The organism is Acidobacterium sp. S8 (assembly GCF_009765985.1).
GTDB lineage: Bacteria > Acidobacteriota > Terriglobia > Terriglobales > Acidobacteriaceae > Alloacidobacterium.
In genome coordinates, this window is record NZ_LMUM01000032.1 from 1 (window position 1) to 97,092 (window position 97,092).

At 55.0% G+C, this 97,092-nt stretch carries 75 protein-coding genes and 1 other RNA gene; 40 read left to right on the forward strand and 36 right to left on the reverse strand.

Annotated elements, in window-relative coordinates:
• Positions 1-90: 90 nt before the first annotated feature.
• The gene (locus tag GSQ86_RS14410) at positions 91-1,062 is read right to left on the reverse strand and encodes a hypothetical protein (RefSeq protein ID WP_216841173.1); all 972 of its coding nucleotides are present in this window, start codon (positions 1,060-1,062) and stop codon (positions 91-93) included.
• 365 nt (positions 1,063-1,427) lie between these two features.
• On the opposite strand from GSQ86_RS14410, the gene GSQ86_RS14415 reads away from it, so the two are divergent.
• The 7 genes from GSQ86_RS14415 (at position 1,428) to GSQ86_RS14445 (ending at position 8,034) form a co-directional block, all read left to right on the forward strand.
• The gene (locus GSQ86_RS14415) at positions 1,428-2,081 is read left to right on the forward strand and encodes a dihydrofolate reductase family protein (protein WP_158750653.1); all 654 of its coding nucleotides are present in this window, start codon (positions 1,428-1,430) and stop codon (positions 2,079-2,081) included.
• A 216-nt stretch (positions 2,082-2,297) separates the two neighbouring features.
• Entirely contained in the window at positions 2,298-2,672 is a 375-nt protein-coding gene (locus GSQ86_RS14420) for a helix-turn-helix transcriptional regulator (RefSeq protein WP_158750654.1), read from the forward strand.
• Positions 2,669-3,124, forward strand: a complete 456-nt coding sequence (locus tag GSQ86_RS14425; protein WP_254062393.1) for an SRPBCC domain-containing protein — start codon at positions 2,669-2,671, stop codon at positions 3,122-3,124. The genes GSQ86_RS14420 and GSQ86_RS14425 overlap by 4 nt, the downstream gene beginning before the upstream one ends.
• Entirely contained in the window at positions 3,105-3,341 is a 237-nt protein-coding gene (locus tag GSQ86_RS14430; protein WP_158750655.1) for a hypothetical protein, read from the forward strand. The genes GSQ86_RS14425 and GSQ86_RS14430 overlap by 20 nt, the downstream gene beginning before the upstream one ends.
• 24 nt (positions 3,342-3,365) lie before the next feature.
• On the forward strand, positions 3,366-4,115 hold the full coding sequence (locus GSQ86_RS14435) for a DUF899 domain-containing protein (RefSeq protein ID WP_158750656.1): 750 nt from the start codon (positions 3,366-3,368) through the stop codon (positions 4,113-4,115).
• A gap of 176 nt (positions 4,116-4,291) precedes the next feature.
• Positions 4,292-6,760, forward strand: coding sequence for a GH92 family glycosyl hydrolase (locus tag GSQ86_RS14440; protein WP_158750657.1), 2,469 nt, complete (start codon positions 4,292-4,294; stop codon positions 6,758-6,760).
• A gap of 164 nt (positions 6,761-6,924) precedes the next feature.
• Positions 6,925-8,034, forward strand: a complete 1,110-nt coding sequence (locus GSQ86_RS14445) for a VWA domain-containing protein (protein ID WP_158750658.1) — start codon at positions 6,925-6,927, stop codon at positions 8,032-8,034.
• Between the two features lie 57 nt (positions 8,035-8,091).
• Here the strand turns inward: GSQ86_RS14445 and GSQ86_RS14450 are convergent, their stop codons facing one another.
• The 5 genes from GSQ86_RS14450 to GSQ86_RS14470 form a co-directional block, all read right to left on the reverse strand.
• Positions 8,092-9,807, reverse strand: a complete 1,716-nt coding sequence (locus GSQ86_RS14450) for an acyl-CoA carboxylase subunit beta (RefSeq protein WP_158750659.1) — start codon at positions 9,805-9,807, stop codon at positions 8,092-8,094.
• Between the two features lie 49 nt (positions 9,808-9,856).
• Positions 9,857-10,318 (reverse strand): DUF1440 domain-containing protein, encoded by a 462-nt coding sequence (locus tag GSQ86_RS14455; RefSeq protein ID WP_158750660.1) that lies wholly within the window; start codon positions 10,316-10,318, stop codon positions 9,857-9,859.
• A gap of 84 nt (positions 10,319-10,402) precedes the next feature.
• The gene (locus GSQ86_RS14460) at positions 10,403-11,473 is read right to left on the reverse strand and encodes a lysylphosphatidylglycerol synthase transmembrane domain-containing protein (protein ID WP_158750661.1); all 1,071 of its coding nucleotides are present in this window, start codon (positions 11,471-11,473) and stop codon (positions 10,403-10,405) included.
• Positions 11,474-11,662: 189 nt separating this feature from the next.
• Entirely contained in the window at positions 11,663-12,379 is a 717-nt protein-coding gene (locus GSQ86_RS14465; RefSeq protein WP_158750662.1) for a lytic transglycosylase domain-containing protein, read from the reverse strand.
• A 74-nt stretch (positions 12,380-12,453) separates the two neighbouring features.
• Positions 12,454-13,365 carry a Cof-type HAD-IIB family hydrolase gene (locus GSQ86_RS14470; protein ID WP_158750663.1) on the reverse strand — a complete coding sequence of 304 codons (912 nt, stop codon included), beginning with the start codon at positions 13,363-13,365 and terminating at the stop codon, positions 12,454-12,456.
• Between the two features lie 72 nt (positions 13,366-13,437).
• Between GSQ86_RS14470 and GSQ86_RS14475 the strand changes: the two genes are divergently transcribed.
• Positions 13,438-14,652 (forward strand): threonine synthase, encoded by a 1,215-nt coding sequence (locus tag GSQ86_RS14475; protein WP_158750664.1) that lies wholly within the window; start codon positions 13,438-13,440, stop codon positions 14,650-14,652.
• A 96-nt stretch (positions 14,653-14,748) separates the two neighbouring features.
• On the opposite strand, the gene GSQ86_RS14480 is transcribed toward GSQ86_RS14475, so the two are convergent.
• Together GSQ86_RS14480 and GSQ86_RS14485 are read right to left on the reverse strand one after the other, a co-directional pair.
• Positions 14,749-15,432, reverse strand: coding sequence for a VTT domain-containing protein (locus GSQ86_RS14480; RefSeq protein WP_158750665.1), 684 nt, complete (start codon positions 15,430-15,432; stop codon positions 14,749-14,751).
• Positions 15,433-15,470: 38 nt separating this feature from the next.
• Positions 15,471-16,328 carry a menaquinone biosynthetic enzyme MqnA/MqnD family protein gene (locus GSQ86_RS14485; protein ID WP_158750666.1) on the reverse strand — a complete coding sequence of 286 codons (858 nt, stop codon included), beginning with the start codon at positions 16,326-16,328 and terminating at the stop codon, positions 15,471-15,473.
• Between the two features lie 116 nt (positions 16,329-16,444).
• On the opposite strand from GSQ86_RS14485, the gene dprA reads away from it, so the two are divergent.
• The 4 genes from dprA to GSQ86_RS14505 all read left to right on the forward strand — a co-directional run bounded on the left by dprA (position 16,445) and on the right by GSQ86_RS14505 (position 21,754).
• The gene (dprA, locus tag GSQ86_RS14490) at positions 16,445-17,626 is read left to right on the forward strand and encodes a DNA-processing protein DprA (RefSeq protein WP_158750716.1); all 1,182 of its coding nucleotides are present in this window, start codon (positions 16,445-16,447) and stop codon (positions 17,624-17,626) included.
• 154 nt (positions 17,627-17,780) lie between these two features.
• Complete coding sequence (gene topA, locus GSQ86_RS14495; protein WP_158750667.1) at positions 17,781-20,384, forward strand: type I DNA topoisomerase; 2,604 nt, start codon at positions 17,781-17,783, stop codon at positions 20,382-20,384.
• A 709-nt stretch (positions 20,385-21,093) separates the two neighbouring features.
• A complete protein-coding gene (locus GSQ86_RS14500) occupies positions 21,094-21,378 on the forward strand; it encodes a DUF427 domain-containing protein (protein WP_158750668.1) in 285 nt (94 codons plus the stop codon).
• 37 nt (positions 21,379-21,415) lie between these two features.
• The gene (locus tag GSQ86_RS14505) at positions 21,416-21,754 is read left to right on the forward strand and encodes a hypothetical protein (protein WP_158750669.1); all 339 of its coding nucleotides are present in this window, start codon (positions 21,416-21,418) and stop codon (positions 21,752-21,754) included.
• A 244-nt stretch (positions 21,755-21,998) separates the two neighbouring features.
• Here GSQ86_RS14505 and GSQ86_RS14510 read toward each other — a convergent pair whose 3' ends face one another.
• From GSQ86_RS14510 to ffs, 4 genes are all read right to left on the reverse strand, one after another.
• On the reverse strand, positions 21,999-23,084 hold the full coding sequence (locus tag GSQ86_RS14510; RefSeq protein ID WP_158750670.1) for an isoaspartyl peptidase/L-asparaginase family protein: 1,086 nt from the start codon (positions 23,082-23,084) through the stop codon (positions 21,999-22,001).
• 570 nt (positions 23,085-23,654) lie between these two features.
• A complete protein-coding gene (locus GSQ86_RS14515) occupies positions 23,655-24,155 on the reverse strand; it encodes a CBS domain-containing protein (protein ID WP_254062395.1) in 501 nt (166 codons plus the stop codon).
• An 88-nt stretch (positions 24,156-24,243) separates the two neighbouring features.
• Entirely contained in the window at positions 24,244-25,260 is a 1,017-nt protein-coding gene (locus tag GSQ86_RS14520) for a beta-ketoacyl-ACP synthase III (protein ID WP_158750671.1), read from the reverse strand.
• A gap of 141 nt (positions 25,261-25,401) precedes the next feature.
• Positions 25,402-25,498: signal recognition particle sRNA small type (gene ffs, locus GSQ86_RS14525), an RNA gene on the reverse strand.
• An 89-nt stretch (positions 25,499-25,587) separates the two neighbouring features.
• Here ffs and rimO point away from each other — a divergent pair.
• The 10 genes from rimO to GSQ86_RS14575 are packed head-to-tail and all read left to right on the forward strand — an operon-like array spanning position 25,588 to position 34,569.
• Positions 25,588-27,081 carry a 30S ribosomal protein S12 methylthiotransferase RimO gene (gene rimO, locus GSQ86_RS14530; protein ID WP_158750718.1) on the forward strand — a complete coding sequence of 498 codons (1,494 nt, stop codon included), beginning with the start codon at positions 25,588-25,590 and terminating at the stop codon, positions 27,079-27,081.
• Positions 27,078-27,308: a DNA gyrase inhibitor YacG gene (locus GSQ86_RS14535; protein ID WP_158750672.1), complete on the forward strand. Its 231-nt coding sequence runs from the start codon at positions 27,078-27,080 to the stop codon at positions 27,306-27,308. The genes rimO and GSQ86_RS14535 overlap by 4 nt, the downstream gene beginning before the upstream one ends.
• The gene (locus GSQ86_RS14540) at positions 27,292-27,774 is read left to right on the forward strand and encodes a phosphatidylglycerophosphatase A (protein ID WP_158750673.1); all 483 of its coding nucleotides are present in this window, start codon (positions 27,292-27,294) and stop codon (positions 27,772-27,774) included. Before GSQ86_RS14535 ends, GSQ86_RS14540 begins: the two co-directional genes overlap by 17 nt.
• A 26-nt stretch (positions 27,775-27,800) precedes the next feature.
• Complete coding sequence (locus GSQ86_RS14545) at positions 27,801-28,862, forward strand: gluconolaconase (protein ID WP_254062396.1); 1,062 nt, start codon at positions 27,801-27,803, stop codon at positions 28,860-28,862.
• Positions 28,863-28,886: 24 nt separating this feature from the next.
• Positions 28,887-30,137: a competence/damage-inducible protein A gene (locus tag GSQ86_RS14550; protein WP_158750674.1), complete on the forward strand. Its 1,251-nt coding sequence runs from the start codon at positions 28,887-28,889 to the stop codon at positions 30,135-30,137.
• A 25-nt stretch (positions 30,138-30,162) separates the two neighbouring features.
• Complete coding sequence (gene plsY / locus GSQ86_RS14555) at positions 30,163-30,804, forward strand: glycerol-3-phosphate 1-O-acyltransferase PlsY (protein ID WP_158750675.1); 642 nt, start codon at positions 30,163-30,165, stop codon at positions 30,802-30,804.
• Positions 30,801-31,808, forward strand: a complete 1,008-nt coding sequence (locus GSQ86_RS14560) for an NAD(P)H-dependent glycerol-3-phosphate dehydrogenase (protein WP_158750676.1) — start codon at positions 30,801-30,803, stop codon at positions 31,806-31,808. The genes plsY and GSQ86_RS14560 overlap by 4 nt, the downstream gene beginning before the upstream one ends.
• A 20-nt stretch (positions 31,809-31,828) precedes the next feature.
• A complete protein-coding gene (gene ftsY, locus GSQ86_RS14565) occupies positions 31,829-32,782 on the forward strand; it encodes a signal recognition particle-docking protein FtsY (protein WP_158750677.1) in 954 nt (317 codons plus the stop codon).
• On the forward strand, positions 32,782-33,903 hold the full coding sequence (gene ribD, locus GSQ86_RS14570) for a bifunctional diaminohydroxyphosphoribosylaminopyrimidine deaminase/5-amino-6-(5-phosphoribosylamino)uracil reductase RibD (RefSeq protein WP_158750678.1): 1,122 nt from the start codon (positions 32,782-32,784) through the stop codon (positions 33,901-33,903). Before ftsY ends, ribD begins: the two co-directional genes overlap by 1 nt.
• 3 nt (positions 33,904-33,906) lie before the next feature.
• Positions 33,907-34,569, forward strand: a complete 663-nt coding sequence (locus GSQ86_RS14575; protein WP_158750679.1) for a riboflavin synthase — start codon at positions 33,907-33,909, stop codon at positions 34,567-34,569.
• 3 nt (positions 34,570-34,572) lie between these two features.
• Here the strand turns inward: GSQ86_RS14575 and GSQ86_RS14580 are convergent, their stop codons facing one another.
• The 4 genes from GSQ86_RS14580 to GSQ86_RS14595 all read right to left on the reverse strand — a co-directional run bounded on the left by GSQ86_RS14580 (position 34,573) and on the right by GSQ86_RS14595 (position 39,453).
• Entirely contained in the window at positions 34,573-36,144 is a 1,572-nt protein-coding gene (locus tag GSQ86_RS14580) for a GMC oxidoreductase (RefSeq protein WP_158750680.1), read from the reverse strand.
• Positions 36,145-36,206: 62 nt separating this feature from the next.
• Positions 36,207-36,911, reverse strand: coding sequence for a gluconate 2-dehydrogenase subunit 3 family protein (locus tag GSQ86_RS14585; protein WP_158750681.1), 705 nt, complete (start codon positions 36,909-36,911; stop codon positions 36,207-36,209).
• Positions 36,912-37,082: 171 nt separating this feature from the next.
• Positions 37,083-38,435: a Gfo/Idh/MocA family protein gene (locus GSQ86_RS14590; protein WP_158750682.1), complete on the reverse strand. Its 1,353-nt coding sequence runs from the start codon at positions 38,433-38,435 to the stop codon at positions 37,083-37,085.
• A gap of 88 nt (positions 38,436-38,523) precedes the next feature.
• Positions 38,524-39,453, reverse strand: a complete 930-nt coding sequence (locus GSQ86_RS14595) for an alpha/beta hydrolase (RefSeq protein ID WP_254062397.1) — start codon at positions 39,451-39,453, stop codon at positions 38,524-38,526.
• Between the two features lie 169 nt (positions 39,454-39,622).
• Between GSQ86_RS14595 and GSQ86_RS14600 the strand changes: the two genes are divergently transcribed.
• Positions 39,623-41,797 carry an alpha-galactosidase gene (locus GSQ86_RS14600; RefSeq protein ID WP_158750683.1) on the forward strand — a complete coding sequence of 725 codons (2,175 nt, stop codon included), beginning with the start codon at positions 39,623-39,625 and terminating at the stop codon, positions 41,795-41,797.
• Positions 41,798-41,918: 121 nt separating this feature from the next.
• Here GSQ86_RS14600 and GSQ86_RS14605 read toward each other — a convergent pair whose 3' ends face one another.
• From GSQ86_RS14605 to GSQ86_RS14680, 16 genes are all read right to left on the reverse strand, one after another.
• Entirely contained in the window at positions 41,919-43,082 is a 1,164-nt protein-coding gene (locus GSQ86_RS14605) for a beta-propeller fold lactonase family protein (protein WP_158750684.1), read from the reverse strand.
• Positions 43,083-43,109: 27 nt separating this feature from the next.
• Positions 43,110-44,636, reverse strand: coding sequence for an FAD-binding protein (locus tag GSQ86_RS14610; RefSeq protein WP_158750685.1), 1,527 nt, complete (start codon positions 44,634-44,636; stop codon positions 43,110-43,112).
• A gap of 34 nt (positions 44,637-44,670) precedes the next feature.
• Positions 44,671-46,227 (reverse strand): PLP-dependent transferase, encoded by a 1,557-nt coding sequence (locus tag GSQ86_RS14615; RefSeq protein WP_371720659.1) that lies wholly within the window; start codon positions 46,225-46,227, stop codon positions 44,671-44,673.
• A gap of 104 nt (positions 46,228-46,331) precedes the next feature.
• Entirely contained in the window at positions 46,332-46,799 is a 468-nt protein-coding gene (locus GSQ86_RS14620) for a RidA family protein (protein WP_158750687.1), read from the reverse strand.
• A gap of 36 nt (positions 46,800-46,835) precedes the next feature.
• On the reverse strand, positions 46,836-48,122 hold the full coding sequence (locus GSQ86_RS14625; protein ID WP_158750688.1) for a twin-arginine translocation signal domain-containing protein: 1,287 nt from the start codon (positions 48,120-48,122) through the stop codon (positions 46,836-46,838).
• Between the two features lie 165 nt (positions 48,123-48,287).
• On the reverse strand, positions 48,288-49,022 hold the full coding sequence (locus tag GSQ86_RS14630; protein ID WP_174239976.1) for an RraA family protein: 735 nt from the start codon (positions 49,020-49,022) through the stop codon (positions 48,288-48,290).
• Between the two features lie 73 nt (positions 49,023-49,095).
• Positions 49,096-49,719, reverse strand: coding sequence for a response regulator transcription factor (locus GSQ86_RS14635; protein ID WP_158750689.1), 624 nt, complete (start codon positions 49,717-49,719; stop codon positions 49,096-49,098).
• Positions 49,716-52,790: a sensor histidine kinase gene (locus GSQ86_RS14640; RefSeq protein WP_158750690.1), complete on the reverse strand. Its 3,075-nt coding sequence runs from the start codon at positions 52,788-52,790 to the stop codon at positions 49,716-49,718. The genes GSQ86_RS14635 and GSQ86_RS14640 overlap by 4 nt, the downstream gene beginning before the upstream one ends.
• Before the next feature lie 105 nt (positions 52,791-52,895).
• On the reverse strand, positions 52,896-54,206 hold the full coding sequence (locus GSQ86_RS14645; RefSeq protein ID WP_158750691.1) for an MFS transporter: 1,311 nt from the start codon (positions 54,204-54,206) through the stop codon (positions 52,896-52,898).
• 132 nt (positions 54,207-54,338) lie between these two features.
• Positions 54,339-55,553, reverse strand: coding sequence for an ABC transporter permease (locus GSQ86_RS14650; protein WP_254062398.1), 1,215 nt, complete (start codon positions 55,551-55,553; stop codon positions 54,339-54,341).
• 41 nt (positions 55,554-55,594) lie between these two features.
• Complete coding sequence (locus GSQ86_RS14655; protein WP_158750693.1) at positions 55,595-56,278, reverse strand: ABC transporter ATP-binding protein; 684 nt, start codon at positions 56,276-56,278, stop codon at positions 55,595-55,597.
• The gene (locus tag GSQ86_RS14660) at positions 56,279-56,740 is read right to left on the reverse strand and encodes a DUF3299 domain-containing protein (RefSeq protein WP_158750694.1); all 462 of its coding nucleotides are present in this window, start codon (positions 56,738-56,740) and stop codon (positions 56,279-56,281) included.
• A gap of 27 nt (positions 56,741-56,767) precedes the next feature.
• A complete protein-coding gene (locus GSQ86_RS14665) occupies positions 56,768-58,120 on the reverse strand; it encodes an amidohydrolase/deacetylase family metallohydrolase (protein ID WP_174239977.1) in 1,353 nt (450 codons plus the stop codon).
• A gap of 210 nt (positions 58,121-58,330) precedes the next feature.
• Positions 58,331-61,657 carry a TonB-dependent receptor gene (locus GSQ86_RS14670; protein ID WP_158750695.1) on the reverse strand — a complete coding sequence of 1,109 codons (3,327 nt, stop codon included), beginning with the start codon at positions 61,655-61,657 and terminating at the stop codon, positions 58,331-58,333.
• Positions 61,658-61,955: 298 nt separating this feature from the next.
• Positions 61,956-62,810 carry an RraA family protein gene (locus GSQ86_RS14675; protein ID WP_254062399.1) on the reverse strand — a complete coding sequence of 285 codons (855 nt, stop codon included), beginning with the start codon at positions 62,808-62,810 and terminating at the stop codon, positions 61,956-61,958.
• 166 nt (positions 62,811-62,976) lie between these two features.
• Complete coding sequence (locus tag GSQ86_RS14680; protein ID WP_254062400.1) at positions 62,977-63,432, reverse strand: RidA family protein; 456 nt, start codon at positions 63,430-63,432, stop codon at positions 62,977-62,979.
• Between the two features lie 353 nt (positions 63,433-63,785).
• Between GSQ86_RS14680 and GSQ86_RS14685 the strand changes: the two genes are divergently transcribed.
• Positions 63,786-65,174 (forward strand): aminotransferase class V-fold PLP-dependent enzyme, encoded by a 1,389-nt coding sequence (locus GSQ86_RS14685; protein ID WP_158750697.1) that lies wholly within the window; start codon positions 63,786-63,788, stop codon positions 65,172-65,174.
• 130 nt (positions 65,175-65,304) lie between these two features.
• Here GSQ86_RS14685 and GSQ86_RS14690 read toward each other — a convergent pair whose 3' ends face one another.
• Positions 65,305-65,511: a hypothetical protein gene (locus GSQ86_RS14690; protein ID WP_158750698.1), complete on the reverse strand. Its 207-nt coding sequence runs from the start codon at positions 65,509-65,511 to the stop codon at positions 65,305-65,307.
• Here GSQ86_RS14690 and GSQ86_RS14695 point away from each other — a divergent pair.
• The 14 genes from GSQ86_RS14695 (at position 65,493) to GSQ86_RS14755 (ending at position 93,876) form a co-directional block, all read left to right on the forward strand.
• Positions 65,493-66,482 carry a GRP family sugar transporter gene (locus tag GSQ86_RS14695; RefSeq protein ID WP_158750699.1) on the forward strand — a complete coding sequence of 330 codons (990 nt, stop codon included), beginning with the start codon at positions 65,493-65,495 and terminating at the stop codon, positions 66,480-66,482. The genes GSQ86_RS14690 and GSQ86_RS14695 overlap by 19 nt on opposite strands.
• 29 nt (positions 66,483-66,511) lie before the next feature.
• Positions 66,512-67,450: a ribokinase gene (gene rbsK / locus GSQ86_RS14700; protein ID WP_158750700.1), complete on the forward strand. Its 939-nt coding sequence runs from the start codon at positions 66,512-66,514 to the stop codon at positions 67,448-67,450.
• A 46-nt stretch (positions 67,451-67,496) separates the two neighbouring features.
• Positions 67,497-68,600: a hypothetical protein gene (locus GSQ86_RS23555; RefSeq protein WP_254062401.1), complete on the forward strand. Its 1,104-nt coding sequence runs from the start codon at positions 67,497-67,499 to the stop codon at positions 68,598-68,600.
• Positions 68,516-69,661: an SUMF1/EgtB/PvdO family nonheme iron enzyme gene (locus tag GSQ86_RS23560; protein WP_254062402.1), complete on the forward strand. Its 1,146-nt coding sequence runs from the start codon at positions 68,516-68,518 to the stop codon at positions 69,659-69,661. Before GSQ86_RS23555 ends, GSQ86_RS23560 begins: the two co-directional genes overlap by 85 nt.
• Before the next feature lie 73 nt (positions 69,662-69,734).
• Positions 69,735-72,059 (forward strand): ATP-dependent helicase HrpB, encoded by a 2,325-nt coding sequence (hrpB, locus tag GSQ86_RS14710; RefSeq protein WP_158750701.1) that lies wholly within the window; start codon positions 69,735-69,737, stop codon positions 72,057-72,059.
• A gap of 71 nt (positions 72,060-72,130) precedes the next feature.
• Positions 72,131-73,396, forward strand: coding sequence for a hypothetical protein (locus GSQ86_RS14715; RefSeq protein WP_158750702.1), 1,266 nt, complete (start codon positions 72,131-72,133; stop codon positions 73,394-73,396).
• Between the two features lie 555 nt (positions 73,397-73,951).
• Positions 73,952-76,852, forward strand: coding sequence for a glycosyl hydrolase (locus tag GSQ86_RS14720; protein WP_158750703.1), 2,901 nt, complete (start codon positions 73,952-73,954; stop codon positions 76,850-76,852).
• Positions 76,853-77,039: 187 nt separating this feature from the next.
• Positions 77,040-77,984 (forward strand): DUF5996 family protein, encoded by a 945-nt coding sequence (locus tag GSQ86_RS14725; RefSeq protein WP_158750704.1) that lies wholly within the window; start codon positions 77,040-77,042, stop codon positions 77,982-77,984.
• A 540-nt stretch (positions 77,985-78,524) separates the two neighbouring features.
• The gene (locus GSQ86_RS14730) at positions 78,525-81,827 is read left to right on the forward strand and encodes an FG-GAP-like repeat-containing protein (RefSeq protein ID WP_158750705.1); all 3,303 of its coding nucleotides are present in this window, start codon (positions 78,525-78,527) and stop codon (positions 81,825-81,827) included.
• Between the two features lie 142 nt (positions 81,828-81,969).
• Positions 81,970-85,551: an Ig-like domain repeat protein gene (locus GSQ86_RS14735; protein WP_254062403.1), complete on the forward strand. Its 3,582-nt coding sequence runs from the start codon at positions 81,970-81,972 to the stop codon at positions 85,549-85,551.
• 201 nt (positions 85,552-85,752) lie between these two features.
• Positions 85,753-87,210, forward strand: coding sequence for a hypothetical protein (locus GSQ86_RS14740; RefSeq protein ID WP_158750707.1), 1,458 nt, complete (start codon positions 85,753-85,755; stop codon positions 87,208-87,210).
• Between the two features lie 203 nt (positions 87,211-87,413).
• A complete protein-coding gene (locus GSQ86_RS14745; RefSeq protein WP_158750708.1) occupies positions 87,414-90,749 on the forward strand; it encodes a carboxypeptidase regulatory-like domain-containing protein in 3,336 nt (1,111 codons plus the stop codon).
• Between the two features lie 77 nt (positions 90,750-90,826).
• Positions 90,827-92,392 (forward strand): hypothetical protein, encoded by a 1,566-nt coding sequence (locus GSQ86_RS14750; RefSeq protein ID WP_158750709.1) that lies wholly within the window; start codon positions 90,827-90,829, stop codon positions 92,390-92,392.
• 29 nt (positions 92,393-92,421) lie between these two features.
• Positions 92,422-93,876, forward strand: a complete 1,455-nt coding sequence (locus tag GSQ86_RS14755) for a hypothetical protein (protein WP_158750710.1) — start codon at positions 92,422-92,424, stop codon at positions 93,874-93,876.
• A gap of 96 nt (positions 93,877-93,972) precedes the next feature.
• Here the strand turns inward: GSQ86_RS14755 and GSQ86_RS14760 are convergent, their stop codons facing one another.
• Complete coding sequence (locus GSQ86_RS14760) at positions 93,973-94,224, reverse strand: hypothetical protein (protein ID WP_158750711.1); 252 nt, start codon at positions 94,222-94,224, stop codon at positions 93,973-93,975.
• Between the two features lie 326 nt (positions 94,225-94,550).
• On the opposite strand from GSQ86_RS14760, the gene GSQ86_RS14765 reads away from it, so the two are divergent.
• Complete coding sequence (locus tag GSQ86_RS14765; RefSeq protein WP_158750712.1) at positions 94,551-95,264, forward strand: DUF72 domain-containing protein; 714 nt, start codon at positions 94,551-94,553, stop codon at positions 95,262-95,264.
• 267 nt (positions 95,265-95,531) lie between these two features.
• Here GSQ86_RS14765 and GSQ86_RS14770 read toward each other — a convergent pair whose 3' ends face one another.
• The gene (locus tag GSQ86_RS14770; RefSeq protein ID WP_158750713.1) at positions 95,532-96,236 is read right to left on the reverse strand and encodes a lipid-binding SYLF domain-containing protein; all 705 of its coding nucleotides are present in this window, start codon (positions 96,234-96,236) and stop codon (positions 95,532-95,534) included.
• A gap of 220 nt (positions 96,237-96,456) precedes the next feature.
• Here GSQ86_RS14770 and GSQ86_RS14775 point away from each other — a divergent pair, with 220 nt between their 5' ends.
• Entirely contained in the window at positions 96,457-96,765 is a 309-nt protein-coding gene (locus tag GSQ86_RS14775) for a response regulator transcription factor (protein ID WP_158750714.1), read from the forward strand.
• 146 nt (positions 96,766-96,911) lie between these two features.
• On the opposite strand, the gene GSQ86_RS23140 is transcribed toward GSQ86_RS14775, so the two are convergent.
• Positions 96,912-97,092 (reverse strand): hypothetical protein (locus tag GSQ86_RS23140; RefSeq protein WP_216841174.1); only part of this gene is annotated, 181 nt, incomplete at its 5' end.

The window sequence follows — 97,092 nt, forward strand, 5'->3', positions numbered from 1 at the left end:
GTTTCTTCATGGGAATAGTCTCTCTCCGTTCCGGAAGACCTGCTCATCCACATTTATCGGTACCGACTTGCGGCAGTCAATCGTGCATGTTTAGCCAACAGAAGTACCGCGCTTCTTCCGATCGTCTAGTATCCGTAGGATCGCCTCCAAGTACTGTGCGTCAGAGAGCCTGGGTATGTCACCGGCGCATAGTCGTAGAATGTCCCACCGCTGGTTGTAGATCCAACGAAGGCGCTCAAGTGGAAGTGTGGAGATCTTCTTACTGAACTGATCGAGTTCCGACCTAGTAGCTTCTGTCATCTCAACGACAACGGAATCTTGGGGAAGCTTGCTAAAAAACTGCTTATGCTTCTTCCATTCTGCCAAGCTTGGCGTGGCTGGATTGGTCAACTCTGACCCCTTTGCTGAGAACGCAAATCCTTTGCTTCGAACCCAGAGCCCAATCTCTTCTACTGCATCCGCTTCGGCCCAAGGTGAGATGACCACGTCTGTAACGAGTGATCGAAGATCTATGCGGCGGCGTTTCGAATCAGGAACCCATGGATTGCGTGGGTTCATCGTTAGGGGGCGGGGATGCGGATGATTGTCTAAGTCGAAATGACGATTACCACTTTCTAGTGGGTCATAAGATGTAATCAGAGCGCGAACTTCACACTCTGAAGCATATTTGAGCTGTTTCGTGAAGATGAACTCCATCCCGTTGAAGCGGTCGGTCAGGTGGTCGCTGCCATACTGAACACGACCAAGATGAGCATCGTCCTGGAACCCGTTCAATGCATCATGAAGTAGCTCGTACCGAGTGCAAATTGCCACTCCGTCCTGACCATAGGCTTCCCACATGTCGAGCGTCTCTAGACCCTCTTTGTAGAGGTACCAACAACTCACGTAGAACGCCTCGCGGGCTTGGGCGGTAAAGCCAAGATGATTATGAAGCGTAAACCGATCATTTAGATCGTACGGATTCAGCCCCAGAACACGTAGGGCATACGTCTCAGGAGGCAGGCCCTCGCTTTCGTCGGAAAACAAATCAGCTCGGCGAAAGTACAACTCCTCACTTGCCATGAGGTCGCGAAATTTCCGCAAGTCCATGAATCGCCATAGTTCCGAATCTGTAGCAGGCTGGACTTGGCTCCAATAGGGTTTTATCGGCATATCATCCCAATCCTAATGGGTCGCACATGAGTAACGCTAAGTCGGCTTACGGGAAGTGATGAGGCCGTTCTCAGACGTGTAAGCGTGGTTGGCGGGCTAATCTTTTTGCGCTCTCCTTCGAGTGCATTTCTCCTGTCTCGTGCTTCTAATTTTTCTAATCCATATGAAGGTTTATGGTGTTTGATCTCCCACATCTTTTCCAGATGTGGGGCACCCCGGCTGACTAACTTGTCATGAATTGCCGCGGGCAATTAGTTTGGCGGGGGAGGATTTTTGTGTCCAAAGTTCGCGTTCAGTGTTTCGGAGTGTCCATAGACGGCTACGGTGCCGGTCCCGATCAAAATCTTGAGAACCCGCTTGGTGTTGGCGGACCAGCATTATTTCAATGGTTCTTTCCGACGCGTACTTTCCTTGCGATGCATGGAAAAGAAGACGGTGGGACAACCGATGTCAATAACGACTTTGCGGCCCGTGGCTTTGAAAACATTGGCGCGTGGATTCTTGGACGAAATATGTTCGGGCCGATGCGGGGACCCTGGCCTGACGACAGCTGGAAGGGATGGTGGGGCGAAGAGCCGCCGTATCACACGCCGGTTTTCGTGCTTACAAATTACGCACGCGAACCTCTGGTGATGAAGGGCGGCACGACCTTTTACTTCGTTACCGAGGGCATTCACAACGCGCTGGCGCGGGCCCGTGAAGCGGCTGGAGAGAAGGATGTTCGGCTGGGCGGCGGGGTTTCTACGATTCGGCAATATCTTCGTGAGGGGCTCGTCGACGAGATGCACCTGGTTTATTCTCCCGCGCTCTTGGGGAAGGGCGAAGCGCTGCTGGCGGGTATCGATCTGCCGGAGCTGGGGTTTCAGGTAACCGGGCACGCCATGGCGGATAAGGTAATGCACGTGACGATGGCGAAGAAAAGCTTGTAAGAATCGCCGGATGATCTGGTCCCGCATCTTTTTTGAGATGTGGGACCGTCCGTCGGAATGGACCGCATTCAGCTCCGTGAACGATGGACCCCTCCTATCAACTGGACAACTGCCCGCCGTGATTTTGCCATGTCCCAGCGTCTCGACGCGACTTCTCACTGTTTAATTCTGAGTTCGTCTTGACATATGCCTATATCGGCATGTAATGTTCCGATCATGGCAAGAGCGAGCACCACTTCGGATACTTTTAACGCGGTTGCCGAGCCACGCCGGCGAGAGATTTTAAGTTATCTTGCCGGGGCTGAGCGCCCCGTTGGAGAGATTGTGGAGGCCCTCGGCCTGGAGCAGACTTCCGTATCCAAGCACCTGCGTGTGTTGCGCAACGTAGGTCTGGTGCGGATGCGCTGCCAGGGCCGGCAAAAGCTGTACCGGACCAACGCCGAGGCGATACGCCCTCTTCATGAGTGGGCAGGAACCTTCGAGCGTTACTGGCAGCACCAGTTGCATCGCGTGAAGGCACGCGCGGAAGCGATGGCCCTTCAGGGCCTATCGGATTTGAAGCCCTCAGACACGAAGCTCAAGGAGAAATGATGATTTCCACCGATCAAACCCTCGAAAACCTGACCCTGACAATTAACCAGGAAATCCACGTCCATGCGCCGCTGGACACAACATTTGCCGCGCTGCTTGAGCAACTTGGACCCGGCAACGAGACGCCGGACGGCAAATCTCTCGACATGAAGATCGAACCGTGGCCCGGTGGCAGGTGGTATCGCGACCTGGGTGGCAACAATGGGCATTTCTGGGCCAATGTCCAGGCCATCAAGCGGCCCACGCTGCTTGAGTTTGCCGGTCCATTGTTCGCGTCCTTCCCACTCGTTTCGAACGTGCAATACCGGCTGAGTGAAGTTGAGGGCGGAACCTTGATCGCTTTCAAGCACACCGCGCTCGGCTTCGTTTCCGACGAACACAGGGCGGGGATGAACAAAGGCTGGGCCCTGATGCACGAAGGCGTTCGCAGGTATGCCGAGGGCGGCAAATAACAGCCATGTCGATCCGGGAGCCGCAGGTGAGGAGAAGCCAATGTGTCCCGTATGCGTAGCAACCGCAATGCTGATTGCCGGAAGCGTCACCTCTACGGGCGGGCTCGCGGTAACCGCAATCAGGAAATTTGGCGTAAAGAACGCCGTCGACAATCGATCCGCTGCAAGTTCTTCTGAACTGTTCGAAAAGACGACGGAGCAGCAGAAACAGTCCTGAACTCAAGCCAAAGGAGAAATCAAGATGTCAGCAAGCATGAAAATGAAACCGCAAATCGTGTCGCGAGATGAATGGCTTGCGGCTCGCGAGAAATTACTGGCCAGGGAGAAACAGGTCACGCGTGAGCGCGACGCACTGGCTGCGGAGCGTCGACGGATGCCGTGGCTGGCCGTGGAGAAACAGTATGAGTTCGATGGACCCGGAGGCAAAGCGAGCCTGCTTGACCTGTTTGAGGGCCGCCGTCAATTGATTGTGTACCGAGCCTTCTTCGACCCCGGCGTCTTCGGTTGGCCCGACCATGCCTGCCGCGGCTGCTCGCTGGGAGCCGACCAGGTCTCTCACCTCTCCCATCTGAATGCGCGCGATACGACTCTTGTCTATGCCTCGCGCGCTCCGCAGCCGGAGATCGACCGGCTGAAGGCGCGGATGGACTGGAAGATGCCGTGGTACACCATCACGGACGACTTCGACCGCGACTTCGGCGTGGATGAGTGGCACGGTCACAACGCGTTCATCCGCGACGGCGACAAAGTGTTTCGCACCTACTTCATCAACAGCCGTGGCGATGAAGCGATGGGCACCGTCTGGAGCTACCTCGACATGACCGCGCTCGGACGCCAGGAGGAGTGGGAGGATTCGCCTGAAGGCTATCCGCAGACTACGCCCTACAAGTGGTGGAACTGGCACGATGAATACGCCTCTGGCGGCTCAACCGACCCCAGATGGGCAAAAGTTGTTGACGCTGCTCTTGTGACGCTGAATCCGAACGACTAGTACGGGGTCCCTTATGGCGCATCATCTTCGATGGTGCGCCATAGTTCTGAGATTCATTGTGTGAAGCTGGCTGTTCATCCGGGTGGAATCGTTTCCATTTTTCTCCTGAACCGATACAATCTCACTCGTGCCCGAAGGGCGTTTGTGTCGATTGATTTCTGTTTGAGGTGAAAACGATGGGGCTTCTTCTTTCCCAAAAATCGGCTGCGATATTTTGCGCAGCCATGTTGCTGACAGCCCCGCTTTCGCACGCGCAGACTGGCAAGACGAGCGACCCAGCCTCGCTGGTGAATCCGATCATTGGCACAACGAACGGAGGCAACGATTATCCCGGTGCGGTTCTGCCTTTTGGCATGGCGGCATGGAGTCCTGAGCAGCCTTCGAACAAGCCGCGTCGCCGCGTAGAAGGCGTGCCCGGCTCGATGAAAGATGACCGCGCACGGCCTGCTGCTCCCGGCGGCTACGAGTACACGGCGACCAAGATGCGCGGCTTCTCGCTCACACACCTCATGGGCACTGGCTGCGCCGGAGCAAGCGGCGACATTCCGTTTATGCCTTTCGTCGGCAAGGTAGAAAGCTCGCCATCCGATGACGGCACCAGCAAGGTCTACGCCAGCGATTTCTCTCACGCCGATGAGCAGGCCGCTGCGGGATACTATCGCGTGAAGCTGGCGAACGGCGTCACCGTCGAACTGACAGCGACGCCGCGGACGGGCGCAGGACGCTTCACCTATCCGGTGGGAGAGCCTGCAGTCATGCTGGTGCGCACCTCCGACTCGGAGACGGGCAGCAGCGATGCCTCGATCAAGATCGATACCGCGACGCGTACGATTTCGGGTTCGGTGACAAGCGGCAATTTCTGCGGCTATCTTGGAACGACTGACCGCCGCAGCTATTACACACTCTACTTCGTTGCGCATTTCGATCAGCCATTTCTCGAAACTGGGACGTGGCAGGACTCCGCCGTACGCGCCAACACGACGGAGGTCAGCGGTGGCACGACGTATGGCACGCGCGGCTTTCCGCCTCCGGGCAAGGGCTCGGGCGGGTGGGTCCGCCTGGATACGTCGAAGTCGCAGGCTGTGAATATTCGCGTGGGCATTTCCTATGTCAGCAAAGAAAATGCCGAGGCGAATCTGCGCGCAGAAAATCCCGAGGGCACCAGCTTTGACACGCTGCGGCAGCGCGCGCATGCGGCATGGAATGAAGCTCTCGACCGCATTGACATCGGCGGTGGAACTGCCGACGAGCGCACCGTCTTCTACACGGCGCTTTACCACACGCTGCTCGGCGAAAATCTCTACAGCGATGTGGATGGCCGCTACTTCGGCATGGACCAGAAGGTGCACAAGGTCGCCGCTCCCCAGAAGGCGCAGTACAGTACTTTCTCGGGATGGGATGTGTATCGGTCACAGTTACAATTAGTCGCGCTGCTTGCTCCCGATATCGCCAGCGACATCGCGCAATCGCTGCTGAACCAGGCAAATCAGAACGATGGCGAATGGGACCGGTGGACACATAATGCCGGAATCACACACGTGATGAATGGCGATCCTGCCGCGCCTGCGATTGCGGATATTCTCGCTTTCGGCGGCGACCGCTTCGATGTGAAGGCGGCGTATCGTTCGTTGCTGCAGGCGGCGACCGTGCCTACTGCGCATGATCTGAGCAGTGAAGGCTGCCCGGTCGAGTGTGTGGGGCAGCGGCCATCGCTCGATCTATGGCTCAAGCTGCACTACATTCCCACCGGCGCTAATGCGTGGGGACCTGCGGCAGATACTCTCGAAGATGTCGCGGCGGACTTCGCCATTTCAGAGCTGGCCAGACGCCTGCACGACAAGCCGAACTACGATGCGTTTCTTGAACGGGCGCAGAACTGGAAGAACATCTACAATCCGCAGGCGACTGCTGATGGCGGCTACATTCAGAACCGCAACCCTGATGGAAGCTGGCCGAAGTTCGATCCCGCGTCCGATGATGGCTTCGTAGAAGGCAGCGCGGCGCAGTATCTGTGGATGGTTCCCTTTAATGAACGCGGCCTCTTCGAAATGCTCGGCGGCATGGATAAGGCCAATGCGCGGCTCGACGCCTTCTTTCACAAGCCGGACGGCTCATGGGCTGTCACGGAATCCGGCGGCCTGCATGCGGAGCTGAACAACGAGCCATCGATTGAAACGCCGTGGCTCTTCGATTTCTCCGGCCAGCCGTGGAAGACGCAGGAGACCGTCCGCCGCGTGCTGAACACGATCTGGACTAACACTCCGAATGGAATGCCGGGGAATGACGATCTCGGAGAAATGTCGTCGTGGTATGTGTGGTCGGCGATGGGGATGTACCCGGAGATTCCTGGCCGGGCTGAACTGGTGCTCGGCAGCCCGTTGTTTCCCGAAATTCACGTGCGCCATTCCGGACGCGACATTGTCATCAAGAGCCAGGGAGCAGCCACCGATGCGCCATATGTTCACGCGCTCAAGGTAAACGGAAAGGCTACATCGAAAACGTGGCTGCCGGAAACTTTCGTCGAGCATGGCGGAACGCTCGAATATGAGCTGTCCTCGACTCCGAGCAAACAATGGGGCACTGCGATGGAAGATGCGCCACCATCCTTCGCTCCATCTGCTCCATCTGCTCCATCGAAGCCGTAGCCAAAGCCGGTTTGCGGAGGGGTACGGCAGTAATCGCGACGGGAACCAAATCTCGACATAATTCGCATACTGGTGCGTCTTCGCGGAGCACAAAACGTCCACATGAGTTGCTGCATAGATTTCGATAGACGCTGGCAGTTTCCAGAAAAGGTGGGATGGGCTAAATGAGCAGGTTCTCTTCGATCAGGGTTGTGCTTTGCTTTTCGTTTCTTATCGCACCATTATCCTTCGGGCACCAGGCCGCGGCGCAATCGATATCCGGCTCACTCGGGAAGCAGCTCCCACAGAGCACGCCGGAGAGCCCTGAGAACGCGCGCGACGCAGAGCGTCACATTAGTCTTGACGTGGTTGTGACCGATGCCGCGGACAAACCCGTATCCGGGCTGCAGCAGCAGGATTTCACCATCCTCGACAACGGCCAGCCGCAGAAGATGCTCAATTTTGAAGCGGTACAGGGTGCGACTGCAAACCCTCCCACGGAAGTGATCCTGCTCATCGATCTGGTAAACACATCGTTCCAGCGCGTTTCTTATGAACGACAGCAGATTGAGGCATTTCTTCGCCAGAACAACGGCAAGCTAGCCTATCCGACTTCGCTGATCGTCTTCTCCGACACCGATACAGAGGTTCAGCCCGCGCCTTCCCGCGACGGAAACGCCATTGCCGATCTCCTGGGGTCCAATAAATCATCTCTTCGCATCATCGGGAGATCCGCAGGCGTTTACGGTGCGGAGGAGCGGTTGCAGATGTCGCTGACAACCCTGGATCGCCTGACGGCCTATGAAAAAAATAAGCCAGGCCGAAAGCTATTGGTCTGGATAAGTCCAGGCTGGCCGTTGCTCTCCGGCCCCGGCATCGAATTAGGTAAGAAGCAGCAGCAATCGCTGTTCAATTCGATTGCAGGTTTCAGCAACGGGTTGCGGACTTCACGGATCACGCTATACTCGGCAGATCCTTTGGGGGCCGGGGCAAACCTCGGTTACAGTTTCTATTACGAGAGCTTTCTCAAAGACGTGCGCAACGCGAAACAGGTAAATGCTGGAAACCTCGCACTGCAGGTGCTGGCAGTACATAGTGGCGGTCGCGTCATTGGTCCGGGCAACGACCTTACCAATAAACTGAGCGAGTGCATGGAAGATGCCGGCGCTTATTATGTAATGTCATTCGAAGCCGCGCCGTCAGACCAGGTGAATGAGTATCACGCTCTGACCGTAAAGGTCGACAAGCCCGGAGTGAAGGTGCGTACCAACACGGCTTACTACGGACAGCCTTGATGTCTGCCTCACTCGGGGCTGTCGCTGACCGGTCGAGACAGAAGATGCGTGAAGTCTCTACGTCTGCAGAATCCCAACATTGAACTTCGCAACTTCCGGATTCAGCGACGCCGCTTCGAGCGCCATCATCAGCGCTTCGCGCGTCTTGGCCGGATCGATGATGGCATCTACCCACAGACGTGCGCCAGCATAGCGGCAATCAGTCTGCTCTTCATAAGTAGCTTTGATCGAAGCCAGCAGCTCCTGCTTCTCTTCATCGCTCAGCTTTTTGCCGCCACGTTCCAGCTGCCGGATTTTAATCTCAACCAACGTATTCGCTGCCGACGCTCCACTCATGACGGCGTAGCGCGCCGTCGGCCAAGCAAAAATGAAGCGTGGATCGTAAGCCTTGCCGCACATCGCATAGTTGCCCGCGCCAAAGGAACCACCAACGATGACGCTGATCTTCGGCACGGTTGAATTCGACACAGCCGTCACCATCTTTGCGCCCGCGCGAATGATGCCGCTCCACTCGGCATCGCGTCCCACCATGAAGCCGTTGACGTCATGGAGAAAAATCAGTGGAATCAGATTCTGGTTGCAGTCCATGATGAAGCGCGCAGCCTTCTCGGCGCTCTCGGCATAAATCACGCCGCCAAATTCCACGCGCTTTTCGCCTGTGTGGCTTGTCTGCGGCTGCGATGTTTTCTGGTTCGCAACAATCCCAATTGCTGTTCCGCCGATGCGCGCATAGCCGCAAATCAAAGTGCGCCCATAGTCAGGCCGATATTCATCGAACTCGCTGCGGTCCACGATGCGCGCAATCAGCTCGTGCATGTCGTAGCTGTTCACGGCCGATTTCGCGGGATCAGAATCGAGCAACGAATACAGATCGCTGGCAGCATATTTCGGCGCATCTTTTTCCCGGTCAAATGCCGCACGGTCAAAAGGGGCACGCTGTCCGTGGCCTATCTTCGAAACCAGCGACCGCAAGCGCGCAATGCAAAGATGATCGTTCGGCTCCTTGAAATCCACCGTGCCGGAAATCTCTGCATGCATCGTCGCGCCACCCAGTTCTTCCGCCGAATACTTCTGCCCAATGGCAGCCTGCACCAGCGCAGGCCCGGCAAGAAAGAGACCGCTGCCCTCTGTCATCAGCACGTGGTCGGTCATCACCGGCAGATACGCGCCACCTGCCACGCACGTGCCCATGATGGCGGTCATCTGCGGAATCCCCATCGCCGACATGACAGCGTTGTTACGAAAGATGCGTCCGAAATCGTCCTGATCAGGAAAAACATCCTCCTGCAGCGGCAGAAAAACACCGGCAGAATCGACCAGATACAACGTGGGGATGCGGTTCTCCATCGCCATGGTCTGCGCGCGGATCACCTTCTTCGCTGTCATGGGAAAGAAGGCGCCCGCCTTCACCGTCGCATCGTTGGCGATGACCATGCAGAGGCGTCCGGCGACACGACCGAGCCCTGTAACCACGCCCGCTGAAGGAGCGCCGCCCCATTCCTCATACATGCCGAAGGCAGCAAAGAGAGCCAGCTCGAATAATTCCGTATCCGGATCGAGCAGCAGAGCAATGCGCTCGCGCGCGGTCAGGCGTTTCTTCGCATGCTGCGCTTCGATGGCTTTTTCTCCGCCGCCTTCGCGGATCTGCATTTCCTGCCCACGAATACTGGAGAGGAGCGCCGTCATGCCCATCGCATTGTTGCGTGCGCGCTGGCTGTTGGAATCAAGCTTTGCGGAAAGAATATTGTTCAGCTTCTGGTCCTGGGTGCTCATAGCAAACTGGCCAGCATAGCAGGTTCCAAAGGGAATTGCTGTTCGTGAGCTACAGCGCCCGCCGCACCAGCCGCCGCACAGAATCCGTAGCCACGCCATAGGCGGCATGCGAAACCCACTCGCTCATGCGCTCCCGTGCAGGCTGTGTCTCTTTAGGTGCCGATAAGCCCATCTTCGGAAGCAGCGATTCATGAGTCATCTTATTCAGCGTGATGCCGAAGGCCGCACCCCTCCAGGCTCCAAAGGAAGGCTCGTATTCGACGACAGCTCCATAGATTGCTCCGGCCAGCGCGCCAAAGGCCCAATGGATGCTTTCCATCGCAACCGTTTTTTCTGCTGGAGCCAGCGGATGTCCGGCTACTTGTTCCGCCAACACCACCGGAGGCGGCGTCTGCCCTTCCACTCGCGGAGGAAAAATCTGTTCTGCCACGAGCTTCGCGCCTGCTCCCGCCAGTCCACCGATCAATCCGGCCAGCGCGCCCTTTGCTATGGATCGTTTTCTATTTGTCATCAGTTCGCAACCCCCATCATCAAAAGTTGGATGCGAAAACTATAAAAAGATAGTTGGCTCAAGTGAAGATGAAATCTTGATCTGCTAACTTGCTGGCTCGCTGGCCTGCTGCGCGGCAATCTCTTCACCGGCATGCTCGCTCTCTTCTGTGACCTTTTTCAGCGAAACATGCTCTAACCGGGCCCAAATCAATCCCAGCGGAATGACGCTCAGGAAAGTCACCAGCAAGAGAACAGCACCGCAACCGAGAGCGGGCTCCCATGGCACATGGAAGAATGCCTGCATTGCTGCCGTCGTGAACCCGATCTGCGTAAACCAGCCCACGATGGGCAAAGTGATCACCGAGCTGCCCATGCTTGCAGCCATCAGCAGCATGCACTGGGACAGATGCATGTTGGCGAGAATCGGTTCGGCGACAAATGCGCGCGCCGTCTCGAGATAAGCTGAGGCGATCATTGCCCAGTGCACGAGTGAAATGATCACCACCAGCAGCAAGTCGCCCATCGATCCGATGGCATTCAAGCCGTCGCGAAAGCCCAGAACTTTCTCTTCCACCTGTTCGCCTAGCCGGGGCGAAAGCGCTCCGAAAACGCGGCCCAGCATTCGGGCTACGGCTTTGCCTGAAACGCGCACAAACACGGTGAACAATGCGAGAAAGACCGCTACCAGCAGTCCGCCCAGAGCGGCTTTATTGATCAGGTCAGGCCGCGGCAGTGAATGCCGGTCGGGTGAGAACAACAGCACAGTCGAAAAAATAAGCGCCATTGCGCCCATGTCGAACATGCGTTCGACTGTATAGACGGCAACCTGTGCGCTCAGGGGAATTTGCGTACGCCGTGAGACCAGATAGGGTCGCACCAAGTCAGCCAGCCGCCCAAACAGCGCCACCCCGGTAAAACCGATCACCATGGAGCCAATCAGCTTAAAAGGGGAAACGCGCTTGGTAGGCCGCAGAAAGATCGACCACCGCACGGCGCGCAGGACATAGGCCATCCAGATAAAAGCAATGCCAACGCCAATCCGCGCCCAGTTCGCCAGCTTCAGCTGCTGAAGGAATACAGCCCATTGAAAATGAATGCGGCCGCGCATCACCACCACAACCGCAACCAGCGCAGCCAGCACTACCACCCAAAGAATCCAGTTTTTCTTTTTCAAACTTTCCCTCTTATTTCTAAAAAGCTGTCATCCTGCACACTGAGCGAAATGAAGTGGAAGGATCCGTCTATCGATTCACTTTCATAAACAAGGGGAGAATACAGTTGGCAATCTTTGTACCGCAAGGGCCTTGGTGCCGCGGTTTCGCGAAACCAACCTGGGATTGTTCCAGAGTCTCAGGAACCCAAATCAGCGTCCACCTGCCACGCTCGCAACCTGCCGCTGCGCCGCCACCCGCGCCGCATACCGTCGGTTGAATTCACGAATTACCCGCGCCACATAAGCCCGCGTCTCGCGATAGGGCGGAACTCCGTGCCAGCGATCGACCGCCGCCGGGCCCGCGTTGTAAGCAGCCAGCGCCAGGGCCAGGTTGTCATGATATTTCTTCAGCAGGGCATCAAGGTATGTCGTGCCGCCGCTGATGTTCTCTCCCGGAGCAAAGCTGTTACCTACACCCAGCCCCGCTGCCGTCTTCGGCATCAATTGCATCAGCCCCTGCGCGCCGGTCCGGCTCACGGCATGCGGATTGCCGCCGCTCTCGGCCTTGATTACGCTGGCCAGCAGATCCACGTCAAGGTCGTGCGCCTCGCCTGCCTGCGCCAGCATCTCGTGCATGGCCTGCGGCGTCAGTTTTGCTTCGTCGCTGGAAGCGCCGTGGGAAGGCCCTGCAATATTCGTTTCGCGGGGAAGATCGACATGCTCAACCGCGACGATCTCATCTGCGCCTACGTCCACAAAGTTTGCATCGCTGGCGTCGAGATAAAGCCGCATCCGCTCACCGTCCGCCGCTCGATGATCGCAGATAAGGTCGAATCCATTTTTCAGAGTGATGTGCTCAGCCGCCCGCGCAGCGGGATGAAAGAAAAGAGCGGCCGTCAACAAAGCGAAGGCCGTAACTCGGTTCATTTCGAAGAGAAAATATGGGTGCCCCGGGTTCGCGAAGCTAACCTGGGATAATTTTCCCAATCTGCGCATGACGCTCACTCTACCACGCTCGCGTTACAGCAAAGAACATCTTCTACTACCTGCGCCACGCCGTCCTCGTCGTTGGTGGGAGCAATGCTCCAGCCCAGTTCTCGCGCCATCAGCAGCAGTTCCGGCGCGGCATTTCCCATCACCACAGGATGCCCGGCTAACTTCAGCATCTCCAGATCGTTGAAGTTATCGCCGATGGCCATAATTTCTTCGGGCTTCAATCCGCGCAACTCTGCAAGTTTTGCCAGCGCCACACCTTTCGAGCAGCCCGGCGGCAGAATATCCAGAATGCTTAAGTTCCGGGCTGGATACTGCGTCTGGTGCATTTCGATCTTCTCCGCCAGAGGACTCTCCGACAGCCAGGTCTCAGCGCGGTTCATCTCGTCGATCGTCCCGCAGACCATACCCTGCACCGGAGATTCACCCGAATCGAAGGCCCGTTCCAATGGGCGAATTTCTTCGATCCACGGCCGGTTGGCATCGACCCAAAGCTGAATACGAGCATGCACCTGCTGCAGCGATTCGACCACCAGCTCGCCCTGCCCATCGCGGTCAAAGGTAAATACCGTCGTTCCGCCAAATCGCCGCAGCGCGCCACAAAGCTCCCTTGCCGTCTCCACCGGAAGCAGCGTCCGCTGCATCCGCTCATCCGCCAGTGTTCGCGTTACCGTGCCGTTCGAAGTGATCAGAACGGTTTCCGGCTTCAGCCCGATTGGCTCAATCAAAGGAGCCGAATATGCCTGCCGCCGCCCGGTAGCAATCACAATCTCGATGCCCGCACTCTCTGCCTGACGCAGGGCCTGCCGATTGCGCTCACTGATTACCACGCCTGCAGCCGCGGACGGCAGCAGCGTTCCATCAATGTCGATCGCGATCAATTTTACCGGGGAGACACTACGGGTAGGGAATCGAGCCATCTCTTCCAGTTTACAGGTCTCAGGGCACAGGTCTGAGGCACAGGATAAAATGCCCTGAGCTCAATAAATCCCATGCCCCCGATCACGTTCCTCGAATGCTCCCGCTGCCACCATCACGTCTCCGCCGACCAATATCAGACTGTCTGCCCCAAATGCGCTGGAGCACTCTACGTCAGATACGACCTTAAAGCGCTGAAAATGTCTTCAAAACGCCCCGAAACGGGCGGAAAACAGTCAATGTGGCGCTATAAAAATGTCCTGCCTGAGGTCGACCCCGTGACCCTCGGCGAAGGCTGGACCCCGATGCTTCCGGGTCGACGTAACTCCAATGTTTTCATAAAGGAAGAGGCAAATAATCCAACCGCAACATTCAAGGCGCGCGGCATGTCTATGGCGGTTTCGATGGCCCGCCATTATGGCCTTAAAAAGCTTGCCGCACCTTCGGCCGGAAATGCCGCCGGGGCGCTTGCCGCCTATGCTGCCGCCGCCGGAATCGAAGCTAACATCTTCATGCCAAAGGACGTACCCTTCGCCAACTATCTCGAAGGCGTAGCCTATGGAGCCAACGTGACGCTGGTGGATGGTCTCATCTCCGACTGCGCGCGAATTGTGAATGAGCGCAAGGAAAAGGAAGGCTGGTTCGACATCTCGACTCTCAAAGAACCCTTCCGCGTCGAAGGAAAAAAAACCATGGGCTACGAGCTAGTCGAGCAACTGGGCTGGACCTATCCTGACGCCGTTTTCTATCCCACCGGCGGAGGCGTCGGACTCATTGGCATGTGGAAGGCCTTTGAAGAGATGGAGGAACTTGGCTGGGTCAGCGGCAAGCGTCCGAAGATGATCGCTATTCAGGCCAGCGGATGCGCTCCCGTAGCCCGCGCTTATAAGGAAGGAGCGGAGGTCTCGAAGATGGTTGAGAACGCCACCACCTTCGCCGCTGGGCTGCGCGTGCCCAAACCATACGGCGACTACATCATCCTGGACATTGTCCGCCAGTCCGGCGGTACCGTCGTCGATCTGCCCGACGAAGTCATCCTTGCCTCGCTCCTCGACTGGTCAAAGAACGAAGGCCTGCTGCTCTCGCCTGAAGGGGCTGCTGCTACCGCCGCCTACGACCATCTGATCGAAACCGGCTTCCTGAAGCCGAGCGACAGAGTCGTCATCTTCAACACGGGCGCCGGCCTCAAATACGTCGACATGATCGCCGAAGCTATGGGTTTGTCCCGCCCCAACACCACCAATCTCCCCATGCGAACGCCCGTAGGCGGCATCATCACCCCGCAGTGAAATCTGGTTAGCGGCTACTGTTCGGGATACAGTCGGAAGGGAATTGAGGCGAAAGCATCGCGGTGATTGCTTTACGCTACTGGCAAGTCCGGGAGATCAGGAAGCTTGCACCGGCACGCGCGAACTGCGCTGGTCGTGTCGATACTTCCAGATGCCGAAGAGAATGCCTGCGACCAGCAAGCCGATGAAGGCCCAGAGAATTATCGTGGACCAGCCGGACAAATAACGCGACCAGAGTCGCATTACAATTCTTCCGTACGTTGCGCCCACCCATGCAACCAGGGTGTAACGCAGTGTACGTGTCAGGGCAAACGACCAGAGAAATCCATTGCGCTCCACGCCAAGAGCACCGGCGGCCAGCAGAAAGGGCATCAGTGGAATCGGCGGCGGCAGAATTGATGCAATGCAGATACTTACAACTCCGTGGCGCTTGACCCAGTTCACCAGCGGGTTCAGAAAACGCTTCGGCACGTATCGTTCCAAGGCTGCCTCGCCGCCTTTCTTTCCGGCGCTCCAGGTCAGATAACCGCCGGTGATGCTTCCCGCAGCGGCAGCCAACACCAACAGCCACAGCGTATTGTGCTGCGCCGCGAGCAGAAGGACGAGCAGATCCGTGCTTCCCGGCACCGGCAGCGGAATCAGAGAAGCATCGATCGCCGAGACCACGAAGACACCGAATATGCCGAAGTGAATCAACCATCGCGGAACCGGCAATGCGTGCCTATGGGCATGGTGACGCGCGGCACTTTGCAGATAGCTCACGGCAATTGGACGCGGCATTCCGATGGCAAGACGCTATGGGTTGCCAAAATTTATGTTTATAGAAATCGAAGATCAGGAGTAGCGGGCAAGGCTCCGCATTCTGCAGCATATCGATAAAAAAGGCGCAGCCCTTCGATGCTGGCGTCATCAAGGCGATAGTGAATGTTGCGCGTCAGGTATTCGTGAATGGTAGCTGAAGGTACGGCAAGGCGGCCTGACCATTCCGCAACCAGATCGTCTATGTGTTCGAGTCCGTGATCGCGTGATTGCTGAAAGTCGCTCACAACTGCGTCTGCCGCTATACCGGAATCCTGCAGCCCTTCCGGACGCGCTGCCCAGAAAGCGGAAACCCACGCTGTTCCCGTCAACGCGTGCCATTCGTGACCGAGGTCGAGATACTGAAGCTTCTCACCGGTGCGCTGTTCGCGGGCTATGCGGTCTTCGAGCGCCAGCAACGCCGGATCGCCAATCAGCAGCGCGGCATCGGCGTTTTGCAGCATCGCTTCGAGATCGGGTGCATGCGATAGGAATGTCGTTTGCGCATTCCAGTATTTATGGAAGAGGATGCGCGTATATGTCGCTGATGTACGCGAGGAAGTATCGAGCGCAACGCTCCGTACGTGATTGACTCCCTCCGGGTGGCGAACAACGAGGATGATCGAGCGAATATCGCCCAACGATGCAATTGCGCATCCGGGGAGGACGACCATCGACGGCGCAAAGGCATAAGTTGCCACGGGCACCAGTCCGATGTCAGCGTTTCCCTGCATCAGCTCGTCGGCGCAACCTGCGGGAGTGGTCTGGTGAATGGAATAACGTAGGGCGAGACGGCTCTTACCCGGCTCATGCTCGAAATCCCACATCAAAGGCGCGGGATTGAGAAAGTTGATGGCAGCAACACGAAGAAGACTCACCAACTAGTGTAACAACGCCTTTGGTAACTTGACTTCGCGCCGTGCCGCGGCTAGTCTCCCTGCAAATTCACTCAAAAGGAAATGTGTTCGGCAGAAGATTGCCGAAGGTGCCTGCATTGGCTACAACTGCCGATTCCCCATTGCCGTCCGCTGCTTTGTCTGTCGAACCGGAACGTCTCGCCTGGCTTGCACTTGTGCTCACTCCGGGTCTTGGTCCGCGACGCATTCTGCGGGCGGTGCGCGAAGCAGGTTCCGCTGAAGCGATACTCGGTCTTCCGCTCACAGGATTGGAGGCGTTGCAGTTTCCTGCGCAGGCGGTGCAGTTTATCGCCGACGGTCAGGCGCTGCGCGCGGCAAATGATGAACTTGAGGCAATGCAAAAATCGGGCGCTGCGTTTCTGACATACAGCGATCCGGATTATCCTGAGCGCCTGCGCGAGATTTTTGACGCTCCTGTACTGCTCTGGGTTCGTGGCGATGTTTCGCTCCTGGCGAAGGCTGCGATTGCCGTGGTCGGTACGCGGCATCCGAGCCCTTACGGAAGCGGCATGGCGGAGATGCTTTCACGCGACCTTGCGGGGCGAGGCGTCGTGATTCTGAGCGGCATGGCGCGGGGAGTCGATACTGCCGCGCACAAAGGCGCGTTGGCGGCTAAAGGAAAGACCGTCGCCGTTTGGGGAACGGGCATCGACGTGATCTATCCGAAGGAGAACAAGGCTCTGGCCGAGCAGATCATTGCCAGCGGCGGAGCGATTGTTTCCGAACTGCCGATGGGAACTTTTCCGGCTCCGCAGAACTTTCCCAAACGCAATCGTATTCTCAGCGGAATGAGCGTCGGTGTGCTGGTCGTCGAAGCGGCAGAACATAGCGGTACGCGCGTGACGGCACGCTGCGCGCTCGAACAGAACCGCGACGTCTTTGCCGTTCCGGGTAACGTGACGACCAAGAATGCGTGGGGGCCTAACACGTTGATTAAGCAGGGCGCTAAGCTCACAGCGACGTGGGAAGACGTGTGGGAAGATCTGCCTTCGCAGGTTCGCGTCGAGCTGGAGTCGAACTGGGAGCTTGCATCGAAAGGGCACCCTGCTGCATCGTTATTTGAGGAAGCTCCACTGCCGCCTGCCGAAAGCCACGTGATGAGCGTGTTACGCCACGACGAAGTCATGCAGCTTGACGAGATCATGGAAAAGTTGGAGCCTGAGCTGAGTTCATCGGAAGTGTTTACCGCACTTTTTGAACTGGAGTTACAGGGACGCGTCAAGCAACTTCCGGGCAAGAATTACGTTAAAAGTTTCTGACTCCCGAAAGCGTTGATGTCATGTATCCATTCGCAAGATTCTGCGTCTGTAGAATTGTGCGCGCTGGATTACTTGGCGAATGCGTGATAGCTTCCATAAGAATTCGGTGCAGTTTGCAGTTGGGCGAACGATGCCCGTGAATTGAAGGAAAACAATGAGCAAAGCGCTTGTGATCGTCGAATCCCCTGCGAAAGCGAAGACGATCAGCAAATATCTGGGCAAGGACTATACGGTCGAAGCATCAGTTGGACATATTAAGGACCTGCCCAAAAATAAAATTGGTGTTGATCTTGAAGACGGAACCTTTGAGCCGGAGCTGATTGTCATCCCCGGCAAGGAAAAGGTCGTAGACCGTCTCAAGAAGCTGGCGGCAAAGGCCGACCAGGTCTATCTTGCGCCTGACCCTGACCGTGAAGGCGAGGCCATTGCTGCACATCTCGAAGATGAATTGCGCAAGGTAGTGAAGAAAGGCACGATTCATCGCGTTACTTTTAACGAGATCACGCCGAAGGCCGTAAAAGACGCCTTCAAACATGCGCGTGACGTCGATTCCCATCTGGTTGATGCGCAGACGACGCGCCGCGTGCTGGATCGTATCGTCGGATACCAGGTGTCGCCACTGTTGTGGGACAAGGTCCGGCGCGGGCTTTCGGCTGGTCGCGTACAGACTGTCGCCGTGCGCCTTATTGTCGAGCGCGAACGCGAGATCAAGGCATTCAATCCTGTCGAATACTGGACGATCGACGCTGTGCTCGAAGCGCAGAAGTCGTCGCCGTTTACTGCGCGCTTTGTCGGCATTGATGGACAGCGCGCTCGCGTCGAGACCGTCGATACTCCTTCTTTGCCTGAGCAGAAGATCACGGACGAAGTCGTTGCGCAGCTGAAGAAGGCTAACTGGGCGGTGCGTGCTGTAGATCGCAAGGAGCGCAAGCGCAACTCGACGGCTCCTTTCACCACCAGCAAGCTGCAGCAGGATGCTTCGCGGCAGCTTGGCTTCAACGTGCGCCGCACGATGGGCGTGGCGCAGCGCCTTTATGAAGGCATCGAGATTCCCAGCGAAGGTACGGTCGGTCTTATTACCTATATGCGTACCGATTCGACGCGCGTTGCACCCGATGCGATTGCCAGCGTGCGCGAGTGGATCAAGTCGAAGCTGGGCGATAAGTATCTGCCGCCTGCGCCGAATGCGTTCAAGTCCAAGAAGGACGCGCAGGACGCACACGAAGCGATTCGTCCGACGAACGTCGATCTGCACCCGGACGAGATTCGCCGCTATTTGAGCGATGAACAGTACAAGCTCTACAAGCTGATCTGGCAGCGCTTTGTCGCCTCGCAGATGACGCCTGCGGTCTTCGATCAGACGACTGTGGACATCGTTGCCAAGGCGGATCGTAACTACGACTTCCGCGTCACCGGATCGGTGCTGAAGTTCGACGGTTTCCTCCGGGTCTACGAAGAATCGAAAGACAAGAAGGACGAAGATGACGAAGCGCTGGCGAATAAGCTGCCTGCGCTCGACGAGGGCCAGTCGCTCAAGCTGAATGAGCTGAAGCCAGAGCAGCATTACACGGAACCGCCTCCGCGCTACAACGAAGCTTCGCTCGTTAAGGAACTGGAAGAGCAGGGTATTGGGCGGCCTTCGACGTATGCGTCCATCATTAATACGATCCAGGACCGCGAGTATGTGCAGAAGATCGGCGGACGCTCGGGGCGCTTTGTGCCGACCGAAATCGGCACGGTTGTCACCGATCTGCTGGTGAAGAACTTTCCGTATATCTTCGACACCAAGTACACGGCCAAGCTTGAGACGGAGCTGGACGATATCGAAGACGGCCGCGAGAAGTGGACCGACCTTCTGCAAGGCTTCTATGGGCACTTTGCTGAAGAACTCGAAGACGCCTCGAAGCACATGGAAAACATTAAGCGGATGGAGAAGCCGACGGACGAGAAATGTCCGCAGTGCGGCTCGCCGCTGGTGCTGAAGTGGGGCAAATTTGGCTCTTTTTATGCGTGCAGCAGCTACGACAAGAAGAAAAAAGGCAGCTGCGATTACACGCGGGAAAATTTCGAGACGAAGCCTAATCTCACGCTGCCTGAAGGTCAGGAAGCCGAGAAGGAAGAAGAATACTGCGAGAACTGCGGGCGCGTGATGGTGTTGCGTAATGGGCCGTGGGGGCCGTTCATGGCCTGCCCCGGTTACAACGAGGATCCTCCGTGCAAGACGGTGCGCCGTCTGAACCAGAAGCAGCAGCAGAAGCCGCCGGAGCCGATCGACGAGCAATGCCCGAAGTGCAGCAGCCAGCTGGTAAAGCGCATGGGCCAGTACGGCGAGTTCATCTCCTGCTCGGCTTACCCGAAGTGCAAGTACATCAAGCAGAACACGATCGGGATGGTCTGCCCGAAGTGCAAGGATGGGCAGATTGTCGAGAAGAAGGCGCGGCGCGGCAATCTCTTTTACGGCTGCGAGAACTACCCGAAGTGCGACTTTACGGCCAACTTCAAGCCTGTGGATCAGAAGTGCCCGGACTGCGGCTCTCCATACCTGATGGAAAAGACGCTCAAATCCGGCGTATATCTTGTCTGCCCGAACAACAAGAAGCCTGCTCCGGGCGAGGAAGAGGGCACGAAGAAGCGCAAGAAAAAGGGTGAGGAAGAGTCTGTGGTCGCCTGCAGCTATACGAAGCGGATCGGGGATGCTCCGGTAGAGGAGAAGCCAACGGCGAAGACACATGGGCCGCTGGTGGAACAGGCGGTCTGACCCCCTCCCCCTGCTTTTTCTCGATTTTGTTTGTTTTCAATAAGATAGCGGGGGATGATCCCCCGCTATCTTCGTCATTCTTAACGGGTTAAGCTGGTTCTTGTATTTTCAATGGTTTACAAGGGGGGTCTACCTTTTTTAGGCAGGTCCGGGGCTAAAGCCCCTTGAGCGTTTCCTTTATTCACCGGCCTAAAGGCCGGTGCTTCTACCGTTTTTTCATTCGCAAATTCTGGTGCTTTGACGCTTTTTGGGGCTCTTCTCTGCACTTTTCACTGATTTCATGCGTCTTTTTAGCAGGCTCCAGATTTGAGAGCGGCTGCTGTTACTGCTGCTCAGGTCAGGCGATATACGGCGGGTAAATGCGGTCGTTGCTTTGCAACGATTCGCACGAGTTTTGCTCGTGCGGGTCCTTCGACTTCGCTACGCTTTGCTCAGGATGACGGCATCTTCGTTATGCATTCAGGATGACGACATCCAACTGCACGTATCATCCCAAATTTCCTGCCTATTTCTATGGTAGCAATTTTGGGCATAATTATCGGCACTTATACTGCGCTTGTAAGTTGTTTGTTTACAGATGCTTGTAACTAGACAATACGCATTGGGGGCTTGACAAGATTTTGCGATTTGTCCGTCTTGCGCCTTTTGATCCGGGGGCGCATCTGCTAATGTAGTTGGGTTGGATTTACGAGAAGGGTAAACAAGATAGATGGCAAAGGCAGTCTGGAACGGAAAAGTAATTGCAGAAAGTGATACTTACGAGACGGTGGAAGGAAATGTTTATTTTCCTGAGACGGCGGTGAAGCGGGAATATCTTCGCCCCAGCTCGACGACCTCGACTTGCCCATGGAAGGGTCTGGCGCGCTATTACAGCCTGCTGGTCGATGGGCAGGAGAACCAGGATGCTGCCTGGTACTACCCTGATCCGAAGCCTGCCGCCCGCAGTATTAAAAACCATGTTGCTTTCTGGCGCGGCGTCGAGATCGAGAAATAGACAGTTTCATTCAAGTTGTTTGTCTTTGGAGGATTGCATGCGTAGGTTGGCTGCGGTAATTCTGCTGGCTGTTTCGACAATTCCGGTCTTTGCTGATAAGAAAATGCAAGGCACAAGCGTCCTCAAAGACTCTCAGCCTGCGGGCACGACAGACAAGCAGCACAAGCATCAGGCTTACGATCTTTCCTTTATTACGACCGGGAACCAGTACACATGCCGGACCGACTCCAGCAAATCCATGAATGCTACGGATTTCGTTGTGGGGTCGGAGATCACGTACGAGATTGACGGCAAGAAGGTGAAGATCAAAACCCCGGAGGGCAAGCAGGTGGAATGCAAGGTCGTCCGGGTTGAGTTACTGCGTCCTCCTCAGTAAACGCTCACACTTCACTATCAGTGGGAGCGATCGGCCATGTGAGGACGCTCCCTGCTGGATTGCCGTTGCACGGAACCCAGGTTAGCTTCGCGAACCTGGGGCACCCGGCGCCCGACGTTATCGCATGCTTTCCCACCCTTTGCTTTGCAAAGGATGGGGGACCCAGATTTGGGCCTGTGGATGCAAGCTGCAGGTTCGCTCGGCTTCGCCTTCTGCTCGGGTCGGGACGACAGGTTTTTGACGACTACTTTTCGTCTTTGTACATGCCGATTTCTGGTTTACCGCCTTCGGAGATGCGGGCGCGATACATTCCTTCAGTATTGAAACTCCAGACCATATCGCCCTTGGTGTCGATGGCGATGATGCCGCCGTCACCCTTTATGTCGGTGAGCTGGTGCTGGACGACCTCATCAGCTGCTTCCTGCAGGGTCATACCTTTGTATTGAACTAAGGCACAGATGGTTCGCGCGACGGTGAGGCGGATGAAGTATTCGCCGGTTCCGGTGCCGGAGACGGCGCAGGAGCGGTTATCGGCGTAGGTTCCGGCGCCGATGATGGGCGAATCGCCGACGCGGCCCCACATTTTGGCGGTGAGTCCGCCTGTAGAGGTTCCGGCGGCGATGTTGCCCTGCTTGTCGAGGGCGACGAGTCCAACGGTGCCGAATTTGTGAGCTTCAGGGGATTCGATGGGAAACATGAGGTCCGAAGTAAGCTTTTTAGGCTCGGGTGGCGCTCCGGCTGGGCGCGGCGGAATGGGCTTGCCTTGCTGTTTCAGATCGTCGACCAGGTTCTGCCAGCGGCGTTCTGTGAAGAAGAAGCTGGGGTTGACCATTTCGAGGCCGTTGGCTGCCGCGAAGTCGTCGGCTCCGGAGCCCTCGAGCATAACGTGCGGGGACTTTTCCATGACGGCGCGGGCGAGAGAGATGGGGTGGCGGGTGCGGGTGACTCCGGCGACGGCCCCGGCTTTGAGATTGGAGCCGTCCATGATGGCGGAGTCGAGCTCGTTCTTTCCTGCGGCGGTGAAGACGGCTCCGCGGCCTGCGTTGAAGAGCGGATCGTCTTCCATGTAGCGGATGGCGGCTTCTACGGCGTCGAGCGCGGAGCCGCCTTTGTCGAGTGTGTCGGCGGCTTTCTGGAGCGCGGTTTGAAGATCGGCGCGGTAGGCGGCTTCGGTCTTCGCGTCCATGTGGCTGCGCTCGATGACGCCTGCTCCACCGTGGAGGACTACGGCCCATTTGTGGCTTTCTCCCACGCTTTGCTGCGCAAAGCGTGGGGTCCCCGGGGTAAGGGCTAAGACGCAGGTACAGAGCAGGATGGCTGGCTTGCGCATGATGGCAATCATAAATGCGAGATGGCCGGGGTTGAAGCCTCTCTTTTTTATAGTGTTTCTACCTTTTGCCCTGGAAAGTTTGTCGATCCCACCCTTTCGCAAAAGCGCGAAAGGGTGGAGCACCCAGTTCATGGCCGATGATGATACATCTCACGCGCCATATTCAGGCGTCGGTCCGGGAAGATCCCAGGTTAGCTTCGCGAACCTGGGGCACCCGCATTCAGGCAGCCGGTGCATGGGCTGATGGTACGTTCCACGCATCATATTCAGGCGTCGTCTCCGGGAAAGTCCCAGGTTAGCTTCGCGAACCTGGGGCACCCGCGTTCAGGCAGCCGGTTCATGGGCTGATGGTACGTTCCACGCATCATATTCAGGCATCGTGTCCGGGAAAGTCCCAGGTTAGCTTCGCGAACCTGGGGCACCCGCATTCAGGCAGCCGGTTCATGGGCTGATGACGATACATCTCACGCGCCATATTTCAGGCGTCGTCTCCGGGAAAGTCCCAGGTTAGCTTCGCGAACCTGGGGCACCCGCATTCAGGCACCGATGTTCAGGCATCCCGCGTCGATTCTATGAGGCCATGCCGCTTATGTAGGCTTCGAGGTGCCGGATGGTCTGCTGCTGCTCGGTGATGACCCAGTTGACGAGGTCGCCGATCGAGATCATGCCAATGAGCTTGCCGCCTTCGACAACGGGCAGGTGGCGTATGCGCTTGTCGGTGATGATGCGCATGCACTCGGCTACGGTGTGATGCGGCGTGATGGTGATGGGGTCGGAGGTCATGATGTCGGCTACCGGGGTGTCTTTTGAGGAGCGGCCCTTGAGGATGACTTTGCGGGCGTAGTCGCGCTCGGAGAGGATGCCGCGGAGTTGTTCCTGTTCCATGACCGGGAGCGCGCCGATTTGCTTGTCGGCCATCACCTCGATGGCTTCGTAAACGGAGGCGGTGGGGGTGGTAGACCAGATGTCGGTGGGCTTGTTTTTCAGGATTGCGTGGATGGTGCTGGTGAGTTCTGCCATTAGATCACCTCGCGGGATGGGATCATAGTCCGGAAGGATGGCGGGGGTCAATGCAAGATTCGGGGGCTGCAAAGCCCGGGCACTCAGGGCTTTGCAGTCACGACAGGGTTTTTTTCGGAACATGGGTCGGGGAGGAGTTCTATATTTCCCAGCGCAAGAGGGCCGCGCCGACGGTGAATCCGGCACCCACGCTGGCGAGCAGCACCAGGTCATCTTTTTTCAAGCGGCCCTCCTCGCGCGCTGTTTGCATGGCGAGCGGGATTGTGGCTGCTGTGGTGTTGCCATAGCGGTCGATATTGATGATGACGCGATCGAGCGGCATGCCGAGGCGTTCCGCGGTAGAGAGAATAATGCGCTTGTTGGCCTGGTGGGGAATGAAGCAGCCGAGATCGGCGCCAGTGATGCCGGCGCGGGTCAAGACTTTTTCGGTCGCTTCGGCCATTTTGCGCACGGCATATTTGTAGACCGCCTGCCCGTCCTGATGGACGTAGTGCATCTTCTTCGCGACCGTTTCGGCAGAGGGTGGGTTGAGGCTTCCGCCGGCGGGCATGTAGAGGGAGCAGCCGCCGGAGCCGTCGATTTCATGCGCGAAGTCGATCATGCCGAGTTCGCCAACCTCGGCGGGCTCAATCAGCACAGCACCGGCGCCGTCGCCAAAGAGAATGCAGGTGGCGCGGTCGGTGTAGTCGAGAATGGAGGACATGGTATCGGCGCCGATGACGAGAACTTTTGAGTGCGCGCCTGATTCCACCAGCTTGCAGCCGGTTTGCAGCGCGTAGACGAAGCCGGAGCAGGCTGCAGAGAGGTCAAATCCCCATGCGCCTTTTGCGCCGAGCTTGTCCTGAACGAGGCATGCGGTGGCAGGGAAGAGCATGTCGGGTGTGACGGTGGCGACAATGATGACTTCGATTTCCGTTGGATCGATGCCGCGTTCGGCGAGGCAATTCTTTGCGGCCTCGACAGCCATGTCGCTGGTGGCCAGACCTTTTTCCAGAATGTGGCGCTCACGGATGCCGGTGCGCTCGACAATCCATTGATCGTTGGTTTCGACCATTTTTTCGAGATCTGCGTTGGTCAATACGCGGGGAGGAACGTAGGTTCCGATAGCACTGATTTTGGCGCGTCGAGACGTTTGAGGACGCACGGTAAGGCTCAAGGCTGTTCTCCATCTGTTTCGAGGTAAAACATCATTCTCTCTGAGCGCATGCTTCGATGTCTATGAAAGGGATGGATCTACGTATACGCCGGTGTGTAAAAGTTGTGTCTTAAGAATATGGCGGCAGGGCAGAAAGAAAAGTGCACCGGGGAACCTACTGCGCACATACTAGCCCGTTACCGTTGCTCCCTTCCGGGCCTGGCGGGGTTGGCGGGATTACGTCGCGTAGGACCCGGCACACTTGTGATGATAACACTTGCGACCCCGCCTCCTGAAGTGTTCCGGTAAAATAAGAATGTGACTCAATCTCTTCTCGACGATGCTGAGATCAGCGTCCTCGATTCCTCAAAAACCGCAACACAGACACCGCGCCTCAAGGTCGGATTTGTGAGCCTTGGCTGTCCCAAAAATCTGGTGGACAGCGAAGTGATGATGGGCCTGCTCGATCAGGCAGGCGCGCAGATGACGACCTCTCCGGAAACCGCCGATGTGCTGGTGGTGAACACCTGCTCATTTATCGATACGGCCAAGCAGGAGTCAGTGGACACGATTCTTGAAATGGCGCAGCACAAGGTGACGGGAAAAGCTCAGAAGCTGATCGTCGCCGGATGCCTGGTCGAGCGCTATCGTGACGAGATTCGCAAGAATATTCCGGAAGTGGATGCCGTAGTCGGCACCGGGGAACTCGAAAAAATTCTCGAAGCCGCAGGGTTGCAGGCTCCAGTGGTTTCGGCGTCGCAGCTGGCGTCGCCATTCAACATTCTTAGCGGAACAACCGCCCGCGCCGAAGGCGATCTGCGCGAATCGCAGGGCCGCTTTGCCCGTAAGGAATGGGACGGCGCCACGGCTGCGCTTCCGCAGTATCTCTACGACCACACCACGCCGCGCCTGCTGGCGACGCGCGGGCCATCGGCGTATATCAAGATCGCAGAAGGTTGCGATCATCCCTGCAGCTTCTGCGTCATTCCTAATTTGCGCGGCAAGTTCCGCTCACGGGCATTCGAATCGGTAATAGCCGAAGCGGAGCGCCTGGTGGCGCAGGGAGTGCAGGAGATCACGCTCATCGGCCAGGACACGACCTGCTACGGTGAGGATCTTGGCCTGAAAGACGGCCTGGCGCTCCTGCTCGACAAACTGGCAGGCATTGAAGGATTACGCTGGCTGCGGTTCCTCTATGCCTACCCGAACAAGATCACGGGCAAGCTGCTCGAAACCATTGCCAAGCACGACAACATCGTTAAATATCTGGATGTCCCGCTACAGCATGCTTCGGGTTCGGTGCTCAAGAGCATGAAGCGCGGCGCAAACGCGGACATCTTTCTCAAGACGATCGAAAAAGTCCGTGCAGCGGTTCCGGGGATTGCGCTGCGCACGTCGTTTATTGTCGGTTTCCCCGGCGAAACAGATGCGGATTTCGAGACGCTCTCGAACTTCGTCAAGGAAGCGCGCTTCGATTGGCTTGGCGTCTTCGGCTACTCCGATGAAGAAGGCTCGGGCGCATTTCCGCTGGGCGAAAAAGTTCCCGCAAAGGTCATCGAACAGCGCAAGCGCACCCTGATGCGTCAACAGAAGGGCCTGAGCAAGAAGGCAAAGCAGCAATGGGTTGGCCGCACCATGACGGTGCTGGCGGAAGGCGAATCCGCCGAAACACCGCTGTTATGGGAAGGCCGTTCGCAGTTTCACGCGCCGGAAATTGACGGCACGGTGTACATCAATGACTTCGGCCCGCTTGAAGCCATCGTTCCGGGCCGCTTCTATGAATGCGAGATCACCGAAGCGCACGACTATGACGTGGTCGCGCGCGTTATTTCAGAGGTATGACCAAGAAGGCCGCGAAAAATACAAAAATCCTGCGCTGTCCAACGTGTAACACTCTCGTTCTGGCCAGCGGCGAAGATTTCCCTTTCTGCAGCGATCGCTGCAGAAAGATCGACCTGGGAAAATGGGCGAGCGGTGTCTACCGCATCTCGTCGCCGATTCTCGATCCTGAGGTACTCGAAGACCTGAAGGGATTGAGGCCAGGCCGCCAGCATGACGATGAAGAGTAAGACTCTCTGGGCCTGGGCTGCGGCTACCTTCTTCGGTGTAGGATTCGGTAAGCCGGGGCCGGGCACATGGGGATCTGTGGCAGCTGCGCTGATCTGGTTCCTGGCTGTTAAGCTGGCGCACCCGACCTCGCTGCAAATAGCTGTAGTTTCTGTGAGTGGCGCGCTGCTGGCGCTCATCGTCGGCATTCCTGCGGCGAGCATTGTCGAGAGGGAAGCTGGACGCGAAGATCCCGGCTACGTTGTGCTTGACGAGGTCTGCGGCCAATGGATCGCGCTAGCTGCCGCACCTGCCGGCTGGCGGTATGCTCTTCTCGGCTTGCTCCTTTTCCGTGTCTTCGACATCATAAAACCGTGGCCCGCTCGTCAGCTCGAACGGTTGCATGGGGGGACAGGTATCATGCTGGATGACGTGGCCGCAGGTATCTATGCTCTCATGGTGTTTCTCGTCATCCATCACTGGTGGTAATGTCTGCTTCTAAGAGATTTGAGGAAATGAGTCGCTGGTTTCGAGATATGGCACGGATTGCAAAACACGAGGCGCTTGATGCTCCCAGGATCGAAACTGTGTCTCCGGGCGCGGCGCTGCCGGGCGGCGAGGTGGAGATCAAGGGAGCCAATCTCGGACCGACGCCGTTGCGGCAACCCGTGGCTATGCTGGGTCAATTGGCCACATCCGTCCTGCTGAGCCGCAGCGCGTGCCTTAAAGTTCGTATTCCTGATGAGGCGGAGAGCGGAGACCTTCAGGTTTTGCAGAACGGCGCGCAAAGTAACGCTGTGAAGATGCTGATTGCGGGGATGATTGCCACTGATGTGCATATTGTGGCAAATCCGGCAGTGGACATCGAGGGCAATATCTACGCCACGCTTTCGGGGACGCGTGGGCAGAGCACTCCGGTTTCCGTGTACCGCATAGGCTCCGATGGCGAAATGCGCCCATTCGTGACCGGCATCATCAACGCGACTGGGATGGCGCTCGACCCGGAAGGCTTTCTTTATGTTTCGTCCCGCAACGACGGGACCGTCTTCCGCGTGTCGCCCAACGGCATTTACACGCAATTTGCTGAAGGCATGGGCGTTGCGACCGGACTCGCTTTCGATGCCGAGCAAAATTTATACGTCGGCGACCGCAGCGGCACGATTTTCAAGATTGCTCCCGACCGCCAGATATTTGTTTTCGCCACACTGGAACCGAGCGTGGCCGCTTACCATCTCGCCTTTGGCAGAGATGAAACGCTCTACGTGACCGGGCCGACGACATCCAGCTACGACAATGTGTACGCCATCGACCGAGATGGCAATTCAACTGTGTTTTATCGTGGACTGGGACGCCCGCAGGGTCTTGCGCTTGATATCGCGGGAAACGTCTATGTGGCAGGATCGCTGCACGGCAGGCGCGGTGTGGCACGCATTACGCCGTCGGGTGAAGCTTCTTTAGCTGTTGCCGGATCGGGTATTGTCGGGCTGTCTTTTGCTCCGGGAGGCGATCTTATCCTGGCGACTAATACGGCCATGTATCATTTAGCTTTGGGAGTGGAGGGGCAGCGTCCTTTTTAACTCCTGTTCTGCCTTCCGCACCGCATGAAATGTGAAATTATCGCCATCGGCTCCGAACTGCTGACGCCCTATCGTCAGGACACGAACTCTCTCTATCTCACAGAGCGCCTGAATGAGCTTGGCGTCTCCGTCGCTTTCAAAACTATCGTCGGCGACCGCAGAAAAGATCTGACCAACGCCATATGCTCGGCGCTGGGCCGCGCCGACATCATCATTACCATGGGCGGCCTGGGGCCGACTGAAGACGACCTGACACGCGAGGCATGGGCCGATGCGCTTGGCATCGCGCTGAAACGCGATGGAGATATTGTTGGCCAGCTTTATGCACGCGCAGCGGCACGGCGCTGGCAGCTTACGGAAAATAACCTGAAGCAAGCCGATAAGCTGGCGGGTGCGGAGGTGCTCGATAATCCGCGCGGCACCGCGCCGGGCCAATGGCTGGATACTGTCTTCGCCACGCATCGCAAGCTCGGCATATTGCTGCCTGGGCCTCCAAATGAGATCAAGCCGATGTTCGACGAGCAATGCGTCCCGCGCCTGCGTGAAATTCTACCGCCAAAGTTCATTGCCACACGTACGCTCAAGGCTGCCATGATTGGCGAGTCGCATGCCGACGCGCGCATTGCGCCGATCTACACGCGCTTTACCGATGTCGAGACGACGATTCTGGCGCATCTAGGCGATATTCAGCTGACGTTGATCTCCTCGAAACCGACCATGGAAGAAGCCGAAGCTCGCGTGAATGAGCTGGCAAGCCTGATTGAAGAAGAGTTGGAAGACCACGTTTACTCGTCGTCAACGCGCGCGGAATCGCTGGAGCAGATTGTTCTCTACTATCTCGGAATGCGCGGTGCGACGCTTTCGGTGGCCGAAAGTTGTACGGGTGGATTGCTCTCTGAGCGATTGACCAGCATCAGCGGGAGTTCGCGGTCATTCGTTGGCGGGGCCATCGTCTACAGCAATGAATTGAAGACGGAATTCGCAGGCGTTCCGGAAGAGTTGATTGATGAAAAGGGCGCGGTCAGCCGGGAAGTAGCAGCGGCGCTTGCCGAGGGCATTCGCCGTCGCTGCCGCAGCACATACGGCGTAGGCGTCACGGGCATTGCCGGTCCCGGCGGAGGCACGGAAGAGAAGCCGGTTGGGCTGGTCTACATCGCGATCAGCGACGGGGTACAGACCGAGGTGGTCGAAAAGAATTTTGCGGGAGACCGCGAGCGTATTCGCTTCTATGCCAGCCAGCAGGCGCTGGACATGGTGCGCCGCAAACTGATGTAGTCCGGCTGCTACACTCATAATCGCAATGTCATTCGTCACGTATCTTGTGGTTGCCGTGGTTGCTTATTTACTCGGCTCCATTCCGTTTGGATATCTGCTGGTGCGCTTTGTTCGCCACGAAGATATTCGCTCCAAGGGTAGCGGCAACATCGGCGCAACCAACGTCATCCGTTCCGGCGCAAAGGGACTTGGCGCTCTTACATTTTTGCTCGACGCTCTGAAGGGATACGTTGCGGTACTTGCCGGTGCGTGGCTGCTGCATGTCCCCGGACTGCAGGCTGTTCCTCAACAAAGTGCAATGGCGATTGCCGCACTGTTCGCCATACTTGGCCACATTTATACCGTCTGGCTGGGCTTCAAGGGCGGTAAAGGAGTGGCTACTGCGTTCGGAGTTTTTCTGGCGCTTGCATGGTTGCCTGCGGTGGCCGGACTTGTGGTTTTCATCGCGGGACTTGCGCTCTCGCGCTATGTTTCGCTTGCGTCGATTCTGGCTGCCGTCGCCTTTCCTGTCTTCGCATTTCTCCTGCCCCATCGTGCCTACACAGGAGTGCTTGTCGCCGTGCTGGTCATTGTGCCACTGATTGTGATTGCCAAACACCATCAGAATATTCAGCGCCTGGCCCAGGGGACGGAATATCGCTTCGGTAAAAAGGCAGATGCGGCATGAGTCGTATTGCAATCATGGGAAGCGGGGCATGGGGCACGGCGATTGCGGTGAGCCTCGCCAGCCGTGGCGGCCATGATCTGACGCTCTGGTCGCACTCGCCCGATGTCAGCGAAACGATCGCGGAGCGTGGCGAAAATACGGTGTTTCTGCCGGGCATTCCTGTGCCGAGGAGCGTTCGCGCGACTTCAAACATTGAACAGGCGCTAGGCGATGCTGAGATTGTTGTGAGCGTTATGCCGTCGCATCACGTGCGGGCCAGCTATGAGCAGTTCGCGCCATTCCTGCGGTCCGGACAGATGGTGGTAAGCGCCACAAAAGGTCTGGAAGACGAAACACTGCTGCGCGTGAGCGAGGTCATCGCCGAGGTGATTGGGAGATTTGATCTGAACCTGCCGATCGGCGTGCTGAGTGGGCCATCGTTCGCGCAGGAGGTCGCCGCAGGTTTTCCGGCGGCTGTCACCATCGCATCGAAAGATGCCGATCTGGCCGCGTGTATTCAACGTGAATTCGGCAGCCAGTCGCTGCGCCTTTATACGAACGAAGACGTGGTGGGCGTAGAGCTTGGCGGCGCACTCAAGAATGTCATCGCTATTGCCGCAGGCATCGTTTCCGGTCTGGGACTTGGACACAACAGCGCCGCAGCCCTGATTACGCGCGGCATTGTCGAAACGACGCGGCTTGCCGTGGCCTGCGGCGGACACAGCGAAACGCTTGCCGGACTGTCAGGGATCGGCGATCTGGTTTTGACCTGTACCGGATCGCTCTCCCGCAATCGCACCGTGGGAATCGAGCTGGGAAAAGGCCGTAAGCTGGCGGAGGTTCTCGCAGAACTCCGCGGCAAGGTCGCTGAGGGCGTGCGGACCACGTCGGCTGCACTCGGGCTCGCTCGCCGCTACAACGTTGAAATGCCGATTACGGAGCAGGTATCGGCTATTTTGTATGACGATAAACCGCCGTTTGAGGCCATGCGGGCCCTGATGTCGCGGCCGGGACGCGACGAGTAGCTTGTTACACTCGAAATAGCATGATTCAAACGCTGTTTGGCAGTCTCAACGAGCCGGAAAAAAAGAACATATTCGACCGCATGAAAGATGCCGTCTCGCGCACGCGGGACAGTCTCGGCGAGCGCATTGAAAGCGTCATAGCCCTTACGCGCGAGGTGGACGAGTCCACGCTTGAAGAACTGGAGATGAGCCTACTCGCCTCCGACCTGGGCGTGACCACCACAGGCGAGATCATCGATGCGCTGCGCGAGCGTGCGAAACGTCAGCAAATCAGAGACGGGGCGGAGCTCAAGGACCTGCTGAAGGAGCAGATCAAGAACATTCTCGATGAGCAACAGCGCCCGGTTCGCGCTGTAGCACCGCCCGAAATCATCATGATGGTGGGCGTGAACGGCACCGGCAAGACTACTACCAGCGGCAAGCTGGCGGCTTATTATCGCGCGCAAGGCAAGAGCGTGCTGATGTGCGCCGCCGATACGTTTCGCGCGGCTGCGATTGAACAGCTGGAAGTATGGGGGCAGCGCAGTGGCGTGGAGATCATTAAGACGCGGCAGGGTGGTGATCCGTCAGCGGCACTCTACGACGCGCTGCAGGCGGCAAAGGCGCGCAGCAATGATGTGTTGATTGTTGACACTGCAGGCCGCCTGCACACGAAAAGCAGCCTGATGGCAGAACTCGACAAGATGCGCCGCACGACGCAGCGCATTATCCCCAATGGCCCGCACGAGGTACTGCTGGTGATGGATGCAACGACAGGGCAGAATGGACTGCAGCAGGCGCGGCTGTTCACGGAATCCGCAGGCGTAACTGGCATCGTGCTCACCAAGCTTGACGGCACGGCGAAGGGCGGCATTGCTGTTGCGATTGCGCGCGAGTTGAACTTGCCGGTACGATTCGTCGGCGTAGGTGAAAAGATCGAAGACCTGCTGCCTTTCGACAGCAAAGCCTTCGTCGATTCACTACTCGGAGCCTGATGGTGCCGGAGGAAAAAGCCTCGCCTGTCGAGATGCACTGGATGGAGCGCGCCATTGAACTGGCGAGGCGATCCGTTGGCGTGTCTTCGCCGAATCCCGCCGTTGGATGTGTGCTCGTACAAAACGAAAACATCATCGGCGAAGGTTTCCACGAATACGAAAAATTCGATCACGCCGAAATCGTTGCTCTGAAGCAGGCCGGGGAAAAAGCTCGTGGGGCAACGGCATATGTCACCCTCGAGCCGTGCTCGCATCATGGACGAACCGGGCCATGCGCCGATGCGTTGATCTCTGCAGGCATAGCTCGCGTCGTCATAGCCACAGGCGACCCCAATCCAGAGGTAAGCGGGCGGGGAATCGAGAAGTTGCACGCCGCTGGCATTCCTGTCACGACCGGCGTATTGCAGGACGAAGCGCGGGCTCTGAACGATGGCTTCGCCAAGCAGATCCGTACCCGGCAGCCCTTTATTACGCTCAAAGCGGGCGTTTCGCTCGATGGCCGCATTGCTCCAGGCTCTGCTTCAAAAGGCAGGACGCATTACATCACCAGCGAAGCGTCGCGGACGATTGTGCAACAGATGCGCCATGCATCCGACGCGATCATCACCGGCGTCGATACGATCATCGCCGATGATCCACTGTTGAGCGACCGCAGCGGATTGCCTCGGCGCCGTCCGCTGCTGCGTGTCGTGCTGGACTCATCGCTGCGTCTCCCCATTTCGTCGAAGCTTGTGCAAGCTGCGAACGGCGATGTCCTGGTTTTTCACACGGATGAAAACACTGAACGCGAACGAGAGCTTGCATCGGCTGGGATTCGGTTAGAGCGAAGCCCAAAAATCGAAGGACATGTTTCGCTCAGATACATCGCTGCACGACTTGGGGAGATGCAGGTTCTGAGCTGCATGCTCGAAGCAGGATCGCGGCTGAACATTGCCGCTCTGGATGCGGATATTGTCGACAAGCTGTGTCTCTTCTATGCCCCGGTTTTTCTTGGAGGCAACGCTGTCCCGCTACTAGCTGATACGCCGCGAAACCTGCAGCAGTTGGAGCGCATCTCATGGAAGACGGTCGGCAGCGATGCCTGCTTTGAGGCTTACCTTCACGACCCCTGGAAAGAGTGATCCATGTTCACTGGACTGATTGAAACGACTGGAAAAATCCTTAGCGTGGAAGAGCGCATTGGCGCCCGCCGCATCACCATCTCGGCACCTGGCATTGCCAAGCGGCTCCGCACGGGCGACTCCGTCGCGGTCAGTGGCACCTGCCTCACGGCGCTCGATATCTCAAACGATCCGCCGGTTTTCCATGCCGATCTAGCTGCGGAAACGGTGGCGCGGACATCTCTGGCAGCGCTCAAGCCGGGAACGATCGTGAATCTTGAATTACCCACGCCCGCGGGCACGCCGCTAGGAGGCCATGTAGTGCAGGGTCACGTGGACGCGACAGGAACATTGCTCTCGCTTGATCCAGTCTCACCTGACATCGATCCTCGCGCGACGGACTGGTGGCTGCGCGTTGCGGTGCCGGAAAGCGTTGCGCGCTATGTCGTCCATAAGGGCTCCATCGCTATTGAAGGCATCAGCCTCACGGTCGCAAAGTTCGACGGCAAAACGATCACAGCTGCGATCATTCCGCATACCTACGCGTATACAAATCTTCACAATCTCAAGCGCGGAGACCCGGTCAATCTCGAAGCCGACGTGATGCTGAAGTTCTTCGAGCAGCAGAGGACGGCGAAGCCGGAATTTGAATTGTCGCTTGATTACCTCATTGCGAACGGCTACTAAGCCTCAGACATTTCCTCGGCGCATTTCATCGGCCAGATGATCCGATGCGCGCATTGCAAGCGCGAGAATCGTCATCGTCGGATTCTGCCATCCGCCGCTCACGAAGCTTGCTCCGTCAACGACTACGAGGTTCTTCACATCGTGGCTCTGACACCACTTATTCAGCACGCTCGTTTTCGGATCGTCGCCCATCCGGCAGGTTCCAAGCTCGTGAATGCTGTAGCCCGGGGGATTCGGATCATAGTTCTTTGAGAGAACTTCAAAGCCCGCAGCCTCCGCCAGGGAAACGGTGGTGTCCACTGCGTCTCGGGCCATATTGAATTCATTGTCCGTGTACTTCGTATCGATGCGCAGTACAGGAATATCCCAGGCATCCACAACGTTTTTGTCGATGCTCACGTGGTTTTCATAGCGAGCCAATACCTCGCCCATAATGCCCGCACCAAAAGTGCTGCCGTGATAGCTTTCCAGTTTTTGCTGCAGCTCTTCTCCATAGGCTGCAATATTGCGCGGATCCATCGGCCCATTGCTGCTGTAGACGTTCATAGCGTAGCCGCGGATGAAATTTTTCGCCTTCGTGTCGATGTTGCGGAAACGGGGAATCAGGGCGCTTCCTCCCATCAGACCGGGTGCCGCTTTTCCATCGCGCGCTTCGGGCACTGAGCAGACAACCCCTGCGCCGTAGATCTGATCAATCAGGTAGTGACCCATCACGCCGCTCGAATTTGCCAGCTTCGAATTCAGCAGCAGCCGCGTGCTCTCCAACGTGCCCGCTGCCAGCACGATCACACGCGCTCTAACCGACATCTCCCTGCGCGAGAGACGATCGACGAAATGCACCTCGTTCGCCAGGCCGGTATTCTTATCCGTTCTGATTTCGCGCACGACGACATTCGGAATTGCCTGCAGTTTTCCGGTGGCAAAAGCATCCGGCAGAAGCAGGTTTACCGAGCTCGCGAGCCCATTTACTCCTTCGGAGCTGCGAGCCTTGCATACGCGCACGCCGGCGCGCTGGCCGGCATCGACAAAGCGCTGCATCGAGCCCGACCACGGAGCGTTGTCCTCAATGAAGTTGCCATCGGGGTATTGCGCCAAGCCATCCGAGTGACCTCGCACGCGGAAGATCCCTTCCACCTTCGAGTAGTATGGCGCTAAATCGGCGAGGCTGATCGGCCAATCATCGCCGTAGCCATCATGCGACTTTCCTTTAAGCTCGTAATCGCTGAGTCGAAACGACTGGCGCGACCAGAAGAGCGAACGGCCGCCAAACAGCCTTACTCTTACCCAGTTGTAGGGCTTCTTCGGATCATAGGTATAGGGAACTTCGTGTTCATCGACCCATGTATTTGCATTGAATTCATTGGACTGAAAGACATGCGGCAGGCGTCCCGGTTCTTTGAAACCGCGATACGGCAAAGCATAAGCCGGCTTTCGCTGCGTGTCTCTCTGTACATCGGCAATCGGCCCGGCATTCAACATCAGGCATGAAATACCTTTTTCCGTCAAAATCTTGGCAGCCATCCCACCCGAATGACCAGACCCAATAATCAGAACATCTACCGTCTCTTCAGCCATCTCTTCGCTTCTCAACCTTTTGCTTGAAAAAATTCCGTGCAGCGACCTGCACCGCGGGAACGCTAGGAATGTCGCTTCTGCGGCGACGGGCGTTGCAGAACCGGGATGCGCTCGCGATACATGTCAGGCTCAACCGGAAACCAATACAGCCCCATGTCCGGAGCAGCTTCGCCTTCGGCGCGTTCTGCATCACTCCATGCCTGGGAATTGATTGTGGCTGTCCGGATATCGCTATGTGCCACATTCATGAATTGCTCGTACGGCTCAGTTGGCGGGTGGTCCGACATCCAGGTTCGCAGCCAGGGCCGAATCAGTTGATCCGCTTGCGCCGAAGTTACATTCGCGAATGCTACTCCGAAACGCTCGGAGGCTTCAGCGTCAAGCCGATGCAGTCCGGCGCGATACATCTCCTGGCGATCAGCCGGAGACGCGCCAATCAGGAAATCCAGAAATTCCGGCGTTCCTGCCTGGATCGCTCCCGGATAGTTTTTAATTGGCGGCAGCAGTATCTCGCACAGGCGGCGTAACGTTACCATTTCTGGCCCAGTAAAAAAATGAGCGTTCGTCTGTGCCACCGCATCCGGCAGAATCGAGTTGACCGGAACGCGATTTACTTCGGACATTCCGCGCATCCAGGGAACCGGGCCCGGAGCTGTGGGTACAGGCGGTGGCGTGGAAGGCGCGACCTGTGTTCCTTGTTGAGCCAATACTGACCGCGCAGTAGCCGATACCGCAACGATGCCTTTAACAAAATCACGCCGACGCATGGTGTTGATCGCTCTCCAATCGGAATTTCAGAGAAATCCTAATGCTCAGGTTCTGCACAATAGAGCTTTAGAGCCTATCGAATTTCTAAATGACGTTTCGTCGAGAAGGTTAAAAGTCTCTGCAGAGAATTGCAAGTCTGCCGCCCCATGATCGGAGCGGCAGGCGTGTATTTACAGCAGCTTCATCGCGTCCGGATCCCAATGCATCACGGCTCCGCGTTCCATCGAAAGATTGCCAAGCAACGCAGCACCTGCCGCCCTGTACCCGAAGACTGCATCTTCCACAACCGGCTGGCGCGACCGCACAGAGGCGAAGAAATTTTTGAAGTGATCGTAGCTGTCGCTGTATCCATGCGGGACGACATACTTTTCAAATCCTGCAGGCGGCGCTCCCTCGAAATGAGTTACGGGATATTTTTTGCGATACTCTTCAAGAATCTGCTTCTGCATGGCTTCGGTGAATGTACTGATCGTGTAGCCAGGCTCTTTCTCGCGCGGCACGCGGCTCACGCTGACGGAGTTTCCGACAATCTCCATTGTGCCTTCCGATCCAGTAAAGATCAGGCCTTCGCTCTCTTCGCCGCCATCTACAAAATTCACGCGTAGACTCAGGTTAAATCCCTCGCGGTAATCGAAGAGGCCGAGCATTACATCGGGTACGTCGCGCCCATCCTTCCAGAAGCGCAGACCTCCGGTCGCCATGGCGCGCGTCGGACCATGCGATCCGGTGATGAAGTGCGTTCCGCTGAACAGATGCACGAAGAGATCGCCAGCTACTCCGCTTCCATATGCCTTCCATTTGCGCCACTGGAAGAAGTGTTCCGCATTGAAGGGGATTTTCGGAGCGGTGCCCAGAAAGCGCGGCCAATCGCATGTTTCGGGCGAGGCGTCGAGCGGGACGGTGTAGTTCCATGCGCCCATTGCCGAGTTGCGGTCCCAACGTGCCGTGACCATATTGAGCTGACCGATGGCGCCTGATGCCAGCAGCTCCTTTGCTTTCGCATAGATTACGGAGCTGACGCGCTGGCTTCCGATCTGGATGATGCGTTTCGTGGTGCGCGCGGTCTCGATCATCTCCGGCCCATCGGAGTAGAGATGGATCATCGGCTTTTCGCAGTACACATCCTTACCGGCCTTCATCGCGTCGACGGAGGCTTGCTTGTGCCAGTGATCTGGTGTGCCGATGATGACGGCATCAATATCTTTGCGTTCCAGAATCTCTCTGTAGTCGCGCGTGGTAAAGATATCGCTACCCCATATCTCTTTACTGTGCGCCAGCCTGCCGTCGTAGCAATCGGCCACGGCGACCAGCTTTACGCCTGGAACTTCCACCGCGGCTTTCGTGTCGCCCATGCCCTGACCGCCCGCTCCAATGAGTGCGATCTGGATATGATCGTTAGCTGAGACAGGCTGCGAAGGCTCATTTTGAGCTGTCGCCAATGCGTACATGCGTGGTGCCAAAAGCGTCTCTGCTGTTGCCGTTCCCGCTGCTTTCAGAAAAGTCCTCCGGTTAATTCCCTGCACAGAAAGTCCTCAATTAAAAGTTTTGTTCTTCGTCAGTAACCATACACGTCTGGCGCCTTCGATGCATCTTGGAGGGGGCTGCCATTGCTTAGTGCGGAGCGCTGTTGTTCCCATTTTCATTGGTCAGAACATGGATCGTATGCAGCCATGCCAAGGCGCTGTCAGGCCATGTTGTAACCGGAAGAGCAGTGCGCCGCAATCCGTATCCGTGGCCTCCCTGAGCATAAATGTGCAGCTCCGCCGGGACGCCGGCATGCTTCAGCGCCATGAAATAGACCACTGCATTTTCCACGTGCACGGTATCATCCTCGGCTTGCACGATAAATGACGGCGGTGTTTTGCCGGTGACATGAATATCGGGATTCGGGGCGAAGTTTTGTTCCGCGATTGCCAGATATCCGGGATAAATGATTAGCGCGAAGTCAGGACGGCAACTCAGTTTGTCGGACGCATCCACAGGCGCATAGAGCCGCTCATCGAAATGGGTACTGAGTGCCGCAGAGAGATGTGCTCCCGCTGAGAAGCCCAGCACACCAATCCGCTCCGGATCAATTTTCCACTCGCCAGCATGGGCACGAACAATGCCCATGGCCCGTTGCGCATCCTGGAGCGCGGCGTCAGATTTCGGGTACGGACCCGAATCTGGAACGCGATATTTGACGAGGATGCACGCAATGCCGGCAGAGTTCAGCCGGTCGCAGACTTCTGTGCCCTCAAGATCCATAGCGAGAATGTGATATCCGCCGCCAGGAAAAACCACAATCGCGGCCCCGGTATTCTTTGCCTTGGGCGGATAAAACGTAAGCGTCGGTTGCGAAACATTGCCCAGCCGAATGACCGGCCTGCCGGCGATCAGCCCATCTTTGGCCGTCGTCGTATCGGCCTCCGGCGCGGCGTTCGTCTGTGCGCCCGGCACTCCATCAGGCCAAAGCGGCATGACGACGCGGGCAGCGGATTGTGCAACGAGATACGGCGAAACTCCAGCAATAAGACCAAAGACCAGCAAACGTAAATACATAGCAATCGCCCTGATGAAATTAGCGCCGAAAGCTAATAAAGACGCCGCAATCCAAGATACATCACATCGATGAGTAGCACCGGATGCAGTGAGAATGACAATCTCTCATGTGTTTGCCACTGCATGCCGAATCGAACGTAATGGTTCGTCCTTTCGGCATAATAGCTATATGAAGGGAACGCCCGTCGCGTCGCTCTTTGTGCAACTCGCGCTTACCTCAATTGCTTTCGCCGCATCTGCCATTCACATCGGCAACAAAGATACATCCATCGCTCTCGAGGCGGGTTCGGCACAACCTGCAATATCAGGCTTTACGCGAAGCGGATGTTCGGGCTGGAGCTTTACGCCAGTCGATACGTTGATCCGACGTGTGGAAGTGGACTCCCGCGGAGTGGATATTTCGTGGACTTTTCAGCAGGCCCTCTCACAGATTACGCCGACAAAAGTTCGGCTTGTATACGATTCTTCCGAGCCGCATCTGCGCGCATTTTGGGAGTGGAATGCGCGTGCGCCATTCGGGCCAATTGAGCATTCCATCGAAATTCAAAATCTTAGCCCGCATGATGTCTGGCTCCCGATGCAGGATAGCCTCCAGCTGAATCTACAACTCTCTACCAGCGATCAGCTGGAACACGTCTGGATAGAAAAGGGTGCGGGTGGGCCGTCCGCGGAAGGCGTGCACCGGAATGCGGTTCGCGATGGTTATCAGTGGACCGGGGAATCCAGCACATACGCGCACCCAGCACAAGGTCAGCAACGGGAGATGATTCCTTACACACTTCTCCAGCGCGCCGATCACAATGCCTGCGGGTGGTATGTCGGAATCGAATTCAGCGGAAGAACACGAATCGCAGTCCAGCGTAATGGCAGCACGTTGGCGACAACCGCAGGACTGAATCCAGAGCCCGGCCCCTTTCGCACGCTCCTTCAAAGCGGAGAAAGCTTTTTCTCACCCACCGTTTTCGTCGGGGTATTTCGCGGAGGCGCGGATGGAGCGGGCAATGAACTTCGGCCATGGGTGCGCGACGTGTTGAATCATCGTGACACAATTGAGTCTCCGCATTATCCCGAAGCGGTGAATAACAGCTGGGGCAGCGGTATGCAGATTAACGAAGCGCAGGCGCGCAGCATGATTCGCGATTCCGCGGAGCTGGGTTTTGAAATGTTCCACCTCGATGCCGGGTGGTTTCGCGGAGTGGGCGACTGGTATCCGGATCCAAAAAAGTTTCCGCATGGCCTCGCGCTCATCGCCGACTATGCCCACAGCCTCGGGCTCAAGTTCGGATTGTGGATGGACTGGGCGCAGGCCTCGCTCGACGATCACGCTGGCTCACTGTTTATCCATGACCCTGTGACGCGCAATTGGCTCATTGCCGATCCACCTTCGCGCTGGAAACAGGGAGACGAATTCAAAGGCATCACCATCGACCTTGGAGTACCCGCTGCACATGCGTGGGCTCTCGAAACCGTCAAGCGCGTTGTGAATGACTACCACGTGGACATGCTCGAGCACGATGGCTACGTCGTAGCGCAAGGCTGCAGTCGCCCCGATCATCCCCATGCGCCTGCTGACCCCGCGCATACAAGAGTCTATGAAGATTCCGGCTTTCTATGGGCCGACAGTTCAAATTCGACGGATGTCAGCTATCATGCAACACTTGCGTATTACGATGTGCAGTCGCAGCTTCGGAAGCTGCATCCGAATCTACTGCTAGAAATCTGTAATGACGGCGGCAGGATGGTCGATTTCGGCAGCGCCGCGCATGGAGACTACTTCTCGATCTCCGACGCCTATGATCCTCTGTCGAATCGTCGTGCCTTCTCTGATGCCAGCTATGTGCTGCCGCAGGCAATGCTTGAAACGTATGTCCAGAAGTGGCCGGCGGCGAGCCTTGACAACTTCCGGTATGTCCTGCGCAGCGGAATGATGGGTTGGTTCACGCTTATGCTCGATACCACTGCATGGAATGAAGAAGAACATGCTGCCGCGCGTGAAGCTGTTGCAGTTTACAAAGAGAAATTGCGACCCTTAATCCGTGAGGCCAATCTTTATCATGTTTCATCAAGGCCCGATGGTGTTCACTGGGATGGCATCGAGTATTTTGATCCTCGGCGCAGCGTTGGTGTTCTCTTCGCGTTTCGCGGATCTTCGATTGAGGATTCGCAACACACATTTGTATTGCAAGGCTTGGACCCGCAGGCTATCTATCATCTCGAGTTTCAAGATCATCCTGGCCAGAATAAAGATCTCTCCGGGCGGGAACTCATGAGTAAAGGCCTGCAAATTATTCTGCCCGGCGTGAATACCTCGGATTTGGTCTTTCTCAGTGCGATCACGAAATGACACGTCGATGACAGCATCCGGTGGATTCCGATCATGAGTGTGGCGATGAGACACGGCAGGACACTCGAAGAAATTATATGTCGATGGCTGAATGTTTTTCGATGGTGGCCTACTTCAACATTTAGATCTGTTTAAAGACAAGGCTTCTTGGCATTGTTGTTCTCGCCACCGTAAAAACAGTTCCTAATTCGCCGCTTTCGGGATGGACGGCAAGAGATGATAATTCGTTCTGATAGTTATCGAGTACAAATAGACGCCGATCATCTGAAGATAAAGTCAGGCTCGTCCATGAGCGATCTTTCAAAATCGATCGCTGTACGATAGAGAGCTTTCCGGTAGCAGAATCAATTTTCCAAACAGAGAGGCCTTGATCGGAAGATGACGTATAGAGGAAACGGCCTGACGCGGAGATGACGAGGGATTGTGCTTCACGTGCCGTGATTCTTTGCGTCGTCATTACTCGCTGTTCATGTTCTATCTCTTCTAAGTTCGGGGAGTAGCGGTAGCAGTCAATCGACCCGTCAAGCAGGTTAGATACGTAGAAAAAATTGCCAGCCGGATGCATAGCGAGATGTCCCGGTCTGGAGGCAGGTTGCGAAACTGTATCGAAGGTTCGCACCATCCTGCCGTTTTGGAATGCAAAGACACTGATCCGGCCGCGTCCCTCATCTGTTGCGAGAAGATGTCGTCCGGCCGGATCGAATACAACGGTATGCGGGTGAGCGGAAGCCTGATAAATGGGGTGGGAGCCTGTACCTACCTCTTTTAAAATCTGCGTGACTCGACCTAGCGTGCCGTCCTGTTCAATTGGCAGTATGTTGTATGCTCCGCCGCCGTGAATCGCAACAACGAGATGCTTGCCATCGTGCGATACGGCGATATGTCTGGGCCTGGTGCCGGACAGCGAGAGAGGCTGTCGATTGATGAGAGTGAGGAAGCCGCTTTTAGGGTTGATCCTGTAAGCCTCGACAGTACCGCGCGGCAGACCTTCATATTCATCGACTTCATTCGCTGCATATAAAAATTGCTGACTGGGATGGAGTGTGAGAGATACAGGTGAGCGGCTAGGAACGTTTTGTTTCCAAGTCCAGTGATCTGCGCTCAGCTCGAAGACGTCGATCCCTTTCGAAGCGATGTATGCGAATTGGTCTGGCGAAATTGCATTGGTTTGAGCATGCAGCAATGTCTTGCTGTGTGGAAGTATGTTGTCCAACGCGCCGAGAACAGACGAATATCCGATGCCTTGTAAAAATGTTCTTCGGCTCCATCGCGTATTCCATCGCATAGAGAGAATAACCTCAGTCAGACAGCCTTATAGGCGGACAGACATAGCATGGTGGAAAATATTATTCGGATCGTAGCGCCGTTTCACACCCTGCAGAAAAGGATACAAACCTTCGTCGCCGTAATATAACTGCGGCCAAAATGGATAGGCCAGCATATCGCTGTCGGGATAGTTGATATAACAACCTTCGTAGTGTTTTCCGGGATATGGGGTGGAAGCATACTGTGGATCGACTTCCGATCCGGAATACAGATCACTGTAGAAACCCTTCAGCCACTTCAGACGGCCAGCATCATCTCCAGCGTTCTGCCAGTACGATTGAAATTGCAACTTCATGATCGATGAGCGCTGCCAGATGGATGTCTCCTCCGCAAGCTGGTTGCGATTGATCGCGCCTCCGTAGGAGTCGATCGCCAGGACGAATCCTCTCAGATCAATGCCGTTCGCGTCGCTAGTCATGTGTTTATATATGCGGCGGGCTTCTTCAGCCGTAAAGTTTGTCTTCATATAGGCGGATTTATATTTCGCGCGACCGCTACCTTCGCCGCCTCCATCACCAACGGTGGCATCAAGCCACAGTCTGCGACTCATCGGATATTCTCCCGCACAAGTTTCGCCTTTCGTCGAAGCATGTGGGATGGCCCGCTCTCCACCGGGGGCTGGCGCTCCGGGAGATGGGTTGCAGGGTGAGAAAAGGTTGAGAAACTCGTTTACGACGCTCACATCGCTGCAGGTACCGTCCGGGTTACAGAACTGCAGCGAAAGGCCAAAACGCTTGGTCGAGACATGGGAAATATCCAGAATGGAAAAGAGGCCATGTGTATCCGGTTCCTTGCCGCGCGTCTCCCAGTAATGGCCGTAGCTCGTCAGGATGGTGACGAAGCGATCTTCGGTCATTGTGTCCCAATCAAAGGACAAGCCTGCGTGCACGACCTCGTGCGGCACCGGAGGAAGTTTGTCGAATAGAAATGCGGTGATGATGCCAAAATTACCGCCGCCTGCGCCGCGGCACGCACGGAAGAGGTCGGGATCATGTTGCTTATCGACCCGACGAGGGACCACCTTGCCATTTGCATCTACGGTAAGGATATCGACGGCTGATACCCAATCCACGGTGAGCCCGTGTAGGCGAGAGAGCAAGCCATATCCGCCACCGCTGATGTGGCCACCTGCACCTACGGCGTAGCACGTACCTGCCGGAATCGTCACACCGTAGCGCTTAAAGAGATCGAGATAGATATCGCCTAATTGCCTACCTGCGCTGATACGGTATCGCGATCCATCTTCATGGGATTGCGGATCCTGCATGAGGCTTAAATCGAGAATGGCGCCGCCGGGGTTGTTGACGACAAAGTCCTCGTAACAATGGCCGCCACTGCGCACGGTTGGACGCAATCCGGCACTGACGATTCGCTGCAGGGCTTCTGCTGCGTCCGATGCGCTTTCGCACAATTCGATACGGCTGGCGAAATCTGCTTCCGACGGCAGGCGCAGATTTCTGCTCCTTTTCAGGGTCTGATAACGCGGGTCCTGCTGGGTAACGGTAATTGCCATATCACTTTCGGATCATCGCTTCAGTTCACACAGATTAGTTCTTTACCGCGGTCCAGGTAGCTTCCCCATACTCGCCCATATGCACAGAGCCGCTTATGTTGCTGCCGGCTACGATTCCTCGGAACGTCCAGGGAATGGAATTGCCAGGAACTTCCATATTGCTCGTGAGCTCGATACGGTCAGTGTGGACAACGCCTTTGAGATTGGCCTTATATAGCTCCCCTGCCTGTGTGCCAGTAAGCTGATCTCCATCTTGCTGCAAGGCAAAGTGTTGTTCTCCTGTGCCGCGAGTGTACTTGAGTTCGACAGCCCAGTTCCCGGCAATCTGCGCTGGAGCTCCTTGAGGAATCAGAGGATTTTCATAGTGCCCGGGATGCGTCAGCGCCTCGTAGATGGCGTCAGCGACGATCTTGTCTTCGCCGGGCGCCATCATGTACGGCATGATCACGACGGAACTTTGCATGTGGTCTGGACGCTTGCCGGTGCCTTCATCGACCAGGATGCGAGGCGTGCCTTTGTCGAGGCGTTCGACAAGCTCCGTTCCGGTAATTTTGAGCTGATTCGCGTCCCAATGAATACGAAGTTGAGGTGAGCGATTCGAAAGATCTTCGGGTTGCAGGTATTCGGTTGTTACCGAAGGCAGGCTTTTCACGCGGCTTTCGATGTGTTGCAACCAGGAGAGCCATTCACGTTGCTCGGCTGTATGATCGCGCTTGTACCACTCGCGTACCGCAGCAAGCATGCCCATGATTTCTTCTTTGCCGACTTTGAGCGCGCGACCCCAATTGTGATGTGGCGCTGCGTTGAACCACGCAGCCTGCACAATGTCCTTTTGCCCGAGCAGGATGCCTGCGGCCTGTGGTCCGCGCATGCATTTGCCACCTGAATATCCCACGAGCGTTGCGCCGTGGGCGATATGAATATTCGGGACCAGCGGCTCTTCAGCAGCAGCATCGACAAAGACAGGAATTCCTTTTTCTTTCGCGATGGAACAGATGTTGGGGATCGACAAAGGGCCTTTCTCTGCCGCCGGGCTGGAGAGGATGTAGATCATGGCTGTCTGCTCAGAAAGCTTAGAGCGCAGCTCTTCTTCCGAATCGACCTCGACGATTTCGACGCCGCTCATGCGTACACCAAAGTCGTACGGATTACGCGAATGCTTTGGGATGATAACCTGGCTCTTGCGCTTCACATAGGGCAGTGATTGCGTTCGCTCAGGGTCGGTGCCTGCCACACATGCAACCGTGGCGAGCGCAATTGCCGCTTCGCAGCCTGTGGTCACAATCGCCGAATCTGCTCCCATGAGTTTGGCAATTTCGCTGCCAACTGCAGGCATCAATTCGTCGAGGTGGACGAAATAGTTAGACGCCTCAAGCATGGCCTGCTTCACCTGCGGAAGCGATCGGGAACCGGTGATTATGGTATAGGTTCCACGTGCGTTGATAAGTGGGCGGACTCCGATGCGAGTAAAAAGATTGTCGTGGTCCACGCTCTCCATCGCAGCATGCAGCACACTTTGCGGATCTGCAGAAACTCCCGCGTTTGCAGACAAAGGAGAAACAGCAGTGGCGGCAGAAATGGCCGTGAGCATTCCCGATTGCTTCAATACATCTCGTCGGGAAGGACGGGTGCTGCGAAAGAGAGACATGGACGCGCCTTTATCGTTTATGTTTTTGACGGCCTGAAATTAGCAGCTCAGATGTAAGCGATCAAGTCAATCTCTACAAGGGAATTTCCGGGGATTCCGCCAGCCGGAGCAACCGTAGTGCGCACTGGCGGAACGTTTCCCCAGCGGCCTTTATACGCGGTGTTCATCCGCTCCCAATCCTTGATGTCGTTGAGATAGACATTCACTTTCAGAACCTTGTCCATCGACGACCCTGCGGATACAAGTTTCTGCTCCAACTCATCGAGCACGTGTTTGGTGTGCTCTTCAATCGTGCCCTCAAAGTGGGCGCCCACACCTGCGAGAAACAGCAGGTTGCCATAGGAAACAGCACCGCTGAAGAGAGGTGTTTCTCCGGGCTTCGGTGGCGGATAGCTTTTCTTCTCCAGCTTAGGAGTTTTTGCTGAAGCTGTTTCGCTCACAACTGCCGCGCTACCGACGGCCGCAGCTGCTATTGCAGCGTTTTTAAGAAGTCCTCTCCTCGACTGCTGTTCCATGCTTTTTCTCTCCTCTAATTTGTGGATGTAATAACTCTATGTGTGATTTTTTGTAAGTACAGTTTTTAGACTGCGACCAACAATTTCAGCTTCGCCCGGTTGCAACATCCAGGTTGCAATGACAATCGTATTCTCATCCGATGGAATACCGACTCTTGAGCTTGTGCCGGTGGCTGGGTTCAGCTCAATCGAAGGGCTCTGCGCGCGCAGTTTTTCCTGTACCTGCTGCGGCGTAATGCCCACAACTGATGGATCATACGAAAGCAGTAGATGCGGAACATGATTGGCGATGGATGGCATGAAGACGCGCGTCTTCATGGTCGGCACATCCTTTACGGAATTTGCAATGATGTTGGTCAGGCGCATGTACTCGGCCTGGTTTTTTTCGTCAGATTGAGCGAGCAGCCAGTCTACGGCTGCCACCATACCGACAATCTGTTCTTTGGCAACCTTCATCCCGCGGCCCACTGCATCCGAATTTGGATTGTTATTCGCTGTAGCAAGGTCGATAAGGTGCTTTTTGCCGAGCAGCAGTCCGGCGTTTTGCGGACCGCGAATTCCTTTGCCCCCAGAAAAGCAGACCAAGTCGAAACCCATACCGGTATATTTCCAGAGGTTTTCAATCGGCGGCATATCGGCGGCGGCATCATTGTGGCAGGGAACGCCATGTTCGTGCGCGACGTTCAGCCATGTCTCGCGGTCGATCTGCGCAGCATTTGGTCCTGGCTCAGCAGCATTGAAGAAGTTCGTCATTACTGTGTTGGGCCCGAGCGCACGTTTATAGTCCTCTAATGTAACTACTTCCTTAATATGCACTCCGCACAGCAACATCGCATGATCATATTCATAGCGATGCGCTTTTTGCACCACTACTTCGTTCTTCATCTTGTCGACATTTTCTGGAATGTCCTGCGGACTGACGCCATTCGCAGAAGCGATGCAGGCGGCGGTGGCAAGCGTGAGCGCTGCGGACGCGCCAGAAGTGACGACCGCTGCCTCGCAACGCAACTTCTTCGCAAGATATTCACCAGCGGCAAGCTGCAGATCTTTCAATCGGACAGGATGCAGGGCTGCCTGCGCCACGGCTCGCTGTACCTGGGGTGGCATGCATGCAGCGGTGAGGTAGGTGTAGGTTCCGGCTGCATTGATAATTTTTTCGACGCCGAGCTTCGCGTAGTAATCATCGGATGAGGTTGTGGCTTCGGCGAAAGCGTCGGATGCGTTGCTGGAGAGCGGGCTTATACCGAGCGTTGCAGCCGCGGCAGAAGATAAGCTGAGAAACTTTCGCCGCGAAACCCGGCACTCCACGCTCTTGTCAGACATTGCTATCTTCCTTACACAAAGTGATGTGGTGAGGTAGGCCTCACCGAAATCATCCGCAGCAAAACTTCAGCGTTCCAGTACAACCATTCCAAGCGAGCAGGTGCTGGCTGTCATCGGCCACACGCCCTTTTACGAAGTAGGGCAAATGTCCTATTGATGTAAACGCTAGATACGACCAAACTGCTTCACTGCCTCTTCAATGGAGTGGAACTTTTCGATGAAAGGATACATCGAGTGCTCGCTGTCATCCAGATGCTGTGCCAGCACAAGAACCTCCGGCGCTTTGTCACGCGGCACCACAACGACGCCGTCCTGATCGGCAACAATGATGTCCTGCGGGGAAACTTTTACTCCGTCGCAGACCACCGGTAGATTCATGCCGCCGAAGCGATAATGGCTGACCGATGTAGAGGGCACCGGCCCGGTGGAATAGACGGGGAAGCCTATTTTCTTGAGCTGTGGGAGATCGCGAACTCCGCCATCGATAATGGCGCCTGCAAATCCTCTCGAGAACATTGCGGTTCCCATCAGGCCGCCCATGCCTGCGATGTCGGCTCCGTCTTCAACCGTCATGACATACACCGATCCCTGTCCGCCTGAATCAATCGCCTTCAACATTCCGGACAGGGCATTGGCATCGTGATTCTCTTCCTTCACCAGTTTGACGGTCAGGGCGGTACCGGCAAACTTTGTAGGAAAAATGGCCTGCATGTGATGCGACATGTAGCGTTTTTCATGGAGAAGCTGCTCGATTGCGTCCGAGACGGATGCTGCTTCCACATGGCGGTATGCATCGATCATCAAGGCGGGGTCGGCAGCATAGTCGGCGGCTGTCTTCGGAGCGTCGGCATGGACAACATGGACGAGAACGGTCACGGCAATGGTTGCAAGAGTGATCATGATGGCGCCACGACGCAAAGAAATCCTGAATATATTCAACGAAACAACCCTCCTGCTATACGAAGTGCGGCTTTTAGTCCAGATGGATCAGTCCACGCTGAAGTGCGTAGATTGTAGCCTGCGTTCGGTCACGGGCTCCCATCTTATCTAAAACAGAAGACACATGAATACGCACTGTTTTTTCCGCGATGTGCAATTCGTCGGCGATCTCCCGATTCGATCGCCCCTGTGTGATGCATGCCAGCACTTCAGATTCCCGTGGGGTGAGATCGACCGAGGGAATGCGCTCGGCCAGTCGATCAAGCGCAAGGCGCGGAAGATAGCGAAGGCCACGGTCTACGCTTTGAATTGCGCTGACCAGCTCCTCACCGCTGGCATCTTTCGTAAGATAAGCCATTGCGCCGAAGCGCACGGCACGGTAGATGTCCTCGCTCCCCTGATAGTTCGAGAGAATTACAATGCGTGCCCTGGAGAATTCCTGCCGCAACCGCGTGATTACCTCAAAGCCGCTCATGCCGGGAAGCCGCAGATCGAGTACCACCACATCGGGCTGCAAGGATCGGTACATCGCGATCCCTTCTTCGCCGTCAGACGCTTCGCCAACGATACGGATTTGAGAATGCCCTGAGAGGACGGAGTGAAGTGCCATGCGTGCCAGAAAATGGTCTTCGATGAGAAGAACGCGAATCTCTTTCATATGCCAATCCAGGGAACAATGTACTGTTGCTGCTGCTGTCGGGTGACGTCCTGCAAAGCATTGAAGGAGACGTTCACTGACACTTCCGTGCCTTCATCATACGAGCTCTGAAGGCGCAGTACTCCACCTACTTTTCTCGCCCGCTCTTCCATGACAGGTATGCCAAAGTGTCCTACCTTGAACGAATCTCCGCGGAATCCATTGCCGTCATCACGAATGGTGAGATTGAGAGCGTTCGCCTCATACCGCAGATGCACAGCGATGTGTGACGGCGATGCATGCCGCATTGCATTGGAGACAGCCTCCTGTCCGATGCATACCAAATGATGAACATAAGCAGGGGCCAGTGGAATCTCATCTCCTTCCACACGAAACGTGATTGTTGGAGAGTCGCCCGATTCCTGGGAATTCAGTGTATGCGAGAGCGCATGCGAAAGGATATTGGTCATGTAACCTGTATCTCGCAGGTCCCAGATAATGCGCCGCGCCTCAGCCTGACAGTGGGCAACCATGCTGCGGGCGAGATCGCAGGATTTCGCCGCCGGCGTATCCATCAGCGCACCATCGCGGAAAATCTTTGCTGTCGCCTCAAGCTGCCAGGAAATGGCAGCAAACCCGGCCATCAGGGTATCGTGGCACTCACGGGCGATCCGGTTCCGTTCTTCGATGACGACGCCGATGCGTCCCTTTACCAACTGCACGCGCTGCTTGAAAAACTGCACGGCCAAAGCGGTAGCGAGGACGAGCATCGCCAGATAGAAATACCAGGTCTGATAGAAATAGCCTTTCTGTGTGACGGATATGGCAGTCACAGCAGAGTCCCACGCCTGCCCACTGTGACGCGCCTGAACTTCAAAACGATATTTACCTGGCGGAAGACGACGATAGCGAGCTAAGCGTGCATGGCTTGTCGTCCACTCAGAATCGTAGTTGGCTAGGCGATAACGGAACTCAATCTGTGAAGGGTTCGATAGATGGACGGCGTTGAAGAGAAACGTAACATCCGATTGGCCGGCTTGGATATCGACGTGATCGCCGGTAAGCGAGTGCTCAGGATTCAGATCATCGGTTAGCGTCCAACCCAAAACCGGGACGATTGGATGCGAGGCTATCGAGGCTTCTGCGATATCCGTCGTGTGCGCGAAGCCTGTGGTGGTCGCGAACCAGAGCATGCCATCGGCAGCGCGAGTAGATGCCGGCGTGGAAGGACTGCTGCACTCGCTCGATCGCATGCCGTCGGATCGCCCAAAAAGAACGGGAGCAAGATACGATTCCTGCCCGTCGGCGAGAGCGTGCAGGGCCGAGACTTTCACCCGCACCACACCGTGCGATGTCCCCAGCCAGAGATGGCCATCGCCGTCCTCAATGGCCGTGCGCACCGGAAGCATCGGCAACCCGCTCCTGGCATTCAGTGCTTCCGCTCGATCATTCCTGAGAAGAGACAGTCCACCGCCCTTCGTGCCGATCCATGTGTAGCCGAGACTGTCTCGCATGAGCGAGATCACATGAGGATGCGGCAAATCAGTGATGGGAGAAGAGTGTCCATCGCGCACGCGAAAGAGACCGGTGCTTGCGCCGACGAGGATCGATCCATCTGTGTCTTCAAGCAGGCAGGTGATCAGCTTTGAATCAAGGAATAGAGAGCGCAGCTTCGCGTCCGGTTCCCCATTTGCGAAATAGAGAAGGCCTGTATATGTGCCAATCCATAGACCACCTTTGTGATCTACCAGAATCGAGCTGACCGCATTCCCTGGCGACTCATTGCCGAGCAGGTAGTGGCGAAAGGATTTTCCGTCATAGCGATACACTCCATCGAACCATGTCCCAACCCACAGTTGCCCATGCTGATTTTCGGCAAGAGCGCGAATCGGTGTCGCAACTGACAAGCCTTGTGGAGTGGTATTGATCAGCTTTCCATCATGAATGCGATAGAGACCGTTGCCCCATGTGCCGAGCCAGAGATCGCCGTGGCTGTCTGCAAAAACATTTGCGGCATACGTTGCGGGTAAACCCTCTGGCTCACCGTAGGCGGCAAAGGGTGCTTTACGCCAGCGGCTCAGGCCGCCTGTCTCCATACCCATCCATAAGTTCTGCTCGCTATCAAGAAACAAGGAACTGATCGTGTCATCCGGCAATCCATTGCGTGATCGCCATGAGGTCAAACCGTCATCACCAATTCGCCAGAGACCATTGTGTCGTGTACCAAACCAGAGATTGCTCTGAGCATCTCCCAGAAGTACCGTCACCGGGCTCTTGCTGCGGGCCGCCACGACTTCGTCATACTCTGTGCTTTTATCTCGCGGCACTAGCCGAACGACACCATTCATGGTTCCAACCCAAAGCTTGTGTTGTGGGTCGCGATATACTGCAACCGGCTTCCCAAGCGCCGTGTTTCGCAGCGTGTATGGCTTTGGTTTGCCTCTCATCAGGTGGAAGAGCCCATTGGAAGTAACAAAGAAAATGCCTCCGCGGTCGTCTTCCGCAAAGGGAGATGTAATATCGCCGGAGATCATCCCGGCTTCGCTGAAAACCTGCAACTGGCCGTCGCGATATCTTTCGATGCCGTTCTGTGTGGCGATCCAGAGAGAGCCGGCGGCATCCTCATAGAGCATGCGAATGCGCTCATTCATACGACCGGCAAGCTCACTGATATTGTTTGGAGTTCCGGACCCGCTGTATTGCAGCACACCGCGTCCATCCGTGCCGATCCAGAGATTACCATTTCGTCCAAACACGGCAGCATTGACAGCCTCGCCATCCACATCACCGGGAATAGAAAGGCTCTGGAAATGAAGCCCATCGAAGGTAGCCAGACCGGATGACATGGCAAGCAATAGGAGTCCATCAGGCCGCTGCGTGATCATGCGGACATTGTTCTCCGGAAGGCCGTCTTCTACCTGCCAATACTGCTTCTGATATTCGGAAAGCCGGAGACTGGTTTGTGATGCGATTGCCGGATATGCAATACCAAGACTCGCAAGCGAGAACACGACAAAAATCCACAACTGTACTGTGACAGTCCCAGGACGCCAGCGGGCGAGCTTGAGCGGACATCGAACAGAGCGACTCATGCCGTGAGTGATATTCATACGGCATCACAAATGGGTGGGTATTGTAAAGGAAACTAAAAAAGTAGTTATCCCGCGTATTAGATTTGTCGATTTCGTTAACACTTCCTAGGGGCTTTCGAGAGGCCTTTCCGGGTGAACTACTAACCAGCAAAGTCCGCCGATAAGAGCAAGCACTGCCGCTGAACCAAAAGAGCTGGTCCAGCCGAAGTGCTGTGCAATCCACGGTGTAAGAGACGCTGTTACGGCACCGCCGATCTGGCCCCCCATATTCACGATGCTCGAGAAGACCCCGGAGCTTCGGCCTGCAATATCGACTGAAACCGAGAAGAATGAACTCTGTGAGAGATAAAGCGTTCCAGCGCCACCCGCCAAAATAATTCCAGCGAGGCTTGGGCTATGGACCTGTGAGCCAACAACAAGAAAGGCGGCAGTTAAAAAAAGCGCTGCGGCTGCGAGGGCGCACCTTCCTGTGCGAAGTCCATATTTGCGGGTCAAGCGGTCGCTCAACGCTCCGCCAACGAGACAGAAAACAGTCATCGATAAAAATGGAAGCATTGCATAGCGTGCGCTCGCCTTCAGATTGAAGCCGCGTACCTGTGCCATGTAAAGAAAAAACCAGCTGAAGAAAATCCAGGCGATGTAGCCAAAGCTAAAATATCCAACCATGAGTGCAGCGAGATCGCGCCGATGAAAAATTGCCCTCCACGAAATACCGGAGTCACCTGACTTGTGAGTTGTAACCCCGGCAGATGTTGGATGGACCTGGTAAGCCTCAAGTCCTGATTGAATGATCTGCAATTCTGAAGGCGAGACAGCGGGATGTTCTTCCGGTGTATCTCTGGCTGTATACCACCAAAGAATTCCGGCAAACACTCCGATCAATGCACTGAACCAGAAAGCGGCGCGCCATCCATGGTTCCCAATGAGCCATGTCAGCAAAGGAGGAGTAAGGCCGCTGCCGGCGCCCACACCTGCAAAAATGAGACCGTTGACAAAGCCACGCTCCTGCTGCGGAATCCATCGCGCCACAAACTGATTGGCTGCCGGATATACAACGGATTCACCGGCGCCGAGTGCAAAGCGGATCGCGATGAGAACGAGAACCGCATGCGGCATGTTTGTTGGCAGCAGAGCCGTGAGCTCAGTCACTACCCCCCACCACAACACGCCAAACGCCAGAACGCGCCGTGGCCCGAACCGGGCGGCGAGCCATCCGGCCGGGATCTGAAATCCGGCGTAACCAACAAGAAAAGCGGAGAATATCCAGCCAAGATGCTGATTTCCCAGTCCATACTCTGAGCTGATCTGCAGCCCGGCGATAGATATATTGGTGCGGTCCAGGAAGGCAACACCGCTTAGAACAAAAAGAAGAAACGATAGGTAATACCGCACCCGCGTCCGACGCTCAGGAGACATCTATACTCCGCTGGAAGCACCGTCGCCAGTGCTCATTAAAATCATTATGGGATTGCATATATTCGGATCGATCGACTTTCGACAAGCGTGCTTTTATGCATCTTCAGCTTTGCACGAGCATCCTCGATCCTTTCATTGTGCATTGAGACCATCAATTAAACCATTACGGTAAGCCCGAATTGCAGGTACGCAGCCTAGAAGTGCCCCGGCCAGCAAGACTACACAAGCATAAAGCGACACGCGTGACGAGAAACCAACCATCATCAAAGGTATTCCAAAGTGCGCCTCTACCGGTGCGCGAACAATCCAGAGCAAGCCGTAGGCTGCAGCAAGGCCAAAGGCCACCCCCACAGCACTGATAAGTGTCGACTCCAGCACGAAAAGAGCAAAAATCTGCCGGGCGTGGAATCCGATGGCGCGTAGAACAGCAACTTCTCTTCTGCGCTCATTTAAAGCGGTATATAGCGCAATGAGCATGGCCAGAAGCCCTACGACGAGCACCGCGCCACTCACGAGAGAGAGAGCAACGTCGGCATAGCCGAGGAGGTTCCACAGCTCCTGCAGCGTGAGAGCTGGGATGATAGCGGTTAGAGGTTCGTCTTTATAGGTATTGATCTCGCGCTGCAGCAGCAGGGTATCGACTCGCGACCGCGTGCGAACAAGGAACGCACTGATCTCCTTGATATGCAGGTCTTCCTTGCGGATTTTCGCAGCAGGAAGCTCTTCTCCCAGGGCGGGCGGTGTGCCGTCGGCCCAGTCGATGTGGAGCGCTTCCTCACCGTAGAGCGTAATGTAAATGGCACTGTCGACAGGTGTTGCCGTGCGGCCCAGAACGCCGACCACAGTAAAAGGTTTGTCGGCATGTTTCAGGAGGCTCACTGTTTCCAATCCGTGACTCAAGACGATCTTCGAGCCGACGTGATAGCCGAGGCGCTGCGCAACTTCGCTGCCGATTGTGGCATCGAATATGCCCTCGGGTCGCGCGCCATCAGCAAACTGAATAGCGCGGTCGCGATGGAAACGGTAGTGCTCGTAGAAATTATCGTCAGTGGCAATTACACGATAGCCATGATGGCTGTCGCCCATGGAGAAGGGAATGGTCCACTGAACTGCCGGATGATCTCGAAAATGCTCATATGAGGCATAAGAAAGATCATTTGAGGGCGTGCCTATATGAAAGACAGCATACAAAAGAAGCGGTAGTGAACCTCCGCGCGCGCCAACAACGAGATCTGTCTGGCTGAGCGTGCCTGAGAAGCCCTCCTGAGCCCCTTGGCGAATACGATCGACACCTACCAGCAGCAGCACGCTTAGCGCAATGGAAAAGACCGTGAGGCTGGTTGTCACTTTCCGGCTTTTTAAAGAAGAGAAAGCAAGCCGCAGTAAAACTAGCATGAGACCACCTGATTGATCTCCGATACCGATATATGGCGTTCGAAGCGAGACATCAACGAGCTGTCGTGGCTGACAAAGATAAGTGTCGAACGAGCTTCGTTACAGACTTCTATAAGCAGGCGAAGAAAGCTCTCCTGCCGGTCCCGATCAAGTGATGATGTCGGCTCATCGGCGATGACGAGGCGAGGCGCACCGATCACAGCGCGGGCGATGGCAACGCGTTGTTGCTGGCCGGTGCTCAATTTTGTCACTGGCTTATTTAAAAAACCATCCAGATCGAGCCGGCTGGCGATACGCAAAATTTCTCCATCAAGCGTAGAGGCGGTGATGCGTTTCATTCGTTTTGCATGCACATGGCAGGAAAGCGCGATATTTTCGCGCACCGAAAGGTAGGGAATCAGGTTGAAGCTCTGAAAAATATAGCCCATCTCTGCGCCGCGGTGACGGTCTCTGGCGGAAGACGACAAACGAGTCAGATCCTTCCCAAGAACTCGCACCTCACCTTTATTCGCATGCAGAACACCCGCAACGAGTCCAAGCAGCGTTGTCTTGCCGCTACCGCTGGGTCCATAAAGAAAGACGCGCTCTCCTTCGTCGATCAGCAGCTCATCGATCTGGAGCAGTGGAGCATTGCGCTCGTAAGAAAAAATGACATTCTGCAGATAGACTGCTGGCAATTATTGCTCCACATAAGGTTTGACGGTTTCTCCGTCGAGGTTATAAGAGACATCGCCGTAAGGACTTTTTACATTCGATATCTTCAATGTCCCTGTCACAACAATGGGTTCCGTGAATGACATTTTGGCCTTGCCACCGTGCACGAGTTTGACATAGACCATCTGGTTTGGAGGAGGCGGTGGAACGTGAATGCATGCGCCGGCATAGGGGACAAGAAGAAACTCGGTGACCTCCTGCGCATCGTCTTCCAGCGGGACCATGAAGCCAGGTATTGAAACCAGCTTACCGTCAAGCTGTCTCACAGGTGAGGTTGCAGGAGTTGATGATGTCAGCAACTTCAACGTGCTCCAACCAACCGACTGCGGGGCAGGCGCTGCGGCATAAAGAGCCTGCGCAGCGAAAAAGATGCCCACCCACGCCAGAGTCCGAGTCGAATTTTTCGTTGGAAGAAATCGCATCATTAGCTTTCCCAATCGGAGAACCTTGTCTTATTTCGCTGGCGTCGATTCCGAAAACTTCTTATGCGCCGCGCCGCCAAAGGGCCGTTCGGTAAAGGTTGTCCATCGCTTGGCCAACTTAGGATCACTCGTTGGCTTTGCGTCCCACATGTCAGCGGAAATACCGTTGAGGTCATAGACGACTTTTCCGCCACGCACAGTCAATTGGCAGATAAGCTTCTGCGTTCCCATCAGCTTCGTGTTGTACATGTCGACGAAGCCATACTTTCCGTTTTCGACGCTGAGCACAGCGATATCCGCAGGTGCCCCGACGGAGAGATTGCCGAGCTGATCCTGCTTAACTTCGTGAGCAGGATTCCAGGTCATCTCTGTAACGACCTGGGGAATGGTCTGTCCCATGGCCAGAAACTTATCCGCTACATTGAGCATGTCCTTCATGCCAGCGTTCATGCTGCTGATATGGAGGTCGGTAGAGATGGAATCCGGCAAAAAGCCACCCTGCATCATAGGAATGGCCACCGTCCATGCAAACGAACCACCACCGTGTCCTACATCGAAGTAAATACCGCGCTGACGTCCTACCAGCATCGCTTTGCTGGCCTTGCCGGTTACCGGGTCCTGCTCGCCGCGCAGACCTGAATAGCAATGCGTGTAAATATCTCCGGGGCGAAGTTTAGTGGAAAGCAGATCATAGAGAGGCCGTTCGATGCGACGTGCGCCATAGTCGATCATGACTGGAATATGCGCGATGTTGCCTGCGATGACAGCCTGTTCGTAGGGCTTCCATTCAGGACCGGTGAAGTGCGCGCTCTTGATGCCGACAACGACTCCGGGATATTTCAGGGCCATCTTGGCGGTCGCTTCTCCATCCATGTCATCGAGATTGTCTTCATACTTCGCACCGCGCATGCCAGAGCCAACTATATTCAGGTCGGCGAGTACGCGAGTCTGTGATCGATCGATGATCCGTTGCTTAAAATCTTCAAAATTACGCCAGCCGGAGCCGCCCGCATCGACGACCGTAGTGACACCTACACGAAAGGTGAAGCCATCAGGATAGACGCTATTGTCGCCTGCATACGAGCCACGCTCACCTGTGCCGGCGTACACATGCTCGTGTATGTCGACGAGGCCTGGCGTGACATAGAACCCTTTCACGTCGATCGTCTTTACTGCCTTCGCCGGATCGATATGCGGCGAGACTTCCGCGATGAGCCCATCTTTGACAGCAACATCTTCAATTGTGTCTACGTGGTTCTTCGCATCAAGGACGTGACCGCCCTGCAGGATCATGTCGTATTCCTGAGCGCGAGCAGATCCGGCACACAGCGATAGAGCACCGACCAGCATGACTGCAAACAAATAATATTTTCTGAACAACATCTGCTCCCTCCAGGAAGCTCCACCCATAATCATACGAAGGGATGGAATTTGAAACTCAGAGGCCACGAAACTTGATGGTCATCGGTTCGTCGTCTCGCCAAAATATGTCAATCGACTACTTACCATACTCTGCTCCTGGTCCTTGCGAGCCAAAGAGAGGCCGCTGCGTGTGCAGCGGCGCTATGGAGGCAAACATCGAAAGAGAAGGCATCAGAAAACCAGCTTCCCGGCAAGTTGAATTGAGCGTGGACTATAGAAACTGCTCGTGCTTGTGACTGAACCAAAATTACTGGTAGAGACTGGATTGGTTGGATCAAATCCCTGCTCAATCTCCGAGTTAGGGTTGCCGGCACTGGGGTGGTTGAAGAGGTTTCCGGCTTCAGCGCGGAACTGGAACTTCAGATTCTCCCAGATATTGAAGTTCTTGAAGAGAGAGAAGTTGACGTTGCTGAATCCCGGTCCGTGGATGGAATTGCGTCTTGAGTCTCCATATGTTCCTGGAGCAGGAATCGCAAACGCTGTCGCATCGATGCACGATGTTCCGCCGTTATTGTAACCATTATTTCTGATGTAATCGTTAAGACTGCAATGTGCCATTGGGTTATGAAGCACATTGGGGCGTTGGACATTGCCTCTTGGCAAGCCAACGTTCGCGTTATCGAAACCCAGGTTGATGTTAAACGGCTCGCCGGACTGCAGTGTCACGATAGCATTTGTCTGCCATCCTCCCAGCGCTCCCCGCACAATCGCATTGGCGTGCGGAATATTAGGCAACTCATATGTGGCCGTGCCAACGAAGCGATTACGGATATCCCAATTCGAATCGCCGTAATCGAGCCCGATGTTGTACTGGTCCATGGTTGTGCTGGCTCCGTTTGAATTGTCGGTGATATCCAGATCATGACTCCAGGTATAGCTGAGCATGCCGGACAATCCGTGGCTCGCACGTTGGCGGAGAATCGCAGTGAAACCGTTGTAATGCGAGTATTCGTCGTTCTGGATGCGCCGGATGGTTCCAAAAAGCTGGTTCGGTCGGCGGCTGTTAATGTCTTTGTTGGTCGATGGCTGTGGCTGGTTGTCGTAGAAGTCGCGGTCCAGATGAATGGCGTGCGAGCCCAGATACTGGAGTTCCGCGCCTGCACCCTTCCACAACTCCTGGCCCCAGGAGAGATTCCATTGATACAGTGTCTGCGTGGGTAGATATGGACCCATGGTTACTGCGCTCACGTAGGTGCCGGGAATGCCTGCCTGCGGCGAACCCGATCCGGAGCCTGGAGCAGGATTTGATAGTGAGAGCAAGTTGGCTGCGGTGGTGAAGTAATTGACGGAAGCGGACAGCGGATAATTCTGCGTGGTGAGTGTGTAGGTGTTGAGTTGATTCGCGTTGTAGTAAATGCCGAAGCCTCCGCGCAGCGTTGTCATGTCCGTGGCGCGATAAGCAAAGCCGATACGCGGGGCCCAGTCATTATGATTTGGACCGTTGAATTTGAAGCCAGGTGTGGGAGTGAAGTCCGCGGCGACATTAGCGCTCGAGGATGGAATCAGCGCAGTCTCATCGGGATTCAGGATGCGCGCATAGCCGTTTAAGCTATAAGGCACGGTTGGCAGTTCGTAACGCACACCATAATTCAAAGTCAGCTTTTGGAATGGCTGCCAGTTGTCGAGGACAAAGAAGCCGTCGCGCCATTCGCCTATCGATCCCTTGACGGGCAGGACCGGGGTCATTGAATTTTGAGCCAGTCCCAATACGAAGTCGGCTGCTCCGAAACCTGTACTCGTATAACCCGCATCCGTAGGGGCAGCGCCGGAAAAATTAAACGAGCCGCGAGGTTCGTTCGTTGCCTGGCGGCCGATAGTAAGCTTGCGTAACTCGGCGCCAGCCATGATGGTATGTTTGCCGTGAGTCCAGCTCAACTGGTCGTAGCCGTCGATAGTGCGATCATCCTGATACCAGTTCGAGGCATCGTTTCCCGCCTCATGGTAGGTATCGAAATTGATGGAAGGAATACCAGGGTTGTTATAGATCGAATCCGCATTGAATCCAGGAATGCCAAGCTTTGTTCCGGCATCGGTCAGGCCGTTTTCAGCAAAATAGTTCAGGTTGTTTGAGGTGACGGTATTGAGGCCGATACGGAAATCGTTGATCAGATTTTGCGTAATGATGTGCGTATAGCCAATCGCGATGTTTCTGGTGTTGGTCGGTCCGTACGATGCATCGGTGGGGAAGGGATCGCCGCCGACGATACTCAGGTTCTGCCAGTGGTAGCGAACGAAGAGACGAACGTGATCACCGATATTTTCATCCACGCGATCGAGTGTCTGATGAATAAAAAGATTGCTCGGGTAATTCACATTCAAGTTGTTTGTGCTGCCTGAAAGGTTCGGCGGGGCAATATATTGTTCGATGTTTTTGGCAATCTGTGCGGCAGGCGTGTTTAGTTCGGAAGCTGGAATTTGATTGTTAGGGTAGGCAAGGCCCGTATACGGATCGAAAAGCTGCTGGCTGCCGTTCAGGAACGAAAAGTCTCCTCCTTCCATCGCTGACGTTAACGTGGAAACAGGCCCCTGATTCGACTGCTGTACCTGGTTGATCTTTTCATATGAAGCAAAGAAGAAAGTTTTGTTTCGTCCATTGTAGATCTTAGGTATGAAGACAGGCCCGCCAAGGTCGAAGCCATACTGGTTATAGTGCTGAATGGGTTTCGGCGTACCTGCTGGATTGAGAAAGGGAGCCGCATTCAGAGACGTGTTCTGGATATAGTCGTAAACCGCGCCATGCAGATCGTTGGTGCCCGATTTGCTTACCAGGTTGATGTGCAGCCCAAGATACGAGCCATACTGAGCGGAGTAGTTACCGCTCTGCATTTGTACTTCAGAAATCATGTCCGAACTGGGGCGCGCCGGCGCAAGACTGATCAGGTTATTCATGATGGAAACACCGTCGAGATTGAGGCTGTTTTGAATCTCGCGTTGTCCAGCTCCGATAAAGTCTTCGCCCGGAGGAACGCCCGAATAACTGCTCGTCGGTCCAATAATAACGTTCGATGCCGTCGCGGCCACTTCGAGCGCGTTGTGGCCAATGAGCGGAAGATCTTCAACCGCTTTAGTATTAAATGTTTCCCCCACTGTCGCATCATCAGTTGCAATTGGTGGTGAAGACGCGGAAACAGTCACCGATGTCGATGCTGACCCGACTGCGAGCTTAAAGTCTGTTCGCTGCGCCTGGTCAATAATCACGATGCGTCCGGTTTTTGTAAGCTTCGAAAAACCCGATTGCTCTACCGTTATGTCGTACGTCCCAGGAGCGATAAACGTGATGGAGTAAAAGCCGTCTGCATTTGTCGCGCCTGGGTAGACAACTTTCGTAGCCTCGTTCACAGCGGTTACGTTCGCACCGGAAACAGGAGCACCGAATGGATCCAGTACCGTTCCCACGAGAGCAGTGTTATTGGCAACCTGGGCGCTCAACATCGAGCCAACCAGGAAGATTCCTACTACCGCCACTGGCCGAATACAGAGTAAAAACAGGCGTTTCATGCTCGCTTTTTCCCTTCAAGTTTTGAATGAAACCAGTCGGGGCCCGGGAAACCGATGATCCGTTGCACTATCGCAGTCAGGCCGGTAGTGCACAGCAGATACTCAATGAGGCGACACGCAGCTGGCTTTTTATAACTTTGAACTTGAAGGGATTGGACAACGGCAAACGCCGCCTGTCATGAGGCAGGTATACGATTTTTGTACAGGACAAATGTCCTATAGCTTCCCATTTGAAAACAATTCAATATCGGCAGGCAGAACGAGCTTTCGCCTGCAGCTCGTGGCCTATGGCCGATTTTCAGTGCCGCTTCTTCTTTTCGAGCAATGCGTTGAATTCGGCGCGGGGCATCTTCAACTTTTCGGGATGAGCATCGATCCATTTCGCGAGAGCGTCATATTTTTGCGGCGTCCAGCCTCCTTCGAATTCGCCGCCGTTTTTGCCCTCACTGTTCAATTCGAAGTTGAAAGCATCTTCCAGGTTCGTAAATTCGGCTGAGCTGATCGCGTCCTCGGCAAGGATTGCAGGAATGAAGATCACCCCATCGGTTTTCGCCAGAACCAGGTCTCCAGGCAGCACAATCGCCCGCCCGATCCGGACCGGAGCGTTGATCGCTGTGAGTGTCATATCGGCCCACGCCGAAGGATCATAGCCTCGATAGAATCCGTTCAGGTTTGGAACCTCTCGATTCTCTGCCTGATCTCTGATCCCGGCGTCAAAAACGAATCCTGCATGGGTGTGAGCAGCAATGCCGCTTCCGAGATTTGAGCCGATCAGCGTGCCTTCCACAATCTTGCCAAACCCGTCAGCGACATATACATCGCCTTCCTGCAGCTCGTTGATGGGCCAGCTGTTGGTCCAGCTCACGCGTCCTTCGGCTTTGCCTTCGGCGGCGATGGCTTTAGTCATGTCTGGGCGCGATGGCATATATTGCGCGGTCAACGCACGCCCGGCAAACGGCTTCTCGATATGGAGAGCCTGCCAACCGCCTTCGAACTGGCAGCGATAACCTTTTCCCTGAAGATAGTCCCACACATCCTCGATTGAGATATCGAGCGCGCGCTTAAGCAGGTCATCGGGCAGCTTCGGGCGGCCATCCGGAAATCGATCGCCCTTCCAGTCAGACGTGTAGAACAGAATCTGTGCCTTCGTCATTTTCACCTGAGAAAAGGCAGGCTTTCCAGCCAGCACGCTACAGACAAGCAAAAAAATGGATAGAAATCTTTTCACAACTTTCCTCCTGGGCGACGAAGTTCCAAATCTCAAAAAATTGATTCGGAACTTCATCACCAACTCCATGTCATCAATATAAGAATGAGGACTAGTGTTTCACCGCAATAGCAGAGACTTCAATTTTTGCGCCACCGATTAGGCCTGCCACCTGCACCGTAGCGCGCGCGGGCTTTGGAACCGGCATGAGCTTTATGTAGACCTTGTTCATGGCTTCGACATCATTTAGATCGGTGACGTAAACCGTCACGGAAACGATGTCACTCATCTGAAATCCCGCTTCTTTCACTACTTTTTCGACGGCAGCAATAGCGTTCGTAGTTTGAAGCGTGATATCGGTGCCGGTAACCTTGCCATGCTCATCAGGCCCTTGCTGGCCAGCAACATAAAGTGTGTTGCCGGAAACGTACCCATCGCTGAAGGGCATATCTTTCGTAAAGCCTATAGCCTTGTGTTGGGCAAAGGCACTGCCCGAAGCGCATAGTGCTAATAATCCGGCTAGCCAGAGGCCGCGCTTTACCATCCGTGAGTCTCTCGTCTTCATCATCTGCTCTCCTGTCTTTGTGTGGACAAGCGATTCTCTCATCTCTTTTCTATTCCGTCCTTGGGCAATCGGCATCAACGTTCACACAGAACCTACTTCCGAGCTGCCAGGTATCTGAAAAAACTATGAATATGCTTACTGTCTTTACCGGGCATGGAAGAAGGGCACCCATTTGACCTATATCCTTCCGGGACTAAAGGCTGATGACACAGCGGATCGACGGCTTAAAGAATTGAAATGCAAGATGTGCGGGCTGCGCTGTGTTTTTAGAAGTTGTACGATCTTGATAAATAGCTTGTGGATCGAACCGATCAATGCCTGATCGTGAAACATAATAAGGGGAGCTGCACAATAATATGAAGTCTGGTTGGAATCGCCGTTCCTTTCTGTCTGCGCTTGGCGCTGCTACCGGCAGCCTGTTCTCGCCCGTGAAGCTGAGTGCGGAAGGACTTTTTTCCAAAAAGTCCAAGCCCGTCACGCCTGCCATTGACGGGAATCCCATCGTGCCCATCACGAGCGGACTCGGTTCGACAGGCGACATCTATGCCGAGCTTGGCGTCACACCTCTGGTCAATATTAACGGCACCATTACTGTCATGGGCGGATCGGTGATGAAGCCGGAGGTGATGGAGTTGATCCGCATGGGCAACCAGCATTTCGTCATGATCGACGAATTGGAGATCGCAGCGGGCAAGTTTATCGCGAAGCTTTGCAAGTCGCCGGCAGGCTACACGGGTCTTGTCACAGGAGGTGCGGCTGCCGCTCTGGTGGTTGGCTACTCTGCCATGATGACCGAAGACCTCGAACCGCGTCTTCGCGCGATTCCCGACGTGAGCGATTTTCCTCGGACCGAGGTCATCATCCAGAAAAGCCATCGCTACCCCTTCGATCACCAGATACGCCAGACCGGAGCGAAGCTGGTGGAAGTGGAGACGCGCGAACAGATGATCAACGCGATCAACCCAAAGACGGTGGCCATACACTTTACCAATATCCTTTCTGACAAAGGCCAGGTCAGCGGACCTGAGACCGTTGAAATTGCTCGTGCGCACAATCTCTACACCTTCAACGATGCATCTGCGGACGTGCCACCGGTAGAACGTCTCTGGACATACCCGGGAATTGGCTTCGATCTCACTACCTTCAGCGGTGGCAAAGATATATGCGGACCGCAAGCCTCCGGCATCCTCATCGGCAAAGAGGAACTCATACGCTGGTCACTTTTAAATATGAGTCCGCAGGAAGACCGCATCGGTCGTTGCTGCAAGGTCGGTAAGGAGACGATCTTCGGACTGCTGAAGGCGCTCGAGATCTTCGTCAATCAAAACTATGATGAGACGGTCAAGATGTACGACGAGCGTGCAAAAGTTATTACCGATGCGGTCGCGAAGTTCGGCGTTACGGCGCGTCCAAGAAAGTTCGAACCGAACGCTCTCGGTAACGTGACGCCTTATTACAGCTGGCAGATCGAACCGGCCAAAATGAATATTACCGGCGAAGAGGTTATACAGAAGCTAGCCGAAACCCGGCCAGTGGGAATCGGCAGCACGGGCGCCGGAGTCGGCGGCATGCGCGGACGCGATCCGAACGCGCCAGCAATTGGCAGCAGCAACCACGGCGGTCATCATCCACACGACGGCGACCCGAACAGCTTCGGTTTCGCCGTCTGGCAGCTCAAGGATGGCGAGGACAGGTTGATCGCCGATCGACTGGTTGAAATATTCAGTTCCGCTCCGAAAGCATAGGATTTTTGGATGAATCACTTATGCGCTCTACTGCGGAGCCTTCGCCTATGAAGCGTCGGAAGTCTTTGATAGGCTTCGGATGAAATTCCCCATTTTCGACGAAGGGCAAAGACTACAATTCAGAGCTGACTCATTCAATACCTTCAATCACACACAATGGTCGAGTATGAATACGAATGATGGCCGCGAGGTGAATCCAGCCAGCCAGTTTGGATACGTTACCGGTGCTCGGCCAGGCCGTCACATGCAGTTGGCGTTGAAGTTCTTCTTCTGAAGTCTGTGCGATGAAGGCAGCGATCAAAATACGGGGAGAATCATTTGTATCAGCCAGAGACATACACCGTAGCTCTCTCATTCATGGTTGTCAGCATGTGGTGTTGGGGATCCTGGGCCAACACGGTCAAGTTGTGTCCCGGCTATCGGTTTCAGCTCTTCTACTGGGACTATATTGCCGGCCTCGTTCTCGGTTCGCTGCTCTGGGGCTTGACGCTGGGCAGCGTCGGGGTGACCGGGCGTTCATTTTTGTCGGATCTGAGACACAGCGGTGCTCATCACATATGGCTTGCAGTCGTAGGTGGAATCGTTTTCAACATTGCAAATCTGCTGCTAGTGGCGGCCATTGATATCGCCGGGCTGGCAGTAGCATTTCCAATTGGCATAGGTCTTGCTCTCATTGTGGGTGCGGTGAGTAGTTATCTCATTTCGCCTGCAGGCAATCCCGTCATGTTGTTTTGTGGAATTGCTCTTGTCGTCGTGGCAATCGTGCTGGATGCGGCAGCTTATCGCATGCGGGAATCGACGCGGCAGAAGATGAGCACACGCGGCGTCACGTTAAGCCTTTTAGCGGGTTTGCTGATGGGTTGTTTCTATCCATTCGTTTCCAAAGCGATGAGTGGGCAGGATGCTCCGGGGCCTTATGCCACTTCGTTCTGGTTTGCCTTGGGCGTAGCTGGCTGTTCCCTGATTGCGAACACTCTGCTGATGAGGCATCCGCTCGACGGCAATACACCTGTAGCCATGTCGGCTTATGCATTGGCGCCTGCTCGATGGCATGTGTGGGGCATATTAGGCGGCGGGATCTGGTGCACTGGCGCGGTTCTGAATTTTGTCGCATCGCGCGCACATATTGTCGGTCCCGCAGTGTCATACTCCATCGGACAGGGAGCGACGATGATCTCAGCTTGTTGGGGCGTCTTTATCTGGAAAGAATTCGCCTCCGCTCCAGCTCGCGCCAAGTCTTTGCTCACATGGATGTTTGTATTTTTTATCCTTGGCTTGGTAGCAATTGCTTTAGCGCCTTTGTTCTGACTATTGAATTATCGAGATAAGGATTGCATATGCCGTCCAGTCAAAAGCCGGTTGTAGTTGTAGGCAGTATCAATATCGATCTCGTCGCGAACGCGGAGAAAATTCCGATGGCAGGGGAGACTGTCCGCGGTAGTGATTTTCAAGTTCATCCCGGCGGAAAGGGAGCGAACCAGGCTGTGGCGGTGGCTCACCTCGGATATCCCGTGCAGCTCGTGGGCAAAGTGGGTACGGACGCGTTCGGCGAACAGCTGCTTTCTTACCTTCTGGAAGCAGGCGTAGATGTGACTGCCGTAGAAAAATATGAAGGTTCTTCGGGCGTAGCAATGATTGCGGTATTTCCGCGCGGAGAGAACAGTATCGTTGTCACGCCGGGAGCCAACGCATTCGTTACTCCGGATTATCTGGACGCTCATCGGGAGACGATTCGCGGAGCGGGAATTGTGCTGGCGCAGTTGGAGATACCGATCGAGACGGTGCAGTACCTTGCCGGCTTATGCGAGCAGGAAGGCATTCCGTTGATGCTCGATCCTGCGCCAGCGCACGCATTGCCGGATGATTTATTTCGCCATCTGCGTTGGTTTACGCCGAATGAAACGGAAGCAGCATTTTTCGCTGCGCAATTCTCCAAAGGTGCGGACGAACTGGAGCCTGCGCGTGTCGCGGAGATTTTCATCGGCACAGGCGTGGATAGCGTGATGCTGAAGATGGGCGCTCGCGGTGTATATCTTGCGTCCTCCGGTGGTTCGTCACAAATCATCCCCGCATTTACCGTAAAGGCCGTGGACACCACAGCCGCGGGCGACGCATTTAACGGGGCGTTTGCCACTGCTCTCATGTTGGGTATGGAGAACATGAAGGCTGCGCGCTTTGCCGTGGCCGCAGCAGCCGTTTCCGTCACGCGAGCCGGTGCGCAGCCTTCCATGCCGTCTCGCGCCGAAGTGGACGAACTATTGGGCGCGCAGCAGTGAGGTCGTCTGAACTGGAATTCGTTCAGAAAGGAAACACATCGCGTACATGCGGTTAACGATTCTTGGGACGTCTATGGCTCTCGCGCTTCTTACCATTCCTGCTCTGGCACAGGATACGCACCATGCTCCCGTTGGCCAGCAGTTTCCTTCACCGGATTGTTTTACACAGAGAGGAGCATGGCAGGGAGGATCGCAGGCGTGTACGTCACAGGATTTTGACGACTGGTTGAAAGACATTACTCACTGGAGAACAGAACGCAAGATTCGCATTGGCTACAATAACGATCGCTACCACCAGCCTGCTTTCAAGTGGGCGCAATCGGCTTTCATGCAGCCGCAGATGATGGTGCAGGATCGCTACTTCTATGATCCTGTAGCCGGGAGATATACGGTTGACCGTTATCTTGATGACCTGGAGAAGCGTTATGGAGGGATCGATGCAGTGCTCATCTGGCCAACGTATCCGAATATGGGTATCGACAATCGTAATCAGCACGACATGATTCGCTCCATGCCTGGTGGAGTGGCAGGCGTGCGTCAGATGATTGCTGACTTCCATCGGCGCGGTGTACACGTGCTGTTTCCTATGATGATGTGGGATCAGGGAACACGCGACCCTGGAGCGTCGTGGCCACAGGCGATTGCGGAAACCATGAAAGAGATTGGCGCGGACGGCATCAACGGCGACACGCAGGATGGAGTACCGCTGGCCTTCTCGCTGGCTGCGGACAAACTTGGGCATCCGCTCGTCTTTGAGCCAGAGGGCAGCCCGAGCGATGAAGCGCTCGCGTGGAATGTTCTTACATGGGGGCAGTACAAGTTTGACTTTGTACCCACGGTAGATCGTTTCCGCTGGCTTGAGCCGCTGCACGAGGTCAACATCTCCCATCGTTGGAACCGCGATAAAACAGACGATCTTCAATATGCATTCTTCAACGGCGAAGGCTGGGAGAGCTGGGAGAACATCTGGGGTATCTGGAATGGAATCACGCCTCGGGATGGCGAAGCGACCCGGCGCGTAGCCACTATCGAGCGTGCCGTGCCCCCCTTCTTCGCCAGCGAGGGATGGCAGCCGTTTATCCGACGCACCGCTACGGAGTCTTTGCCAGTAGATGGCCTCTCGGCGAGCAAACAGTATGGACGATCGTGAATCGCAATGAGTATGACGTCTCCGGAAGGCAGATCTCCATTCCTTATAAGTCTGGAATGCGCTACTTCGATCTCTATCATGGCGTAGAACTAACGCCGGAACACGATGGCGACCAGGCGGTATTGTCGTTTGCTATGGAAGATCATGGCTACGGTGCGGTGCTGGCAACCGCGGGTGAGCCGGATACAAAAATCACGCAATTGATGGCCAGCATGAAACAGATGACGGCCACGCAGCTTTCCAGCTATTCGCATGAATGGAAGCCTCTGCCGCAACAATTGGTAGAGATTGCGAAAACAGAACCTGCGAGTTCTGCGCCTGAGGGCATGGTGAGAGTTCCTGCTGCCGACTATCTATTCAAGGTAGAAGGAATAGAGATTGAAGGCTTCAACGACGCGGGCGTGGACGTGCAATATCCCTGGGAGGATATCCCGCATCGTTACCACGAACAAAAGATGCACGTCGCATCTTTCTATATCGACAAATATCCCGTCACCAATGCGGAATTTAAGAAATTTCTCGATGCCACTCACTACCGTCCTAAGGACGATCTGGATTTTCTGAAGGACTGGAAAGGCGGCAAGTATCCGGAGGGATGGGACAACAAGCCTGTAACCTGGGTATCGCAGGAAGACGCGCGGGCCTACGCGAAGTGGGCAGGCAAGCGCCTTCCGCACGAATGGGAGTGGCAATATGCGGCACAGGGTACCGATGGTCGCCTATATCCCTGGGGCAGCGAGTGGGATAAAAGCAAGGTGCCGGTTCCGGATCGCAGCCGAACAATGCGAGGCCCCGATAACGTGGATGCTCATCCGGCTGGCGCCAGTCCATTTGAAGTGATGGATATGGTCGGCAACGTGTCGCAGTGGACGGATGAGTACGTTGACGATCATACGCGCGGCGGAATCCTGCGTGGTGGCAGCTACTACCAGCCTCAGAGCTCTGTCTGGTACTTCCCGCAGGCTTACCGGAACGATCAGCATGGCAAGCTTTTACTGATGGCACCCGACTACGACAGGTCTGGAGCGCTTGGCTTCCGTTGCGTGAAGGATTCCGAATGATGCGCTGATATTGTGAGCATCGAATGGCCCCTTGAATTGACTCCGCGAGGACGGCGTGGTTCGATGAAAATTGGTGAACCGCAAAACTGTCCTTCCGGTCGATCGGATTCTTCCGGAAATCATTACATCTCTGAAGCGCTCCCCTAACCTCGTGATCGAGGCATCGCCGGGCGCAGGCAAGACGACTCGTGTGCCGCCCGAGCTTCTTCGCCTCGTGAGCGGCGAGGTGCTCGTGCTCGAACCGCGCCGTATCGCCGCGCGAATGGCTGCGCGAAGAGTCGCTTCGGAAATGGGCGAAAAGATCGGCGAAACGATTGGCTACCATGTTCGGTTTGACGAAGTCGCCGGCCCGCGTACACGTCTTCGATTCGTGACTGAGGGCGTGTTGACGCGACGCCTGATTTCCGACCCATTCTTAAAGGGCGTGGACGCCATCGTGTTAGATGAATTTCACGAACGCCATCTAGAGGGCGATCTTGCGTTGGCCTTGTTGAAGCGCCTTCAGAACAGCCGGCCGGATCTGCGAATCGTAATCATGTCTGCCACGCTCGACGCCGCTTCTGTCGCTCACTATCTCAATGGTTGTCCGATCATACGATGCCCTGGAAAACTATTTGAGCTTTCGATAGAACATCTACCGTACTCGCCACAGCCACTCGAAGTACGAGTACGACAGGCGTTGGAACGGTTGACTGCCGAGGAGCATTCGGGAGATATCCTGGTGTTTCTGCCTGGCGCTTCTGAGATTCACCGAGCCATGCGCGAATGCCAGGATGCTGCGCGGCGAGCGGATCTGCTGATTTTGCCGCTGCATGGCAGTTTGCCTCCAGAGGCCCAGGACCGCGCAGTTGCACCTGCGGCAAAACCCAAACTTATTCTCGCGACCAACGTTGCGGAAAGCTCCATTACAGTTGACGGCGTAACCGCGGTGATCGATAGCGGTTTGGCTCGACTCGCGACCTGGTCGCAATGGACCGGATTGCAAACACTTGAGGTCAGCCGGATCAGCAAGGCTTCCGCAAAGCAGAGAGCGGGACGAGCAGGTCGCACCAGTCCCGGTCGCGTCTTGCGCCTCTACACGAGCGAGGATTATCAATTACGATCCGAGCACGATACTCCAGAGATTTTACGCAGCGATCTCTCCCAGCTTTTGCTCGGGCTGAGGGCAATGCAGATCGACGTCGGTAAAGATATCGAGTGGCTCGATGCACCGGCAGAAGCGGCAGTCAAAAGTGCACAGTTCCTACTGGATCGACTTGGGGCCAGCGGAAAAATGGCACAGCAGCTGATACGCTTTCCCCTTGCGCCACGCCTGTCGCGCCTTCTGGTCGAGGCGATAGAGCGAGGGATCAGCGACGACGGTTGCGTGGCAGCTGCGCTGCTTGCATCGGGTATGGACTTTGGGACCAATGATCTTCTCGCCGGCATGGATCAGCGTCGCGATCCTCGCCTTTCGCAGCCGCTTGAGCAGCTACGTAGAATTGCGCGACCTTCTCGGCAGAAGCATCACGATGAGGATGCACTGCTTAAGTCGGTATTGGCTGGTTTCCCCGATAGGGTCGCGCGGCTTCGTTCGGGCAATCAGGTGCAGCTCTCGACTGGCGCCTCCGCTGAGGTTATGGGCGCACCTCCACAGTATGAGTTCATGGTTGCCCTCGATGCGGAAGACCGCAAAGATAAGCCGCTGCCATGGATTCGTATGACAGCACGGATTGAGCCAGAATGGCTCATCGATTTGTTTCCTGATCGCGTGCGGGAGCAATGCAGTGTTCTGTGGAATCGTTCAGCCGAACGTGTGGACGCAATGAGCGTCCTCTTATATGACGAACTCATCATTCAGGAATCCCGCGGTGCTGTGCCTGATGCCGGGGCAGCGGCCGAGCTGCTTGCGAAGAAGGCGATGGAGGCCGGGATCGAGCGCTTTGTCGACCGAGATAAACTCGATCAACTCCTGTCGCGCATCGCGTTCGCTGGCTTTGAACCTCCTGATATTCAGCAGACTCTTCGAGAGTTGTGTTTCGGGATTCTTAGCTTCGCAGAATTGAAAGCTGCAGCTCGAAATTTCGTTTCGCTGCTGGAGCAGAAAGTTGGTGCCCGGCAGCTGAATCAGGTAGCGCCAGAATCGCTTCGATTACAAAGTGGCCGGCAGACGAAGATTCATTATGAGCTTGGCAAGCCGCCTTGGATTGCTTCACGATTGCAGGATTTTTTTGGTATGCGCGAAACTCCTCGAATCGGTGCGACCCAAACGCCTGTCGTCGTTCACCTGCTTGCACCAAATCAGCGGCCTGTGCAGACTACGACGGATCTCGCTGGATTTTGGGAGAGACTCTATCCTCAGGTCCGCCGCGAGCTGATGCGACGCTATCCCAGACACTCATGGCCGGAGCGCCCTTGAACTCTGCAGCGTTCACTATAGATGCCTGCGTCGCAGACGGTGTTCGTCGACCGAAACGGAAAGGGAAGTATATGGGGAAGACACCAGCGCTACGTGATCGAAATTGCTTCACGCGACGTGAGCTAATGGTTAGCGGCCTGAAGGCGATGATTGTTGCAAATGCGCTCCCCGTCATGTCGGCAAAGGTTTTCGAGATGAAAGCTTCGTGGCGTGCCATTAACATCATGAATTTTATCCGTGCCGAAGAGCCCCGCGAAAATATTGACTTGATGAAACCAGTGCGGGAGCAGATGGCGCTGATCAAAGCACATAAGTTCCCGGCCACCTGGCTGTTGCAGTACGACGCGCTGGTCGAGGGGCCATATGTCGAGTTCCTCAAAGCCGATATGCCTTCTGACCACGAGACGGGTATATGGTTCGAGATGAATCGGAAAATCTGCGACGATGCCGGTATCACGTGGCGCGGAAAACCTGAATGGGAGTGGGATTATCACGTACCCGTCGCCTACGCTATAGGCTATAGCCCGGATGAGCGTCGCAAGCTCGCCGACACCGCCATGGCAACCTTCAAGCGTATCTTTGGTCGCGACGCTAAAACAGTAGCATCGTGGAACCTGGATGCAATCTCGATTGCGCACCTTTCCGACCACTATGGCGTCGATGCCTTTGGCAATTGTCGCGATCAATTGGCTACGGACGGTTTCACGATCTGGGGAGCGCCCATCGCAGCTTACTATCCGAACCGGATAAATGCGTGGAGTCCCGCCTTGGAAGCGAAGAATCAGATCTCGACTCCAATGTTTCGCTTGTTGGGACAGGATCCCGTTTATTACTACGACAATCAGCTTCCTTATCCCGATACGATGGAGCCGGTTTGGACATCGGGCCAGTCCCAGACTTTTGTCGACCGTTTTTTCGAGATGATAGAAGATGCGCCGACACAATCTCTAGCCTATGCGCAGCTTGGGCAGGAAAACAGTTTCGGCTGGCCGATGATGAGCACAGCTTATTCGATGCAGATGGACAAGCTTGACCAATTGCGTCGTAGGGGAGGCGTAATCATCGAAACAATGGGCGAGACGGGACGACGATTTAAACGATCCTTCAAGTCAACGCCGACGCAAGCGCAAGTCATGTTGCAAGATCCATTCGGCAAAGTCGATGCCCCCAGCGCACCGTCTGGTATCAGAGCAAGCACTATCGGACGAATCTGCACTTTCGCGGCAGCGAGTTCTACCTGCGAGACCTCCACGTTTACAGCGATCAATTTCCGCAGCCATACCTCACGGAGCCCGTTCGGCAGCATGGCATCGAGCAGCGTTTGCTTGCTGCATTAGACGGCTATCACTGGAGCGATGCGGAAGTACACGCGGGACAGAATGGAATTCGTGCGTGCGGGCGATTCGTCGCAATCAGCTTGGACGGTAGCGCTACGCCACTGACGATGGCAGGCCTTCCGGTCGTTAGTGAAAACGGTACTGAGCTTCAGACCGATATCAGCTTGGCCCAGGGTGGCACGTTATCATGCATTTTTGGAGAGCAAACGATTTGCTTCAAATTGCAAGATGTTTCATCTCAGTCAAGGCTCGGCCTGATCTTTGAGTGGGTTTCAAGCCTCAGCAGCATACAAGGGGTATCGAAGGACCGACTCAACTATCGTTTCCGAGATTTCGACTATACAGTTCGAATATCGAATGGTGTTGCGTCTAAGACAGATCAGGGTGTGAGCCTGGTCTCTATGGACAAGAAGAGCTTATGCCTCTCGTTGAGCCAGGGCGAATGATAGCGTGACTTGAAGACGTCTGCCCTCGTTGAATATGGCTTGGTCAAGACCTTCCATGCGGCAATATCCCATAGCTGTTCTGGAAATAAATTTGATTTGGAGTTGATGCATGTTTAGGAGAGAGTTCATTCGCCTTACCTCGCTTGCGGCAGGCGCCGTTCCTTTTTCACGCTCAGCGAGATTGATTGCCGCAGAACAGCATGGCACAAATGTCTCAAATCCTGAGGATGGGAATTCATTCTCGGATACGGAACTGCTCAAGCTCTTCCGGGACCCACCGAACCGGTATCGGCCCATGGTGCGATGGTGGTGGAATGGAGACAGAGTCTCCGCGGGCGAAGTCACCCGAGAGCTTGATGTCCTGCAGCGAGCCGGAATCGGTGGCGTCGAGATCAATCCCATAAAATTCCCAGCAGAAGCCGACCCTCTCAACATCAAGGCGCTCACATGGATGAGCGATGAATGGATTGCTGTCCTAAAAGTCGCACTGCAAGGCTGCAAAGAAAGAGGCATGACATGTGACATGATCGTCGGCTCCGGCTGGCCATATGGTGGCGAGTTCCTTACCAGGCAAGAGCAGACCCAGATGATGGCGCTTGGCACTCGTGAGTTTTCCGGTCCGCAACATGTCCGTCTTACCTCTGAAGAATTGTTAGCCGACGTGAGTCCGCGGTTTGTTTCTCCCTACAAGAATCCGTTGAAGGAACTCTTTGCGCTTACGCTCGTGCCGTATGAATTGCATAGCGCAAACGCTGCGATACCGGTGGAGAAAAACCGGGAAGCTAGCGTCATAGAATTCGATGTGCCAGCAGGAAGACACGTCCTCTATTTTCTGGTCAAGCTGACAGGCTTCATGGCCGTCATCAATGGTGCACCAGGGGCAAGCGGTCCAGTCTTGAACCACTACAGCGCTCAGGCCGTCGCTCGTTATCTCGATCGTATCTCGGAGAGATTATCCAACACAGTCGGGCCGCTGGCCAGTCACTTTAGGGCGTTCTTTACGGACAGCATTGAGTTAGAGGGAGCGAATTGGTGCGACGACATGCTCTCCGCATTTAGGCGCAGACGGGGATATGATTTAGCTCCATATCTACCGTTTGTGTTATTCAAAGTCGGCGAAATGGGAAATGCCGTCTCCGCAGCCTATGGGGCCAGTTTTACTCCGGATTTCATAGGGCAGACGCAGCTTGTGCGTTATGACTTTGAAATAACAAAGCATGAGTTATTCCTGGAGAGATTTGTTTCCACCTTTGTCGATTGGTGCAATCGAGTGGGTGTGAAATCTCGCATGCAGGCCTATGGCATGGAGTGTGATCCGATTGCGGCCGGTATGATGATCGACATCCCGGAATGTGAAACGTGGATCCGGTCCGAACAAATTGAGGAGTTCGGCAGCGGCGATTACGCTCATGGCCGCAGCTACACCATGATTAACAAGTTCGTTTCTTCTGCCGCGCACTTTGCCGGTAAGCAGCTCATCAGCTGTGAGGAAATGACAAATACCGATGATCCGTTTCATGCCTCGATGGAACGGATAAAAGTCGCAGGCGATCAGAACATGTTGACCGGCGTAACTCAGTCCGTGCTGCACGGGTTTAACTACAGCCCTCCCGCTGCGCCGTTTCCTGGCTGGGTTCGATACGGTACTTATTTCAGCGAACACAATACATGGTGGCCTTACTTCAACCTTTGGGTGACCTATAAAGCGCGCCTCTCTGCGCTCTTTCAACACGCTGAAATGCAGGCCGATATCGCGATCCTTCCTCCGGAGGCGGACCTTGCTTCAAAATATGGATTCCAGCGGGATCCGTTTCCCAGGCTCGCTTACCCTGCCTATCTTTATAAAATCTGGGAAGTGGTTCACCAGAATGGAAGCGGGTGCGACTATCTCTCGGAAGAAATAATCGCTAAATCTAACATCGAACAAGGCAGGCTCGTTTTTCATAACAGGTCTTACAAAGCCATCATCATGCCGGCCGTCGAGTCGATACAACCTGTCACAGCAGAGCGGCTGCAGTCGTTCGTTGAATCTGGCGGAACGGTTATTTTCATTGATACAACTCCGCATCTTGCAGCCGGCTTGGCTGATCAAGTCACAAACAGCAAGACGGTCCTCGATTACATCTCCGCAATGCGCACGCGTCATCCACTCCGCACGCCGTTGGTGCCAGTCAATGAAAGTGAGATGGTGCGATGGTATCGCGAACTGCAGGCTCGCTACGAGCTTCAACCAGACGTCATGATCAGCGCACCGACAGATTTCATCAGCCAGATCCATTACCGCAGTGGCGCGCGGGATATTTTCTTCTTTACTCACTACGGGCCTCAGGAACGTCATACGTTTGAGGCGACTTTTAACACCGGCGATAAGGTGGCATGGCTATGGAACGCAGAATCCGGCACGCGTGCGCCTTCCCAGATCGATGGAAAAAGGAATGTGCTCACGATCTCACTAGGTCCATCCGAATCGAAGCTGATCATCTTCGAGCCTCCAACGAGACTCACAAGTGACGGTGATAATGCTGTCCAGACACTTCCTTATAGAAAAGCTTCGAATGCGTCTTCACAAGACAAAGTTATCCGCGGTCCATGGAATGTAAAACTCGAACACGTGGACGGCACAAAGAGATCCATCGTTCTAGAGGATCTTGTTGACTTCAATGAGCGCGAAGACCTGAAGTCATTTGCTGGCACAATTACCTACAGCAAGCAGATCAGCATCGATAAAGCGGGTGAGCATCTGTGGCTGAATCTTGGGCATGTTCATGCGATTTCTGAGCTTGAAGTCAACGGTCATCACCTGGGAGTTCGCTGGTATGGGGAACATCTTTACGATCTTTCCAGCGCCCTCACCCCCGGCCTCAACAACGTATCGATTAAGGTAGTTACGACCCTGGGTAATTACATGAAGACCCTGGCGGATAATGCGACCGCGAAAGCGTGGACCTCCGATACACCCTTTTATCCCTTGGGACTTATCCCTCCTATATGTCTCGTGATGGGCGAGTGACATTTACATGGCGATGATCCGCGATTATCGACGTTCGAGCACAAGTCGAGAACTCGGAAACTTGCGAGACAGGCTTTCACCCTGACACGCCCCTGGCATGCAATCCTCTTAGCTTTTCGGAGTTTTGTGAAAAGTCTTCGCTGGCTGAACGATACTAAGCGGAATATCATCGTGGCTGCGAGAGGCTATGCCAGTGAGTGAACATGGAATAAATATTGCTCCTACCCGCAGTTGGCCGGCGCTGCCTGAGAGCGCATGGAGCGACACGCGTACCACTTTGCAGCTCTGGATGCAGATCGTTGGTAAGATCCGGCTCGCGCTCATGCCGGCGATCAACCATACCTGGAGCGTGACACTCTATCCCAGCGTCCGCGGTTTTACCACTTCTATCATGCCGTACGGCACTCGCACATTACAGATAGACTTCGATTTTCGCAATCATCTGCTGCAGTTGGAAACCAGCGAGGGACTCAGCAAGACCATTCCTCTCCAGTCGATGACCGTCGCGGTATTTTACGGAAAGGTGATGGCCGCGCTCGATGATCTCGCTACCCCAGTACGCATCTGGCCTGTACCGGTTGAGATGGCTCAACATATTCCGTTTGATCAGGATCACACGCATCAGGCGTATGACCCGGAATATGCACAGCGCTTCTGGAATATCCTGCTGCAAACGACGCGGGTTATCACCATCTTTCGTGCCCGCTTCGTCGGAAAAGTGAGCCCGATTCATCTTTTCTGGGGAGCGCTCGATCTCGCCTGCACTCGTTTCTCCGGCCGTACCGCGCCTGAACATCCAGGCGTAGCCGGGTTGGCTGATCGGGTAACGCGCGACGCCTATTCGCACGAGGTCAGCAGTTGCGGTTTCTGGCCGGGAGCAACCGGTATTGAACCACTCTTTTACAGCTACGCATATCCCGAACCGCCTGGCTATCGTGAAAGCTCCATCGCTCTTGGGCAAGCTTCATTCGACCCGAAGATGGGCGAATTTGTGCTGCCCTATGAAGCGATGCGCCTGTCGGCTGATCCTGACTCCACCCTGCTTCAGTTTCTGCAGAGTACCTATGAGGCAGCAGCAAACTGCGCCCACTGGGATAGGGGTGCTCTCGAAGTCGCAAAAATTATCACCTGAGCAGTTCCGGAATGAACTCCTCCAACCGCGGTTGGTCTGTTCGAGCAGGAAAGAACGCAAACGTCGATCGACGCATTGGGCGGCCGTTAATAAATTTATAAACTTTGCATTTTTGATATTGACATAAAGATTACTGGGTGAGATATTTTCATCTAAATTTAGTCTCCATTTCACACCTTTTGAGACACAAAGCTATGTTAGCCACAACAAGAGGATTCCCTCGCTTCTCTACCATGCTTGACGCGCGAGGCTACATCCTTATTCATCGCCCGATGGACTAAACGATATCTCCCTTCGCAGTCATCTCTGTTTTCGCCTGAGCTGTCGTTGCACACCAGTAACACCTCGCTGTCACGATCTTCTGCCTAGCGCTTGCGAGAGGATTTCCTCGCAAGTATCGGGATGCGTTTGCAGTCAAATTTGCGGAGGCTTATGCTTCGTCGCCCTTTCATAGTCATAGTTTTCTGTCTTGTTAGCTGTCTTCAGCTATCCGCGATTGCCAGTCACAAAGCAAGGGGTTCGAAGAAGCTTCTTCAACCTTTGAAGCGAAGTCAGCCATCTTCCTTCAAAGGCTACAACCCGACCGAGTCGAAGCTCATTCCCTGGGTACAAAAGCATCTTACTCAGCCACAGTCTGCGGCAAAGCTGAATGCAAATCAGCAAGTAAGTGCTGGTGAAAGCACCCCACCGACAAACGTGCCTGGTTTCGGCGCCTTTCTCGATGGAAAAACTTACTCGGATGGTCTTGAGACGAAGTGTGCCGATGCGCCAGACAATTGTGGGGTATTTGTTGCTTTGAGTAAAGACTTTGACGGAGACGGAAAGGTAGACCTGGCAGTCGTTCAATACGACGGCACTGTCAATATCATGTTGAATGATGGCGCAGGAGGCTTAAAAGATCCAATTGTATATAGCCCGCCCCCAAATGCCGGAGTCACTTATGCAACAGCAGTCGATCTCAATGGAGACGGGTATCCCGATATCATTGCTTCCGACGCTTCTAATACCAACTTAATCGTCTATCTCAATCAAGGAAACGGCACCTTCGCCACGCCAGCAAGTATTCCAGTAAATACTCCCGACGACGCAGAGCTCGATGCAATCGGCGTAACCGATATCAACGGAGATGGCAAACCGGACGTTGTTGCCTTGCTCGACAGTCTGACCTTTACTGACTCGGGCGATCTGGTAACCACTCTCACCATTCAGACGTTCTTCGGTAAAGGTGATGGCACTTTTGTAATCCCCACTGAAGCCCAAACGACACAACAAACAATTTCGGGGCAGGCAGGTTTCGGCGGCATGCTCGCGTTCGGAGATTTTCGCCATCGCGGAAAATCCGATCTGGTCTTTCTGCAGGCGGTCACCAACTCTTCAGGCTTTTTTGGCGATGTCTCTGCTGTTCTGGCAGAAGGAAATGGTGACGGCACATTTTCGGCTCCTAAAAACGCTGTGATTATTAAAAATGTGACACGCTCATTAGGCGACCTTCGGGTCGTAGACTTAAACGCGGATAACAATCCCGACATTGCCTTTGAGGGTTCGACCGGATTGATTACCGCGCTGAATAATGGCGACGGCACCTTCGGAGCGCCAATCACGGCGCCCTTATCTCCGGCCACTCTTCTTTTTGACGACATAAATGGAGATGGTTATCCCGACCTTGTTATGAACGGTGGAACGCTCGCTGTTTATCCAGGGAAGGGTGATGGCACATTTGGTACGCCCCCCGCAGAGTATCTGGATGCGGATGGTACGGGGCAGGGAATTCGGCTCGCAGACTACAACGGGGACGGCATTCCGGACATAGTAGAGATCAACAATAATCCGCGCGAAGCCTCTATCTTCCTCGGGCAAGGAGGAGGTAAATATACCGCGGCACCTCTGCTTTCTTCTGCAGCAGATCCAGTGCTGGACGCGAATCAATTGGTGTTGCAGACCACAGGAGATTTCAACGGCGATGGATACAGCGATATTCTTGCGGTCAACGCGGGAAATGGGGAGCCGTCGTTGGAGACAGCACTAAGCGATGGAACGGGAAGCTTCATCTACAAAACAGCCTTATTGCAGAGGCAATTTCCCACCCTGGCTTACGTTCAACCTGTCACCGCGGATTTCAATGGCGACGGCAGGCAGGACATTATCCTCACCGGCTATGTTGGAACTCTTGCCGTTGCCCTGGCGAACAGCGACGGAACCTTTGCAAATCCGACCAGTATCCCACTGGGTCCTCTCAGCTGTGTCCCCAACTATGCAGGAACCGGTGACCTTACTGGAAGTGGACACCAGGACATAGTGATTACTTACCCGGGTGACTATAACTGCGGAGGAAACGGATCTACTCCCTCCGGCTACTTTATCGTTCCCGGCAAAGGCGATGGAACCTTCGGAGCTCCTCAGTTTTATCCATTCGGTGAAGAACTTTTTTCGGTCACCATCGCAGATATGAACGGCGATGGCATCCCTGACCTCGTTCTGAACGATGAACCATTTGACATTGTTTTTTCCCCGTACTTCGCCGTCTACTTTTTAGCCGGTAAGCATGACGATACTTTCGGTGAGCCCCTGCTGGTGAGTAGCGGAAATGTGATCAGCCAGATCATCGCAGGAGACCTCAACCAAGATGGTAAACCCGATCTGGTTATGTTCAGCGAGGGGGCCCAGCAGGCAGGGGTAACCGACAGTGCAGCGGGCATCCAGCTCTATAAAGGACGCGGAGACGGTTATTTTGACCCGCTAACCCAATTGGCGGTTGGGAATTTTTACGAAAGCGGCTTTCTCGGCGACGTGAACGGAGACGGAATACCCGATATTACAGCCGCGTTGCAGGGAACCATATATCCGACGGGTCGCTTGGAAGGCCTTACCGCTTGGCTTGGCCTGGGTGGGGGATATTTTTCGCCGATCAGCACACAGATGCCGCGCGGTTCTACAAGTGTCGCGGCCGGCCACTTCTTGCCGGATAACACCACTAGCTTCGTCGTTCAAATAGCGTATATAGATGCGGCCGCCATTATGTTGAACCAGGGTGGCGATTCACTTGCCTTGACGCCTTCCTCGTCTTCTTTGTCTCAGGGCGATACTTTAACGCTTTCAGCGAGCATTACCAGCACCTTCGCGAATGGCAGCCCGACGGGCAGCATCTCCTTTGCTGCAGGTGGTGTTTCACTGGGCACAGCGCCCGTAAGCAATGGGACCGCGGCGCTGAGCACGAGCGCGCTGAGCATTGGTACAAGCCAGATTACTGCAACTTACTCTGGCGATACACACTACAACGTAGCAAGCGCAACTGTGCCGGTTACAGTTGTTGCGATACAGCCGTCGATTTCTGTCAGTTCCATCCCGCCGACTCTGACTCTGCAGCCTGGTGCAACTGGAACGATCGCCGTAAGTGTTGCTGCGAATAACGCATTCACGGGCACCGTCACACTTTCATGCAAAGGCGCGCCGCAGGAATCGTCATGCAACGTCGCGCCTGCCACAATCCAATTAACGCCGGGACAGAGCATCGTCGTTACCGCCGTTGTCTCCACCACGCCTCCAAATGATACGTATCAGGCAGACAAGCGAAATCCAGATAAACCATCGCCCGTGGATAGCGAAATCTGCTTAGCGCTTGCACTCTTGTGCATATTGCCGGTTCGACGTTTTCGGCGTGGAATCACCATCGTAGTGGTCGCGTTTTCAATCGCTGCTATGGGGCTTCTAGGTTGTGGAGGTGGCGGAAGCTCTAAAGCTCCGCCTGTATACGGAGGCACGCCGGCCGGTACTTACACGTTGAATCTTACAGCTACATCTGGTTCCCTCAGCAGTACAGTGCCCATCACATTGAAGATTCAATAAGTCGAAATTGTGGAGCAAGATGCCATGATTGCGTGCGGCGGTAAACATGATGCATTTTAGGAATCGCTTGGTGAGGACAATGACCTACAAGAGAATTTTTTCAGGTCTTCGATATGCTGCTTTTCTGCTGTTGAGCATATCTATGGTTGGAGCCGTAAAGTTAAGGGCTCAGACCACCACCGGATTCATCAAGCCGGTTCCGCAAATTCAGGGAGAGATAGATTCCAGCAGGCTTGTGGCTCTCCCAGGGAATGTACATCCCATGGCCAAGGCTGCGTACGATACTGGAGTTGCTCCTCCCGATCTCGCATTAAAGCACATGACGCTGGTTCTTAAACAGAGTGAGTCGCAGAAAGCAGCATTGGATACGTTGCTCGCGGACCAACAGAATCCGTCATCAGCAAGTTATCATCATTGGCTTTCGCCTACCGAATTTGGATCGCAATTCGGAGTTGCTGAAGCAGATATCCAAAAAATAACTACTTGGCTCGAATCCTACGGTTTTACCGTTGAGTCGGTGTCAAACGGTCACACACTCATTCGATTTTCCGGAACTCATGTGCAGTTGCAAGCGGCATTCCACACTCAGATTCACAGCTACAAAGTGAACGGTGTAGAGCATTGGGCAAATGCGACAGATCCTGAAATTCCTGCTGCTATGGCACCCGTAGTTGCCGGTTTTAGCTCTCTCAATAGCTTTCGGCCGAGAGCGCAGCACACATCGCCGCGCTTGATACGAAAAAGCCAGCAGAATGGGAAGTGGAATTCGGTTCCCGGTTCAACGCAGATCTCGCCTGCTTTTTCGACAACCGATAGTCAGGGCGACAATCTGTTTGTTATTAGTCCCTATGACTTTGCGACCATCTATAACGTGCGTCCACTCTGGAATGCAGGAATCGATGGCACAGATCAGACCATTGCAATCATCAGTGATTCCAACATCAACACCGCCGACATCGATTACTTTCGGTCGACCTTTGGCTTGCCAGCTAAGAAGCTGAACTTGTTCTATCCAACGGAAGATCCAGGAGTCAATGGGGATGAAGGAGAAGCCGATCTCGATGTGGAATGGTCAGGCGCGGTGGCAAAGAATGCCACGATTGACCTGGTCGTCGGTGAGAATACCAATGTCTCTGACGGTGTTATTGATGCCATCGCTTACATAATCAATAACAATCTCGCACCTATTATGAGTGTGAGCTATGGCGCATGCGAACTTGAACTCGGTACTGCAGGCAATACGTTCCTCAACGAAGTATGGCAACAGGCAGCAGCTCAAGGTATCACTGCGATGGTTTCCTCGGGAGATGCCGGCTCTGCAGCCTGTGATCAAGGATTCTCTTCTGTGAGCCATGGTCTTGAAGTCAGCGGCTTTGCCTCGACGCCATATACGGTGACCGTTGGCGGCACTGATTATTACGCTTCCTTCGTCTCGCCCAATACTTATTGGAACACGACGAATGATCCGACCACATTGGCCTCGGCCCTGTCTTACATACCGGAAACTACCTGGAATAACAGTTGCGCAAATCCTGACATATTAAAGGTGCTTCAGAGTAACGGTGTTACCGATAGTAATGCTGAAGCGTTATGTAATGACGCCAGCGAACAGCAATACTTCATATCAACCGTCGGCGGAGGCGGAGGTAGAAGTAAATGCATCGACTCGGACGGAGATGATAATGCAACATGCAGTAATGGGAATCCAAAGCCTGAATGGCAGACCGGAGTTCCCGGCATCCCTGCAGACGGTGTGCGCGATCTGCCTGACATTTCTCTCATGTCCGGTAACGGGTTGTGGGGTAGCTTCTATGTCTATTGCCAGTCCGATGCGGTCCCCGGAGGCAAATGTGATGTGAACAATGCCCTGGAGGGCGCGGGCGGAACGTCTTTCGCGTCGCCAGCGTTTGCAGGCATCATGGCGTTGGCTGAACAGAAGACTCATTCGCAGATAGGAAATGCCAACTACGTCCTATACAAGCTTGCAGCTATGCAATCTTCCGATCCAGCACTCGGAAGCGCCTGCCAGTCTGGCAATGTTACTACCGGAAATAGTTGCACCTTTTATGACATCACGAATGGCACAATCGCCCTTCCATGTATTGATGGCACGGCTAACTGTACCGCTTCTATCAGTGGCGACACTTTTGGCATTCTGCCCGGTTACGATGCAGGGCCAGGCTACGACGTAGCAACCGGGCTTGGCTCCGTCAACGCTTACAATCTGGTTGAGAAGTGGAGTACCGCCACCGCTACATTCATGCCCTCGAAGGTAGTTCTCACGGCGAGCAGTCCTACGACCTTTATATACGGTTCAAATTTGTCGCTGCAGGCTACCGTTACGGCGCAACCGCCCGCCACAGGTACTCCTGGCGGAGATATCGCAGTCACCAGCGATGCATCCCTGGCCAATGCGAAATCCATAGCTGATGCCACACTGCAAAATGGAGGAGCCTCTCTTCAGGTAGGCCAACTTCCTGTTGGTTCTTATAACCTGTACGCTCGCTATGCAGGCAACTCGCTCTATTCTCCGAGCCTCTCTTCAGGTGTTTCCATCACTGTGTCCCCAGCTACTCCCGCAGCTTCCCTTAGTGCAAGCCGCACTACGCTGGCAGGCAATCCAAATACAACAACTCTCAGAGTGACGATGACAGGCGCTTCTTTCGGAGCCGCGCCGACGGGAACTATCGTATTCACCGATACAACAACCGGATCTGCGTTGGGCTCAGCCTCGTTGCAACAAAGTATTACCGTGACCAACGCATCCAGCGCAGAGTTGAATGTCACAATTCAGCAATTAGCTTCCGGCGCAAATCATATCTCCGCCACTTATTCAGGCGACGGTAGTTACACTTCTGGAAATCCAGCCACTGCGATTGTTACGGTAACACCTGCGTTTGCAGTCACAGCGAATCCGTCTTCACTCACTTTGTCCGCTGCTTCGCCAGCGCAAAACCCGGTAGTTGTGACCGTAGTTCCGGCAAGCGGGGCGAACAGCTCAGCTCCCATCAGCTTCTCCTGTCCCAATCTTCCCGCCGGATTGACCTGTGTATTCGGCCCCGCCACCACAGGTGCAAACGGAGCAGTTACGTCTCAACTAACAATCCAGCTGGGAGCGCCGCTCATCTCTTCGTCTGCGCAATCGCAGTCGTCGTTGCCATCTCGCATTCTGGAAACAGGTACGGCCACCACCTTCGTAGCGCTTCTCCTCTTCGGGTTGCCCAACCGCCGGAGATGGCCGTGGCTTTCTATATGCCTCGTCGCTATAAGCGCGTCCTCTGTCCTGATTGGATGTGGTGGCGGCGGTAGTTCGGGAGGTTCGGGAAATCAGGGAGGAGGCAGTGGACCCACTTCGCCCACGGCAACCACAACCAACCTCGCTGTTTCTTCAAACACTCCGGCCTTGAATGGCCCCGTTACCTTCACAGCGCAGGTAAGCTCGCAGAACCAGGCCGATGTGCCGACAGGTTCCGTAACGTTCTTCGATGGAACCAAAAGTCTCGGAAGCGTTTCGCTTGTCAATGGAACCGCGAAGGCGGAAACATCCACACTTTCTCTTGGAGTTCACTCAATCTCAGCGCAGTACCAGGGTGATGCAAATAACAAGACTTCAGCATCCCCATCATCCAGCGTAGATGTAACCTTCAGTGCTCAGATTGTTGTTAGCGCCGCAGACACCCTCGGAAACACCGGTACAGCCAGCGTCGCCTTAATGGTGCAATAGGGGAGGCGGGACAATCAGGGGGTCAATCTCGCCAGACGTGGCAGATGGTGACTATGAAATGATTCAGAAACCATCGCCTGTCTTGCTGAGTTCTAATCCTCTTTGGGCCGCTGCCTCGTTCTCAGCCCTGCCTTCGTCTGTTTGCCGTGTTTCTCATCGAGATGCTACGATTTGCCTTCTGAGGGATCATTGAGAGCCGGAGTGGCAAACGTCGACGCGTCGGATCATACGGGTGCGAACGAGCCGTCGGTTGAAGAATGTAAAGAGCAAGTTCGCCGTGTAATTCGATCTACCACCTTTCGCAATGCAGCGACCCTACAGTTACTGCTTCAGTTCTTGACCGATAAGACAATCACAGGCTCGGCCGACGTTCTGAAAGAGTACACGATCGGTGTTGAGGCGCTGGGACGGAAGCCCGATTTTGACCCCAAAATAGACCCAATTGTCCGGGTACAGAGCCACCGACTTAGAGTCAAGCTCAAAGAGTATTACGAGGCTGAGGGCTCCGGGGATCCAATTCTGATCCAGTTTCCCAAGGGCCACTACGTACCCACCTTCGAAACGATGCCGGCCACACTCCCCGTTTTGACCGATTCGTCCACAGATAAGCCTGAATCTGCCGCCGCCGTCGATGAAGTGTCTTCTGAAGAAGCCGAAGAGAAATCGACTGGGCTTGCTCAAACGGGACGGCGGCTCTTCTTTAACTTGGCACTCTTCGCTATTGCAATGATGGCGCTGGGGTATTGGCTAGGGGTCTGGCATGCGGAGAAACGAGCAACTACAGGCGGAGCGGCCATCTCGGTTTCTAAGGGTGATGAGGTCGAATCGTTCTGGGGTCGATTTCTCGGCAGCGATACTACACCTGTGATCGCGTATACCGACGCGGTTTTTCTGCTGGATGATTCCAATGATCTTTTCCGGTTTCGACACGGCGCCATCGACAGCCGAGGTGCGCTGGTCGATCCTCACCTGGCGCGCGAGTTCGCTTCGAATCCGGAAATTGTTGCAAAGGCCGGCCAACTCTACTATGAAAACGGCTACACCGGCACTGGCGAACTCGAGTCGATCGCCATGCTGGCGGGGCTATTCGGGCGCATGGGCATGAAGCCGATCATTAAATCGAGCCGCGATGTGACGCCGGAGGATCTTAATCAGCACAACGTTATTTTGCTAGGATCGCCGTTCCAAAATGCCGCGGTGGCACAACTGCTGACAGCGGGTGATTTTCGCTATAACAACCCGGACCAGCACCATGAACAGTGGCGCGCTCAGATCGTCAATGACCACCCACGAGCCGGAGAGGCGACGACTTATCACACAGAACGTGATGCGACGACTAAAGTTCTGACAGCCGACTACAGCCTCATCACCATCGCGGCGGGTGTCTCTCCCGGCCGGTGGATTGCCATTCTCGGGGGCCTCGACACGAAGGGAACTGAGGGTGCAGCAATGTTCGTCACCTCAAAGCATGGAATCGAACGGCTGACTAAGAATCTGAGCGGCTTCGGAGGCGGCAAGAACGAGTTGATTCCTTTCCAGGCCCTGGTGCGGGTCCAACTTGCTAAGGGTTATCAGGTTTTAGACGCGGACCTGGTTTCGGTTCACCCCATCTCGCCTGCAAAACCGGAAACGTCTGCCGGCACCTCCTCGACGCCTTAATATCGGTCCCGCCTTACTCCTAATCACCTCATTTGCCTATGTAACGTACGGTGTAACAACCGTGAAACGTAATGGAATGTTGAGGAAAACTATGCATATCGCGGTCTGGTATCCCCGCGGTAACTAGCGCGCGGCACATTCGATACCTAAAGTAACGGCTGTTTGGAAGGCCATATGACAACGCAAAGCAGTAGGAGATCAAAATGATGAATCTACGAGAAAAATTTGGGAAAAAGGTAATCGGTTTCATGCGATCGGCGGCAGCCGAATGGAGAATGCTGACGCTACTTCTCTGTCTTCTGGCCGCCGCTCCTGCGCTGTTCGCCCAGGGTGTGAGCGGGCGCATTGTCGGGACGGTCACAGATTCAAGCGGCGCGGCGATCGCCGATGCGCACGTGACCGTCACCAACCAGGACACCGGGGTCAGTATTTCGGTTAGCACTGATCCCAGAGGTGACTACCAGGCAAGCAGTCTTCCACCCGGCAACTACCAGCTGCAGATCGAGGCACCCGGTATGCAGACCATGATTTCAAAGGGAATCGTGGTGACTGTGGATAACACCACGCCTGTTCCGGTGACGCTGCGGGTCGGCACGGCAAATCAGTCGGTCACGGTGACGTCTGCGAGCCCGCTCATCGACACGACCAGCTCGTCACTGGGGGAAGTTCTCAGCGGGCAAGAGGTGACGACTCTTCCCCTCAATGGGCGCGTTTTTTCCCAACTCGTGCAGACAGTGCCAGGGTCGGTTGCGGCAGGCTTTGGTAGTGCGCCAGAGGCTGCGGCAGGAGCCGGGTCGTTCGGCTCTATCACGGCCAGCGTGAATGGAATGCCCTGGGGCGGCACCACCTACACGCTGGATGGCGTGAATAATATGGAGCTGTTGAACGCCTTCATCAACGTAACGCCTCCCTTGGATTCCATTCAGGAGATGAAGATCTCCACTAACAACGCTGACATTACAGTGGGCACCTATGGTGGAGCCCAGGTGAACGCGTTCATCAAGTCCGGCACAAACGCATTTCATGGCTCCGCCTACGAGTTCTTTCGCGATGACGTACTGAATGCGAACCAGTGGCAAGCGACCAGCAAGGCGCCTTATCGCGCCAACCAGTTCGGAGGATCGCTGGGCGGTCCGATCATCAAGAACAAGGCGTTCTTTTTTCTGGATTATCAGGGTCTGCTGCTGCGCAACGGCATCAGCTATATCCTCACGGTACCGACCGACCAGATGGCACAAGGCACTTTTCTGAAGAGCCAGTTTCCCAGCCCCATCTATGATCCCCTAACGAAAGCTCCCTTCCCGACCGTAAGCACGCCCCAGGGAGATGCCTGGCAGATTCCGGCAAACCGTTTCGATCCGGTTTCGGCAAATATGCTCGCCGGAAACAGGATCTGGCCGTCGGCCACGGATCAGTCCAGCATCAGTAACAACTACAAGGCGAACACAGTTGAGCCGGATGACAACCATCAGTTCGACGTTAAAGCCGATTACCAACTCACAGATAAGGACCGCTTTTTCGGTCGCGAATCCTATCAGCGGCGCGACTTATCGGCGCCGTCACCGGGCACGCCTTTCATCCAGATTGGCGACGTGAACGCGACGACGCGCGATCACAATGCGGCTCTTGGTTACAATCACACATTTTCTCCAACTATGCTGAACGAGGCGCGCTTCGGCTTCAACCGTTTCTACACGAAAGACTTCGGAAACGACCTCGGCACAAACGAGAACACCGCTCTCGGTATTCCGAACGGCAATGATGCAGCCTTCGGCGCAACCGGTATAGGCGATTTCAGCATCGGCAATATCGCAGCCACTGGTTCGCAGGGCTGGACGAACTCCCACCGCATCAGCAACTCGTACCAGATCACCGATAACCTCACAAAAGTGTGGGGGGCGCACACCTTTACCTTCGGCGAGGATTATCGGCGGTTACAAGCATCGCTGACCAACTCCGATGCGAACAAAAACGGTGATTTCACCTACATTTCGGATTACACAAGCAGCTGCACTCTCGATCCATCGTGCGTAAATCCGGCGGGCGGCAGCCAGTTTGCCAGTTTCCTGCTCGGACTGCCTTCGTATATCGATCGCGGCTTCGTTGCCACCGAGCCTGCGACGCGCGCGACTCTGGCGGGTGTGTACGCCCAGGACCAGTACCGTGTGAAGCGCAACCTTACATTGACTCTGGCTCTGCGCTGGGATCTGATTACTGCCGCTATCGATAAGGAGAATCGTCAATCGAACTTCGATCTTGCCGCGGGCGTGCTTGACTTTGCGACGGACGGAAATCGTGGTCCCAATGTCGATAACTATTATGGTGGCTACTCGCCCAGGGTAGGCTTTGCATACTCGCCCGGGAGGGGCGACACCACCGTAACAGGCGCCTTCGGTATCACGCATTTCCCCGGAAATTTTGGCGCGATGGGCGGCTTTCTGGAGCGCAATTTCCCGTACTTCGAAGTCTTCACCAACCCCGCCCAGCAACGCAACGTGCCCCTGACGCCGCTGAGCATAGCAGGGTTGCCACAGTATGTCCCGACGCCGACGACCGCGCCCATTGCTCCGCCGCCCGGTATTTCCGTAAGCCTGATGGCGAAGGATATGCAACCCGATGCTGCTTATGCGTGGAACTTTGGAATTCAGCAAAAAGTCACAGATGCCATGGCCTTCAGCCTTACATATGTGGGCACGCGCGGAGTGCATCTTTTCCGCCGTTACAACATCAACACGCCGCCACCGGGCGATACTCCGTTCAACTCCAGGTTGCCGTACCAGTACTTCGATACATCAGGGGATCAATACGCGACCAACATCGGCTACGCCGGTGCAGATGGGGGATCGATCTATCACGGCCTGCAGACCGAGATGAAGATCAACTTCTCTCGAACTCTGACCGGACGGGTGAATTACACGTGGTCGAAAGAGATCGACGACATGAGCGTCTGGTGGCCGCTTGATGATCGCTTGAACCGCGGCGAAGGAACTAACCAGGCGCCGAATATTCCTCAGAACTTCATCGTCAGCCTCGTTTATCAGCTTCCCTTTGGACGCGGCCAGCGCTGGCTCTCAACCGCGCCGCGAACTGCAGATCTGTTGTTGGGAGGCTGGCAGTTGAGTACTATTTCTAAACTGCAATCAGGCAGCCCCCTCACGTTTAACGCCGCCTATGACAACCTCGGCAGTGGGGTGACCAATCGCGCGAATGTGACCTGCCCATCAGTGCGGACGATCGGCTCCGTGTCTGAGTGGTTCGACACCAGCTGCTTCACCACACCCGCACCGTTTCAGCTCGGCAATTCTGGCTCTGGGAAGGTCCACGGACCCGGCTATTACAACGCGGATCTCTCCTTGTCGAAATCTGCAACGATTCGTGAAGGAATGAAGGTGAGCGTGCAACTCGATGCGTTCAATCTCACCAACACGCCACACTATTCGAATCCGGACACCAATCTTTCGGACTCCAACTTCGGGCAGATTGGTGGAACGAATGGAAACCCGAGACAGTTGCAGCTCGGAGTCCACTTCACCTTCTAGGACAATACTGAGCGCGTGCTGGTGATCAACAGCACGCGCTCACCACCAAAGAAAATCTACGAAAGAAGGATTCTATTGTGAATAGGAGGAACTTCGTCTTAAAAGGTGCGGCTATGGCGCTCGCTTCCCGCTTGGATGGACTGCCTGCTCTGGCCTCTGTTGCCCTGAAAACAGGTGAAAACCTGATTCCTGAGACGCCGAGTGGAGCACCGAATTACTGGTGCACCTGGGCCGCTCAAAACTACATGTACGGGCATCATCAGCAAGAGCTTCGACCGGAGATTCTGGAAGGCGACTCGGGAAGCCGGCTCGCTCACGAAGCAATGAACGAGCAAGTGCTTCTCGGCGAAGATGGATGGGCCCACGCCTTCTTTCCCCGCATTCGAAGAGATTTGTATCTCATGCTGGACGATGGCTGGGAATCGGGCGGAACAGCTACATTCGAGCTCGATGCAGACAAGTTTCCATCCTTCTCTGGTTCACCGGCAGAGCGACTTGCAGGATTGAACAAGGCCATTCAAACCGCGAACTGGCGCGGAGCTGCGCTCTGGTGCCGCAATACTCCAGGCGGTCAGCAGGATGAACGTTTAGAAATGCTGAGCCAGCAGGCGAGCATTCGCTATTGGAAAATCGATATGGGCGATCCGGCCTTTCATCTCGTCGATTTGCGTAAAACGAACCGTACGCAGTTGCAGTTTGAGCATGTTCACGGAGAGAGCCCGCTAAATGGTGACTGGCGCCGCGATGGCAGATTTGGTGAGCAGCCGCGGGGCTCAAAAAGGCAACAGATTCTTGCGCACACAGATGTGTATAGAACGTATGACGTCACCTCGATTCTTTCTTTGCCGACGACGCTCGATAGGCTGGCGGAGATGCTGAAGGGAGCTCAGGGACAAAGCGATGTCCTAGCGCTCCTGAACGTCGAAGACGAAGCTTACGTCGCAGCGGTGATGGGCTGCACCATGGGAATTCTTCGCCATCCTATGAACGGCTTGCGACCTGGAGCGGATACGGATCTATTCTTCAATGGACCGCGACAGGCAAAGCGTCGTATGGACGAAGTGGTGCGCGCCATACGCTGGCAGCGCATTGCGCCGCCTTTCGCAGCCGGGCGCGGAAACATCGAAATCAGTAATGAGATCTTGACGGACAGTTGGGCCTTCGAGCGTGGACAAACATGGGAGGGAGATCTTGTTGGGCACACGACGCATCAGGGCGCACCTGCTTGCATCGTGCGGAATCTTGCCCTGCCGCGTGTGACATCTACTGGCGATAAGCCATTTGTGTTTGCGTCGAGATTTGCGAACGGAGCCGTTGCTATCGGTATGCAGGAGCGCACCCGTCCCGATCGCGCATGGTACATGCCTCTCGCAGATGTCGAGCTGCATGTAGGAGACGCGCCGGGCCCATACGGCATCTTCGGCAGCTGCAGAACGCTTACTCTCGTGTTCGACCGCCCTCTTACCGGTAAACGCATCCTGGCACAGGATCTGGCGACCGACGAAGCTTTGGACGTGACCGATCATGTTCACATTGAAGGTCAAAGGATTCTTCTGAGCGAGGCAAATCTGCGAAGTTTTGGATTGCGCGGTGCCACGAAAGGCGATCTCTCATCGCCTGGCCTCGTGCTGGGGTTGCGTTAGCGGACGTCTGGTTTGCAGGATAAAGAAAAATGAAAATCCGATATTTCCTCTTTGTACTCTTGTTCGCGGTTAGCCAGCTGGTGGCGGCTCAGCAGCCAGCGTCTTCATCGCCGCTTAGCTTCACCTCGTCGAATCCATCGCTGGTGCAAACATTTGAATGGGCTAAGAGTCAGGCTCTTGTGTACAGCCGGAGTGGGTCGAAAACTATGGGGCCATGGTATGAAGCGGCGCTTCCAGGACGAAATGCCTTCTGCATGAGAGATGTGTCACACCAGACAGAAGGCGGGGCTGCGCTGGGCCTGTTTGCCGCGAATCGGAACATGCTTGGCCGGTTCGCTCAATCTGCCGCGAAATCACGCGACTGGGCTGCGTACTGGGAGATAGACGGCGAAGGCCATCCTTCCACGGCAGATTACGTTTCTGACACAGATTTCTGGTTCAACCTGCCGGCAAACTTTGACGTGTTCGATGCCACCGTCCGCATGTGGCGCTGGACCGGAGATAACAGCTATCGTAACGATCCAGCCTTCCAGCGCTTCTTCCAGGTCACGATGAGCGATTACATCAAAGCCTGGCAGCTTGAACCTGACGTGATCACGAAGCGACCGCGCATCGCGAACCAGCGCCAGGCAGAAGGCCGCTTTGTTCATTCGCGAGGAATTCCAAGCTATACGGAAGGCTCGAAAGACTTCGTCTTCGGCACAGACCTGCTCGCGGCTGAGTATCGTGCAATGCGATCGTTCGATGAGATCGCAGCGGCGGACGAAGAAGAATCTACGCATACGGTGCAACGAAATGCAGGCGATATACAGTCTCTACTCGAAAAGGTTGGGTGGTCAGAACAAGATCACCACTATTTTGGAACGATCCGCAAAGATCTGAGCGGATACGGATCCGCCGATACTCTCGTACTGTATTTTGGTGCTGCGAAAAACCCGGCGCATATTCGCGGCGCGCTCGATTATATTTCCTCACCGGCATATTGGAGCAAAATCAATATCGAGGAGGAAAGTTACGTTCCGCTCACGCTATTTCGGTACGGCAGAACCGAGGCCGCATATCAGGTGCTGGCTGACATCAGTAGTCCAGGAAAGAATCGCCGCGAATATCCCGAGGTTTCGTACGCGGTGATCGAAGCGATCGTAAGCGGAGTCATGGGTGTATCGCCTGGCCACATGAACGAGAAGTTCGATGTGAGCACGATCTCGAGACTGCCGACCGATAACGATCGCGCGACCCTCTCCGGGCTATCCATCAGGCAGAACCTGATCGACGTTGCTCATACAGGCGGATCGACGACGCGCTTGAAGAATAGCTCCGGACCGGCACTGCGGTGGCGTGCAGAATTTGCAGGAGCTTTAGATTCCTTGAAAGTAGACGGGAAAAAGGTTCCTGCGAGTCAAGCCACTACGGAAGAGGGTATCGTCATCAGTTGGACGGATGTAACGGTATCTCCCGCCGCCGTGGTTGTGGTCAGCAGATGATTTCCTTTAGCGGAGTGCATCCAACAGCGGAGTGCATCCAACGTTGATCGGTGGGGAAACTCTTGTTCCTGTGGCGGCTTCTCGCAAATTAGACTCTCAATCCCGGTCATCTCTCGGGTGCTTTTGTTTTTCCGCTGTCATAATCCAATCCACCTTTGAAAACGGAACGAAAGAATAGGCGGTCTCACTCAGCAAGGCGGGCAGGGCCTCGCCGGTGGTCTTCTGTTTCAGTTCATTAGCAAATGTCGTTCCCTCCACCCAGATTCCACCCTGCTCGATCGAGTAGTTTGCAGTCATTACTGGTATATCGAACGCCGAGAATTTTATGAGTGCTGCTTGGTTAGCCATGAATTCCTCTCCCAATACGCAGGCCTATTCTCGTGAGACGAAAATCCTCCAACCAAGTTCCGATAGGCCGAATATATTGTTAAGATGCGATCCGCTGATCCGAAGAAACGGACCGCAGACCGAGCCGAGTTTGGCACGCATTGCCGTCCTTGGTTGGCAGAATCCGAGGCTGTAACAGCGCCGAGGAAGCAGATTGGAAGTCATGTCAGCCATGATCCTTGATCATGAGTGAAGGTAATCAAGTTCATTGTCGGATGTCTGATCGTTTAGGGCGCCTCTTGCGATCAAGGGTTCCCTGCGTCTACGTCAGTTGCATCAAATAGCTCATGCATTGGATCGGAACAGCCGGTTGGTCCGTTCCTGCGGACGCAGAAAAACTGGGAACCCACCTGTATCGTTACTCCCGCATCTTTTCCTGTGTTGAGATCAATTCTTCGTTTTACCGTTCGCATCGTGCTGCAACCTGGGCCAGGTGGTCACAAGAGACACCATCCAGCTTTCGTTTCTCAATCAAAGCCCCGAAAGCGATAACTCACGAACGGAAGCTACGAAACGCAGCTGATCTGCTTGAAGCATTCTTCGAACAGATTGAGCCCATGGGCCAGAAAACAGGTCCCATTCTTTTTCAGCTTCCACCGTCACTTTCATTTGATCTGGAGGTGGCGGAAGACTTCTTTTCCTCGCTGAGAAGACTTTATAAGGGCGAGGTTGTCCTTGAGCCGCGTCATAGAACCTGGTTTACTGCTTCGGTGAATGCGATTCTCAAAAACCTGACGATCACGAGGGCGGCGGCCGATCCAGCTAAAGCCGATCCGGTAGCTGCTGAACCCGGAGGAGATACGGGATTGGCCTATTACCGGCTACACGGCACTCCGAATACTTATTATTCGAAGTATGAGGATGATTTCCTGATTGCGCTGGCATCCAGAATCAAACTTCGCGGTAACGTTTGGGTTGTCTTCGACAATACAGCGCTCTCGTATGCGTATTCGAACGCTCTCCAACTACAGGCACTTGATCGCGAGTCCTTAGATATATAAGCATATTGCAGAAGCCAGAACGCTCATTGCTTATCAGATCAATCGCTGCTTCTACGGAAAGAATGAAGTTGGTTTTTCAGTAGAGATGACCTGCCGGCATTTGGAAGATCTCCAGTGGATCACAAACAGCAGCAATCCTTGTCCTCGTCATACCAACCGACGAAATCGCCATAGAGAGCCCGCTGGTCGCGGGCTCTCTATGTGTCTATAGATTTTGTACCAACCCTGCCTCGCTTAAGAGACAGTGAAGACTCGCGGTTTCGATCTTTACTTTCCGGTTGCCTTATGAGTGACACCACGGCGAAATAGTTCGTTCACCGTTGCCACAAAATGCGCAGCCGCCGGTGGGGTAGGCACGCCGCCCGCGAGGATTTTTGCATATGGAACGTCTTGACCATAGACCTTTTCCGTATCAGAGGTATTCTGATGCACTACATCACCATTAAGGTCAATGCCCGCGAAAAGTCCCTTGCTGCGCGAGTAGGTCAAAAATTCGGCATTTGCCAACTCGGTTGTTGAGGCTTGTGAATCGCGACCTACGGGACCTGCGGCGACAGCAATGTCTCCGCCCAGTTTCGCCTTATCTTTGAGCAGATCGTCCATTGCGTGGTGATTCATACCGACAAGCACCAAATCCGTGGACTGGCCGCCGATTTGGAAACCGAAACTTGCGCCTTCCAGTTGAATAAACGCTGGAGCACTCCATCCACCTCGGCTGGTTCGGCAGGTTGCAACGCCCTGTCCGTACTCGCCTCCGAAGACGAATGCCCCCTTCTTGAAGGAAGGCACGACCAGCACACATGTAGCTTTGGACGCGATATCGAGTGGAATGCCCTTGTCCGGGGTATTCAAGAGTTCATGGAGCACGGCGTGTGCGGCATTAATGCGTGCATCAATCTTCGTCGTATCCTGAGCCAGAACAGAAGGGCTTAGGCTGATTGCAATCAGAGCTGCTGAAAGTAAAGCTTTCATAGATTCCCTCGCGCTTGGTTAACAAAATAGATAGGTTACAAGCATACATCCAATTTAGAGCAAGATTTCGGTCTTCTGGTTGTGTGGTCGCTATCAATAGAAAGCCATTGTCATTCTTACATTGCTAAATCTCTTTAACGACTCGCTCAATTTCACACTGAGTCGGCATTTAACCTCGCGTGCATCATGTTGATATGGAAGCTCGGCGAAGCTCTTTCTAATGTTTGCACGATTTCGCAACTCTTTTGTTCTCGTCGTGATTTTGCAGATGAATCTGTTCAACGCTCTCCCCTATTCGGATTCTGTCGTAGCGCTCGAGGCAGCGAGAGCGAACCTGCCTGACTATCTCATCTCCGACATTATGATGCCGGGGCTGAATGGCGTCGAACTTGCGATCGCCGTACAGCGCGAAATCCCATGGTGCAAAATTCTTCTATTTTCCGGCGAGGTGGGAGTGTGGGAACTGATCATCGAGGCCGACAAAAGTTGGCTCGTCACCTATGGTAAGCCGCTCGTCCTGTCCTTTTAGGTTGCGGCCACAACATCATGTGCCAACTGCGGTCTAGCGACATTGACTGCTCATAGCGGCACCGAGATTCGTGGTGCACTGCTAGTTTAATTCCCATCCGCCCCGTCCGGTTCTTCGGTCACTCGTCTTGTTTGAGTCGTGCTGCCTTAGGTGGTTGCGGCTTGCGTCTGAATAGGACTGGCTTGGCTGGCGTTAGTCTGGGTTGGCGTGTTGGATTCACTTGGGCTGATTGGGACTGCGACTGCCTTGAGATCTTGGGGAAGTGGAACTCTGTTTCCCTCCGCGTCTACTTCCCATGAATCAACATAAAAGTAAGTCAGGTTAGCT

Excerpts from the sequence above, each read along its gene's own strand:
- GSQ86_RS14410 (WP_216841173.1), bottom strand. The coding sequence starts at position 1,062 with ATGGCAAGTGAGGAGTTGTACTTTCGCCGAGCTGATTTGTTTTCCGAC.
- GSQ86_RS14420 (WP_158750654.1), top strand. The coding sequence starts at position 2,298 with ATGGCAAGAGCGAGCACCACTTCGGATACTTTTAACGCGGTTGCCGAG.
- GSQ86_RS14425 (WP_254062393.1), top strand. The coding sequence starts at position 2,669 with ATGATGATTTCCACCGATCAAACCCTCGAAAACCTGACCCTGACAATT.
- GSQ86_RS14430 (WP_158750655.1), top strand. The coding sequence starts at position 3,105 with ATGCCGAGGGCGGCAAATAACAGCCATGTCGATCCGGGAGCCGCAGGT.
- GSQ86_RS14435 (WP_158750656.1), top strand. The coding sequence starts at position 3,366 with ATGTCAGCAAGCATGAAAATGAAACCGCAAATCGTGTCGCGAGATGAA.
- GSQ86_RS14440 (WP_158750657.1), top strand. The coding sequence starts at position 4,292 with ATGGGGCTTCTTCTTTCCCAAAAATCGGCTGCGATATTTTGCGCAGCC.
- GSQ86_RS14445 (WP_158750658.1), top strand. The coding sequence starts at position 6,925 with ATGAGCAGGTTCTCTTCGATCAGGGTTGTGCTTTGCTTTTCGTTTCTT.
- GSQ86_RS14450 (WP_158750659.1), bottom strand. The coding sequence starts at position 9,807 with ATGAGCACCCAGGACCAGAAGCTGAACAATATTCTTTCCGCAAAGCTT.
- GSQ86_RS14455 (WP_158750660.1), bottom strand. The coding sequence starts at position 10,318 with ATGACAAATAGAAAACGATCCATAGCAAAGGGCGCGCTGGCCGGATTG.
- GSQ86_RS14465 (WP_158750662.1), bottom strand. The coding sequence starts at position 12,379 with ATGAACCGAGTTACGGCCTTCGCTTTGTTGACGGCCGCTCTTTTCTTT.
- GSQ86_RS14470 (WP_158750663.1), bottom strand. The coding sequence starts at position 13,365 with ATGGCTCGATTCCCTACCCGTAGTGTCTCCCCGGTAAAATTGATCGCG.
- GSQ86_RS14475 (WP_158750664.1), top strand. The coding sequence starts at position 13,438 with ATGCCCCCGATCACGTTCCTCGAATGCTCCCGCTGCCACCATCACGTC.
- GSQ86_RS14480 (WP_158750665.1), bottom strand. The coding sequence starts at position 15,432 with ATGCCGCGTCCAATTGCCGTGAGCTATCTGCAAAGTGCCGCGCGTCAC.
- topA (WP_158750667.1), top strand. The coding sequence starts at position 17,781 with ATGAGCAAAGCGCTTGTGATCGTCGAATCCCCTGCGAAAGCGAAGACG.
- GSQ86_RS14500 (WP_158750668.1), top strand. The coding sequence starts at position 21,094 with ATGGCAAAGGCAGTCTGGAACGGAAAAGTAATTGCAGAAAGTGATACT.
- GSQ86_RS14505 (WP_158750669.1), top strand. The coding sequence starts at position 21,416 with ATGCGTAGGTTGGCTGCGGTAATTCTGCTGGCTGTTTCGACAATTCCG.
- GSQ86_RS14510 (WP_158750670.1), bottom strand. The coding sequence starts at position 23,084 with ATGCGCAAGCCAGCCATCCTGCTCTGTACCTGCGTCTTAGCCCTTACC.
- GSQ86_RS14535 (WP_158750672.1), top strand. The coding sequence starts at position 27,078 with ATGACCAAGAAGGCCGCGAAAAATACAAAAATCCTGCGCTGTCCAACG.
- GSQ86_RS14540 (WP_158750673.1), top strand. The coding sequence starts at position 27,292 with ATGACGATGAAGAGTAAGACTCTCTGGGCCTGGGCTGCGGCTACCTTC.
- GSQ86_RS14545 (WP_254062396.1), top strand. The coding sequence starts at position 27,801 with ATGAGTCGCTGGTTTCGAGATATGGCACGGATTGCAAAACACGAGGCG.
- GSQ86_RS14550 (WP_158750674.1), top strand. The coding sequence starts at position 28,887 with ATGAAATGTGAAATTATCGCCATCGGCTCCGAACTGCTGACGCCCTAT.
- plsY (WP_158750675.1), top strand. The coding sequence starts at position 30,163 with ATGTCATTCGTCACGTATCTTGTGGTTGCCGTGGTTGCTTATTTACTC.
- GSQ86_RS14560 (WP_158750676.1), top strand. The coding sequence starts at position 30,801 with ATGAGTCGTATTGCAATCATGGGAAGCGGGGCATGGGGCACGGCGATT.
- ftsY (WP_158750677.1), top strand. The coding sequence starts at position 31,829 with ATGATTCAAACGCTGTTTGGCAGTCTCAACGAGCCGGAAAAAAAGAAC.
- ribD (WP_158750678.1), top strand. The coding sequence starts at position 32,782 with ATGGTGCCGGAGGAAAAAGCCTCGCCTGTCGAGATGCACTGGATGGAG.
- GSQ86_RS14575 (WP_158750679.1), top strand. The coding sequence starts at position 33,907 with ATGTTCACTGGACTGATTGAAACGACTGGAAAAATCCTTAGCGTGGAA.
- GSQ86_RS14580 (WP_158750680.1), bottom strand. The coding sequence starts at position 36,144 with ATGGCTGAAGAGACGGTAGATGTTCTGATTATTGGGTCTGGTCATTCG.
- GSQ86_RS14585 (WP_158750681.1), bottom strand. The coding sequence starts at position 36,911 with ATGCGTCGGCGTGATTTTGTTAAAGGCATCGTTGCGGTATCGGCTACT.
- GSQ86_RS14595 (WP_254062397.1), bottom strand. The coding sequence starts at position 39,453 with ATGTATTTACGTTTGCTGGTCTTTGGTCTTATTGCTGGAGTTTCGCCG.
- GSQ86_RS14600 (WP_158750683.1), top strand. The coding sequence starts at position 39,623 with ATGAAGGGAACGCCCGTCGCGTCGCTCTTTGTGCAACTCGCGCTTACC.
- GSQ86_RS14605 (WP_158750684.1), bottom strand. The coding sequence starts at position 43,082 with ATGCGATGGAATACGCGATGGAGCCGAAGAACATTTTTACAAGGCATC.
- GSQ86_RS14610 (WP_158750685.1), bottom strand. The coding sequence starts at position 44,636 with ATGGCAATTACCGTTACCCAGCAGGACCCGCGTTATCAGACCCTGAAA.
- GSQ86_RS14615 (WP_371720659.1), bottom strand. The coding sequence starts at position 46,227 with ATGCTCACGGCCATTTCTGCCGCCACTGCTGTTTCTCCTTTGTCTGCA.
- GSQ86_RS14620 (WP_158750687.1), bottom strand. The coding sequence starts at position 46,799 with ATGGAACAGCAGTCGAGGAGAGGACTTCTTAAAAACGCTGCAATAGCA.
- GSQ86_RS14625 (WP_158750688.1), bottom strand. The coding sequence starts at position 48,122 with ATGTCTGACAAGAGCGTGGAGTGCCGGGTTTCGCGGCGAAAGTTTCTC.
- GSQ86_RS14630 (WP_174239976.1), bottom strand. The coding sequence starts at position 49,022 with ATGATCACTCTTGCAACCATTGCCGTGACCGTTCTCGTCCATGTTGTC.
- GSQ86_RS14635 (WP_158750689.1), bottom strand. The coding sequence starts at position 49,719 with ATGAAAGAGATTCGCGTTCTTCTCATCGAAGACCATTTTCTGGCACGC.
- GSQ86_RS14640 (WP_158750690.1), bottom strand. The coding sequence starts at position 52,790 with ATGAGTCGCTCTGTTCGATGTCCGCTCAAGCTCGCCCGCTGGCGTCCT.
- GSQ86_RS14645 (WP_158750691.1), bottom strand. The coding sequence starts at position 54,206 with ATGTCTCCTGAGCGTCGGACGCGGGTGCGGTATTACCTATCGTTTCTT.
- GSQ86_RS14660 (WP_158750694.1), bottom strand. The coding sequence starts at position 56,740 with ATGATGCGATTTCTTCCAACGAAAAATTCGACTCGGACTCTGGCGTGG.
- GSQ86_RS14665 (WP_174239977.1), bottom strand. The coding sequence starts at position 58,120 with ATGTTGTTCAGAAAATATTATTTGTTTGCAGTCATGCTGGTCGGTGCT.
- GSQ86_RS14670 (WP_158750695.1), bottom strand. The coding sequence starts at position 61,657 with ATGAAACGCCTGTTTTTACTCTGTATTCGGCCAGTGGCGGTAGTAGGA.
- GSQ86_RS14675 (WP_254062399.1), bottom strand. The coding sequence starts at position 62,810 with ATGACGAAGGCACAGATTCTGTTCTACACGTCTGACTGGAAGGGCGAT.
- GSQ86_RS14680 (WP_254062400.1), bottom strand. The coding sequence starts at position 63,432 with ATGATGAAGACGAGAGACTCACGGATGGTAAAGCGCGGCCTCTGGCTA.
- GSQ86_RS14685 (WP_158750697.1), top strand. The coding sequence starts at position 63,786 with ATGAAGTCTGGTTGGAATCGCCGTTCCTTTCTGTCTGCGCTTGGCGCT.
- GSQ86_RS14690 (WP_158750698.1), bottom strand. The coding sequence starts at position 65,511 with ATGTCTCTGGCTGATACAAATGATTCTCCCCGTATTTTGATCGCTGCC.
- rbsK (WP_158750700.1), top strand. The coding sequence starts at position 66,512 with ATGCCGTCCAGTCAAAAGCCGGTTGTAGTTGTAGGCAGTATCAATATC.
- GSQ86_RS23555 (WP_254062401.1), top strand. The coding sequence starts at position 67,497 with ATGCGGTTAACGATTCTTGGGACGTCTATGGCTCTCGCGCTTCTTACC.
- GSQ86_RS23560 (WP_254062402.1), top strand. The coding sequence starts at position 68,516 with ATGGCAGCCGTTTATCCGACGCACCGCTACGGAGTCTTTGCCAGTAGA.
- GSQ86_RS14715 (WP_158750702.1), top strand. The coding sequence starts at position 72,131 with ATGGGGAAGACACCAGCGCTACGTGATCGAAATTGCTTCACGCGACGT.
- GSQ86_RS14720 (WP_158750703.1), top strand. The coding sequence starts at position 73,952 with ATGTTTAGGAGAGAGTTCATTCGCCTTACCTCGCTTGCGGCAGGCGCC.
- GSQ86_RS14725 (WP_158750704.1), top strand. The coding sequence starts at position 77,040 with ATGCCAGTGAGTGAACATGGAATAAATATTGCTCCTACCCGCAGTTGG.
- GSQ86_RS14735 (WP_254062403.1), top strand. The coding sequence starts at position 81,970 with ATGGTTGGAGCCGTAAAGTTAAGGGCTCAGACCACCACCGGATTCATC.
- GSQ86_RS14745 (WP_158750708.1), top strand. The coding sequence starts at position 87,414 with ATGATGAATCTACGAGAAAAATTTGGGAAAAAGGTAATCGGTTTCATG.
- GSQ86_RS14755 (WP_158750710.1), top strand. The coding sequence starts at position 92,422 with ATGAAAATCCGATATTTCCTCTTTGTACTCTTGTTCGCGGTTAGCCAG.
- GSQ86_RS14760 (WP_158750711.1), bottom strand. The coding sequence starts at position 94,224 with ATGGCTAACCAAGCAGCACTCATAAAATTCTCGGCGTTCGATATACCA.
- GSQ86_RS14765 (WP_158750712.1), top strand. The coding sequence starts at position 94,551 with ATGCATTGGATCGGAACAGCCGGTTGGTCCGTTCCTGCGGACGCAGAA.
- GSQ86_RS14770 (WP_158750713.1), bottom strand. The coding sequence starts at position 96,236 with ATGAAAGCTTTACTTTCAGCAGCTCTGATTGCAATCAGCCTAAGCCCT.
- GSQ86_RS14775 (WP_158750714.1), top strand. The coding sequence starts at position 96,457 with ATGTTTGCACGATTTCGCAACTCTTTTGTTCTCGTCGTGATTTTGCAG.